The 115,343-nt window shown below is 45.8% G+C and carries 116 protein-coding genes and 1 pseudogene (2 of these 117 cut by a window edge); 48 read left to right on the top strand and 69 right to left on the bottom strand.

Annotated elements, in window-relative coordinates:
* The 3 genes in view from dapE to AC6R05_RS03350 are tightly spaced (at most 42 nt apart) and all read left to right on the top strand, a layout consistent with a single transcriptional unit that may run on beyond the window.
* Positions 1-337, top strand: partial view of a succinyl-diaminopimelate desuccinylase gene (gene dapE / locus AC6R05_RS03360; RefSeq protein ID WP_032551744.1) — the final stretch only. 803 nt of this gene lie to the left of the window's left edge; only the last 337 of its 1,140 coding nucleotides appear in the window; its start codon lies off the left edge, out of view; its stop codon occupies positions 335-337.
* Between the two features lie 42 nt (positions 338-379).
* On the top strand, positions 380-1,054 hold the full coding sequence (locus AC6R05_RS03355; RefSeq protein ID WP_500646583.1) for a M15 family metallopeptidase: 675 nt from the start codon (positions 380-382) through the stop codon (positions 1,052-1,054).
* Positions 1,055-1,062: 8 nt separating this feature from the next.
* The gene (locus tag AC6R05_RS03350) at positions 1,063-1,254 is read left to right on the top strand and encodes a DUF2897 family protein (RefSeq protein WP_150869099.1); all 192 of its coding nucleotides are present in this window, start codon (positions 1,063-1,065) and stop codon (positions 1,252-1,254) included.
* Positions 1,255-1,362: 108 nt separating this feature from the next.
* On the opposite strand, the gene bamC is transcribed toward AC6R05_RS03350, so the two are convergent.
* Entirely contained in the window at positions 1,363-2,400 is a 1,038-nt protein-coding gene (gene bamC, locus AC6R05_RS03345; protein ID WP_500646582.1) for an outer membrane protein assembly factor BamC, read from the bottom strand.
* Positions 2,401-2,447: 47 nt separating this feature from the next.
* Complete coding sequence (dapA, locus tag AC6R05_RS03340; RefSeq protein WP_152469140.1) at positions 2,448-3,326, bottom strand: 4-hydroxy-tetrahydrodipicolinate synthase; 879 nt, start codon at positions 3,324-3,326, stop codon at positions 2,448-2,450.
* Between the two features lie 383 nt (positions 3,327-3,709).
* Between dapA and AC6R05_RS03335 the strand changes: the two genes are divergently transcribed.
* Both AC6R05_RS03335 and bcp read left to right on the top strand, forming a co-directional pair.
* A complete protein-coding gene (locus AC6R05_RS03335; protein ID WP_372068138.1) occupies positions 3,710-4,252 on the top strand; it encodes a glycine cleavage system transcriptional repressor in 543 nt (180 codons plus the stop codon).
* A gap of 12 nt (positions 4,253-4,264) precedes the next feature.
* The gene (gene bcp, locus AC6R05_RS03330) at positions 4,265-4,732 is read left to right on the top strand and encodes a thioredoxin-dependent thiol peroxidase (protein WP_150869101.1); all 468 of its coding nucleotides are present in this window, start codon (positions 4,265-4,267) and stop codon (positions 4,730-4,732) included.
* A 96-nt stretch (positions 4,733-4,828) separates the two neighbouring features.
* Here the strand turns inward: bcp and AC6R05_RS03325 are convergent, their stop codons facing one another.
* Positions 4,829-5,902 carry an AI-2E family transporter gene (locus AC6R05_RS03325; protein WP_032551737.1) on the bottom strand — a complete coding sequence of 358 codons (1,074 nt, stop codon included), beginning with the start codon at positions 5,900-5,902 and terminating at the stop codon, positions 4,829-4,831.
* On the bottom strand, positions 5,895-6,134 hold the full coding sequence (locus tag AC6R05_RS03320; protein ID WP_500646581.1) for a sulfurtransferase TusA family protein: 240 nt from the start codon (positions 6,132-6,134) through the stop codon (positions 5,895-5,897). Before AC6R05_RS03320 ends, AC6R05_RS03325 begins: the two co-directional genes overlap by 8 nt.
* A 179-nt stretch (positions 6,135-6,313) precedes the next feature.
* Here AC6R05_RS03320 and bepA point away from each other — a divergent pair, with 179 nt between their 5' ends.
* From bepA to AC6R05_RS03300, 4 genes are all read left to right on the top strand, one after another.
* Positions 6,314-7,768: a beta-barrel assembly-enhancing protease gene (gene bepA / locus AC6R05_RS03315; protein WP_500646580.1), complete on the top strand. Its 1,455-nt coding sequence runs from the start codon at positions 6,314-6,316 to the stop codon at positions 7,766-7,768.
* Between the two features lie 88 nt (positions 7,769-7,856).
* A complete protein-coding gene (arsC, locus tag AC6R05_RS03310) occupies positions 7,857-8,207 on the top strand; it encodes an arsenate reductase (glutaredoxin) (RefSeq protein ID WP_032551733.1) in 351 nt (116 codons plus the stop codon).
* A gap of 6 nt (positions 8,208-8,213) precedes the next feature.
* On the top strand, positions 8,214-8,804 hold the full coding sequence (gene wrbA, locus AC6R05_RS03305) for an NAD(P)H:quinone oxidoreductase (RefSeq protein WP_500646579.1): 591 nt from the start codon (positions 8,214-8,216) through the stop codon (positions 8,802-8,804).
* A complete protein-coding gene (locus tag AC6R05_RS03300; protein WP_500646644.1) occupies positions 8,804-9,241 on the top strand; it encodes a DUF2069 domain-containing protein in 438 nt (145 codons plus the stop codon). The genes wrbA and AC6R05_RS03300 overlap by 1 nt, the downstream gene beginning before the upstream one ends.
* Before the next feature lie 92 nt (positions 9,242-9,333).
* Here the strand turns inward: AC6R05_RS03300 and AC6R05_RS03295 are convergent, their stop codons facing one another.
* Entirely contained in the window at positions 9,334-10,599 is a 1,266-nt protein-coding gene (locus AC6R05_RS03295) for a DUF2066 domain-containing protein (protein WP_500646578.1), read from the bottom strand.
* Positions 10,600-10,867: 268 nt separating this feature from the next.
* Here AC6R05_RS03295 and AC6R05_RS03290 point away from each other — a divergent pair, with 268 nt between their 5' ends.
* On the top strand, positions 10,868-12,106 hold the full coding sequence (locus tag AC6R05_RS03290) for a uracil-xanthine permease family protein (protein ID WP_150869106.1): 1,239 nt from the start codon (positions 10,868-10,870) through the stop codon (positions 12,104-12,106).
* A 97-nt stretch (positions 12,107-12,203) separates the two neighbouring features.
* Here the strand turns inward: AC6R05_RS03290 and upp are convergent, their stop codons facing one another.
* Positions 12,204-12,830: a uracil phosphoribosyltransferase gene (gene upp, locus AC6R05_RS03285; protein ID WP_255230131.1), complete on the bottom strand. Its 627-nt coding sequence runs from the start codon at positions 12,828-12,830 to the stop codon at positions 12,204-12,206.
* Between the two features lie 167 nt (positions 12,831-12,997).
* Here upp and purM point away from each other — a divergent pair, with 167 nt between their 5' ends.
* Together purM and purN are read left to right on the top strand one after the other, a co-directional pair.
* Positions 12,998-14,038, top strand: a complete 1,041-nt coding sequence (purM, locus tag AC6R05_RS03280) for a phosphoribosylformylglycinamidine cyclo-ligase (RefSeq protein WP_500646577.1) — start codon at positions 12,998-13,000, stop codon at positions 14,036-14,038.
* Between the two features lie 129 nt (positions 14,039-14,167).
* Complete coding sequence (gene purN / locus AC6R05_RS03275; protein ID WP_500646576.1) at positions 14,168-14,824, top strand: phosphoribosylglycinamide formyltransferase; 657 nt, start codon at positions 14,168-14,170, stop codon at positions 14,822-14,824.
* Between the two features lie 251 nt (positions 14,825-15,075).
* Here the strand turns inward: purN and AC6R05_RS03270 are convergent, their stop codons facing one another.
* Entirely contained in the window at positions 15,076-15,921 is an 846-nt protein-coding gene (locus tag AC6R05_RS03270; RefSeq protein ID WP_032551725.1) for a class II glutamine amidotransferase, read from the bottom strand.
* A 70-nt stretch (positions 15,922-15,991) separates the two neighbouring features.
* Entirely contained in the window at positions 15,992-16,567 is a 576-nt protein-coding gene (lpcA, locus tag AC6R05_RS03265; protein ID WP_032551724.1) for a D-sedoheptulose 7-phosphate isomerase, read from the bottom strand.
* Between the two features lie 326 nt (positions 16,568-16,893).
* Here lpcA and fadE point away from each other — a divergent pair, with 326 nt between their 5' ends.
* Entirely contained in the window at positions 16,894-19,344 is a 2,451-nt protein-coding gene (gene fadE, locus AC6R05_RS03260) for an acyl-CoA dehydrogenase FadE (RefSeq protein ID WP_150869111.1), read from the top strand.
* A gap of 246 nt (positions 19,345-19,590) precedes the next feature.
* Here the strand turns inward: fadE and AC6R05_RS03255 are convergent, their stop codons facing one another.
* Both AC6R05_RS03255 and dnaQ read right to left on the bottom strand, forming a co-directional pair.
* Positions 19,591-20,841, bottom strand: coding sequence for a TIGR03503 family protein (locus AC6R05_RS03255; protein WP_500646575.1), 1,251 nt, complete (start codon positions 20,839-20,841; stop codon positions 19,591-19,593).
* Between the two features lie 9 nt (positions 20,842-20,850).
* Positions 20,851-21,603, bottom strand: a complete 753-nt coding sequence (gene dnaQ / locus AC6R05_RS03250) for a DNA polymerase III subunit epsilon (protein ID WP_500646574.1) — start codon at positions 21,601-21,603, stop codon at positions 20,851-20,853.
* A 56-nt stretch (positions 21,604-21,659) separates the two neighbouring features.
* Between dnaQ and rnhA the strand changes: the two genes are divergently transcribed.
* Positions 21,660-22,124 carry a ribonuclease HI gene (rnhA, locus tag AC6R05_RS03245; protein ID WP_032551720.1) on the top strand — a complete coding sequence of 155 codons (465 nt, stop codon included), beginning with the start codon at positions 21,660-21,662 and terminating at the stop codon, positions 22,122-22,124.
* Between the two features lie 101 nt (positions 22,125-22,225).
* Here rnhA and AC6R05_RS03240 read toward each other — a convergent pair whose 3' ends face one another.
* Positions 22,226-23,005 carry a class I SAM-dependent methyltransferase gene (locus tag AC6R05_RS03240; RefSeq protein WP_500646573.1) on the bottom strand — a complete coding sequence of 260 codons (780 nt, stop codon included), beginning with the start codon at positions 23,003-23,005 and terminating at the stop codon, positions 22,226-22,228.
* Between the two features lie 53 nt (positions 23,006-23,058).
* Between AC6R05_RS03240 and gloB the strand changes: the two genes are divergently transcribed.
* From gloB to AC6R05_RS03225, 3 genes are all read left to right on the top strand, one after another.
* Entirely contained in the window at positions 23,059-23,817 is a 759-nt protein-coding gene (gene gloB / locus AC6R05_RS03235; protein ID WP_150869115.1) for a hydroxyacylglutathione hydrolase, read from the top strand.
* Between the two features lie 70 nt (positions 23,818-23,887).
* Positions 23,888-25,462, top strand: coding sequence for a LysM peptidoglycan-binding domain-containing protein (locus AC6R05_RS03230; RefSeq protein ID WP_150893728.1), 1,575 nt, complete (start codon positions 23,888-23,890; stop codon positions 25,460-25,462).
* The gene (locus AC6R05_RS03225) at positions 25,459-26,145 is read left to right on the top strand and encodes a YIP1 family protein (protein WP_032551716.1); all 687 of its coding nucleotides are present in this window, start codon (positions 25,459-25,461) and stop codon (positions 26,143-26,145) included. The genes AC6R05_RS03230 and AC6R05_RS03225 overlap by 4 nt, the downstream gene beginning before the upstream one ends.
* Before the next feature lie 10 nt (positions 26,146-26,155).
* Here AC6R05_RS03225 and AC6R05_RS03220 read toward each other — a convergent pair whose 3' ends face one another.
* The 21 genes from AC6R05_RS03220 to rpsB all read right to left on the bottom strand — a co-directional run bounded on the left by AC6R05_RS03220 (position 26,156) and on the right by rpsB (position 48,804).
* Positions 26,156-26,998: an endonuclease/exonuclease/phosphatase family protein gene (locus AC6R05_RS03220; protein WP_500646572.1), complete on the bottom strand. Its 843-nt coding sequence runs from the start codon at positions 26,996-26,998 to the stop codon at positions 26,156-26,158.
* A gap of 61 nt (positions 26,999-27,059) precedes the next feature.
* Entirely contained in the window at positions 27,060-27,398 is a 339-nt protein-coding gene (gene glnB, locus AC6R05_RS03215; protein ID WP_004738609.1) for a nitrogen regulatory protein P-II, read from the bottom strand.
* Between the two features lie 113 nt (positions 27,399-27,511).
* Positions 27,512-27,823, bottom strand: coding sequence for a c-type cytochrome (locus tag AC6R05_RS03210; protein ID WP_032551714.1), 312 nt, complete (start codon positions 27,821-27,823; stop codon positions 27,512-27,514).
* A 59-nt stretch (positions 27,824-27,882) separates the two neighbouring features.
* Entirely contained in the window at positions 27,883-29,217 is a 1,335-nt protein-coding gene (tilS, locus tag AC6R05_RS03205; protein WP_285406536.1) for a tRNA lysidine(34) synthetase TilS, read from the bottom strand.
* Positions 29,218-29,333: 116 nt separating this feature from the next.
* Positions 29,334-30,293 carry an acetyl-CoA carboxylase carboxyl transferase subunit alpha gene (gene accA, locus AC6R05_RS03200; protein WP_150869120.1) on the bottom strand — a complete coding sequence of 320 codons (960 nt, stop codon included), beginning with the start codon at positions 30,291-30,293 and terminating at the stop codon, positions 29,334-29,336.
* 45 nt (positions 30,294-30,338) lie between these two features.
* Complete coding sequence (gene dnaE / locus AC6R05_RS03195) at positions 30,339-33,818, bottom strand: DNA polymerase III subunit alpha (RefSeq protein ID WP_285466116.1); 3,480 nt, start codon at positions 33,816-33,818, stop codon at positions 30,339-30,341.
* Positions 33,819-33,900: 82 nt separating this feature from the next.
* Complete coding sequence (rnhB, locus tag AC6R05_RS03190; protein ID WP_285406546.1) at positions 33,901-34,575, bottom strand: ribonuclease HII; 675 nt, start codon at positions 34,573-34,575, stop codon at positions 33,901-33,903.
* Entirely contained in the window at positions 34,550-35,746 is a 1,197-nt protein-coding gene (gene lpxB, locus AC6R05_RS03185) for a lipid-A-disaccharide synthase (RefSeq protein ID WP_500646571.1), read from the bottom strand. The genes rnhB and lpxB overlap by 26 nt, the downstream gene beginning before the upstream one ends.
* A gap of 123 nt (positions 35,747-35,869) precedes the next feature.
* The gene (gene lpxA / locus AC6R05_RS03180) at positions 35,870-36,658 is read right to left on the bottom strand and encodes an acyl-ACP--UDP-N-acetylglucosamine O-acyltransferase (RefSeq protein ID WP_500646570.1); all 789 of its coding nucleotides are present in this window, start codon (positions 36,656-36,658) and stop codon (positions 35,870-35,872) included.
* Position 36,659: 1 nt separating this feature from the next.
* Positions 36,660-37,112: a 3-hydroxyacyl-ACP dehydratase FabZ gene (gene fabZ, locus AC6R05_RS03175; RefSeq protein WP_032551709.1), complete on the bottom strand. Its 453-nt coding sequence runs from the start codon at positions 37,110-37,112 to the stop codon at positions 36,660-36,662.
* A gap of 94 nt (positions 37,113-37,206) precedes the next feature.
* On the bottom strand, positions 37,207-38,238 hold the full coding sequence (gene lpxD / locus AC6R05_RS03170) for a UDP-3-O-(3-hydroxymyristoyl)glucosamine N-acyltransferase (RefSeq protein WP_500646569.1): 1,032 nt from the start codon (positions 38,236-38,238) through the stop codon (positions 37,207-37,209).
* Between the two features lie 5 nt (positions 38,239-38,243).
* Positions 38,244-38,744: an OmpH family outer membrane protein gene (locus AC6R05_RS03165; protein WP_032551707.1), complete on the bottom strand. Its 501-nt coding sequence runs from the start codon at positions 38,742-38,744 to the stop codon at positions 38,244-38,246.
* A 27-nt stretch (positions 38,745-38,771) separates the two neighbouring features.
* Positions 38,772-41,177, bottom strand: a complete 2,406-nt coding sequence (bamA, locus tag AC6R05_RS03160) for an outer membrane protein assembly factor BamA (protein ID WP_500646568.1) — start codon at positions 41,175-41,177, stop codon at positions 38,772-38,774.
* Between the two features lie 48 nt (positions 41,178-41,225).
* On the bottom strand, positions 41,226-42,584 hold the full coding sequence (gene rseP, locus AC6R05_RS03155; RefSeq protein ID WP_500646567.1) for a sigma E protease regulator RseP: 1,359 nt from the start codon (positions 42,582-42,584) through the stop codon (positions 41,226-41,228).
* Positions 42,581-43,789 (bottom strand): 1-deoxy-D-xylulose-5-phosphate reductoisomerase, encoded by a 1,209-nt coding sequence (gene ispC, locus AC6R05_RS03150; RefSeq protein ID WP_500646566.1) that lies wholly within the window; start codon positions 43,787-43,789, stop codon positions 42,581-42,583. Before ispC ends, rseP begins: the two co-directional genes overlap by 4 nt.
* A 53-nt stretch (positions 43,790-43,842) precedes the next feature.
* Positions 43,843-44,685 carry a phosphatidate cytidylyltransferase gene (locus AC6R05_RS03145; RefSeq protein WP_032551703.1) on the bottom strand — a complete coding sequence of 281 codons (843 nt, stop codon included), beginning with the start codon at positions 44,683-44,685 and terminating at the stop codon, positions 43,843-43,845.
* A gap of 15 nt (positions 44,686-44,700) precedes the next feature.
* Positions 44,701-45,453: an undecaprenyl pyrophosphate synthase gene (uppS, locus tag AC6R05_RS03140; protein ID WP_032551702.1), complete on the bottom strand. Its 753-nt coding sequence runs from the start codon at positions 45,451-45,453 to the stop codon at positions 44,701-44,703.
* 97 nt (positions 45,454-45,550) lie between these two features.
* On the bottom strand, positions 45,551-46,108 hold the full coding sequence (gene frr, locus AC6R05_RS03135) for a ribosome recycling factor (RefSeq protein WP_032551765.1): 558 nt from the start codon (positions 46,106-46,108) through the stop codon (positions 45,551-45,553).
* Between the two features lie 91 nt (positions 46,109-46,199).
* Positions 46,200-46,931: a UMP kinase gene (pyrH, locus tag AC6R05_RS03130; protein ID WP_032551701.1), complete on the bottom strand. Its 732-nt coding sequence runs from the start codon at positions 46,929-46,931 to the stop codon at positions 46,200-46,202.
* A gap of 155 nt (positions 46,932-47,086) precedes the next feature.
* Positions 47,087-47,932 carry a translation elongation factor Ts gene (tsf, locus tag AC6R05_RS03125; RefSeq protein ID WP_004738584.1) on the bottom strand — a complete coding sequence of 282 codons (846 nt, stop codon included), beginning with the start codon at positions 47,930-47,932 and terminating at the stop codon, positions 47,087-47,089.
* A 140-nt stretch (positions 47,933-48,072) separates the two neighbouring features.
* The gene (rpsB, locus tag AC6R05_RS03120; protein ID WP_032551700.1) at positions 48,073-48,804 is read right to left on the bottom strand and encodes a 30S ribosomal protein S2; all 732 of its coding nucleotides are present in this window, start codon (positions 48,802-48,804) and stop codon (positions 48,073-48,075) included.
* A 434-nt stretch (positions 48,805-49,238) separates the two neighbouring features.
* Between rpsB and map the strand changes: the two genes are divergently transcribed.
* The 3 genes from map (at position 49,239) to AC6R05_RS03105 (ending at position 53,475) form a co-directional block, all read left to right on the top strand.
* The gene (gene map / locus AC6R05_RS03115; protein WP_152469160.1) at positions 49,239-50,117 is read left to right on the top strand and encodes a type I methionyl aminopeptidase; all 879 of its coding nucleotides are present in this window, start codon (positions 49,239-49,241) and stop codon (positions 50,115-50,117) included.
* A gap of 178 nt (positions 50,118-50,295) precedes the next feature.
* Complete coding sequence (gene glnD / locus AC6R05_RS03110) at positions 50,296-52,917, top strand: bifunctional uridylyltransferase/uridylyl-removing protein GlnD (protein WP_032551698.1); 2,622 nt, start codon at positions 50,296-50,298, stop codon at positions 52,915-52,917.
* Positions 52,918-53,091: 174 nt separating this feature from the next.
* A complete protein-coding gene (locus AC6R05_RS03105; protein ID WP_032551697.1) occupies positions 53,092-53,475 on the top strand; it encodes a DUF3461 family protein in 384 nt (127 codons plus the stop codon).
* Positions 53,476-53,550: 75 nt separating this feature from the next.
* On the opposite strand, the gene truC is transcribed toward AC6R05_RS03105, so the two are convergent.
* Both truC and AC6R05_RS03095 read right to left on the bottom strand, forming a co-directional pair.
* Positions 53,551-54,285 (bottom strand): tRNA pseudouridine(65) synthase TruC, encoded by a 735-nt coding sequence (truC, locus tag AC6R05_RS03100; RefSeq protein ID WP_500646565.1) that lies wholly within the window; start codon positions 54,283-54,285, stop codon positions 53,551-53,553.
* Positions 54,285-54,599, bottom strand: coding sequence for a YqcC family protein (locus tag AC6R05_RS03095; protein ID WP_285466126.1), 315 nt, complete (start codon positions 54,597-54,599; stop codon positions 54,285-54,287). Before AC6R05_RS03095 ends, truC begins: the two co-directional genes overlap by 1 nt.
* Positions 54,600-54,686: 87 nt before the next feature.
* On the opposite strand from AC6R05_RS03095, the gene AC6R05_RS03090 reads away from it, so the two are divergent.
* Both AC6R05_RS03090 and AC6R05_RS03085 read left to right on the top strand, forming a co-directional pair.
* Complete coding sequence (locus tag AC6R05_RS03090) at positions 54,687-55,724, top strand: DUF3549 family protein (RefSeq protein ID WP_150869132.1); 1,038 nt, start codon at positions 54,687-54,689, stop codon at positions 55,722-55,724.
* A 70-nt stretch (positions 55,725-55,794) separates the two neighbouring features.
* On the top strand, positions 55,795-56,103 hold the full coding sequence (locus tag AC6R05_RS03085) for a DUF3301 domain-containing protein (protein ID WP_150869133.1): 309 nt from the start codon (positions 55,795-55,797) through the stop codon (positions 56,101-56,103).
* Here the strand turns inward: AC6R05_RS03085 and AC6R05_RS03080 are convergent.
* Positions 56,048-56,593 carry a GNAT family N-acetyltransferase gene (locus AC6R05_RS03080; protein ID WP_032551693.1) on the bottom strand — a complete coding sequence of 182 codons (546 nt, stop codon included), beginning with the start codon at positions 56,591-56,593 and terminating at the stop codon, positions 56,048-56,050. The genes AC6R05_RS03085 and AC6R05_RS03080 overlap by 56 nt on opposite strands.
* Before the next feature lie 702 nt (positions 56,594-57,295).
* Between AC6R05_RS03080 and AC6R05_RS03075 the strand changes: the two genes are divergently transcribed.
* The 3 genes from AC6R05_RS03075 to AC6R05_RS03065 all read left to right on the top strand — a co-directional run bounded on the left by AC6R05_RS03075 (position 57,296) and on the right by AC6R05_RS03065 (position 58,837).
* Complete coding sequence (locus AC6R05_RS03075) at positions 57,296-57,586, top strand: hypothetical protein (RefSeq protein ID WP_500646564.1); 291 nt, start codon at positions 57,296-57,298, stop codon at positions 57,584-57,586.
* Positions 57,587-57,589: 3 nt separating this feature from the next.
* A complete protein-coding gene (locus tag AC6R05_RS03070) occupies positions 57,590-58,033 on the top strand; it encodes a YaiI/YqxD family protein (RefSeq protein ID WP_150869436.1) in 444 nt (147 codons plus the stop codon).
* Positions 58,034-58,111: 78 nt separating this feature from the next.
* Positions 58,112-58,837, top strand: a complete 726-nt coding sequence (locus AC6R05_RS03065) for a MipA/OmpV family protein (RefSeq protein WP_500646563.1) — start codon at positions 58,112-58,114, stop codon at positions 58,835-58,837.
* Positions 58,838-58,954: 117 nt separating this feature from the next.
* On the opposite strand, the gene AC6R05_RS03060 is transcribed toward AC6R05_RS03065, so the two are convergent.
* The 3 genes from AC6R05_RS03060 to AC6R05_RS03050 all read right to left on the bottom strand — a co-directional run bounded on the left by AC6R05_RS03060 (position 58,955) and on the right by AC6R05_RS03050 (position 61,315).
* Positions 58,955-60,541 carry an AbgT family transporter gene (locus AC6R05_RS03060; protein ID WP_032551689.1) on the bottom strand — a complete coding sequence of 529 codons (1,587 nt, stop codon included), beginning with the start codon at positions 60,539-60,541 and terminating at the stop codon, positions 58,955-58,957.
* A 387-nt stretch (positions 60,542-60,928) separates the two neighbouring features.
* On the bottom strand, positions 60,929-61,054 hold the full coding sequence (gene ykgO, locus AC6R05_RS03055; RefSeq protein WP_005380299.1) for a type B 50S ribosomal protein L36: 126 nt from the start codon (positions 61,052-61,054) through the stop codon (positions 60,929-60,931).
* Positions 61,055-61,315 carry a type B 50S ribosomal protein L31 gene (locus AC6R05_RS03050; protein ID WP_150869137.1) on the bottom strand — a complete coding sequence of 87 codons (261 nt, stop codon included), beginning with the start codon at positions 61,313-61,315 and terminating at the stop codon, positions 61,055-61,057.
* Between the two features lie 120 nt (positions 61,316-61,435).
* On the opposite strand from AC6R05_RS03050, the gene tsaA reads away from it, so the two are divergent.
* The 6 genes from tsaA (at position 61,436) to AC6R05_RS03020 (ending at position 65,883) form a co-directional block, all read left to right on the top strand.
* Positions 61,436-62,131 (top strand): tRNA (N6-threonylcarbamoyladenosine(37)-N6)-methyltransferase TrmO, encoded by a 696-nt coding sequence (gene tsaA, locus AC6R05_RS03045; RefSeq protein ID WP_500646562.1) that lies wholly within the window; start codon positions 61,436-61,438, stop codon positions 62,129-62,131.
* A gap of 100 nt (positions 62,132-62,231) precedes the next feature.
* Complete coding sequence (locus AC6R05_RS03040) at positions 62,232-63,950, top strand: proline--tRNA ligase (protein WP_285466130.1); 1,719 nt, start codon at positions 62,232-62,234, stop codon at positions 63,948-63,950.
* Between the two features lie 196 nt (positions 63,951-64,146).
* Positions 64,147-64,815 (top strand): tellurite resistance TerB family protein, encoded by a 669-nt coding sequence (locus AC6R05_RS03035; protein ID WP_150893690.1) that lies wholly within the window; start codon positions 64,147-64,149, stop codon positions 64,813-64,815.
* A 119-nt stretch (positions 64,816-64,934) separates the two neighbouring features.
* On the top strand, positions 64,935-65,138 hold the full coding sequence (locus AC6R05_RS03030; protein ID WP_032551682.1) for a YaeP family protein: 204 nt from the start codon (positions 64,935-64,937) through the stop codon (positions 65,136-65,138).
* Positions 65,139-65,140: 2 nt separating this feature from the next.
* Complete coding sequence (locus AC6R05_RS03025; protein WP_032551680.1) at positions 65,141-65,332, top strand: DUF4250 domain-containing protein; 192 nt, start codon at positions 65,141-65,143, stop codon at positions 65,330-65,332.
* Between the two features lie 221 nt (positions 65,333-65,553).
* Entirely contained in the window at positions 65,554-65,883 is a 330-nt protein-coding gene (locus tag AC6R05_RS03020; protein WP_032551679.1) for a hypothetical protein, read from the top strand.
* 256 nt (positions 65,884-66,139) lie between these two features.
* Here AC6R05_RS03020 and glyA read toward each other — a convergent pair whose 3' ends face one another.
* Positions 66,140-67,390 carry a serine hydroxymethyltransferase gene (gene glyA / locus AC6R05_RS03015; RefSeq protein ID WP_150869141.1) on the bottom strand — a complete coding sequence of 417 codons (1,251 nt, stop codon included), beginning with the start codon at positions 67,388-67,390 and terminating at the stop codon, positions 66,140-66,142.
* A 346-nt stretch (positions 67,391-67,736) separates the two neighbouring features.
* On the opposite strand from glyA, the gene AC6R05_RS03010 reads away from it, so the two are divergent.
* The 4 genes and pseudogenes from AC6R05_RS03010 to AC6R05_RS02995 form a co-directional block, all read left to right on the top strand.
* Positions 67,737-68,339 (top strand): YitT family protein, encoded by a 603-nt coding sequence (locus tag AC6R05_RS03010; RefSeq protein ID WP_032551676.1) that lies wholly within the window; start codon positions 67,737-67,739, stop codon positions 68,337-68,339.
* A gap of 129 nt (positions 68,340-68,468) precedes the next feature.
* On the top strand, positions 68,469-69,971 hold the full coding sequence (locus AC6R05_RS03005) for a winged helix-turn-helix domain-containing protein (protein ID WP_500646561.1): 1,503 nt from the start codon (positions 68,469-68,471) through the stop codon (positions 69,969-69,971).
* A gap of 143 nt (positions 69,972-70,114) precedes the next feature.
* Positions 70,115-71,032, top strand: a complete 918-nt coding sequence (locus AC6R05_RS03000; RefSeq protein WP_500646560.1) for a hypothetical protein — start codon at positions 70,115-70,117, stop codon at positions 71,030-71,032.
* Positions 71,033-71,204: 172 nt separating this feature from the next.
* Positions 71,205-71,555, top strand: a pseudogene (locus AC6R05_RS02995) (hypothetical protein); the annotation flags it as partial.
* A 119-nt stretch (positions 71,556-71,674) separates the two neighbouring features.
* On the opposite strand, the gene treC reads toward AC6R05_RS02995, so the two are convergent.
* The 5 genes from treC to gmhB form a co-directional block, all read right to left on the bottom strand.
* Positions 71,675-73,366, bottom strand: a complete 1,692-nt coding sequence (gene treC / locus AC6R05_RS02990) for an alpha,alpha-phosphotrehalase (RefSeq protein WP_500646559.1) — start codon at positions 73,364-73,366, stop codon at positions 71,675-71,677.
* 66 nt (positions 73,367-73,432) lie between these two features.
* On the bottom strand, positions 73,433-74,857 hold the full coding sequence (gene treB / locus AC6R05_RS02985; protein ID WP_032551671.1) for a PTS trehalose transporter subunit IIBC: 1,425 nt from the start codon (positions 74,855-74,857) through the stop codon (positions 73,433-73,435).
* A 193-nt stretch (positions 74,858-75,050) separates the two neighbouring features.
* Positions 75,051-75,995 carry a trehalose operon repressor TreR gene (gene treR / locus AC6R05_RS02980; protein WP_152469173.1) on the bottom strand — a complete coding sequence of 315 codons (945 nt, stop codon included), beginning with the start codon at positions 75,993-75,995 and terminating at the stop codon, positions 75,051-75,053.
* Between the two features lie 76 nt (positions 75,996-76,071).
* Positions 76,072-76,410, bottom strand: a complete 339-nt coding sequence (locus AC6R05_RS02975) for an MliC family protein (protein ID WP_500646558.1) — start codon at positions 76,408-76,410, stop codon at positions 76,072-76,074.
* 49 nt (positions 76,411-76,459) lie between these two features.
* Positions 76,460-77,011 carry a D-glycero-beta-D-manno-heptose 1,7-bisphosphate 7-phosphatase gene (gene gmhB / locus AC6R05_RS02970; RefSeq protein ID WP_032551763.1) on the bottom strand — a complete coding sequence of 184 codons (552 nt, stop codon included), beginning with the start codon at positions 77,009-77,011 and terminating at the stop codon, positions 76,460-76,462.
* Between the two features lie 216 nt (positions 77,012-77,227).
* Here gmhB and metN point away from each other — a divergent pair, with 216 nt between their 5' ends.
* The 3 genes from metN to metQ are packed head-to-tail and all read left to right on the top strand — an operon-like array spanning position 77,228 to position 79,764.
* Positions 77,228-78,262: a methionine ABC transporter ATP-binding protein MetN gene (metN, locus tag AC6R05_RS02965; protein ID WP_150869146.1), complete on the top strand. Its 1,035-nt coding sequence runs from the start codon at positions 77,228-77,230 to the stop codon at positions 78,260-78,262.
* Complete coding sequence (locus tag AC6R05_RS02960; RefSeq protein ID WP_032551667.1) at positions 78,252-78,929, top strand: methionine ABC transporter permease; 678 nt, start codon at positions 78,252-78,254, stop codon at positions 78,927-78,929. Before metN ends, AC6R05_RS02960 begins: the two co-directional genes overlap by 11 nt.
* A gap of 25 nt (positions 78,930-78,954) precedes the next feature.
* Complete coding sequence (gene metQ / locus AC6R05_RS02955; RefSeq protein ID WP_500646557.1) at positions 78,955-79,764, top strand: methionine ABC transporter substrate-binding lipoprotein MetQ; 810 nt, start codon at positions 78,955-78,957, stop codon at positions 79,762-79,764.
* Between the two features lie 93 nt (positions 79,765-79,857).
* On the opposite strand, the gene AC6R05_RS02950 is transcribed toward metQ, so the two are convergent.
* The 3 genes from AC6R05_RS02950 to syd form a co-directional block, all read right to left on the bottom strand.
* Positions 79,858-81,060: a carbohydrate porin gene (locus AC6R05_RS02950; RefSeq protein ID WP_032551664.1), complete on the bottom strand. Its 1,203-nt coding sequence runs from the start codon at positions 81,058-81,060 to the stop codon at positions 79,858-79,860.
* A gap of 358 nt (positions 81,061-81,418) precedes the next feature.
* On the bottom strand, positions 81,419-82,195 hold the full coding sequence (locus AC6R05_RS02945) for a Zn-ribbon-containing protein (RefSeq protein WP_150869149.1): 777 nt from the start codon (positions 82,193-82,195) through the stop codon (positions 81,419-81,421).
* 1 nt (position 82,196) lies between these two features.
* Positions 82,197-82,742, bottom strand: coding sequence for a SecY-interacting protein (syd, locus tag AC6R05_RS02940; RefSeq protein WP_032551662.1), 546 nt, complete (start codon positions 82,740-82,742; stop codon positions 82,197-82,199).
* A 131-nt stretch (positions 82,743-82,873) separates the two neighbouring features.
* Between syd and queF the strand changes: the two genes are divergently transcribed.
* The 6 genes from queF to AC6R05_RS02910 all read left to right on the top strand — a co-directional run bounded on the left by queF (position 82,874) and on the right by AC6R05_RS02910 (position 91,162).
* Positions 82,874-83,719 (top strand): NADPH-dependent 7-cyano-7-deazaguanine reductase QueF, encoded by an 846-nt coding sequence (gene queF, locus AC6R05_RS02935; protein WP_150869150.1) that lies wholly within the window; start codon positions 82,874-82,876, stop codon positions 83,717-83,719.
* 72 nt (positions 83,720-83,791) lie between these two features.
* Positions 83,792-86,050: a tetratricopeptide repeat protein gene (locus AC6R05_RS02930; protein ID WP_500646556.1), complete on the top strand. Its 2,259-nt coding sequence runs from the start codon at positions 83,792-83,794 to the stop codon at positions 86,048-86,050.
* Positions 86,051-86,168: 118 nt separating this feature from the next.
* Positions 86,169-87,734: a GGDEF domain-containing protein gene (locus AC6R05_RS02925; RefSeq protein ID WP_390518732.1), complete on the top strand. Its 1,566-nt coding sequence runs from the start codon at positions 86,169-86,171 to the stop codon at positions 87,732-87,734.
* A gap of 263 nt (positions 87,735-87,997) precedes the next feature.
* Positions 87,998-89,365: a nucleotide 5'-monophosphate nucleosidase PpnN gene (ppnN, locus tag AC6R05_RS02920; protein WP_032551658.1), complete on the top strand. Its 1,368-nt coding sequence runs from the start codon at positions 87,998-88,000 to the stop codon at positions 89,363-89,365.
* Positions 89,366-89,462: 97 nt separating this feature from the next.
* Complete coding sequence (gene xni / locus AC6R05_RS02915) at positions 89,463-90,239, top strand: flap endonuclease Xni (RefSeq protein ID WP_150869152.1); 777 nt, start codon at positions 89,463-89,465, stop codon at positions 90,237-90,239.
* Positions 90,240-90,400: 161 nt separating this feature from the next.
* Positions 90,401-91,162, top strand: a complete 762-nt coding sequence (locus tag AC6R05_RS02910) for a DNA/RNA non-specific endonuclease (protein ID WP_500646555.1) — start codon at positions 90,401-90,403, stop codon at positions 91,160-91,162.
* Between the two features lie 101 nt (positions 91,163-91,263).
* On the opposite strand, the gene rlmM is transcribed toward AC6R05_RS02910, so the two are convergent.
* The 4 genes from rlmM to AC6R05_RS02890 are packed head-to-tail and all read right to left on the bottom strand — an operon-like array spanning position 91,264 to position 94,267.
* Entirely contained in the window at positions 91,264-92,355 is a 1,092-nt protein-coding gene (rlmM, locus tag AC6R05_RS02905) for a 23S rRNA (cytidine(2498)-2'-O)-methyltransferase RlmM (protein ID WP_150869153.1), read from the bottom strand.
* A complete protein-coding gene (locus AC6R05_RS02900) occupies positions 92,352-92,750 on the bottom strand; it encodes a DUF423 domain-containing protein (protein ID WP_390518725.1) in 399 nt (132 codons plus the stop codon). The genes rlmM and AC6R05_RS02900 overlap by 4 nt, the downstream gene beginning before the upstream one ends.
* Positions 92,740-93,366 carry an alpha/beta fold hydrolase gene (locus AC6R05_RS02895; protein WP_500646554.1) on the bottom strand — a complete coding sequence of 209 codons (627 nt, stop codon included), beginning with the start codon at positions 93,364-93,366 and terminating at the stop codon, positions 92,740-92,742. The genes AC6R05_RS02900 and AC6R05_RS02895 overlap by 11 nt, the downstream gene beginning before the upstream one ends.
* Complete coding sequence (locus AC6R05_RS02890; protein ID WP_032551652.1) at positions 93,359-94,267, bottom strand: transcriptional regulator GcvA; 909 nt, start codon at positions 94,265-94,267, stop codon at positions 93,359-93,361. The genes AC6R05_RS02895 and AC6R05_RS02890 overlap by 8 nt, the downstream gene beginning before the upstream one ends.
* A gap of 478 nt (positions 94,268-94,745) precedes the next feature.
* On the opposite strand from AC6R05_RS02890, the gene AC6R05_RS02885 reads away from it, so the two are divergent.
* Entirely contained in the window at positions 94,746-95,426 is a 681-nt protein-coding gene (locus tag AC6R05_RS02885) for a glutathione S-transferase family protein (RefSeq protein WP_500646553.1), read from the top strand.
* An 88-nt stretch (positions 95,427-95,514) separates the two neighbouring features.
* Here the strand turns inward: AC6R05_RS02885 and thiI are convergent, their stop codons facing one another.
* The 3 genes from thiI to pomA all read right to left on the bottom strand — a co-directional run bounded on the left by thiI (position 95,515) and on the right by pomA (position 98,985).
* Positions 95,515-96,963 (bottom strand): tRNA uracil 4-sulfurtransferase ThiI, encoded by a 1,449-nt coding sequence (gene thiI, locus AC6R05_RS02880; protein WP_032551649.1) that lies wholly within the window; start codon positions 96,961-96,963, stop codon positions 95,515-95,517.
* 295 nt (positions 96,964-97,258) lie between these two features.
* On the bottom strand, positions 97,259-98,209 hold the full coding sequence (locus AC6R05_RS02875; RefSeq protein ID WP_032551648.1) for a flagellar motor protein MotB: 951 nt from the start codon (positions 98,207-98,209) through the stop codon (positions 97,259-97,261).
* An 11-nt stretch (positions 98,210-98,220) separates the two neighbouring features.
* Positions 98,221-98,985: a flagellar motor protein PomA gene (pomA, locus tag AC6R05_RS02870; protein ID WP_032551647.1), complete on the bottom strand. Its 765-nt coding sequence runs from the start codon at positions 98,983-98,985 to the stop codon at positions 98,221-98,223.
* Positions 98,986-99,302: 317 nt separating this feature from the next.
* Here pomA and xseB point away from each other — a divergent pair, with 317 nt between their 5' ends.
* The 3 genes from xseB to dxs are packed head-to-tail and all read left to right on the top strand — an operon-like array spanning position 99,303 to position 102,355.
* Positions 99,303-99,545 carry an exodeoxyribonuclease VII small subunit gene (gene xseB / locus AC6R05_RS02865; RefSeq protein ID WP_032551645.1) on the top strand — a complete coding sequence of 81 codons (243 nt, stop codon included), beginning with the start codon at positions 99,303-99,305 and terminating at the stop codon, positions 99,543-99,545.
* A gap of 20 nt (positions 99,546-99,565) precedes the next feature.
* Positions 99,566-100,450, top strand: coding sequence for a (2E,6E)-farnesyl diphosphate synthase (ispA, locus tag AC6R05_RS02860; protein WP_032551644.1), 885 nt, complete (start codon positions 99,566-99,568; stop codon positions 100,448-100,450).
* Positions 100,451-100,471: 21 nt separating this feature from the next.
* Positions 100,472-102,355 (top strand): 1-deoxy-D-xylulose-5-phosphate synthase, encoded by a 1,884-nt coding sequence (gene dxs, locus AC6R05_RS02855; RefSeq protein WP_500646552.1) that lies wholly within the window; start codon positions 100,472-100,474, stop codon positions 102,353-102,355.
* Between the two features lie 80 nt (positions 102,356-102,435).
* Here dxs and AC6R05_RS02850 read toward each other — a convergent pair whose 3' ends face one another.
* The 15 genes from AC6R05_RS02850 to AC6R05_RS02780 all read right to left on the bottom strand — a co-directional run.
* The gene (locus AC6R05_RS02850) at positions 102,436-102,786 is read right to left on the bottom strand and encodes a putative quinol monooxygenase (RefSeq protein WP_500646551.1); all 351 of its coding nucleotides are present in this window, start codon (positions 102,784-102,786) and stop codon (positions 102,436-102,438) included.
* 83 nt (positions 102,787-102,869) lie between these two features.
* Positions 102,870-103,376, bottom strand: a complete 507-nt coding sequence (gene pgpA, locus AC6R05_RS02845; RefSeq protein WP_150869159.1) for a phosphatidylglycerophosphatase A — start codon at positions 103,374-103,376, stop codon at positions 102,870-102,872.
* Positions 103,373-104,350 carry a thiamine-phosphate kinase gene (thiL, locus tag AC6R05_RS02840; RefSeq protein ID WP_500646550.1) on the bottom strand — a complete coding sequence of 326 codons (978 nt, stop codon included), beginning with the start codon at positions 104,348-104,350 and terminating at the stop codon, positions 103,373-103,375. Before thiL ends, pgpA begins: the two co-directional genes overlap by 4 nt.
* An 80-nt stretch (positions 104,351-104,430) precedes the next feature.
* A complete protein-coding gene (nusB, locus tag AC6R05_RS02835) occupies positions 104,431-104,898 on the bottom strand; it encodes a transcription antitermination factor NusB (protein ID WP_004734399.1) in 468 nt (155 codons plus the stop codon).
* A complete protein-coding gene (gene ribH / locus AC6R05_RS02830; protein ID WP_004741508.1) occupies positions 104,898-105,368 on the bottom strand; it encodes a 6,7-dimethyl-8-ribityllumazine synthase in 471 nt (156 codons plus the stop codon). Before ribH ends, nusB begins: the two co-directional genes overlap by 1 nt.
* Positions 105,369-105,624: 256 nt before the next feature.
* Positions 105,625-106,734 carry a bifunctional 3,4-dihydroxy-2-butanone-4-phosphate synthase/GTP cyclohydrolase II gene (ribBA, locus tag AC6R05_RS02825; protein ID WP_032551636.1) on the bottom strand — a complete coding sequence of 370 codons (1,110 nt, stop codon included), beginning with the start codon at positions 106,732-106,734 and terminating at the stop codon, positions 105,625-105,627.
* Positions 106,735-106,844: 110 nt separating this feature from the next.
* Positions 106,845-107,501 carry a riboflavin synthase gene (locus AC6R05_RS02820; RefSeq protein WP_032551635.1) on the bottom strand — a complete coding sequence of 219 codons (657 nt, stop codon included), beginning with the start codon at positions 107,499-107,501 and terminating at the stop codon, positions 106,845-106,847.
* 68 nt (positions 107,502-107,569) lie between these two features.
* On the bottom strand, positions 107,570-108,685 hold the full coding sequence (gene ribD / locus AC6R05_RS02815) for a bifunctional diaminohydroxyphosphoribosylaminopyrimidine deaminase/5-amino-6-(5-phosphoribosylamino)uracil reductase RibD (RefSeq protein ID WP_500646549.1): 1,116 nt from the start codon (positions 108,683-108,685) through the stop codon (positions 107,570-107,572).
* Positions 108,686-108,694: 9 nt separating this feature from the next.
* Positions 108,695-109,144, bottom strand: a complete 450-nt coding sequence (gene nrdR, locus AC6R05_RS02810) for a transcriptional regulator NrdR (RefSeq protein ID WP_032551633.1) — start codon at positions 109,142-109,144, stop codon at positions 108,695-108,697.
* Positions 109,145-109,269: 125 nt separating this feature from the next.
* Positions 109,270-110,520 carry a glutamate-5-semialdehyde dehydrogenase gene (locus AC6R05_RS02805; RefSeq protein WP_500646548.1) on the bottom strand — a complete coding sequence of 417 codons (1,251 nt, stop codon included), beginning with the start codon at positions 110,518-110,520 and terminating at the stop codon, positions 109,270-109,272.
* Positions 110,521-110,654: 134 nt separating this feature from the next.
* Positions 110,655-111,794 (bottom strand): glutamate 5-kinase, encoded by a 1,140-nt coding sequence (proB, locus tag AC6R05_RS02800; protein ID WP_032551631.1) that lies wholly within the window; start codon positions 111,792-111,794, stop codon positions 110,655-110,657.
* Between the two features lie 122 nt (positions 111,795-111,916).
* Complete coding sequence (gene crl, locus AC6R05_RS02795; RefSeq protein ID WP_500646547.1) at positions 111,917-112,306, bottom strand: sigma factor-binding protein Crl; 390 nt, start codon at positions 112,304-112,306, stop codon at positions 111,917-111,919.
* 144 nt (positions 112,307-112,450) lie between these two features.
* On the bottom strand, positions 112,451-113,704 hold the full coding sequence (frsA, locus tag AC6R05_RS02790) for an esterase FrsA (RefSeq protein WP_150869163.1): 1,254 nt from the start codon (positions 113,702-113,704) through the stop codon (positions 112,451-112,453).
* 88 nt (positions 113,705-113,792) lie between these two features.
* A complete protein-coding gene (gene gpt, locus AC6R05_RS02785; RefSeq protein WP_032551628.1) occupies positions 113,793-114,257 on the bottom strand; it encodes a xanthine phosphoribosyltransferase in 465 nt (154 codons plus the stop codon).
* 64 nt (positions 114,258-114,321) lie between these two features.
* Positions 114,322-115,343 carry the 3' portion of an NCS2 family permease gene (locus tag AC6R05_RS02780; RefSeq protein ID WP_032551627.1) on the bottom strand. 268 nt of this gene lie beyond the right edge of the window, so the window shows 1,022 of its 1,290 coding nt (coding positions 269-1,290); the start codon falls outside the window, past its right edge; its stop codon occupies positions 114,322-114,324.

Below are 115,343 nucleotides of genomic sequence, written 5' to 3'. Positions count from 1 at the left end.
CATTGTAGAGCGCATCACGAGTACTCTAGACAAGTACGACTTTGAATACGACCTGAAGTGGACATTCAATGGCGACCCGTTCCTGACTGATACCGGTGCTCTTCTGGATGCCATCGTTGATGCCGTTGACCACGTAAACGACGTAAAACCAGCGCTGTTAACCACTGGTGGTACTTCTGACGGCCGCTTCATTGCACGCATGGGTGGACAGGTTGTGGAACTAGGCCCGGTGAATGCAACAATTCACAAAGTGAACGAGTGTGTGAAAGTCGCTGACCTAGAGAAGCTGACTGACATGTACCAACGTACATTGGTGAACCTACTAGCAAACTCATAGTCTTTAAAAACCAGAAAGACAACAATAAAGTTGGGCAACCTCATGACACCTAAAGAGTTAACCGGACAAGTAGAGTCTCATTTAGCAGAGACATTAATTGGAAGTAAAACCTTTCTTGTACATCATGAGGTCGCCCAAGATCTTCACAGCTTAGTCGCTGCCGCCGAGCAAGCAGGTTACAAAATGGAGATCGCCAGTGGCTTTCGAAGCTATCAGCGTCAGTCGTTGATCTGGAATCGAAAATACGCAGGAGAAACCGCTATTTTAGACAGTGGTAGTCAACCGTTAGATGCCGCTCAGTTAACGGACACTGAAAAACTGTGGGCTATCTTGCGCTGGTCTGCCCTACCCGGTGCCAGTCGTCACCACTGGGGGACTGATTTTGACGTCTTTGCTCGCAATTATCTTCCCGCTGACACCCAACTGCAGTTAGAGCCTTGGGAATACTTCGAAGGCCACCAACACAGCTTTTATCAATGGCTAGAAGCTAACGCTGATGAGTTTAGTTTTTTCTTCCCATATCGCAAGGACTTAGGAGGCGTGGCTGTGGAGCCGTGGCACATTAGTCATAAACGCACTGCGCAGCTTTGTCTATCACAGTTATCGTGTCCCCTACTTGGCAATCAACTTCAGTCTGAGCCAATATTAGGGTATGAGGTCGTTATGGAGCACCTTGAATCCATCTATGATCGTTTCATAACGAATATCAGTAACTAGGAGCTTATATGCTTGAATGGCTAACCAACCCTTGGGTCATCATTTTTATCGTGGTTAGTGTTGTCGTTGGTAACATTGCAGCACTCAAGTACACGGCAAACATGAACGTCGGCAAGGCTGATAAATTGAAAAAAGAGAGTGATCTCGACAAGCTCAACCGTTTAGACAAACTCAATCGAGAAAACCTCGACGACAAGTAACGAATAGACGATACCGAGCCGTCATTCTCAAGCTAACAGACACAAAAAAGAGGACATAGCGTCCTCTTTTTTAATTGATGTCATTGAGACAGTAACGTATCAGCTAAGTTACTTCTCTTTGGTATCTTTAGTTTGATCTGCTACATGCGCCAAGATAGGAACCAGAGACTTCAATAGCTCTTCTTCCACTGGTTTGCCTGAAGCATCAGTCACGTTGATAGACGTACGGTTACCTAAGTCACCAAATAGGAAGGTGTATGTACCCGGGCTTAGGTCGATCGGCTTAAGACCAATCTCATCCCAAAACTCGTCATCTGGTGACGCATATTTCGCTTTCACAGTACCTTGTGACTGGTTACGTTCCTCTAGCTCAAAGCCCATCTGAGGCAGAAGCTTAGGCAGACGCTGCCACAGTACATTATAAGGCGTACGTGCGATTATCACCGGGAATCCACTACGGTCTGAGCCCATAGAAATTGGGATCTTCTTAACCAGCTCTTGTGCTTTCAATGCTGCTTCGGCACGCAAGTTCTCGTCATACTTCGCCATCACCAAGTTGGTCATGAAGGCGTTGTAACGCTCTTTATTGGTCGCTGAAACAGGCTTCTCTTCAGAACCCTCACGCCAATCAATCAAGTTAATCTTAAAGCCGTGACGGTTATTCGCCTCAAAGCGAGAGATAGTGTAACGACTGCCGATCTCAACTTCTTCGTCTTCAGAGACCCAAGTAACCCAATCGGTCTCAATCTCTTTATCAGACTGCTCACGAATACCGATGTTACGCTCTGTTAGCATGTCCACGGCGGTTTGCCACACACGGTCAGCTTCTTCAACACGCAGTAACCAAAGAGTGACTTCACCGTTTTGACGCTCAGCACGCGCACCAGGGATAAGCTCCAACACCTGTTGTGGTGGGCGAATATCAACATCGCGGCCAATACCACCAGCAAACTCTCCCTTAGGGATATCGTAGTTTGGGTAGAATTGAGGGGTAGCGTCTTCAGGCAGTTGCCATTGAGTCAACGCTGGGGTTTCTAAGTATTCGAAGTCATCCTTGGCTTGACGACGTTGAGTCGGGCTGCCAGAGCATGCTGTAAGAACGAAAACAGCCAGTGAGCCGATCACTAGCTGGTGAGAATACTTCATTTATACTCCTAAATGCCGAAGACAAGCTTCGGCACTGTTTCAAACATTTAGTAAATACACGCTTCTGTCATTGCTTGCGCAACGATAGGTTGAGCTGGTTCTGACAGTTCTGTCAGCGGAAGTCGAAGACTGCCCTCAGCGATCAAACCCATTTTATGAACCGCCCATTTTACTGGAATTGGATTAGATTCAATGAACAAATGTTTGTGAAGTGGCATTAAACGCTCGTTAATGATCTCTGCCTCTTCAAATTTGCCCTCTTTCGCCAGCTTAAACATAGTAGCCATGTCAGCTGCTGCAACGTTATTCGTTACTGAGATAACACCATCACCGCCACGTTTTACGAATTCTAGGCCTGTGAGGTCGTCACCACTTAGTAAGATAAAATCTTCGCCACAAAGTTCACGATGAATTGCAATTCTGTCTAGATCACCCGTCGCATCTTTAAGTGCAACGATGTTTTCAATCTTTGAAAGACGGGCCACAGTCTCTGGCAATAGGTCTACTGCCGTACGGCCCGGTACGTTGTACAAGATTTGAGGAACGTCGCTCACTTCTGCGATCGCTTTGTAGTGCTGGTACAAACCTTCTTGTGTTGGTTTGTTGTAGTAAGGTGTCACACTTAGACAACCTGCAATACCAGAACCATTGAGCAGACGGCTGAACAGTACTGACTCATGAGTTGCATTTGCACCCGTACCTGCAATCACAGGAATACGGCCATCAGCAAACTCAACCATCTTAGTAACGACTTTGACATGCTCTTCGATAGTCAATGTAGAAGATTCACCCGTAGTGCCTACTGCTACTAGACCATCACTACCTGCAGCAATGTGGTGCTCGACCAGTTTTTTAAGGCTTTCGAAATCCACTTCACCGTCAGAATTAAATGGTGTAACCAGCGCAACGATACTTCCTGAAAACATGTCTATCTCCCTTAATTTGTTCTTTTTGCATGTTACTGTAAGCCGATTAATAAACACAAGCGATTAAAGTCGCTTCACGGCCACAACTGTATGAAATATTGTCGTATGTTAGAGGTCAAACGACTTATAAGCAGGTTCAATGCTAGAAATGATTTGCTGACGCCCAATGTAACCGATTTAACACCTAACTTGTCAGCGCTCGGTTAGTGGTAGGCTTTTCTCAATATGTTCTCAAACTGAAGTGTCATACTCAGCTCAAACTCCGCTCATTGAGTACCCACTTAAGTCTAAGTGACTCATAAAAACACCCCGACCTTCACTCATTAGTTCCTGTATCTGTGCTAACATGCTCTCATCAATGGAATATAAAGAGACGTGATTTTATGACTCAACATCTAGTAATCACTGCAATGGGCACAGATCGCCCGGGTATTTGTAACCAAGTGGTTCAGTTAGTCACCCAATCAGGCTGTAATATTATCGACAGCCGTATCGCGATGTTTGGTGAAGAGTTTACTCTCATCATGCTGTTATCAGGCAAAGCCAACAATATTACGCGTGTGGAGACGACCCTACCCTTGCTTGGTCAGGAGCATGACCTGATTACTATCATGAAGCGAACGTCCCCGCATGATCATATCGAGAACTCCTATACACTCGAAGTGTTTATCGAGTCTGACGATAGGCTTGGGCTCACCGAAAAGTTCACCCAGTTCTTCGCCGATAGAGAGATTGGTTTGGACTCGCTCAGCGCGCAGACCATCAACAAGTCGAAAGTACAACTCGACAACGATCAATTCCATATTTCAATTACTGCTTCTGTTCAATCAGAATGTAACCTGATGCAGCTACAAGAAGAATTTAACGCGCTGTGTCAGAGCCTATCAGTCCAAGGCTCGCTCAACTTTATCAAAAACAGTCTTTAAAAAGGAAATGTCATGAATACGCTGACAGCTGGCACTCCAGCACCTGCATTCTCTCTTCCAGATCAAGATGGCAACATCGTTTCTCTTGGTGACTTCAAAGGCAAGAAAGTCCTTTTCTACTTCTACCCAAAAGCGATGACACCAGGTTGTATCGTGCAAGCAGAAGGTCTGCGCGACATCAAAGCTGAGCTAGATGCACTAAACGTTGTGGTTCTTGGTGTAAGCATCGACCCAGTTAAACGTCTACCAAACTTCATTACCAAGAAATCACTGAACTTCTCACTGCTTTCTGACGAAGACCACGCCGTAGCTGAACAGTTTGGTGTTTGGGGCGAGAAGAAATTCATGGGTAAGGTTTACGATGGCCTGCACCGCATCAGCTTCTTAATCAACGAAGAAGGTGTTATTGAACACGTATTCAACAAGTTCAAGACCAAAACGCACCATGAAGTGGTTCTAGATTACTTCAAGCAAGACTAAACCAGCTTCTGAAACTGTTTCAGTCCAATAAAATTGAAAGGCCGAATATCTTAAATATTCGGCCTTTCTTTTAAATCGTATTTTCAATCAAGAGAGCTACGCTTGTTCTATCTCATCTTCTAAAGCATGGCTTGGTAGAGCGTTCCAAACGGCCTTCACTAACGTTGCGAGAGGAATCGCGAAGAAGACGCCCCAGAAGCCCCATAGACCACCAAACACCAATACCGCGACAATGATAGCCACCGGATGCAAGTTTACTGCCTCTGAGAACAACACAGGAACTAAGACATTACCATCCAGTGCTTGGATGATACCGTACGCCAATAGCAGCCAGTAGAACGGTGGCGCCAGTCCCCACTGGAACAAACCAACGATAGCCACCGGCACGGTTACCGCCGCTGCACCAATGTACGGAATCAACACCGATAGGCCAACCGCGACAGCTAACAGCGCTGAATAACGCAGATCTAGGATAGCGAAAGTTACGTAGCTCACACCGCCGACAATTAAGATCTCTAGTACCTTGCCGCGAATGTAGTTTGAGATTTGTTGGTTCATCTCAACCCATACTTTGGTTGCCAAACGACGGTTCTGAGGCAGTAGTCCGCTCGCCATTCTGATCATCTCTTCTTTGTCTTTCAGCAAGAAGAAAATGAGTAGTGGTACCAAGATTAGGTATACCGCAAGCGTTGCAATACTCACCAGTGAAGCTAGCGAGCCTTTCACAACGCTCTCACCCATGCCTAACACTTTGTTTTTCGCGTTCGACATCACTGACTCTACGATCTGTAAATTAGCCAGTTCTGGGTAACGTTCAGGGATCGTCGCGATGAACTTTTGCAGCCCGAGGTACATATTTGGGATATCGTTAAGCAAGTTGCCAACCTGATTCCAAATGGTTGGAACCAAACCAAATAGGGCTATCAGCATCACACTGAAGAACATCAAGATAACCAACATCACTGAAGGTGTTCTTGGCAAACCGAGGCGCTGTAGTTGTGTCACTGGCCACTCAAGTAGATAGGCAAGCACAATTGCTACCAGCAGTGGTGCGATCAAATGACCGAAAAAATAGATGGTAATAAAACCAAATAAAATGATGGCCACCAAACTGACTGCATGTGGATCAGAAAAACGTCGTTTGTACCAACGATTCATCATTTCAAGCATTTGATTGCAATTCCTTTTTTGTAACTTGGATTTGGTGATGACCAGAGCAAGCTTCAAGTTCTACACTAAAGGCATGCTTGGATAAAAAGCTTACAATATCGGTCATTGAGCTCTGATCAGCAATATATATCAACAAGGACTGACCATTTTCTAACTTAACACTGTGACGCTTGGCTAATAATAACGCCATTGGGCAGCGCTCTTGGCGTAAATCTAGAATATTAGGTTTCATTATCTAGCTCGATGCTTATTATAAGGGTCGTATTGTAATCTGTTTTTGAAAACGTGCCATCTTTCATTCCGCAACCTTTAGTTTAACGCACGTACTTAAACAAAGGTGAGAACAGATAAAGAACCATTTCGTGTTGTCCTTGTCTTACTGTCAGAAGAAACGGAGTATTACTGACTAATATGTTTAAACGCGCTCGCTCAATAGCTTGCTTATGCATCGCTACAACACTCGGCACCCCATTACAGGCTCAAGCAAATAGTTTGGACCTTCCCGATATCGGAACGGCGGCCGGCGGCACCCTGACCATAGACCAAGAGTTGATCTATGGTGATGCTTACATGCGCATCATTCGTAGCAGTCAGCCTGTGATTAATGATCCCGTGCTTAATCAATACATTGATAGCTTAGGTCACCGACTCGTCGCCAATGCCAACGACGTAAAAACGCCGTTCAACTTTTTCATGATTCGCGACAGAAACATCAACGCATTCGCCTTCTTTGGTGGCTATGTCGCATTGCACTCTGGTCTTTTCCTGCACGCTCAATCTGAAAGTGAGCTGGCTTCGGTACTGGCTCACGAGATCGCACACGTGACTCAGCGCCACTTAGCACGAAGTATGGAAGATCAAGCTCGTCGCTCGCCGGCTACCATTGCTGCACTCGCTGCATCGGTGTTATTGGCAATCGCGGCACCAGAAGCAGGTATTGCGGCTCTGACAGCCACAACAGCTGGAAACATGCAGAGCCAGATCAACTACACGCGTAGCAACGAGAAAGAAGCCGATCGCTTTGGTATCAGTACCATGGCTAAAGCTGGATTTGATGTGAATGCAATGCCACGCTTCTTTGGCCGTCTTGCTGACGAGTACCGTTATGCAAGTACACCACCACCAATGTTGCTGACTCACCCATTACCAGAGGACCGTATTACCGACTCGCGCGCACGTGCTCGCAGTTACCCGCCTCTCAAACTCGCACCATCACTTGACTACCATTTGGCCAGAGCGCGCATTGTTGCTCGCTATGCAGGTATTGATGGCGATGCGGCATTAGATTGGTTTGAGCGTAAGTTGAAGAAAGCTCCGAAATCTATGATCCCATCTCTAGAGTACGGACAGGCGCTGGTATACCTAGATACGAAGAAGCTTGATAAAGCCGAACCGATTCTAAACAAGCTGATCACCAATGACCCGACCAACCTTTTCTATCTCGATGCGATCTCGGATCTGCACATCGAACAGAAAAAACCGCAAAAGGCGATCAAAGAGCTGAAGGCGGCATTAGTACGTCAACCAAATAACTCAGTGCTGACAATCAATTACGCTAATGCGTTACTTGAGAACCAGGAGCAGCAGGAAGCGGTCCGAGTGCTACAGCGTTATACTCACGACAACCCAAATGACACCAACGGTTGGCACCTATTATCGAAAGCAAATATCGACTTAGGTAACAGTGATGAAGACTTAGCTGCACGAGCGGAAATTCTAGCTCTGCAAGCGAACTGGAATAAAGCGATCCAGTACTACACTCAAGCCAGTCAAATCGCCGAGTTAGGCAGCCTTAAACAAGCGCGTTACGACGCACGTATTGACCAATTAATGATTCAACGTGAACGCTTCTTGGCACTACAATAGTAATCACCTTAAGCAAGACTCAACCTGTGAGGGTGACCAACGTGTCGCCCTCACAGAAATAAACTAAAAATAATTCCGAGGAAGAACCATGTCTGTCGTAATTTATCATAACCCTCGTTGCTCAAAGAGCCGTCAAACTCTAGCGATTCTTGAAGAAAATGGTGTTCAACCAGAAATCATCAAATACCTAGAGACACCTCTGTCTGTTGAGCAACTAAAGGTTCTGTTTTCCCAACTAGGTTTTGAAACCGTTCGCGAGATGATGAGAACAAAAGAAGCGGATTACAAAGAAGCAAACCTAGGCGATAGTTCTGTAACCGATGAGCAACTATTCGCAGCGATGGCGGATAACCCAAAACTATTTGAACGCCCTGTTGTTGTTGCCAATAACCGCGCAAAAATCGGTCGCCCACCAGAGCAAGTACTAGAGATCCTATAAGGCTTTATGAGCGTTTCAATACTGGTCTTATATTACAGTCGTCACGGCAACACACTCGCATTGGCTCGACAGATCGCGCGTGGCGTTGAATCAGTCTCTGGTTGTGAAGCCGTGTTACGAACAGTGCAAGAGATCCACACCGGCGATCCTTCTCCACGTAATGACGTTACAGTGCACGACCCGTGCGCTAGCCTTGAGGACCTAAAAGGATGTGATGGCTTAGCGCTAGGCAGCCCTGTGTGGTTTGGTAATATGGCAGGGGCGATGAAGCACTTCTGGGATAGCACGACCCCGCTATGGGTTAACGGTGATCTCATCGATAAACCAGCCTGCGTCTTTACCTCTTCTTCCTCTTTGCATGGTGGTCAAGAGACCACTCTACAAACGATGATGCTACCGTTACTGCATCATGGCATGCTTGTTATGGGAATTCCCTACTCTGAACCTGCTCTACACACCACTCAAACGGGTGGCACACCTTACGGCGCAAGCAGCGCTGGTGAAAACAGCACGTTAAGCAAAGAAGAGATTGAACTGGCACAAAATCTTGGAAAGCGTTTGGCGAGAACGGCAATAAACCAGAAAGGAATATCTTGATTATGTATATGTCTGAAAAAGCGATGTCTCCCAAGACTAAGCTATTTCGTTACTTTGCTTTATTGGGTAACTTATTGCTTTTGGGCTGGGTAGTTGCATGGCAGATGACCCTTTCCCCGCACCCTCATTTAGACAACGTTACGCTAGCGATTGTATGGGCGGTACCACTGCTATTGCCGCTACCGGGTATTTTGGCGGCTAAGCCTTACACCCATGCGTGGGCTAACTTCATCTTGATGCTCTATTTTCTACATGCATTAACGATTTTATATGTCGATGGTGGTGAGCGCATGCTCGCGGCAGTTGAGCTTCTGCTCACGACCTTAGGTTTCGCTGGGAACATTCTGTTTGCTCGTTTCCGAGCGAGAGAACTGGGCATTAAGCTTAAACGCCTATCTGAAGTCGAAAAGAAAGAGAAAGCCAAGTTTGAACAGTAATTGGTAAGTGCTCTCTTCGTTAGTGCCGTTATCGATTACAACAGCCATAAAAAAGCCCTGCATTGCAGGGCTTTCTTCATTTTGAAGCTCGATTATCGAATCCACTCATAAACCAGGCTTGGCTTTAGCGGTTTTGGAGCACTGGTAGTCTCAACAACTTCACTGCCTGCGAGTTCTACGACTGCTTCGTCTTCGTCAGTAGCATTCGTCTCTGACTCTGCGTCCGACGCTTTGACTTCCGCAGATAAGTTACTTGGAGTGACCACTTGTGGCGCATTCTCAGCTTCCGATTGTGGTTCCACGCCACCCACCGACAAGGTGTTGTCTTGCGCTTCAAATTCAGGCATCTGCTCTGGCTCTATATAAGATGCTTCAACTTTCGCCACTGAACGTAGGCGCTCCACTTCTGTCTCAAATTCATCTTGAGTCGATAACAGATGAATTCTAAACGTCACTTCATGATTCTGAATCTTCAGGATATCTAAGCTTGCTACAGAGTTAAGTGCTTTTAATGCATTCTCTAGCTGGAAGAAGTCTTGTGCATTATTCAAGCTAATGAATTGTGCAAGAATTGACTCCGAAGACTCGCTCGCGACTGTGACCGCACTTTTCTTAGCGTAGTAGTTACTGATCTCGTTAACTAATGACTGAGAAGCAGACGCACCACTGCCTGAAACAGACCCCGTTACTGGTGATTTCGGTGAACTGGTTATCTGATTAGGCTGTTGATCATAAAGCGTCCAACGTAGACCTGACGGCTGCGCACGCACAACCAGCACCGCATCCACAGGATAACGTTGACTTGCTTGGCTGATAGGTGAAACAAAACCGCCCCACAGATCAGACGTTGCAATACCTGTAATGTCATCGAAGTCACCCACAGGTAGCGTAATTGGTAAACCACGCAGTTTCGCGTTTTGTTGAATGCCTGCCGCTAGCTTAGAATTCGAGTGTTCCCAAACGATATTCTTGTCGTAGTTTTGCTCTTCGACTAGCCACACTAATACATTGGAACGCGTTTCAGGCCAGTAAGGTAATTGAGCTTGAGTCAGTAGGTTACGAATCTGAGCGCCATTAAAGCGCATGCGCAACGTAGTTTGCTCACTTGCCTCACCAAAACTCATTTGTGACAGGTATTGAGCACTTTGGCGCATCGCCTTTTTTACCGTCTCATTAGCAGCAACGTCTGTTTGGCCAGTTGCACGGACCAGCACCTGTTGCATGCCTTCATTTCTAGCCGCTCTCTCTGGCTCTTTCTGTTCTGAATTGATAGCCACTTCGGCACTGAAAATATCCACCTGAGTCAGTGCATAACTCGGCGCAGCCAAAAGTCCCATCAACAATGCTAAATAACGCATATCGACCCTAGTCTTAAAATCTTGTGCCCTGATGATAAGCAACTATGGGTAACTGGGCAAGGACGATGGCAGATAGTCGATTGAATAACCGAGAATTATCGGGGTGATATATAGCAATTAAGGAAAATTAGTGAAGACTTAAGTGATAATGCACATATTTTCGGCAAATGAGCGATAAATTTGACACAACCTATATAGCAATCGATTGCGAGGTGATAAAATCCCGCGAATTTTATTTTTTACTTCACGATTAGCTCAAGGACCTATCATGAAAAATGCTTTGCAAGGTGCGCAAATGCTCTTTGTCGCCTTTGGTGCACTGGTATTAGTCCCCCTACTTACCGGTTTAGATCCCAATGTTGCACTGTTCGGTGCTGGTATTGGTACCCTCCTCTTCCAAGTCATTACTCGCCGTTCGGTTCCAATTTTCTTAGCCTCTTCTTTCGCGTTTATCGCACCGATCATGTTTGGCGTACAAACTTGGGGCATAGGTGCCACAATGGGCGGCCTAATGGCGGCAGGTGTTGTCTATGTGCTGATGGGTGGCCTAATTAAAGTTCGCGGCGTTGGTTTTATCCATAAGCTATTACCACCAGTGGTAGTTGGCCCAGTGATCATGGTTATCGGTCTTGGTTTAGCACCGGTAGCCGTTAACATGGCACTGGGTAAAACTGGAGACGGCGCAGTACAGCTGGTGGATGCCGATGCGGCTCTTTGGATCTCAGCGATTTCACTGATTGTTACCATCATTATTAGCGTATTCGCTAAAGGCTTTTTAAAACTGCTGCCAATCTTTGGTGGTATCGTAGCGGGTTACATCACAAGCCTAGTCTACGGCGCGGTCGACTTTACTCCGGTAGCTCAAGCCTCTTGGTTGGCCATGCCTAACTTTGTGGCACCAGAGTTCAACATCAATGCGATCTTCTTCATGGTGTTCGTTGCTATCGCACCTGCTGTTGAGCACGTTGGCGACATGCTGGCCATTTCGAACGTAACGGGTAAAGACTACCTTAAAAAACCAGGTCTACACCGCACCATAACCGGTGACGGCGTGGCAACGATTGCTGCTTCAATGCTGGGCGCTCCGCCGAACACAACCTACAGTGAAGTAACGGGGGCAGTGATGCTAACAAAAGCCTTCAACCCAGTAATCATGACTTGGGCTGCGGTCACCGCTATCGTGCTTGCACTGGTTGGTAAGCTAGGTGCCTTGCTGCAAACTATCCCGGTTCCGGTTATGGGCGGTATTATGATTCTGCTGTTTGGTTCTATTGCAACGGTTGGCCTAAATACGCTCATCAAAAACCAAGTTGACCTACACAAATCACGCAACCTAGTGATCGTCGGTGTAACACTGGTATTTGGTATCGGCGGCATGGCTTTTGGTATCGGCGATTTCAGCCTTCAGGGCGTGAGTTTGTGTGGTATCGTAGCAATCCTACTAAACCTTGTATTGCCAGAAGAGCTAGGTGAGAACCACTCTGTAGACACAGCGCAAATCAAGTAATCGAATAAATCGAGAACAAACAAAAAGGGAGCGTATCGGATGATACGCTCCCTTTTTTCACTATTGGTCGTAGCAAATATCGCTACAACTAACCGAATTACTTAGTACCGAAGATCTTATCGCCAGCATCACCTAGACCAGGAACAATGTAGCCCTTGTCGTTTAGCTTCTCATCGATTGCCGCAGTGTAAAGCTCTACATCTGGGTGTGCTTTCTCAAGTGCTGCAATACCTTCTGGCGCAGCAACAAGAACAAGAATCTTAAAGTGCTTACAACCCTTCTCTTTCATAAGGTCGATAGTTGCGATCATTGAGCCACCCGTTGCTAGCATTGGGTCAACAACAAGAGCAATACGCTCCTCGATGTTAGACGCTAGCTTGTTGAAGTATGGCACAGGCTCAAGTGTTTCTTCATCACGGTAGATACCAACTACACTGATACGTGCGCTTGGGATATGCTCGAGTACACCATCCATCATGCCAAGACCAGCACGTAGGATTGGCACAACTGTTACTTTCTTACCTTTAATTTGGTCAACTTCTACTGGACCATTCCAGCCGTTGATCTCTACACGCTCAGTTTCGAAATCTGCTGTCGCTTCATATGTTAGAAGGCTACCCACCTCTGTTGCTAGTTCACGAAAACGCTTCGTGCTGATTTCGCCTTCACGCATCAGGCCAATCTTGTGCTTAACTAGCGGGTGTTTTACTTCAACAACTTTCATTTCCAACTCCGGCAATATTTAAATAAACCCACAGATTATACATCGTTTTTATCACATTTTCAGTATGTTTATTTGGCAAAAAATTTACGCAAACGTTTGCTCTTATTTAGCAAGCCCTGTTAGAATAGCGCCGTTTTCACATCCAACTTAAGACCGAGGACTATCCCGTGAGCGGTAATAATTCTTCTCTAAGCTACAAAGACGCTGGTGTTGATATCGATGCAGGTAACGCACTAGTAGATCGTATTAAAGGTGCTGTAAAACGCACTCGTCGCCCAGAAGTAATGGGTGGCATTGGTGGCTTTGGCGCCCTATGTGAACTACCAACTAAATACAAAGAGCCTGTACTGGTTTCGGGTACAGATGGTGTAGGTACTAAACTTCGCCTTGCTTTGGATATGAAAAAACACGACACCATAGGTATCGACCTAGTGGCAATGTGTGTGAACGACCTAATCGTTCAAGGTGCAGAACCTCTATTCTTCCTAGACTACTACGCAACAGGCAAACTAGACGTTGATACCGCAGCAGACGTAGTTTCTGGTATCGCTGAAGGTTGTGTGCAATCAGGCTGTGCGCTTATCGGTGGTGAAACTGCTGAAATGCCTGGCATGTACGAAGGCGAAGACTACGACGTAGCTGGTTTCTGTGTTGGTGTTGTTGAAAAAGCAGACATCATCGACGGCACTAAAGTTGCGGCGGGCGATGCGCTTATCGCTGTAGGCTCAAGCGGCCCACATTCAAATGGTTACTCTCTGATTCGTAAAGTACTAGAAGTATCTGGTGCAGATATGAACGAAGAGCTAAAAGGTCGCACCATTGGTGAACACCTACTAGAACCAACTAAGATTTACATCAAGTCAGCACTTAAGATGATTGCAGAGCATGATATTCATGCTATCTCGCACATCACAGGTGGTGGTTTCTGGGAAAACATCCCACGCGTACTTCCAGAAGGTACAAAAGCAGTCATCGACGGCAAAAGCTGGGAATGGCCAGCTATCTTCAACTGGCTACAAGAGAAAGGTAACGTGGAAACATTTGAAATGTACCGCACTTTCAACTGTGGTGTTGGCCTAGTCGTTGCTCTTCCAAAAGAGCAAGCTGAAGCGGCTGTTGAGCTGCTAAAAGCTGAAGGCGAGAATGCTTGGGTGATTGGTGAAATCGCACAAGCGGCTGAAGGTGAAGAGCAAGTTGAAATCAACTAAGCTTGATTGCTAGCTCGCACAATTAAGAATGAGGACTTTAGGTCCTCATTCTGCTATTTACGCCCTAGAAAACCTTAAAATATGTAGGTAAATTGTTATTTACTCTCACTCATCGCGTTTGATACCTCTATGAAAAATAATGCCCCTCAGAAAAACATCGTCGTTTTGATCTCCGGAAGCGGAAGCAACCTCCAAGCAATCCTTGATGCTTGTCAGAACCAGCACATTAATGCTTCTATCAAAGCTGTTTTCTCAAATAAAGCAGAGGCATATGGCTTAGAGCGTGCACGTACTGCAGAAGTCCCAGCACACTCTCTTGATCCAAAATCATTCGAATCAAGAGAAGCGTTCGATCGCGAGCTAATGCAACAGATCGATGCCTATCAACCAGACTTAATTGTTCTCGCTGGCTATATGCGTATTCTGAGTGCTGATTTTGTTCGTCATTATTTAGGGAAAATGATCAACATTCACCCTTCACTGCTGCCGAAGTATCCAGGGCTACACACACACCAAAGAGCCATTGATGCCAAAGATAAAGAGCACGGAACCAGTGTCCACTTTGTCACGGAAGAGCTAGACGGTGGACCTGTGATCTTACAAGCTAAGGTGCCTGTTTTTGCAGAGGATGATGCAGACGAATTGGCAAGCAGAGTACTGACACAAGAGCACCAAATCTACCCATTGGTGTGTCAGTGGTTCTGTGATGATAGATTAGTGATGAAAGAGGGTTGTGCTGAACTCGATGGAAACACGCTTGGCAAACATGGCTACGCACAAGACTAGAAACGTGTTTATAGCTAATAAAACATGCTAATTCGAATACTAAAAAGGCCGCATTGCGGCCTTTGTTATTTGGAGCTTGGTGTAACGCATATACCAATCACAGTAAGTAAGTGATCAGAAATAGCGCAGAAAAAAGGCTTGAGAGCAAGGCAGCATTTTTCGATAAGTAGTTATTCTACAATCAAAAATTCTAACGCAGTTATCGAGCATTTTAGCAAGCTAGGGTGAGCAGTTATTTACTACGATTGGTATTACTCTAAGGGTTCGGTTGGAGCTTGGCTCGCCACCTTTTTAGGAGCGTAAGCCACATCAGCTAAAGCTTGATGGTTCGACTCAATCAACTCACCGAAATGGAACAGTGCAAACTCGCCAGGTTTCATTCGCGCCCACTCTTCATTATCCGTTAATGGCTGTGTAGCGACGACACTCACCACATCATTCGGCGTGGTCTCTTCCTGAAAATTGATCTCTACATCTTCATCAATCAGGCTCGCTTTACCAAACGGGGCGCGCCGTGTGATCCAATAAAGGTGATTGGTGCAGTATGTCATCACATACTCGCCATCACTCAGCAGCATATTAAATACGCCCTTTTCACGCAGCTTGTCACAGCACTCTGCAACAAAACGGAACATCCCCATCATATCTTGAGGAGGCTCAGGAAAACGGTCTTCTAGCTGCTTAAGTAGCCAGCAAAACGATAGCTCACTGTCTGTCTGGCCAACCGGGCGAAAACGGCCACTTTCAAGGTCATCATAGTCGGTTAACTGACCATTGTGAGCAAAGGTCCAGTACTTACCCCATAACTCGCGAGTAAAAGGATGAGTATTTTCTAGGTTAACACCACCACGATTTGCTTGACGGATATGACTGACAACAGCACAGCTTTTAATTGGATAGTTTTGAACCAGCTCTGCAATCTTTGACTCGCAGCTTGGATTCGGATCCTTAAAAGTACGAAAGCCTTTTCCTTCATAGAAGGTAATGCCCCAACCATCTCGGTGTGGGCCAGTTTTACCGCCACGTTGCATCAATCCAGTAAAACTAAAACAAATATCCGTTGGCACATTAGCGCTCATGCCGAGCAATTCACACATGGTTAAACCTACTCCCTCTTCAACCAAACATGGAGCTCAATTCAAAGAGCTCCAATCTATTGTTAATTTTTTATTCCATCTCTTTTTCAACAAGTTGAATGATGATGTGAATAATCTTGATATGAATTTCCTGGATACGGTCAGCGTAGCCAAAGTGCGGAACTCGGATTTCAATATCCGCGCAGCCTGCCATTTTACCGCCATCTTTACCCGTTAAAGCGATTGTCTTCATGCCTTTCGCTTGTGCTGCTTCAATTGCTTTCAGGATGTTTCCTGAGTTACCAGACGTTGATAGACCGAATAACACGTCACCCTTACGGCCAACCGCTTCAACGTAGCGAGAGAAAACAAAATCGTAACCAAAGTCGTTGCTTACGCAAGAAAGGTGGCTTGGGTCAGAAATAGCGATGCCTGCATAACCTGGACGGTTCTCGCGGTAGCGACCTGTTAGCTCTTCCGCAAAATGCATAGCGTCACAGTGCGAACCACCATTACCGCAAGAAAGTACTTTACCCTCTTGTTTGAAAGAATCAGCAATCATCTTAGCGGCAGCTTCAATTTGCGCGATGTTGTGATCATCACTTAAAAACTTGTTCAGAACCTCAGCAGCTTCGTTTAATTCACTTTTGATTAGGTCTTGGTACATAAGGCTTATCTCTTATATGTATGTGCGTCACTTAAGCATACGCGAAATGAGAATGGAGGTTGTTTCCCCCTTTTACTTGAGTTTACCCACAAACATTTAAGAGTGTCGACAGTTAAGCCAAAAGATTGCCACCTTTATTGTTGTTCTGGTTTCAATTCGCACATTTATTCACCACACACCTCTCACAATTAGAACTTTAACTCTACAGAGATCACTTTTTGCTCAAATTAGAGTTTTACAAATATTTAATACTTTGTTTACACTTAACTGGTTAGACCTCTTACCTAAACCAAAACAATAAGTGATCTCTGAAAAGGAAATCGATCATGAACATACTGCTCTCTCTACTGTGCATGACCATCGTACTAAGTGTCTGCCTGTACCATCGAGTCACCATCACTCGTGCACTCGTGGCATTAACTGCCACTATGTTTGCTCTGACCTTCGCCGCTGATGTCGGCATGACGGGTTGGCTGAGCTACCTACTTGCTGTCGCTATTTTTGCTATTCCAGCAATTAGACAAACACTCATTAGCCAAAAAGCACTGACTGTCTTTAAGAAAGTGCTACCTGCTATGTCTCAAACAGAAAAAGAGGCATTGGAAGCGGGTACAGTTTGGTGGGAAGCAGAGCTGTTTAAAGGCAAGCCAGATTGGAAGAAGCTGCAGAACATCGCAGATCCTAAACTATCCGCAGAAGAACAAGCTTTCTTAGACGGCCCAGTAAATACTGTGTGTGAGATGGTGAGTGATTACCAAGTAACTCATGAGCTTGCAGATCTGCCACCAGAAGTTTGGCAATATCTGAAAGATGAAAAATTCTTCGCGATGATCATCAAGAAGAAATACGGTGGCTTAGAGTTCTCTGCATACGCACAATCATTGGTACTACAAAAGCTGACTGGTGTTTCTAGCGTTCTATCATCAACCGTAGGCGTACCTAACTCTTTAGGTCCCGGTGAATTGCTACAACATTACGGTACTGAAGAGCAAAAGAATCACTACTTACCTCGCCTAGCGGAAGGTAAAGAGATCCCTTGTTTCGCTCTGACTAGCCCAGAGGCAGGCTCAGACGCTGGCTCAATTCCTGATTACGGCATCGTATGTAAAGGCGAGTGGCAAGGTGAAGAAGTACTGGGTATGCGCCTCACATGGAACAAGCGCTATATCACTCTAGCGCCTGTGGCAACGGTTCTTGGCTTAGCATTCAAACTGCGCGACCCTGACGGCTTGCTCGGTGACACACAAGACCTTGGTATTACCTGTGCACTTATCCCAACCGACCTTCCGGGTGTTGAAATTGGTAATCGTCACTTCCCATTGAACGTTCCATTCCAGAATGGACCTACTCAAGCTCAAGACCTGTTCGTTCCAATGGATTTCATTATTGGTGGACAGAAGATGGCAGGCCAAGGCTGGCGTATGCTGGTTGAGTGTCTTTCGGTGGGACGTGGTATCACACTACCGTCAAACTCAACAGGTGGCCTGAAAACGGCAGCTCTCGCAACCGGTGCTTATGCACGTATCCGTCGCCAATTCAAACAGCCTATCGGTCGTATGGAAGGTGTCGAAGAGCCGTTGGCACGCTTGGCGGGTAACGCTTACGTCATGGATGCGGCAAGCAATCTAACCGTTGCTGGTATCGACCTAGGTGAAAAGCCTTCGGTTATCTCAGCTATCGTTAAGTACCACTGTACTCACCGTGGCCAACGCAGCATCATTGATGCAATGGACATCGTAGGCGGTAAAGGTATCTGCTTAGGCCCATCGAACTTCTTAGCACGTGGTTACCAAGGTTCACCAATTGCGATCACCGTAGAAGGTGCCAACATCCTAACTCGCTCTATGATCATCTATGGTCAAGGTGCTATCCGTTGTCATCCTTATGTACTGGAAGAGATGAATGCTGCCTACTCTGAAAGCAGTGATGCACTCGATAAGTTCGATAGCGCACTCGCAGGGCATGTTAGCTTCACCATGAGTAACCTAGTCCGCAGCCTATGGTTTGGTTTGACTGATGGTCGTGGTTCAAGCACACCAGCAGATAAAGATACTAAGCGTTACTACCAGCAACTGAATCGCTACAGTGCCAACTTAGCACTACTATCTGACATCTCGATGGCGGTACTGGGTGGTTCACTGAAACGTAGAGAGCGTTTATCTGCTCGTCTAGGTGACATTTTGAGTCAGCTATACCTTGGCTCAGCGACTCTAAAACGCTTTGAAAGTGAAGGAAGCAATAAAGAAGATCTGGCTTTGGTTCACTGGGGTATGCAAGACAGCCTTCGTCAAACAGAAGTTGCTATTGATGAGTTCCTAGCGAACTTCCCTAACCCAGTTGTCGGTCGTCTACTGCGCGTTATCTTGTTGCCATTTGGCCGTATTCGCCGTGCTCCAAGTGACAAGCTAGATAGCCAAGTGGCTCAAATCATCCAAACTCCAAGCGCAACTCGCTCTCGCCTTGGTCGCGGACAGTTCCTTGCACCAACTGAACACAACGCGGTCGGTAAGATTGAGCGTGCGCTAGAAGTGATTCTAGAGGCTGAGCCGTTATTTGATAAGGTGTGTAAAGAAACGAGTCAACGACGTCCGTTCCTACGCTTAGACCTAGTAGCTGAGATTGGTTTAGACAAAGGTATCTTAACTAACGAAGAGGCGGCTCTACTGAAGAGTGCTGAAGAACATCGTCTGTACACCATTAACGTTGACGACTTCGCTCCTGAGGAACTAGCAGCAAAGCCTCAATACCCAGAGACATCGATTGATAACGTCGCGTAGGGTTAATGTTGCCTAGTTATAACAGTTGATATTAGAAGCAAAACGGGACTCATTGAGTCCCGTTTTTTTATACTTAATTTTGGCAAATTGAAGAGCTCTCAGAGGAGGTAATAATCAGCGTTGAATCCCCCACCAGCTCAACTGGTTTGAGCGCTAACAAACAGTAACCACCCAATAGCGGCAATCAAAAGATCACTACGCTATCTTGCAGTAATAACATCAAAGACAGCTTTAAGCTTGTAACGACTAAGACTTAGGTACCGATAACTGCATCTCTGGCTGTGCTTGCTTCTTGGCTCTAATTTTACGAACGACAAACCAAATCAGCAGCCCAAGTAAAATGGCCACAACATTACCAACACCGATAATGATCATGCTGCGTTGTCGCTCTTCTTCACGCTGCTTCAACAACAGCTGCTCAGCAGCAATACGTTTTTGCTCAGCTAAAGCCTCTTCCTGTAAGCGACGAGACTCCGCTAAATCAATATCTTCAACGACACTGTAGGTTTGTTGTTTAATTGGGAACATCAGCGGACGTTGGCTTGAAGCGTCCGTTGCAAATACACGTCCAGACCAAGAGTAAATTCCCAGTTCACCAACGTAGGGAACCTCCATCGAGACTTTCATACCGTCAGTCGCTGCTTGTCCTTGCTGATAAGAGACATACTCGTCTGGCGCAATGTGCTCGATATGAGTAGCCAACGAGCTTGGTGCAATCATACCCTGCTCGCCGGATACAATGATCGTGTGCGGTGAGCCCTCTTTGCGAGACTGAATAAATGTGGTTGAGATCGGTGACGGATAAACAAGGACTTGCTGCTCTTGAGCTCGAAGGAATACCCCGTTTCCAGATGTGATTCGAGCGCGATACTTACCCGGTTCAATATCAATAGGTAACGCAACAGTGAACACACCATCACCGGCTTTCTCATCAAGGTCTTCACCGTTATCGGCAAATTCACCCATGATGACGGGCACAGGACGAGCTTCTCGAACCAAGGCATCTTCGTTTTCAATGTATTTGGTAAAGGTCACCTTGAGGTTAACTCTATCCAGAAAATCACGAAGTACTAGAGGTTTACCATCAGAAGTCAGACGAGCCGTGAATTTCAGAACTTCGGTTTGATAGAGTTTGTCTGGGAACTGCTTGGCATCAAGCACCAGGTGAGACAGCAACTTAATGTTGTTCTTCGGAGACACTTTCCCTACTGCCTGCCAAGGGCCTGGCATAGGGTGGTCAATTGAGACAATGTCCATCGATGACTCTTGGTACCAACGAACATTGTCTGCGTTGCGCCACGAATAGTATTTTTTACCATCCGGACGCACCAATACTACAGGTTGAGAATTGTCGGCTCGATAGATAACAAATGTAATCTGTTCAATACTTGGATCTACTCTAAAGCGGTTATCCAAGAGTCGAATTGAGGACTCTGTTGCCGCCTGTACACCGATACTAATAAGTAACAAGCAACTCCAAGCCAATGCCTTAAACATACTCTCTCCCTACTGACGCCAGAGGCAGCTTCCACTCTCCTCGACGAGATCTAAACGATTTTTATGCGCTTCTAATTCATCGGCCGTTGCACGCAAAACCTTTAGCGATTTTCGTCCACTTTCGACACGACGGATACCTTCAGCTGCACCCTCTTGCTGACCCGCATTGAATTGCAGTGAGGTTTGTCCACCTGTCATTAACAAGTAAACGTCGGCTAGGATCTCCGCATCGAGCAAAGCCCCATGGAGCGTTCGGTGAGAGTTATCAATACCGTATCGTTCACAGAGAATATCGAGGTTATTACGCTTACCTGGGAAGATCTTCTTCGCCATGGCAAGGGTATCGGTGACCTTACAGTAATCGTCGGTCTTGCCTATACTTGGGTCGAGTCTCTCAAACTCGTAGTCCATAAAGCCGGTATCGAAGGGCGCGTTGTGCGCGACCAGTTCTGCGTCTTTAATAAACTCGAGAAACTCTTCATGAACATCTTGGTATTCAGGTTTATCAACCAAGAACTCATCGGTAATACCGTGAACGCCAATCGCCTCTTCTTGAATCGCACGATCGGGCTTGATGTAGACGTGGAAATGACGCCCAGTCAGTTTACGGTTAATGATCTCTACTGCACCGATCTCGACAATGCGGTGCCCTAGGTAATGCGGTCCACCCTCGGTGTTCATACCCGTGGTTTCGGTATCGAGTACAACAATACGCTTATTTTCAGCGTTTGAGTGGTGTTCAGAATTGTTACTGGTATTCATAAGGATAACTGTGTCAGACTATGCCGATAATGTGCTTGAGGTAATAGTATCAAATCATGACGAAACAAGTTGAAATTTTCACTGATGGTTCGTGTCTCGGAAATCCGGGCCCTGGCGGCTATGGGATTGTACTCCGTTATAAGCAGACTGAAAAAACTCTCGCAAAGGGCTACTCGTTAACAACAAACAATCGAATGGAGATGATGGCTGCGGTTGTCGCTCTGCAAACCTTAAAAGAGCCTTGTGCTGTTATCCTAACTACCGATAGCCAATACGTTCGCCAAGGCATCACCCAATGGATCCACAACTGGAAGAAGCGCGGCTGGAAAACGGCTGATAAAAAGCCGGTAAAAAATGCCGACCTCTGGCAGCTCCTCGATAAAGAGACGGCACGTCATCAAGTAGACTGGCGCTGGGTTAAAGGCCATGCGGGTCATCGTGAGAATGAGATGTGTGATGAGCTAGCGCGCACCGCTGCAGAAAACCCGACTGAAGAAGATACGGGTTACCAAGCGAGCTAAGCTTCTTGAACAAGCTCGTTAACTCGATTAGTCGTTCATTCTGTTACATGATCCGACTGCAATACAAAGCCAACAAAACGTAAACGCGATAAAGCCGACCATCAGTCGGCTTTTTTATTACCGTTGGATAATGAAGACGATTCAAGAGACGTGCTGCGAACTCCAGCTCTGAAGCTCGCACCGACCGGAGAAAAACGTCGTTTAAGGTGCCAGTGAGGTTTAATTGGCTTAATTGGGTATGTGCGTTTACGCGCCACAATAAAGTACTGGCTACCTGCAACCGAAGCACAGCTGCCGAGGCTGTTCTCAAGCCATGTCCAAAACGCGCGATAGCGGCTCATTGGGAACAATGCATAGGTATCGCAATGAATGACTTGATAATTAAGGACGCCTAACCAATCTTTAACTCGGTTTGGCGTGTACATTCTGCCGCTCCAAGGTAGACTGTTTTTGCGCCACGGCAATAAGCTTGCGAGCCCTGTAAAGCTGAATGGATTGAACCCAGTGACAATCAGATAACCATCATCCATCATCACTCTATCGACTTCCCGCAACATCCGGTGAGGGTCATTGCTATAATCTAGTTGATGACTAAGGACGACAACATCAAAGCTCTTCTCTAAAAAGGGCAAATTGTAGTCATCTGCAATCACATTATGTAAAGGGTTCTGGATATCTAGATTTACTTGATGTTGAATATTGCACGTGCAGCTGGATATCTCGCAACTGAGACCGCCGAGCTTGAGCATATGATAGCCAAACAGCTTGGGGCACCATTCATCCAGACGAGTTTGAATAGACTCGCGGAGCCAAGGGCCATTGTGTAATTGTTCCCAAGTATAAGGTCGCTCAAATTTCTTACGGCTGCGTGCTGGCTTCATCAATAATCTGTCTCACTTATTCTGTCGCACTAAAAGTGACTGGAGAACCAATAATGTTACATATCAAAAGCATACCTGCATTCAATGACAATTACATCTGGCTGATTGAAAATAGCGATCGTCGTTGTGCTGTTGTCGATCCTGGTGATGCGGCTCCAGTGCTTGAATACTTAGAGCGCCATGAGCTAACTTTAGATGCAATCTTAATTACGCACCACCACAACGATCACATCGGTGGCGTTCCAGAGTTAGTAAGACAATTCCCAACCATTGATGTTGTTGGCCCTAAAAACGAGCCCATCCCAACCTTAACTCATCCAGTCGACGATGGTGATCAGTTAGAGCTGTTCGGCGAAGTGTTCTTAGTACTTGGCTTAAGTGGCCATACTGCAGGCCACATCGGTTATGTGGGCGACGGTAAGTTATTCTGTGGTGATGTACTCTTCTCTGCTGGTTGTGGTCGTATCATGGAAGGTACGCCAAAGCAGATGTTTGACGCCTTAAATAAGATCACTGCACTGCCTCAAGAGACTGAGGTCTACTGCGCCCATGAGTACACAGCAGCTAATATCGCGTTTGCCCTTGCGGTTGAACCTGACAATATGCAACTTCAGCAATACCGCGACGACGTGAACCGTTTACGCGCACAAAATAAGTCGACCATTCCGACAAATTTGCGTTTAGAGAAGTGGATCAACCCATTCCTTCGTTACAGCGAACCAAGTGTAATTAAATCAGTGTCTAATAGAACTGAGCAAACGGATGCTCTTTCAGTATTTACAGCGCTACGTGCGTGGAAGAACGAATTTTAACAATTAGAGACTTGTCACTCATAGGGAGTGACAAGTATTATCAGCAGCCGTTTAAAAAAAAGGCTGTAACATGCGAGTTAAGTACAGCTGGGCTTTGGTATTACTACTTTCTGGTTGCCAATTAACTCAGCCAGATAATCAAGACCAAGCTTCCGAGCAAACCAACACCTCCCCTGCGAAAGAGATTTCTCAATCAGAAGTTTCCGTATCCAAAGCAGAAAAAGAACAACCGAAAGTTGAAGCACCTGTCGTAACTCCACAAACACAACAAGATGTTTGGAAACGCATTGCGATGCAACTTGAAATGGATGTACCTAACCACAAAAAAGTCGACTACTACCGCACTTGGTATTTGAAGCACCCTAACCACCTAAAAACCGTATCGAAACGAGCTGAACCTTTCCTCTACTTGATCACAGAAAAGATTGAAGAGAAAGGCCTACCGCTTGAGCTTGCTCTACTCCCTGTCGTAGAGAGCTCATTTGACGCGTTTGCCTACTCTCATGGTAGTGCTGCCGGTTTGTGGCAATTCATCCCAGGTACCGGTAAATACTATGGCCTTGAACAGAACTTCTGGTACGACGGCCGCCGAGATGTTGCAGCGTCAACTGATGCAGCTCTTGAGTACTTAGAATCACTAAATAAGCGCTTTGATGGTGATTGGAGCCACGCTATTGCTGCTTACAATAGCGGCGGTGGTCGCGTAAATAGCGCGATCCGCAAGAACAAGAAGTTGGGTAAGCCGACAGATTTCTTCTCTCTCGACCTTCCGAAAGAGACCAGTGGCTATGTGCCAAAACTGTTGGCTCTAGCAGATGTGATTGCCAACCAAGAAAAGTACGGCATCGACATTCCACCTATTGCCAACAAACCCGTTCTTAAGCTAGTGAACCCTCAAGAGCAGCTTGATCTGGCGATTGCGGCCAACTACGCGGGCATCCCAGTAAAAGAACTACAAAGTTACAACCCTGCTTACAACCAATGGGCAACTGCGCCGGAGAAACACCAACAACTCCTTCTTCCAATCAATTCGGTTGAACAGTTCAACAAAGAAGTGGCTGCGAACAAGGGTAAAGGCATGAAACTGGTCCGCTATAAGGTGAAGTCAGGCGATAGCATCAGCGTACTTGCTCAGCGTTACAACACCACCAGCAAAGTCATTCGCAGTGCCAATGGCATGTCCAACAACAACATCCGCGTTGGTCAGCACCTAATGATCCCGTCATCAACTAAAGATGACAAAGTCTATGCCCTAAGCGCCTCTAACCGCTTGGCCAATACACAGTCGAAAAGCCGTGGACAATACAAACTGACCCACACTGTAAAAAGTGGCGATAGCCTATGGACGATTGCACGTGCCAATAAAGTCTCTCACCAATCTCTTGCTAAATGGAACGGCATGGGGCCACGAGACACACTACGCATTGGTCAAAATCTAGTCATTTGGAAGAACAGTTCTGATGGCGCGATCATACGAACTGTCTACTACAGCGTAAAATCTGGTGACACAGTCAGCGGTATTGCATCAAAGTTCAAAGTAAAAACTTCGGATGTTGTAAAATGGAACACTTTGCAAAACAAGAAGTACTTGCAGCCAGGCCAAAAGCTCAAGCTGTATGTTGATGTAACTAAGGTAAGTGTATGAACCCGTCAAGTAACCCACTCGTAATGCTGTTGGATATTTTCCGTTCTCCAACCGCGTGTTTCCTAGCGCTGTATCAGCGAGGAGCCTGGGGGTGGCAACCCTACGTTGTCTTAATGCTCAGCCCATTTCTATTTTGGGGTGCCTATTTTTCTAACGTAGATTTCACCTGGTTAAGTGCAGAGTTGACTCGCCAACTTGCACAAACTAACCCGGATCAATTGGAGTTACTTGATAGCAATACACTGCTTGCCAGTGAAATCATCAGTGATGTCTTTGGTCGTACGCTGACTATTGCAATGTTAGCTTTCTGGTTCAACCTAGCAACCAAACCAAGTCAGCATCAACACGGCTACTGGAAATGGTTTGCTGCCTCTGCAGTGATCACCTTCCCAGCCGTGATCGGCGATATTGCTAGCTACGCAAGCCTGCTGCTTAAGCATGGTCAGGTAATGAACTACGCTGCTGACCTGAACAGCATTAATGGTCTGATTAAGCTGCCACTAACCAATGATTGGTCACAGTTTGCAAGCTCATTCCCACTGTTGCTGCCTTGGTACATCGTACTCGGTTACGCAGCGGTACTCACTTGGACTGAGTTTGAACGTGGTCAAGCACTGGTAATCTCGGCACTGCCTTGGGTCGGCTACTACCTAATCTGGGCGCTGTATATTCTAGTGTCTTAATTCAGTCTGATTACTGAACATCAAACGTAACCTGCATAGGGTTATGATCAGAAGCGTCCGATTCGGGCGCTTTTGCGTTTCTCACGGTCAGACCGCGATAGAAGATATGGTCCAGCACTAATCCAGTCACGAACTGAGTTCGATGATCTGGTGTAAAAGTAACCTCAGCTAAACCAACCTCACTCAAAGCTTTCTGTAAAGCCTCAAAGCGGGCTTCACTCCAACTGTTAAAATCTCCAGCAAAGATAATTGGACCACGGTACTCTCGCAATATTGATGTCAGTGCCGATAGCTGTTGTACATAGTCTTCGGTGCCCAGAGTAAAGTTGACCGCGTGAATGTTTACTACCGCAAGCTGCTCCCCATTACTCAATTGATAACGCGACCATAGTGCCGATTTCGGTAACTGTAACCAAGGCTCTTCATGAGTGTAAGCGCAAGCCTCAATAGGAAGATGCGAGGCAAGATTTAGCACCCCAGCGCTTTTATTAAACGCCTCAAATGCGTTGACGCGATTGCTACCCCATAAGCCACTTGTTATCCAAGATTGCATCTCTTCGCTCATGCTCGCCTCTTGAAGCAGCACCAACTGGCTCTCATTGGTCAATGCGTTAAGGGCAATGCGCCAGTTATCACGATTCTGTTTGTAGATATTCCATACCGTCACGTTCAACCCATTCGTGACATCTAGCGCTTGTGGTGCTGAGTTTTGATAGCAGCTATAAACGTCATTGCTGATGGTAGGAGAATCAGTGACAAGATTGGGTTGAGTAGGAATCTTGAAAATCAATTTAAAGCTCGCAAACACAAGCGCAGAGCCAACAGCAAAGCCAAGCAATATTTTCTTCAACATACACCACGCCCTAAAAAATGAAAAAGGAGCGATAATCGCTCCTTTTAGGGTAAATGTTTTTTTAAACGGCGTCTTCGTCTTCTTCGCCAGTGCGGATACGAACCACACGCTCAACGTCGGTAATGAATATCTTACCGTCGCCGATTTTACCGGTCTGTGCTGTCTCGATGATGGTATCAACACATTGATCCGCCACTTCGTCAGTCACTACGATTTCTAGTTTTACTTTTGGAAGAAAATCAACCATGTACTCTGCACCACGGTAAAGCTCAGTATGGCCTTTTTGACGTCCAAAGCCTTTTACTTCAGATACCGTCATGCCCGTAATACCCACTTCAGCCAGTGCTTCACGTACATCATCAAGTTTGAATGGCTTGATAATGGCTTCAATCTTTTTCATGTTCATCCCTTAAACTCTACGAATAGCCCATTATCGAATAGCTATCATAAACATTCAATGAAAAAAGCCAGCGCTAACAAGCACTGGCTTAGAAATCACATTCACATGTAAAACTATTTTAGGCTTGCATAGTAAGCCGCAAGGTTCGCGATATCTGCATCGCTTAACATTGCAGCCTGAGCCTGCATCACAGCAGCAAGGCCGCCATTTCGTTGCTTGTTTTTGTAAGCATTAATTGATGTAACAAGGTACTGCTCGTTTTGACCTTTCAGGTTTGGGTAACCTGGGATCACCGCAATACCGTCAGCACCGTGACAAGCTGCACACACTGCTGCTTTTGCCTGACCTGCTGCAACATCACCTGCTAGAGCATTGCCACTTAATAGTCCCAGTCCAAGGACAAATCCTACTGCTATCTTCTTCATTGCTTATTCCATTGATTATTATTGATATAAGTGCCTTTAAATTGTGCCACAAAGTTCTATTACTTGCTCCAGACAGCTTCACAATCTTGGCCTTGGTAGCGCCTATCAACAAAAAGTCCCATCACCGCTACTACATGCTCTCCATCCATGAGTATCGGTGTTCTTCTGCGTAGCCAACTCGGTACCTTATATTCTTGGAACAGTTTTTTCATTTTTCGGCTATGCCCTCGCCCCACAGGGTGAGCCACTAAACCTTCAGGATTAAATATCACTTTTAATGGGCCAGAAGCATTGGACAGTGAGAAATTGAGCGCGCCTTTTGTCTCTTTCGAGTACTCGTTGCCGATGACGCTTAATGATAGGGAGCCTAGACTATCGGGTAATTTCAGAGACTGGCCCACTTGTAACTCAGCTTGCCAAGATTCTAATGAAGATCGAGATTCGATAATAAACAGCTTGTTGTCAAAGCGTCGCACTTCGGCATGACCTAACACCAAAACTGGATTTGCATCTTGCTGTGCACAAGCGACCTCACTCCACAACAGTTCTAATTGCTTCTGACTTGGCATAACTAGACCATTGTCAGCTAGCCACATTCTTAGTAGCCGTGCGCGCATCAAGCTTGAACACTCTGACAAGCTTTCAATTTTCAAACTATGATAATGGCCAAGTGCTTGGTTCAACTTAGGAACCAGCAATTCATCGAGCAGTAATTCTTGCTCAGCGCATAATTGCGCACTGCGAGTAACCGAGTCAGGGAAAGAGGGCCAGCGCGCCACCAGCTTAGGTGTCACCTCATGACGAATGAAGTTTCGGTCAAAGCGCTGATCTCGATTACTTTCATCTTCGACCCATTCAAGCCCGCTTTGACTAGCAAACGCTTCTATCTCTTGGCGAGAAACACCAAGCAAGGGGCGAATCAAAAAGGCTTCATCAATCGGCATCACTTTTGCCATTGAAGATAGACCTTTAGGTCCACTGCCTCGCTTTAACGCAAGCAAAAACGTCTCTAGCTGATCATCTTGATGCTGCCCGGTAAGCAAAATATCGCCCTTACGTAGGTGTGCTTTTAGCACCCCATAACGTGCATCTCGAGCAAGCTTTTCTAGGCTTTCACTGCTTGATGTATCTAGAGAGACTCGCTCGACATAAAGCTTAACAGCTGACTCTAAACACCATTGCTGACATTGTTCTACCCAAACATCGGCGTTGGTGCTCAAGCCATGATGAACATGAACGGCAATGCACTCAATGCCTTGCTCTTTACCATAACGAGCAGTCAACTCTAACAACACTCGTGAATCAACACCGCCACTGAATGCGATAACAATTCGATTGATAGAAGATGAATGAATTTCGAGTGCAGATGAGAACGCTTGATATAGCTGAGACATTAGAGTTTGGCGGTTGAGAGTAATGCAATAATAATAAAAAAGGGTTGGCACTGAGTCCAACCCTTTCATTCAAACGTTTAGAGCCTGCTTTATTACAGGCAATACACAATTAGCAATTAGCAGTAACCGTAGCTCATTAGACGCTGGTAACGACGCTCTAGTAGCGTATCGTTATCAAATTGCTCTAGCTCTTCAAGCTGCTTAACTAGCGTCTCTTTCATGTTCTCAGCCATTTGGATAGGATCACGATGTGCGCCACCTAACGGCTCTGGGATGATCTCATCGATAAGCTCAAGCTCTTTTAGACGAGGAGCAATTAGGCCCATTGCTTCTGCTGCTTGTGGTGCTTTGTCTGAGTCACGCCATAGAATTGATGCACAACCTTCTGGAGAGATTACTGAGTATGTTGAGTACTGAAGCATGTTCACGTAGTCGCCAACACCGATAGCTAAAGCACCGCCTGAACCACCTTCACCAACAACGTTACAGATAACAGGAACCGTTAGACCCGCCATTACTTTTAGGTTCTTCGCGATCGCTTCAGATTGACCACGCTCTTCTGCGCCAACACCTGGGTATGCACCTGCAGTATCGATGAAAGTAATGATTGGCATGTTGAAACGCTCAGCCGTTTCCATTAGGCGAAGCGCCTTACGGTAACCTTCTGGTTTTGGCATACCAAAGTTACGGATTACTTTTTCTTTAGTCTCACGACCTTTTTGGTGACCAATAACCATAACTGGACGACCGTTTAGACGAGCCATACCACCAACGATCGCTTTGTCGTCAGCGTAAGCACGGTCACCCGCTAGCTCTTCAAATTCAGTGAATACGTTCTCTAGGTAATCTAGCGTGTAAGGACGCTGTGGGTGACGAGCAAGTTGAGCCACTTGCCATGCACCTAAGTCACTAAAGATTTTCTGTTTAAGCTCTAAGCTTTTTTTCTCTAGTTGTTCAATTTCTTTGTCTAGATCTACCGCAGCATCACCACCGTGACGAGAAACGTCACGTAGCGCTTCAATTTTTGCTTCAAGTTCAGCGATAGGCTTTTCAAATTCTAGAAAGTTCAGGCTCATCTATGAATCCTTGTTGACTCAGCTCCCATTAGCAAGAGCTGAATTTTAGTTAAATTCGAGTTCTACTTGGCTATTTCCAAGTAGCTGTTTTAATTCATCTATCAATGTATCACTTGGCGTTACGCGCCATTCTGTGCCCAATGTTAACCGCGCTCTAGCGTCGGCACGCTGGTAGTATACATTGACTGGGACCGTTCCGGCTCTATATGGTTCTAAGATTTGGCTAAAACGCTCAAAAAATTGACCATTAATTTGTGATTGATCGATAGAAATCGATAATCCGCGAGCATATTTTTCTCGGGCGCTTCCTAAGTCCATGACCTCGCGCGCGGACATTTTAAGCCCACCATTGAAGTCATCAAAGCTGACCTGTCCGGAAACGACCACAATTTTGTCTTTTTCGAGCAATTCTGCGTAGCGTTCGAGCGCATCTGAGAACAACATCACTTCCATTCGACCAGATCGATCGTCGATCGTCATCAAGCCGATTCGTGTACCACGTTTAGTGGTCATCACTCGAGCCGCAATCACTAAGCCGGCAATCGTCAGTGACTGATCGCGACGAGTCGGTGTCGCATCTTTTAGGCGGCAACTAGTGTATTTGGCAAGCTCTTTAATATACGCATTAACCGGGTGACCTGTTAGGTATAGGCCTAGAGTTTCTCTTTCCCCTTCTAACCATACCTTCTCTGGCCATTTAGGTACCTGAGTATATTTCTGTTCGACCTCTTCTGGCGCATCAGTCAACACACCAAACATATCCGATTGACCGAACGATTCAGCGTGGTGATGTTGGCTCGCCGCTTTCACCGCATCGTTAAGCGAAGCCATCATTGCCGCTCGGTGTGGACCTAAACGATCGAGTGCACCCGACATAATGAGCTTTTCAATAACACGCTTATTGACTTTCTTGAGGTCGATACGAGCACAGAAATCAAACAGGTCTTTAAAATACCCGCCCTTGTTTCTGGCTTCGATGATCGCTTCAATCGGGCCTTCACCTACCCCTTTAATCGCGCCAATGCCGTAAACAATCGCCCCGTCTTCATCTACATTGAAGCGGTATAAGCCAGAGTTGATATCTGGCGGCAGCAGCTTCAACTTCATACGGAAACACTCATCCACAAGGCCGATGACCTTCTCAGTGTTATCCATATCCGCTGTCATTACCGCAGCCATAAATTCAGCAGGATAGTGCGTTTTCAGCCATAGAGTTTGATAAGAAACCAGAGCATAGGCAGCAGAGTGAGATTTGTTAAAACCGTAGCCTGCAAACTTCTCTACCAAGTCGAAGATTTTCATGGCCAGTTCGCCATCTACTCCGTTGGCTTCTGCACCCTCTTTAAAAGTACCGCGCTGCTTCGCCATCTCTTCTGGCTTTTTCTTACCCATCGCACGACGCAACATATCTGCGCCACCTAGCGTATAACCCGCGAGGATTTGGGCAATCTGCATTACCTGCTCTTGATACAAGATAATGCCGTAGGTTGGCTCAAGCGTCTCTTTTAACGATTCGTGTTGCCATGTTTCATCTGGGTATGAAATAGCTTCTCGGCCGTGCTTACGGTCGATAAAGTTATCTACCATGCCCGATTGCAGTGGCCCCGGACGAAACAGCGCTACCAATGCGATAATATCTTCGAAACAGTCAGGTTGAAGACGTTTGATTAGATCTTTCATACCACGAGATTCCAGCTGGAATACCGCAGTAGTTTCTGAATTTTGTAACAGGTTGAACGACGCTTGGTCATCTAACGGAATCGATTCGATACGAACTGGATCTTTGCCTTCGCGCTCAAGTCTTGGGTTTACTAACCCTAACGCCCAGTCGATAATTGTCAGAGTACGCAGACCCAAGAAGTCAAACTTAACCAGACCTGCAGTTTCTACGTCGTTCTTATCAAACTGAGTTACCGGGAAGTTACCCTCGGCATCAGCATAGATAGGTGCAAAGTCCGTGATGGTGGTTGGTGAGATTACAACACCACCCGCGTGCTTACCGGCGTTACGAGTACAACCTTCAAGGATACGACATTTGTCGATCAGCTCACGCACCTCTTCATCACCATCATACAGCTCTGGCAATGCTGGCTCAGCTTTAAAGGCTTTGTCGAGAGTCATTCCCGGATCAGGCGGGACGAGTTTGGAGATTCGATCAACGAAGCCAAACGGGTGACCAAGTACACGCCCCACGTCGCGAATGACCGCTTTTGCCGCCATGGTACCGAACGTGATGATCTGAGATACCGCATCACGACCATACATTTCTGCTACGTGGTCAATAACCTGGTCACGCTTATCCATACAGAAGTCGATATCGAAATCGGGCATTGAGACACGTTCTGGGTTCAAGAAACGTTCGAAGAGGAGATCGTATTCAAGTGGATCAAGATCGGTGATATCCAACGCGTAGGCCACCAGCGAACCCGCACCCGAACCACGACCAGGGCCTACCGGTACATCATTATCTTTAGACCACTGGATGAACTCCATTACGATCAAGAAGTAACCCGGGAAACCCATGTTATTAATTACTTCAAGTTCGACTTTCAAACGATCGTCATACTCTGGTCTGCGCTCGGCACGTACTTGTTCATCAGGGAAAAGAAACGCAAGACGGCGCTCTAAGCCCTCTTCAGATTTCTTAATCAAGAAGTCTTCAATTGCCAGACCTTCTGTCGGAAAGTTTGGTAGGAAGTACTCACCTAAACGAACCGTAACGTTACAACGCTTAGCAATCTCAACACTGTTTTCTAGAGCTTCTGGAATGTCAGCAAAGAGCTCGCACATCTCTTCTTCACTACGAAGATATTGCTGCTCACTGTAGTTTTTAGGGCGTCGAGGGTCTTCTAAAGTGTACCCATCATGAATCGCGACTCGAATCTCGTGCGCTTCGAACAAGTCTTCTGAGATAAAGACTACTTCGTTGGTCGCAACCACTGGCAGTTCTACTCGTTCTGCAAGATCCAGAGCAAAGTGCAGGTAAGACTCTTCATCAGGACGACCAGTACGAATCAATTCAAGATAAAAGCGATCGGAAAAGTGTTCTTTGTAGAAAGCAACACAGCTATCGACAAGAGCTTGATTGCCCTTCAATAGTGCTTTACCAATCTCGCCGTCTTTCGCACCAGATAGAATAATTAAGCCTTCCGCATTCTCAATCAGCCATTCTTTATCAATAACAGGGTGGTGTTGAACATGCCCACGAAGATAGGCTTTCGATATCAAAAGAGTTAGGTTATTGTAACCCTTGTTGTCCGTCGCTAGCACGGTTAAACGTGTAAGCTCTTCACCAAACTCTGGAGACTGCATCAGGAAGTCTGCACCAATGATAGGCTTTACACCACAGCCATGAGCTGTGCCATAAAACTTCACCAGACCACATAAGTTGGTAAAGTCGGTGAGCGCCATCGCAGGCATGCCCATCTCAGCAACTTTTTTCACCAACGGCGGTACTTTGGAGAGTCCATCGACCATTGAAAAGTCACTATGAACACGAAGGTGGACGAATTTAGGATCTGACATTCTTCTTCCTGATTTCTAGGCTAAGCCTAGGGGGTAACAACGTTTTATTAATTCTATGAGTTTCTGTTGGCCAACGCGACTGCTAATCAAGCCCTAAAATGCGTTTTACAGGCTTAAAGCTCTTACGATAATGCTCAGTCACACCATGTTTTTCAATAGCTTCAAAGTGTGCTTTGGTTGGATAGCCTTTATGTTTCGCAAAACCAAATTCAGGATGTAGCTTGTCCAACTCTTCCATCTCTTGGTCTCTCACCACCTTGGCAATGATCGAAGCTGCACTGATTTCTGCAACTCGAAGATCGCCTTTGACAACGGCTTGACCTGCCATTGGTAAATCAGGTACTCGGTTACCATCAATCAATGCCATATCAGGTTGTACACTCAAACCAGCGATCGCACGCTGCATCGCAACCATGGTCGCTTGAAGGATATTTAACTCATCGATTTCTTGAGGAGAGCAGCGTCCTACAGACCACGCTAGCGCTTTCTCTTTGATCTCAGGCAATAGGGCCAAACGTTTCTTTTCTGACAACTTCTTTGAGTCATTAAGCCCTTCAATTGGGTTGTTTGGGTCAAGAATTACCGCTGCGGTTACCACATCACCGACCAAAGGCCCACGACCAACTTCATCAACGCCAGCAAACAACTGGTAGCCTGCTGGGTACTCGAAAGGAGGAAGCTCTTTTTTATCTTTTACAGCCATAGTGTTCTCTTGGGCATTTAGTAATCTGTTATTTGTCTTGCGTTGACCAGCCAATCAGCTTCAACACTTGGTTCGCCGCTTGTTTATCAGCATCTTTACGAATCCAGTGGTGCATCTCGGTAAAGCGCTCGATTAAAGCAGAGTTATCACGAGAAAGCATGGCATCTACCGACGGGAATAAGAAGTCAGGGTGACACTCTTCAAGGATGTGCTCCTTAACGATCTCTTCGCCAGCAAGAATGTTAGGCAAAGAAACAAACTCGGTAATCGCTAGCTTCTTAACAATGTAGCCCGTCAGTTTATTTACCTTATAACCAACCACCATCGGGCGTTTCAGTAGCATACATTCCAGCGCAACCGTACCAGAAGCGAGTAGTACTGAATCGGCAGCGGTAATTACATTGCGCGCAGTATCTTGCACAATAACAAAATCAAGCTCTGGTGCTGTTGCCTTCCAGATCTCGGTAAACTGCTGTTTGCGGGTCTCATTCACAGCTGCGACAACAAAGCCGATATCCGGGTACTTTTCATGAATGCGTTGGCAAGTTTCGATAAATGGTTGAGCAATCAGCTTCATTTCACCGCCACGGCTGCCAGGAAGCACGGCTAACCACTTCTTGTCTTGCTCTAAACCGAGCAATTCACGCGCTTCTGCCTGATTTGGCTCTAATGGAATCGCATCAGCTAACGTATGCCCAACGAACTCACACGCAACGTTATATTTGTCGTAAAACGCCTTTTCGAATGGAAGGAATGCTAATACTAAGTCGGTCGCTTTATCGATTTTGAAGATACGTTTAGGACGCCATGCCCACACTGATGGACTCACATAGTGAACCGTTTTAATACCTGCATTTTTTAGGTCTAACTCAAGGCGTAAATTGAAATCTGGCGCATCAATGCCAATAAAAACGTCTGGTGGGTTACTCGTGAAATACTTCACCAACTCCACCTTAACTTTCAGCAATCGTGGCAGTCTTCCAAGCACTTCCACCAAACCCATTACAGCAAGCTCTTCCATTTCGAACAGAGACTCGCAGCCCAAGGCTTTCATTTTTGGACCACCAATACCAACAAACTCCGCATTAGGATACTGCTCTTGAATCGCTTTCATGAAGCCTTCACCTAGGGTATCACCAGAGAGTTCACCAACAACAATACCCACTCTTAATCGGCGTTCAGAAGGCGCTTGATTATGATTTGATTGCATCGTTTCTACTGACATAAACCTTTCCTGATTCCTTACGGCTTAAAACAAAAAAGATCGCTTATGTGAGAGCGATCTTTTTGTTAATGGGTGAATGAAACTGTGAATACACACATAAACGCCATTTACCCTGTCATTTTACTATCGGATAATTCCGCGCTCTGAGTTTTCAAGCATTTCAAGCATTGGGTTGATCGATGGGAATTCATTCGCCATCTCTACCAATGTCTCTTTTGCTTCGTCTAGCGTTTTACCTGAACGGTAGATTTCTTTATACGCTTTTTGTAGCGCACGAATCTCAGGCTTCTCGAAACCATTACGCTTCAAACCAACAAGGTTCAAGCCAAATGGCGCCGCATGGTTACCTTGAGCCAGAACATATGGAAGTACATCTTGTACAACTGCAGAACAGCCGCCAATGTAAGCATAAACACCGATAGAGCAGAATGGGTGGATAGCAGATAGCGCCATAACACCGGCGTAATCACCAACCGTTACGTGACCACCCAGGATAGCATTGTTACCAATGTGGGTGTGGTTACCAACAATAACGTCATGCGCTACGTGAGCGTTAACACAAAGCAGGTTGTCATCACCAATCACTGTGGTCGCTTTATCTTGAACCGTACCACGGTGAATTTGAACCGCTTCACGAATCACGTTGCGATCACCAATAACTACCGTCGTATCTTCACCACCGTACTTTTTATCTTGGTTCTCTTCACCAATCACAGCATGCGGGAAGATTCGGTTATCTTTACCGATTGTCGTGTGACCTTTAATCACAACATGCGACATAACTTCAGTGCCTTCACCAATAGTTACGTTGCCAGAAATGTAAGTGAATGGCCCCACAGATACGTTTGCACCAATGGTCACCTCACCTTCTATTACCGCTGCTGGGTGAATGTTTGCTGTTTCATGGATCATATTAAAACTCTCTACGAGCGCATTTTAGTTCAGCTGAACATACTACTTCACCGTCCACTTTTGCTACACCATTGAATGATGCGATGCCACGGCGTTCTTTAAGGAATTCCACTTCAATAACAAGCTGGTCACCAGGGACTACTGGCTTGCGAAACTTAGCTTTATCAACACTCGCAAAGTAGTAAAGCTCATTCTCTGATGGTGCACCAAAAGATTTAAATGCAAGCAGACCTGTTGCTTGAGCCATTGCTTCAAGAATCAACACACCTGGGAATACAGGAAGTTGTGGGAAGTGGCCAGTAAACTGAGGCTCGTTCACAGAGACATTCTTAATCGCTGTCAGTGTTTTCTCTTCTTCAAAGTGAGTAACACGGTCGATCATTAGGAATGGGTAGCGATGAGGTAGTAGTTCCTGAATTTCAGTAATGTTCATCGTTTTCTGTTCAGTAGTCAAAGTCGTATTCCTATTTGTATTCTTTAGTCAATTAAAGGGATTATAAACGAAAAAGACCCGCATGACGCGAGCCTTTTAATTAGAAATGCTGGAATTATGATTCCGAGCCCTTCTCGATAAGTTTTTCAACAGTTTTCAGACGCTTGTTCATCTCATCAATACGGTGAACGCGCGTTGCCGTTTTACGCCACTCTTTATTTGGCTGTAAAGGAATACCTGAAGAGTACATACCTTTCTCAGTGATGCTACGCATAACCATACCCATACCGGTAATCGTTACGCCATCAGCGATCTCAATATGACCATTGATAACGCTACCACCACCAATGATACAGTACTTACCTATCGTTGTGCTGCCAGCGACGATAGTACCACCCGCCAACGCTGAACCATATCCGATGTGAACGTTATGAGCAATTTGCATCTGGTTATCAATGATTACGTTATCTTCAATAACAGTGTCATCTAGCGCACCACGGTCAATCGTCGTACATGCACCAATCTCAACACGGTTACCAATGCGAACGGTGCCGACTTGAGGAATCTTAATCCACTCGCCTTTCTCATTCGCATAACCAAAGCCATCAGAACCAATCACTGTACTTGATTGAACCAAACATGCTTCACCTAACACGACTTCATGGTAGATGCTCACATTAGCCCACAGCTTAGTGCCTGAGCCAATTTTCGCATTTTTGCCGATGAAACAGCCGGCACCAACTACAACGTTATCACCCAGTTCAACACCAGATTCAATCACCGCATTCGCACCGATAGATACGTTAGCACCTAAAACCGCTGACTCAGCAATCACTGCAGAATCTGCGATAGCCGAAGCCGGTTCAGGAGTAGTATCAAGAGCTTGTGCCACTTTCGCAAACGCAACATATGGATCATCAACCACAATTACGTGAGTTGTGCACAGTTCGCGTTCACTCTCTTTTACCATCACAGCAGAGGCTTTGCATTCAGCTAAGTGCTTGCTGTACTTTGCATTTGAAAGGAATGTCACATCCCCTTTTTGTGCCTTATCCATTGGAGCTACTGCCGAGACAACCACGCTGCCTTCACCATGTAGCTCACCTCCGGTAATTTCTGCCAGTTCGGCTAAAGTCAGATTCTTCATAGAGCTTATTTCAGTGATTTGATTACTTTCTCAGAGATATTGTATTCAGGTTTCGCGTATTGAAGTGTAGAGATGTCTACGATCATGTCGTAGCCCTCTTTCTCAGCTACTTTTTCTACTGCTTCTTGAATCACTTTAAATAGCTTCTGCTTCTCTTGAGCTTCACGACGTTGACTCGCTTTCTCAAGCGCTTGCGCTTTAATCTTGTACTTGCTGTCTAGTTGACCAACTTCAATACGCAGTTTTTCAACTTCTTCTGGACCAAGTAGCTCGCCATCACGCTTTAGCTTCTCAATCTTGGTTTGAGCTTCTGCTTGAATGCTTTGCAGTTCAGCCGCTTTGTCTTTGAACTCTTCCTGCATTTTTTGAAGAACAACTTCACGCTGAGGTAGAGCTTGGAATACTTGTGCAGTGTTCACGTAGCCAATTTTCTGTGCCGCTTCTGCAGCTGTTGCAAAGAAAGAAGAGCTAAGAACGATTAGGCCTAGACCTGCTGCTTTCATCATATTTTTCAAAATATTGTCCTTTAAGTATTAGAAAGTTCTACCAATGGTGAATGTGAAGAACTCTTCATCATCACCTTCGTAAATTTTAATTGGTTTAGCTAGAGAGAAAACCAGTGGTCCCATTGGCGACATCCACTGTAGGGCTGCACCGTATGAAGAACGATAATGTGTTGGGTCAGAGTAATCGTAGTAGTACTGAGAGCCGTTACTCGGCGCTTCACGATCGACAAACTCTGTATCCCATACACTTGCCATATCGAAGAACACACTGGTTCGAATCTGGCTGCGAGCCTCATCTGAAGCAAATGGCGTCGGTACAATTAACTCTAAGCTTGCAAGTGCGATTGCGTTACCACCAATTGAGTCATCAGTTGCTGTATCGTAAGTCGGGTTGTTACCCGTGCTGTTTGAGTAAACAGCCTTTGGACCAGCAGAGTTAGAGCCGAATCCACGCAACGTTGTGAAGCCACCAGCGTAGTAGTTCTCGTAGAATGGGAACAGGTTGTCATTACCATCTGTCTGGCCATAACCATTACCATAGCCTAAACGACCACGCATCAGTAGCGTAAACTCATGCTTTTTAGTCAGCGGGATGTAATGTTTTACATCGTACTGCATCTTGAAGTACTTAACGTCAGAGCCTGGTACTGTCATTTTAGCGAAAGCACGTTGGTGGTTACCCGCAGTTGGGAAGAAGCCACGGTTCAGATTGTTACGCGTCCAAGCGATGTTGATGTCGAAATCATCGGTAAGGATGTTTTCATCACCATATTGGTTGATACTTCTAGCAAACTGTTCAACTTGAATATAGGTAGGAACATTACCGATCTTGTTGTGGGTGTAACCGACACCAAACTCAAGACGGTTTAGTTCATCCATAGGGAAACCCCAAGTCAGGCTGGTACCATAACTTTGGTTGGTATAGTCAACAATACCCGCTTCCGATGCTTCAAATTCGTTGTAGAAGATCTTACCACCCAAACTCACACCATCAAGGTTCCAGTATGGGTCGCGATAGTCCAAGCTCACATTCTTTTGGTAATCGTTCATCATGGCACTGACACCAACACGATTACCAGAGCCCGCAAAGTTATCTTGCTGAAGACCAACTTGGAAACTGATGCCTGATTCAGTACCGTAGCCGACACCAAAGTTAATGCTACCCGAGTTTGCTTCTTTCACGTTGTAAACCAAATCAACTTGGTCTTCGGTACCCGGAACACGTACCGTCTGAACATCAACGGTCTCGAAGAAGCCCAAACGATTCAAGCGGCTTTTACCCGTATCAATAGACTTCGAGTTAAGCCAGCTGCCTTCCATTTGACGCATTTCACGACGTAGTACTTCATCTTTAGTTGAGTTGTTACCCGTGAAACGGATATCACGCACGTAGATACGGCTGCCCGCTTCTACGTTAATAACCAAAGAAACTTCCTGACTCTCATCGTCAAATTCAGGAATAGTACGTACTTGTGGGTAGGCATAGCCTGACTCACCTAGGATACGCTTAACGTTCTCTTCTAGAGAGGTCACCGCAGAACCGTTGTAGGTATCACCCTCTTCAAACGGTACCAGCGCTTCGAAGTCCGCTTCTCGACCAATAAGCTCACCACGGAACTTAACGTCTTTCACCTTATAAGGCTTACCTTCATCTAGGCCAAGCGTAATGTACACGCCCTTCTTATCAGGTGAGATAGAGACTTGAGTCGAATCAACTTGGAATTTTAAGTAACCACGGTCCAGGTAGTATGATTTCAACGCTTCAATATCACCCGCAAGCACTTGCTTCTGATATTTTTCGTCCGCTAAGAAGTTCCACCAAGCAACATCCACATTAAGGTTAAAGCGGCTCAACAACTCCTCATCACTGTATACTTCGTTACCGATGAAGTTGATCTGTTGGATCTTCGCAGATACACCTTCAGTGAACACAAACTTAAGGTCTGAACGGTTACGAGGGAGAGGTGTTACCACCGCTTTTACAGTCGCGTTGTATTTACCCACGCTGTAGTAAAAGTCTTCTAACCCTTTTTCAATGTTGCTCAGCGTCGTACGATCTAGCGCTTCACCTTCACGCACACCTGATGCATCTAGGTTTTGCTGAAGCTGCTCTTCTTTAATCGCTTTGTTGCCAGAAAAAGAGATACTAGCGATTGTTGGACGCTCTTTAACTTGAACAATCAACACACCTTCATCACGTAATACTTTTACGTTCTCAAAGTTGCCTGATGCGTAAAGCGCACGAATGATCTCAGATACATCGCTTTCGTCTACTTGGTCGCCAATACGCACTGGCATTTTCAAGAGAGCAGCACCTAATGCTACGCGTTGTAGGCCTTCAATCTTAATATCTTGAACTACGAAGTTTTCTGCTCCATTCGCAGCCACGCTTGTGGCCAATAGACTTGCGAACAGAATTTGCTTAATCGCCATACTTATTCTAATTATTCCTTGCTACTACCAAAGCCTGTGAGGAACCATTCACAGACGAGTAAAGTCGTTAAATATTGCTAGGGCCATCAGTGAGAAGATAATCGCACTGCCCACTCGGTATCCCATCTCTTGTACCTTTTCTGGTACAGGTTTACGAGTAATTGCCTCAATAGCGAAAAAGAGCAAATGACCGCCATCTAACATAGGCAGCGGTACTAAATTAATAATGCCTAAGTTCACACTAATCAGAGCTAAGAAACCTAAGAAATAAACCAAGCCATAATCTGCTGTAGTGCCCGCACCTTTAGCAATCGAGATTGGCCCACTTAGGTTATTTAACCCTACATCACCCACGATAAGCTTCTTAAGCATCGTCAGTGTTAGGTCAATGATTTGACCCGTTTTATCAATCGCCTTTCCTACTGCTTCAAATACACCAAATTGCAGCTCAAAGCGATAGTCTTCCGGCCATTCTGCGACTTCTGGAGCAATACCAGCATAACCGATTGAACTACCATCAGACAGTTCACGAGATTTCGGTGTTAACGTCAGCTCAATTTGATAGCCGTTGCGGTCGACAGCGATATTCAATGCTTGTTCAGGATTAGAGCGAATGGCTTCGACCACCATCGGCCAATCATTCACCTCTATGCCATCAATGCTGACAATCTGGTCACCTACTTCAAAGCCTGCTGAATACGCCGCACCATCTTCCATTACCTGAGCAAGCGTTGTTGAGATTTCAGGAGAAAATGGTTTGAAGCCTAAGGTCGACATTGCCGATTCTGTTTCAGGGTCAAAAGACCATTGAGTCAGATCAAGAGTCAACTTTTGTTCTAGACCAATATTGTCTTGAGTAGCTACGGTCACTGTCATGCTGTCATCACCAATATGTGAGATCAGACCAATGTTCACAGATTCCCAATCAGCGGTTTTGATTCCTGAAATAGATTTAAGTTCCATTCCAGATTCAATTCCTGCTTGAGCAGCTATAGATTGCGGAGCCACCTCACCAATTACGGGCTTAACTGCAGGCACACCTATCAAAAAGACTAACCAATAGGCAAAAATGGCGAACAAAAAGTTAAACGCTGGGCCAGCACCCACAATCGCCGTTCGCTTCCACAAAGGCTTCTTATCAAAAGCGTATTGTTGCTGCTCTTCGGTGACGTCATCGACTCGACCGTCGAGCATTTTAACGTAGCCACCAAGAGGAATAATCGACAGGCTGTACTCGGTGCCATCTTTTCCGACTTTGCTCCAGATTGATTTACCAAAACCAATCGAAAACTTTTCAACTTTTACGCCACAGCGACGAGCGACCCAAAAATGGCCAAACTCATGAACTGCGACCAGTATCCCTAACGCAACGATGAAGGATACGAAGTTCCATAAAATTCCACTCATAACAACTGCTCTTCAATAAACTGAACGGCAAGGTTTCGTGACATAGTATCTAGCTCTAGCAAGCTTTCCAAGCTATCTAGACTTTCAGACGTGTGCTGTTCACAGACTTTGTTCATAACGTGTTCGTTAATCACAGCAATGTCGGTAAATTTCACTTTTTCATTTAAGAATGCATCCACCGCCACTTCATTTGCAGCATTAATTGCCGTTGTAGCATGCTGTCCAAGATAACAAGCTTCAATGGCCAGTTTTAAGCATGGGTAGCGTGCATAATCCGGCTCTAAGAAAGTCAACTCACCTACTTTGGTAAAATCGAGAGGCTTCACACCAGCATCGATACGGTCTGGGTAAGACATCGTCAGTGCGATTGGCGTTGCCATATCAGGCTCGCCCATTTGTGCCAATACTGAACCGTCTTTGTATTGCACCATAGAGTGAATCACTGACTGCGGATGAATAATCACTTTCAGCTGCTCTTGAGATGCATTAAAAAGCCATTTCGCTTCAATGTACTCAAGGCCTTTATTCATCATAGTCGCAGAGTCGACTGAGATCTTAGGCCCCATAGACCAGTTAGGGTGCGCTATCGCTTTTTGCGGAGTCACCGACTCCAGCTCAGATACTTCTGTGTAGCGGAATGGACCGCCAGATCCAGTCAAAAGGATATGGTTGATGCCGTTTTCGGCAAGGTCGCAACGGCCAAGTTGAGTTTGAACTCGCTCTGGCAAGCATTGGAAAATCGCATTGTGCTCACTGTCGACAGGAAGCAGTTCAGCACCGTACTTTTCGACGGCATCGATAAACAACTGCCCCGACATAACCAAAGCTTCTTTGTTTGCAAGCAAAATACGCTTACCAGCCTTTACCGCAGACATCGTTGGCAACAAACCAGCAGCACCAACAATAGCTGCCATCACTGTATCGACATGGTCTAAAGCCGCAACCTGACACATGCCATCATTGCCACTTAACACTACCGTTGAAACAGAGTCTTGTTGCAGCTGACGCTCTAGTTCTTCAGCCGCTTGAGGACACGCCATAGCAACGTACTCTGGCTGCCACTTAGTCACTAGCGCTCGCATTTTTTCTACATTAGAACCCGCAGATAGCGCCACAATATTGTATTGAGTAGGATTCTGTTCAACGACTCTTAGGGTGCTCGCACCAATTGAGCCTGTTGCGCCAAGGATAGTTAGATTTCGCATCTCAGTAAGACCGTAGGAATAAAACAAAGGGCAGATTGCTCTGCCCTTAAAATTTAGAATGCTAAGTAAAGCAGAGCAAAGACTGGGAAGGCAGCGGTTAAGCTGTCAATTCGGTCCAGTATTCCACCGTGACCAGGAATTAAATTGCTGCTGTCTTTAATACCAGAAACTCGCTTGAACATACTTTCAACGAGGTCACCCAATACAGAGATCACTACGGTAATTAAAGTGATCGCAATCATTTGGATCGGACTAGTAAATTGAATATCAAATAGACCCGCGAAAATCCATGCAACAATCAGCGCAGTAATGATACCGCCAATCAAACCTTCAATGGTTTTATTTGGACTCACTGCTGGCGCCATTTTACGTTTACCAAAGCTCTTTCCAGCAAAGTAAGCACCGCTGTCCGCTGCCCATACAAGCAAACAAACAAACATAACCAGCTTAGCACCATGGTATGGGTCTTGGTCGATACCATTTGCTCTTAGAATCACTACGCTCCAAAAGAACGGGAGTAGTGTCAAAATACCGAAACAATGTCTCAGTAAACTAGAACCCTGCCATGCTGACGTAGACTTAGGATAGGTCACAGCTAAACCACTTGCGATAACCCACCATACAGAACCGATCGCTAACACCGCAAAGTGCGCGCTTGAGAGGTGGTTTAAGCTAAACGCATCAAATGGAATTAACGCGAAGCTTGCAACACTGATCGCCACCGTTGGCACAAGAGCCAAGTAACGTGACTTGCTCTCTACGAACTGAGTCCATTCCCAGTAACCTAAAAGGGTAATCACGAATAGTGATAAAATGAAGGTTGCCAGTGATAACTCGAAAATGCCCAGAATAACCAGAGGAGCTAAGATCAGCGCAGTTATAATTCGTTGTTTCAAACTAAAAAATCCTTATTAGCTGTCCATCATTGCTTTGATTTGCTCACCAGTACAACCAAATCGACGCTCTCGATTTACAAACCATGTTACAGCTTCAACTAAGCTATCTTCGTTAAAGTCAGGCCAGTACTGTTCTGTGAAATACATTTCTGCATAAGCAAGTTGCCACAGCATGAAGTTGCTGATTCGACATTCACCGCTAGTGCGAATAAGCAGATCGACTTCTGGAATATCAGACATAGTAAGGTGCGAAGTGATCAATGGCTCATCGATCTCATCAATATTGAGTTCGCCCTCTTTCACTTGGGTTGCAATTGACTTAACTGCCTGTTGAATATCCCACTTGCCGCCATAGTTGGCAGCAATGTTAACAACCATACCGGTGTTATTACTGGTTAAAGCTTCCGCTTCTTCAATTTTCTTTTGTAGTCGCTCATTGAAACGACTTTTGTCACCAATAACACGTAACTGTAGATTGTTCTTATGCAGCTTTTTAACTTCGCTAGCGAGAACGGTAATAAAAAGCTCCATAAGGACACCCACTTCTTCCTCTGGGCGACGCCAGTTTTCACTGCTGAACGCAAACAAGGTTACGGCTTTAATGCCGAGTCTTGCAGAAGATGAGATGGTTTTACGAACCGCTTGAACGCCATTTTTATGGCCAAATACGCGAGGTTTACCCTGAGCCTTAGCCCAGCGGCCATTACCATCCATGATGATAGCAATGTGCTTTGGGAGAGAGTCTGTGAACGCTTGAGAATTATGCATAAAAGAGTGAATCAAATTCCAATAGTCGGACAGAGTAGCATAAAAAAACGCTGAACGGTGAGAACAGCGTTTTTCCAACAGAGAAGAATGTGGAAAATTAAACTTCCATCAACTCTTTTTCTTTAGTTGCTAGTACTTCATCTACGTTCTTAACCGCAGCGTCAGTTAGCTTTTGAATTTCGTCTTGTGCTTTGCGATCTTCGTCTTCAGAGATTTCTTTATCTTTAAGAAGTGCTTTTAGGTCGCTGTTTGCGTCACGACGGATGTTACGGATAGCAACACGGCCACCTTCAGCTTCGCCACGAACGATTTTAACTAGGTCTTTACGACGCTCTTCCGTTAGCGGTGGAAGTGGAACACGGATAACCGTACCCGCAGACATAGGGTTTAGACCTAGGTCAGAAGTCATGATCGCTTTTTCAACTAGTGGCGTTAGTGTTTTATCAAACACTGTAATTGCTAGAGTACGAGCATCTTCAGCGATAACGTTAGCAACTTGAGTCAGAGGTGTTGGTGCACCGTAGTACTCTACAGAAATACCAGATAGTAGGCTTGGGTGCGCACGACCTGTACGGATTTTTTGAAGGCTATTTCTTAGTGCTTCAACACTTTTTTCCATGCGCTCTTGAGCGTCTTTTTTGATTTCGTTAATCACAATTTCACCTTGATTATGTTCTTTCTTCAAGAAAGCTTCTTAGGAGTGATGAAAATAAACTCGCCAAGGCAATACCTTGGCGAGAGGGTCATTATTCAGTTTCGCTGATTAATGTACCTTCAGTCTCACCCATCACCACGCGGCGTAGTGCGCCTGGCTTGTTCATGTTAAATACGCGGATTGGCATCTTGTGATCACGTGCTAGCGTAAATGCAGCCAAGTCCATTACTTTTAGCTCTTTCTCAAGAACTGTGTTGTAAGACAAAGTATCATACAGCTCTGCGTCTGGGTTTGCTACTGGGTCTGCCGTAAATACACCATCTACTTTAGTTGCTTTTAGCACAACATCAGCTTCAATCTCGATACCACGTAGACATGCAGCAGAATCTGTAGTGAAGAATGGGTTACCTGTACCCGCAGAGAAGATCACAACACGACCCTGACGAAGTTGAGAAATCGCATCAGCCCAGTTGTAGTCGTCACATACACCTTTAAGAGGGATTGCAGACATTACACGTGCGTTTACGTAAGCACGGTGTAGAGCGTCACGCATAGCAAGGCCGTTCATTACTGTTGCTAGCATACCCATGTGGTCACCCACAACGCGGTTCATACCTGCTTCAGCAAGACCTGCGCCACGGAAAAGGTTACCGCCACCAATTACAACACCTACTTGAACGCCTAGTTCAACCAATTCTTTTACTTCTTGAGCCATACGATCAAGGATCGTTGGGTCAATACCAAAACCTTCTTCGCCTTGTAGCGCTTCACCGCTAAGTTTTAACAGAATACGTTGATACGCTGGTTTAGGGTTCGTAGTCATGGAGTTTACCTTCCAAAGAGTTGATGATTAACAGTCATGAATAGACAAAAATGTGTCGAGATTCTTATCCATTCATCACGGTTAATTTTCCATGCGCTATTCATAAAAAGACCGTAGCATGGGCCACGGTCTTTTTTCGAACAATACGCTAAGGATTAACCTTTTTGTACCGCTGCAACTTCGTCAGCGAAGCTCATTTCAGCAGCTTTCTCGATACCTTCACCAACTTCTAGACGTACGAAGTTAGATACTGCAGCGCCTTTCTCTTTAAGGATTTCGCCAACAGTTTTCTTAGGTTCCATGATGAAAGCTTGACCTGTTAGAGAGATTTCGCCCGTGAATTTCTTCATACGGCCGATAACCATTTTCTCAGCGATCTCTTGAGGCTTGCCTTCGTTCATAGCGATTTCAACTTGAACAGCTTTCTCTTTAGCTACTACGTCTGCAGGTACGTCTTCTGGGTTAACGAACTCAGGACGAGATGCAGCAACGTGCATTGCAACGTGCTTAAGAGTTTCAGCTTCGCCTTCACCAGCTACAACAACACCGATTTTCTCACCGTGACGGTAAGAAGCTAGTGCAGCACCTTGTACGTATGCTACGCGACGGATGTTGATGTTTTCGCCGATTTTTGCAACTAGAGCAACGCGAGTTTCTTCGAACTTAGCTTGTAGCTCTTCTACAGAAGCTTGAGTAGCTACTGCGTCAGCTGCTACTTCTTCTGCGAATGCAGTGAAGCTAGCATCTTTTGCTACGAAGTCAGTTTGACAGTTAACTTCAAGAAGAGCAGCTACGCCGTTCTCTTCTTTGATGATGATTGCGCCTTCAGCAGCAACGTTACCAGCTTTCTTAGCTGCTTTCGCTGCGCCAGATTTACGCATGTTTTCAATTGCTAGTTCGATGTCAGCGTTTGCTTCTACAAGCGCTTTCTTACATTCCATCATGCCAGCGCCAGTGCGCTCGCGAAGTTCTTTAACTAGAGCAGCAGTTACAGTTGCCATTCTCTATTCCTCGGTTGATTCGAAAATAAGGTAAAAATCAGGGGCCAAAATGAGGCCCCCGATCTAACTATAACTTAGCTTACATTTAATAAAGATTTCAAAATCTATATTAGTAAGCCAAGCGTGATTCAGAGCCGCTATTATTCAGCTTCTACAAAACCATCTTTTTCAGCAGCTACAGCAGCAACGTCTTTGTTACGACCTTCTTTAACCGCGTCTGCAGCAGCGTTTAGGTAAAGCTGTACTGCACGGATTGCATCGTCGTTACCTGGGATAACGAAGTCAACGCCGTCTGGGTTAGAGTTAGTATCAACTACAGCGTAAACTGGGATACCTAGGTTGTTTGCTTCTTTAACTGCGATGTGTTCGTGATCAGCATCGATTACGAATAGAGCGTCTGGTAGGCCGCCCATGTTCTTGATACCACCAAGAGACTTCTCTAGCTTCTCCATTTCACGAGTGCGCATTAGAGCTTCTTTCTTAGTTAGCTTGTCGAAAGTACCGTCTTGAGCTTGAGCTTCTAAGTCTTTTAGACGCTTGATAGACTGACGAACAGTTTTGTAGTTCGTTAGCATACCGCCTAACCAGCGGTTGTTAACGTAGAACTGGTTGCTGTTTACAGCAGCTTCTTTAACAGCTTCAGATGCAGCGCGCTTAGTACCAACAAAAAGAACTTTACCTTTCTTCTCGCCAACTTTAGCTAGTTCAGCTAGAGCGTCGTTGAACATTGGTACAGTTTTTTCTAGGTTGATGATATGAACCTTGTTACGAGCACCAAAGATGAATGGCTTCATTTTTGGGTTCCAGTAACGAGTTTGGTGACCGAAGTGAACACCAGCTTTTAGCATATCGCGCATTGATACAGTTGCCATTTTAAAATCCTCTATGGGGTTAGGCCTCCACATCCCCCATGAATCCGACCCCTAACAACTAACGGCTTAAAGCAGCGGTTATTTATGTTGTTGAAGCACCCCGGAACATGTGTCGGAATGTGTGTGATTTAAAGATATAGTAAGTGAACACAAAGGCTGTTTCGCCAAGAGGGAGAAAACAGTCCTGATGTCCGGCGCGCTTTATACCATATTTTGTCTATCTTTGGCTAGAAAAAATTCTGTTTTAAAGCTCAACAACAGCTACTGATAAAGTGCTTTTTTACGTTGCTGTGATGGAATCATTTGTCGTCTTTCCACCAGCACCAAGAGTAACCATCTCTTTAGTATGGGTATGGCAGTGTTGCGCTAAACTGCTGCACTGCTAGAATAGCCCCATACGCACACTTAGGTGCGACCTAATTAAGAGATATGCAATGGCTGTAAAAATTAAAACTGCTGAAGAAATCGAAAAAATGCGCGTCGCCGGGAAACTGGCTGCAGAAATCCTAGAGATGATCGAACCTCATATTCAAGTGGGTACGACAACGGAAGAGCTGAACAAGCTTTGCCACGAGTACGCTCTAGAGAAAGGCGCATATTCAGCTCCCCTTGATTACCATGGTTTCCCTAAGTCAATTTGTACTTCTATCAACCACATCGTTTGTCACGGTATTCCAGCAGAGCAAGACGAAGTGGGCAGTACTGGTCAGCACAAGCCAGCTGTACTTAAAGACGGTGACATCCTAAACGTAGACATCACGGTTATCATCCCTGATGACAAAGACGCAGACTTAAGCGTACGTCCTCAAGGCTACCACGGTGACACTTCTAAAATGTTCCTAGTTGGTGACGTATCACCAGCAAACAAACGTCTATGTATGGTTGCACAAGAAGCCCTATACGAAGGCATGCGTCAAGTTAAGCCAGGTGTTCAACTGGGTCAAATCGGTACTGCGATTGAGAAGTACATCAAGACCAACAACAAGAACAACCCTCGTGCTAAGTTCTCTATCGTAAAAGATTACTGTGGCCACGGCATCGGTTCTGAGTTCCATGAAGATCCACAAGTCGTACACTACAAAAACAATGACCGCACAGTACTGAAAGCGGGTATGTGTTTCACTATCGAGCCAATGATCAACGCAGGTAAGTTTGGTTGCCGTCTTGATGACGAAGACAGCTGGACAGTGTACACAGCAGATAGCAAGAACTCTGCACAGTGGGAGCACACACTTGTTGTAACAGACACTGGTTGTGAAGTTCTAACGCTGCGTAGCGATGATACTATTCCTCGTATCATGAAAAACGCTTAATTCATCGAATTAAACAGCTCGAAAGAATGAAAATGTCCTCGCCTTGTCGAGGATATTTTTTTATCTGCAGATCTTCTCATCTCTCTTCGATAAACCGTTTGCACAACCATTTCGGTTTCCGCGCAACCTCTGGTAAATTGTCTGTTATTCCTATTTTTGCTTGCACGGATAGCAAACTATGCCATACCAATGTCCTCTTACGTTCAAAGAAGAACAGATAGAAATCAGTGAACTCAAACAAAAACTCGAACAGTTCACCGAGCATCAGAAAAACGAGTTTCTCAATCATCACCCCGTTACCGACCTAGTCCTCTCACGCTCCGAATATATGGATCGTATTTTGAGTCGACTGTGGCAGCACTTTGGATTTAGTGAATTACCCCACATCAGCCTAGTTGCTGTGGGCGGCTATGGCCGCGGCGAACTTCACCCGCTTTCCGACATTGATATTCTTGTCGTTTCCCAGAAAACGCTACCCAAAGCGTTAGGCGATAAGGTCAGCGAGTTCATCACGCTCCTTTGGGATCTGAGATTAGAAGTCGGTCACGCAGTTAGAACCGTCGCTGAATGTTTAGACATTGGCAGTGCCGATCTTACAGTAGCAACGAACCTGCAAGAATCTCGTTTATTGTGTGGCAGTGAAGATACCTTTCAGCAACTTAAAATGAAGATACATTCTGACTCATTTTGGCCAAGCGAAACCTTCTACAAAGCCAAGATTCAAGAGCAGAAAGAGCGTCATGCGCGCTATCACGACACAACCTACAACTTAGAGCCAGACATCAAGTCGACTCCGGGCGGCCTGCGCGACATTCATACATTAAGTTGGGTTGCTCGCCGTCACTTTGGCGCGACGTCTCTACTTGAGATGAGCAAATATGGCTTCCTTACCGACGCCGAGTACCGCGAATTAGTCGAATGTCAGGATTTCTTATGGCGCGTACGTTTTGCGCTACATATTGAACTGCGCCGCTACGACAACCGCCTCACCTTTGCCCACCAAGCTCAGGTTGCCGAACACCTTGGCTACTCTGGTGAAGGTAATCGCGGCGTAGAGATGATGATGAAGGAGTTCTATCGAACCCTACGTCGTGTCGCTGAGCTCAACAAAATGCTGCTTAAACTGTTTGATCAGGCGATCATTAATGGCGGAGAGACCCAAGACGCTCAAATTCTCGATGAAGACTTTCAAAGACGCGGCTCTTTGATTGAGGCTCGTAAGCCAGCCCTATTTCAAGCGCGTCCAGAAACCATTCTCGATATGTTTATACATATCGCTAATGACTCCTCTATCGAAGGCGTGAGTCCTCCAACGTTAAGACAGCTACGTACTGCACGTCGCAGGCTTAACCGCTTTCTGCATACGATCCCTGAAGCGCGTGAAAAGTTCATGGCCTTGGTACGCCACCCTAACGCACTGCATAAAGCCTTTAGCCTGATGCACAAACTTGGGGTACTTTCCGCTTACCTACCACAGTGGAGTCAGATTGTCGGTCAGATGCAATTCGACCTTTTCCATGTTTACACCGTGGATGAACACAGCATTCGACTGCTGAAGCACATTAACCGTTTTAGTTATGCCGCCAACCACGACAAACACCCTATCTGTTGTGAAGTTTACCCACGTATTCAGAAAAAAGAGCTGTTGATTCTGGCAGCCATTTTCCATGATATCGGTAAAGGGCGTGGTGGTGATCACTCTGAGATTGGTGCTGTCGAAGCTTACTCTTTCTGTATCGAACACGGCCTATCTAAACCCGAAGCTAAGCTTGTCTCTTGGCTGGTTCAAAACCACCTACTGATGTCAGTAACCGCTCAGCGTCGTGACATTTACGACCCGGACGTCATCACAGAGTTCGCCAAGAAAGTACGTGATGAAGAGTCACTGGAGTATCTGGTCTGTCTAACTGTCGCTGATATCTGTGCAACCAACCCTGAGCTCTGGAACAGCTGGAAGCGAACTCTGTTAGCTGAACTCTTCCACTCTACTCAGCGAGCTCTGCGCCGTGGCTTAGAGAACCCTGTCGATGTGCGTGACCGTATTCGCCACAACCAACAGATGGCATCTGCCCTATTGCGTAAAGAAGGCTTTACTGCACGCGAAATAGAGGTGCTGTGGCAACGCTTTAAGGCTGACTACTTCCTGCGCCATAGCCATAAGCAGATCGCTTGGCACTGTGAGAACCTGCTGCGCCTCGAAGACTCTAGCCAGCCACTGGTACTGATCAGTAAAAAACCAACGCGTGGCGGCACAGAAGTATTTGTGTATTCAAAAGACCAACCTGCGTTGTTTGCAACCGTGGTCGCAGAGCTGGATAGACGCAACTTCAACGTCCATGATGCTCAAGTGATGGTAAGTAAAGATGGTCATGTTCTCGATACCTTTATGGTGCTCGATCAGCATGGCGAAGCGATCGACGAGGCGAGACATAAAGCGGTCATCAAACACCTAACCCATGTATTGGAAGATGGTCGACCAACCAAGATCAGAACTCGTCGCACACCGCGTAATTTGCAGCACTTTAAGGTGAAAACTTCCGTAGAGTTTTTACCAACCAAGAGTAAAAAGCGTACCTTAATGGAGCTAAGAGCGCTCGACACGCCAGGATTGTTGGCGCAAGTGGGTGCAACCTTTGCCGAGCTCAACATCAACTTACATGCAGCAAAAATTACCACCATAGGTGAACGTGCCGAAGACTTGTTTATCTTAACCAGTGATATTGGAGGACGCTTAACCGAAGAGCAACAGCAAGCCCTACGTGAACGTCTTACTGAGCACGTATCAGAGCTCGCGCCATAGTTAGACCACCTCTAGCAGGTAGTTGAATATTCTGCTTTTAGTGTGGGCAAGGTCGAGAGAGCGATCTTGCCCACAACTTAGTATCAATTCATTCACCAGCGCTATCTAGCTCATGATTAGGCTGCTACATTAACCTATGTAATCCGTCTTCCATTCAGATACTAGAGGTCGCTTATGTATCCAAACCTCACTGGTTTAGGCATCCATGAACCTAAACAGATTGAACGTTACTCACTTCGTCAAGAAGCTCACAAAGACATCCTAAAGATCTACTTCCGCAAACAAAAAGGCGAGCTGTTCGCTAAAAGCGTCAAATTCAAATACCCACGCCAAGTAAAAAGTGTGTTGGTCAGCGGCGGTAACAACCAATATAAAGAAGTTACTGAGATCAACCGCAATCTAACGCTAGTGATTGATGAGCTGAATAAGATCACCAAGCCATCACCAAGCAGTGACGTCGATGTGAAACAGAAGATACTGACCGACTTACGTCACCTAGAAAAAGTAGTTTCAAGCAAGATCGCAGAGATCGAAGCGGATCTAGAAAAACTGAAGTGATCCCTTTCTTAAGTTAATAAAAAGGGCTGATAATCTTCCACTATCAGCCCTTTACTTTATTTTGTAGTCAGCGATTTACTTCTGCGCAACTAACTCAGTATCCCACTCAAACTGCCTAAACAGGTTCAGCCAAGTCTCATCTAAACTCGCTCTCATCACCACCTCTTGCTGAGTAAACGGGTGAATGAAGCGTAGCTCTGAAGCGTGCAACAGAAGACGGTGCGAATCGAGATTCTCTCTAAATAGTCGATTGTGCTTACCATCACCATGCGAAGTATCCCCGACAATTGGATGTCTTAGGTGGGCCATATGGCGACGCAGCTGATGCTTTCGACCTGTCTTTGGCAACATTTCAACTAAACAGTAACGACTGGTTGGAAAGCGCCCTGTCGAATACGGCACTTCTACTTTGGCGAGAGGCTCATAGACAGTGATCGCCTCCTGCGCCTCTTTATCTTCTTTTGCGAACTTGTCAGCGATCTTATCCAGTTCAACCTTAAGTGCGTAATCTAGGGTATCAGCCTCTTCTATCCACCCACGTACGATCGCATGATAGGTTTTCTGCATCTCATGGTTCGCAAACATCGGCATCACCTCAGAGGCAACTTCACTTGATAAAGCAAAAACGAGCACGCCCGATGTCGGCCTATCTAAACGGTGCAGAGGGAAAACGTGTTGACCAATTTGATCGCGCAGCGTCTGCATAACAAATTGTGTTTCATGCTTATCAAGCCACGATCGGTGAACCAACATACCTGCAGGCTTATTGACCGCGACAAAATACTCGTCTTGATAGATGATCTCTAACATTAAGCACATACCTCATCAATCTGCTTGATCGTCACTAATAGTTCACTCTTGGATGCATCATTTTTCCACACTTCAACAAAGTAAGGAGCCATTGAGAAACCTTTGGGCAGTGCTGCACCTGACGCGATCATCGCCTTGATTCGAGCAATGAATATCCACTGAAGCCACTGTTCAGGCTCTAGCGTATCAATAGCAAAAGGCTGCGTGCTCGCCAGTGCTTCATCGTTAGGTGGCACCTCACTCCATAGCTGTGCGTGTTGTAATTGCAGCTCCAACTGCTGAAGCAAAGAGAATAACTGTGTGGTTGCCGTCATTTTTCACCAAGTAATTTATCGCATGACCTTGAAATTGGGCCATAGAGTACCATCTATTGGGGAAAGAAAGTTAGGAGCTTATTACTGATGGAAACAATTCACACGCTCACCCAGCTGTTGAAAAATAGCGGCTGCCAATATGAAATCTACGATCTTGGCCGTCGAATTCAAAAAGTCGACAACGATCTATTTGCCGATGTTGAACAAGGCATGCAGCCCTACCCGTTCCCATTACAAAAACAGGCACACCTAGCAATCAGCTACTGGAACGAACAGAAGCAGCCTTGGATCTGGTTTCTAAAATTTAAGCTCGATGAGCGCGGCCTATTGAGCCAAGCTGATATCGGTAACTTCTTAAAATTCGTACTGGAGGCAATGGGCACTCGTCTAAGTGGCGATATGAGTGAAGAGCAGCAGCAAAAGCTCTCTAACAACCCATATACCTTTAAGCCATCAGAAGACAAAATGGCGGTATTCCATAGCCAAGTTCGCGCTGAGCTATCACTGCCAACGAGCCAGTACTATGAGCATGCACAGCACTACTTTACGGGCGATCTTGGTTGGGAGAACTGGCAGACCGTGGGCTTGCAAGGCATCACAGATATGTGTGCTCGATTAGGAGACAAGCAAAACGGCGTTGCCATTCGTAAAGCCCTTCGCAAACTGCCTTCTGAACCACTTTATGCCACCCTTGGTGCACTTGAACACGCCACTCTTAGCGATAAGCTTGCAGAGCGTATTCAAGAGATGGCTGACGACCAGATCAACAGCCAAGATCCAGATCTATTCTTACTGTCTGCATTAGTTCGTGCTCTATCAGGCGCTGACTCTTCAATTGCAAAACAAGTCGTCAACAGCGTACTGGCTAGCCCAAGACTGAGTCACCAAGAGGTATTGATTGGTCTTGCAGGAAGAGGCTGGCACACATTACAAGACGCTACAATCGCAGAGCAGTTCTTGCTTCGCCTTGCCCAAACAGGCAACCAGAACCTATTCAATCAACTGTTTGCTGACCTTGTGATGATCCCAAGCTTACGAATGGTATTCTTACCACTCTTAAACTCAAACCCATCACCAGAACTGGCTAACGCTTTGATTAAGCTACAACAAGCGGCAAAAGCCTAATCAATTCAAGCTTTGTGAAGATTGAATACAAGCATTAAAACCGGATTGATACAAAAGGACGTGTTGAAGAATGATAGATAATTTATTGGGGATTCTGTTTCTTTGTTTCTTTTGCTTTCTGTTTTGGCAGCAACGCCGACAGTCAGAGCTTGCTAAGGCGGCGATTGCGAGAAAATGCAAAGAACTCGATCTTCAGTTGCTAAGCGTGGCATTCAGTGGTCACAAATTAAAAATGCGTCACGAGTTAACCACAATTTGGCGCTGGCACACCGTATATCAGTTCGAATTCTCTGCTCTAGGTGATGACTGCTACAAAGGCAGTCTTACCATGGTTGGCTTTCGCGCGATGCGTTTTGAGCTACAGCCTCATAGAATGTGATTTTCTTTTCGCTAAGCTCCGAGTAACGATATTCGTGGTAGGGACCAAATTCATCTTGCTTGGTTCCTGCAAATTCAAAGCCTAGCTTGTCTAGCAATTTAATGGAGGGGTTGTGAGTGACATTCACTGTTGCCACAACCTCATTCAGATCCGCTTCAAATCTCGCCATATTGAAAAAGGGTTTCGCCACTTCGCTGGCAATACCTTGATTCCAAAAGCGCTTGTCTAGAATAAATCCCAGCTCATAACGACCTTCGCTGTGAGAGATAAAGATATGTCCCATATATTCGCGAGTTTGGTTATTAAGAATGGCACGGGCAAAGCCTTCTTGATCAGATAAAATGTGCTGAAACAGACGCTTTGCTGATGAGATGGTATGAGGTCCATTCATTTCTGCTCGATTTACCGGACAACAGTTGAGCTTGATAAAATCAAGTTCTAGCTGCTCGGTATACGGCACGATTAAAGTTCTTGCAGTCGCAATCGTCATATCACACTCCTTGTGTGGACAATATTGAATTTGAATAGATAAAGAAAAGCCCCGACACCGAAGTGTCAGGGCTAGGGTCTTACTCGCAGCAGTCCGGCTACTAATTAATGCTCCATGCATCATCCATAATAGTGGCTGTAATCCTTCAGCTCTTTCCTTTACTTCGCCGTCCTAGCGGTGTCCTATCATCCTGAAAGCTAACAATCCTCGTTAGCGCACATCACTTGTTCCGTGAGCGGTGTCCTTTACATCATCCTGATGTTGTTCCTAACCTTTATCCTAAAGGTGTCCATTGCCAATCCGTTGCAGTTAATGTCCTATCAACTGTCGTATCCCTACAATGTCCTTACGCTCCATGCTTGATCACTCATCCTAAGTAACCAAATCTTCATCCTGAAGATAACCAAATCCTTGGTGCTTTCCTGTTCCGTGTCAGACTCCTTCCGACAAGGTTTAATTTACGCGATTTAGGATTTCGGACAATAGATTTGCATCACACTTTGAGTTCAACCAAGTTGTTAACTATATAAAACAATTAAAATTCAACACCTTAACTATATGCATATCAATTTCTCTAAAGAAGTATTCGCGTTATCTCACAACGTTTGTAAGAGATCTCTCACAAGCGAATGTCGCTTTTAGGATTCGCTATCCACAGCTTGAGCGAGTAACATACAGAGAGATGACGTTATGGAGGTTAATATGCTAACGAAAGATGTCTCAGACGAGCTAAAAAGTGTTCTGGAAGGACTGCAAGCTCAAGGAAAAGAACCGACGGTTGCACTGGTCAAGGCACGTATGAGTACACCGGTGCCAATGCCGGCACTGATAACGACGATTAAAAGCTGGAAGAGTGCTAACCGAGTTCCAAAAGTCGAAGTCGCAGCTCCACAAGACAATGCCACCGACAAATTTGCACAACTCGAACAACAAGTGATCGCCCTTACTGAGCGTGTAACTCAACTTGAAGCAAAACTAGCAGAGAAAGAATAGATGATGAAGATTTGGGTTGATGCCGACGCCTGTCCTAAGGTAATTCGAGAAACCATCGTACGTGCCGCAGAGCGTACAGGCGTTGAGTGTACCTTTATTGCCAACCACGTAGTGCCTGTTCCAAAACGCAATAACATTCACTCGATCCAGGTACCCAGTGGTTTCGACATTGCAGACAACGAGATCGTCAAACGTACCGAAGCGGGTGATCTAGTGATCACATCAGATATTCCACTCGCCGATGAAGTCATAACCAAAGGTGCATTAGCACTCAGTTCTCGTGGTGAGCTATATACTAAGGAGACCATCAAAGCACGTCTCAATATTCGTGACTTTATGGAAACCATGCGTTCTAGTGGTGTACAAACGGGTGGCCCAGCATCACTGTCACAGACGGATCGACGAGAGTTTGCCAACCATCTCGATCGCATTCTTGCTAAACGCTAAGCTACTCATAAATCATCTCTGAAATAAAATTCGCACTGCTCCGTTCTTATCTACTACGACAATAACGGAGTATTGCTTATGATGTCTCGCATCGCCCTTCCACTTGCCCTGGCTGTCACTGCCAGTTACCCCACTTTTGCCAGTGAAGAATATGGTATTGTGGGTGGTAGCCTCACTGTAGGTGAAAGCGTCTTTTCAACCAAGGACTCAACTCAAGTGGGTGCTACACCCAACCTTTTCTATTCAGGCCCTATTGGATTTGTTGACGGCAGCTTAGCCAATTGGCAGGTCTTACCCTATGTTGGTCTTTCTGGTCAGTGGCGCTTCGCCGAAGTGTCCGATACCTTTACCGACTTACCTAATGGTATTGAAGACAGAGACGGGAGTGGTGAACTCGGCCTAACACTCGGCACTGTTGGAGCGCGTGTAACTTTTCTGCATGATGTAACCTCAGAGCATGAAGGCTATGAAATTCAGCTGCACCTAGGACGCACACTTGATACTTGGGATTCTGCATTCACCCTTACCCCCTACTTTGAAGTCGACTATCGTGACGAAAAACTCTCAAATCACCTTTATGGGATAAGCGCAGCAGAATCGACCGCATCTGGCTTAGCCGCCTTTGAAGCAGACGGGACATTTGTTTATGAGGCTGGTGTGATAGGACTGTATGAGTTTACTCCTCACTGGATTGGTATCAGTAAGGCTGAGTTTATTCACCATGATACCGATAGCCCGCTTATCCAAAGAGATGTAGGTTGGTCGTTAGAGGTAGGTTTGACCTATCGTTTCGCAGGCCTGTAGTCTTGTGATACTCGCTATTAGCTCTTCTATAAGTTGTTTATAGCTAACTACGACATGAACAAAAAAGCCTGCACACTGTGCAGGCTTTTACATTCATAATGAATTTACGATTCAGTACTATGGCGTGTAGTAAGTTGCAGCGCCAGGACCTACAGGTAGACCGAATACGAATACCCATACGTAGAACATTAAGCTCCAACCAACGATGAATACAATCGAGTATGGAAGCATAGTTGCGATCAGAGTACCAATACCTAGGTTCTTCATGTAACGAGTTGCTACTGCAAGGATAAGACCGAAGTAGCTCATCATTGGAGTGATGATGTTCGTTGTTGAATCACCGATACGGTAAGCCGCTTGAATCGTTTCCGGTGCGTAACCAACAAGCATAAGCATTGGAACAAAGATAGGTGCTGTTACCGCCCATTGAGCAGAAGCTGAACCGATCATCAGGTTAATGAAGCCACACATTAGGATAAATGCGAAGAACAGCATTGGACCTGTTAGGCCGATGTCTTGTAGGAAGCTTGCGCCCGCTACTGCGAATACTTGACCGAAGTTCGTCCACTTGAAGAAAGCAACAAACTGAGCAGCAAAGAATACAAGTACGATGTACATGCCCATAGAAGACATAGACTTAGACATTGCATCGATAACGTCGCGGTCAGTTTTCATTGTGCCGGTCACTTTACCGTAAACGAAACCAGGAACTGCGAAGAATACGAAGATGAACGCTACGATACTCTTAAGGAACGGAGAACCCGCTACCGTGCCAGCTGCAGAACGTAGAACACCGTCTTCAGGAACAATTGTCCAAGCAAGAAGAGCTGATACTGCTAGAACTGCGATACCTGCTAGCTTAAGACCTTTCTTCTCAACGTCTGTCAGCTTGCCCATTGAATCGTTTGATAAATCTTCAGACGCTTCTTCGTCGTTGTATTTACCCAGTTTTGGTTCAACAATCTTCTCGGTTACGAATGCACCCGTAATTGCGATGAAGAAAGTAGACACAAACATGAAGTACCAGTTTGACTCAGGACCAACTGTGTAAGTCGGGTCGATCATTTGTGCTGCTGTTTCTGTAATACCAGAAAGCAGTGGATCAACCGTACCGATTAGAAGGTTTGCAGAGTAACCACCAGATACACCAGCGAATGCTGCCGCTAGACCAGCAAGAGGGTGACGACCTAAAGAGTGGAAAAGCATTGCTGCAAGTGGGATAAGTACCACGTAACCAAGCTCAGAAGCTGTGTTAGAAATGATACCTGCGAATACCACAGTTACAGTAACCATACGCTTAGATGCGCCCATTACCATGCCACGCATCGCAGCAGATAGTAGACCTGAGTGCTCAGCAATCGCTACACCTAGCATTGCAACAAGCACAGTACCTAAAGGCGCAAAGCCAACAAAGTTTTTAACGAGATTCGTTACGATAAGTTGTAAGCCTTCAGCATTAAGTAAGCTTACAACGTGGATCATGCCGTCTGCAGCACGACCAGGAGCACCTTCTGGACGAGGGTCCATAACAGACACTTCAAAATAACCAGCGATACCTGAAGTAACTAAGATTGCGACACAGAAGATTGCGAAAAGAGTGATCGGGTGGGGTAATAGATTCCCCAAATACTCAACACCATCGAGAAAACGGGTAAAAATAGGTTTCTTTGGCGAGTTGTTTTTTATTGAAGCTGATGAACTCATCAGTTCCCTCCTTGTAGTGATTCCTATGCAAATGTGACAAAAATGTTCAAATTGCAGGCGCAGAGTACTCGACAAAACAGTCAATTAGAAATGCAAAATGTTACAAAGTGTGTAACAAATCATATAAATTAACGCAATTCGAACAAAAAATTAGCAAATAACACCAATTTAAATACAAATAACAGATTAATAATTTATATAAATACATTCATTCTGTTTATACGTCGTAGCCTAACTACTTGATTCAACTGCGACTAAAATTACTCCGTACGATAAAAAACCTTCTAAAATCGTTAAAATGCTCGCTAGAGAAAGAGATCACTGCCTAATAATGAAAAATGTGACCTCATCTCCGATTTTTACATGCTTTTCACATGCCATTGACGCTTACTTTTGCACCGCTTTGAATCTTGGATTGGTTTTGCAAATTACATAAAGGCGCCCTCTTCGCTTCACGATTTGGCAATCAGGATGACGACTTTTAGCGCTTTTTAGGGATTTAACGACTTTCATTTACTTCTCTCCTTTGCTGAATTGACCAAAGCGACGTGTAAAGTTCGCCACGCGACCTTCTTTATGGATCACACGCTGCTTGCCAGTGTAGAAAGGATGTGATTTCGACGACACTTCAATCGTGAAGTACGGGTAAGTGTTACCATCTTCCCACTCAATAGTGCGATCCGTTTGCAGGGTCGAACCAATTAGAAAATACTCATCAACACTCGTATCGTGAAAAACAACAGTACGGTACTCAGGGTGAATATTCGGCTTCATTTCTTTACTCCATCATTTAATTGTTATGATATAACGTTGCAAATGATAATTATTATCAAAAGAAAAACAAGCGGTTTTATGATATTTTTGCCACAAATCGTAAGTTGAGACGCCCAAAGCATGTACACAATTGAACCTATTGGTTTTATAGAATCGCCATATAAAGAGAAGTTTGCCGTACCTAGACAGCCAAGGTTGGTGCCTTCAGCGCGCGCTCGCGTCAAACTGTCGGGAACCGCGAACTGCTTAGAGTCAGTACGAGAAATAGAGCAATTCAGCCATGTTTGGTTGCTGTTTCTATTCGACCAAAACTTACAAGCAGGCTGGAAGCCTACGGTTCGCCCACCACGCTTGGGTGGCAACGATAGAGTTGGCGTGTTTGCTTCTAGAGCCACTTTTAGACCAAACGGTATTGGCATGTCAGCAGTAGAGCTAAAGGGCGTCACACAAGAGAAAGGCCAAACTTACCTAGAATTGGGCAGCGTTGATTTGGTTGATGGCACACCAATTATCGACATAAAACCCTACATCCCCTACTCAGATTCCATTCCGGATGCACAGGGAGGGTTTGCTGCAGAAGAGCCGATGACATTAGAAGTTAATTTCTCTCAACAATCGCAGCATAAACTCAGTCAACACCCAAATGGCCGTCATATGATCGCTGTGATCAAAGAGGTACTCGCCCAAGATCCTCGCCCTGCTTATAAGAAAGGCAAGCCAGATCCCAAGGAATATGCAGTAAATTTGTTCGATCTGAACGTGAAATTCACTGTTGAGGCACTTTTCATCAATGTTACTGACATTGAACGCTTTTGAGATCCCAAATAGGCTGATATTATATGCGGCTAAATCGGATTTATTGTGGCAAAAGCTGCAGTGAATTGTCTTTAATTTATGATGAAACGGATACCATAGAATGCGTACCAGTAACTATCTTCTTTCTACTCTGAAAGAGACTCCAAACGACGCAGAAGTTATCAGCCACCAGCTGATGCTACGTGCAGGTATGATCCGTAAGCTAGCTTCAGGTTTATACACTTGGCTACCTACCGGTCTGCGTGTACTGCGTAAAGTCGAAAACATCGTTCGCCAAGAGATCGATAATGCAGGTGCAGTTGAGACTTTAATGCCCGTAGTGCAGCCGTTTGAACTATGGGAAGAGACTGGTCGCAGCGAAAAAATGGGCCCAGAGCTACTTCGCTTTACTGACCGTCATTCACGTCCGTTTGTTCTTAGCCCAACAGCTGAAGAAGTGATCACAAGCCTAGTTCGTAACGAAGTAAACTCGTACAAACAGCTTCCTCTGAATCTATACCAGATTCAAACTAAGTTCCGTGACGAGCGTCGCCCACGTTTCGGCGTAATGCGTGCACGTGAATTCAGCATGATGGATGCGTACAGCTTTGATATCGACAAAGCAGGCCTAGAAAAGTCTTACCAAGCGATGCACGATGCTTACTGTAAAGCATTCGACCGCATGGGTCTTGAATACCGTCCAGTACTAGCAGACTCAGGCGCTATCGGTGGTAGTGGTTCTCAAGAGTTCCACGTACTAGCTGAAAGCGGTGAAGACCTAATTGCATTCTCTACAGAATCTGATTACGCAGCAAACATCGAAAAAGCAGAAGCACTTGCTCCAACTGAAGAAGCTGCGGCTCCAACTCAAGAGATGGAACTGGTTGACACTCCAAACGCGAAAACTATCGCTGAGTTGGTAGAGCAACACGGTCTAGCAATCGAGAAAACGGTTAAGACTCTATTCGTTAAAGCTTCTGACGAAGTCGACGCTGATATCATCGCGCTTATCATCCGTGGCGACCACGAACTGAACGAGGTGAAAGCGGAAAATCTTCCACAAGTTGCTTCTCCACTAGAGATGGCTTCTGAAGAAGAAATCCGTGCACTCGTTGGTGCTGGCCCAGGTTCACTTGGCCCTGTAGGTCTAGAGCTACCATTCATCGTTGACCGCTCTGTTGCTGTAATGAGCGACTTTGGCGCAGGTGCAAACGTAGATGGTAAACACTACTTCGGTATCAACTGGGGTCGTGACGTTGAGCTTGCTCAAGTAGAAGATCTACGTAACGTAATCGAAGGCGACCTAAGCCCATGTGGCCAAGGTACACTTCAGCTTAAGCGTGGTATCGAAGTTGGTCACATCTTCCAACTGGGTAACGTTTACTCAGAGGCGATGAACTGTGGCGTGCTTGGTCCAGACGGTAAGAACGTTATCCTTGAGATGGGTTGTTACGGTATCGGTGTATCACGTGTTGTTGCTTCTGCAATCGAGCAGAACCACGACAAATACGGCATCATCTGGCCAGACGCACTAGCACCTTTCCAAGTTGCTATCGTTCCAATGAACATGCACAAGTCTGAAGAAGTGAAAGCAGCAGCTGAGAAGCTATACGCTGAACTAACAGCTATGGGTATCGAAGTACTATTCGATGACCGTAAAGAGCGTCCAGGCGTAATGTTCTCTGACATCGAGCTAATCGGTATCCCTCATACTATCGTGATCGGTGATCGCTCAATGAAAGAAGGTAACTTCGAATACAAGAACCGTCGCGAAGGCACTAAAGAAGCAATCGCAATGGACTCAATCGTTGAGCACGTAACTGCTCAGTTTGCTAAATAAGCTAATCATTATCGATTGAATCTATGTTCGTTTTGAACATCAAAAGGCTGCCACATGGCGGCCTTTTTTGTACCCCTCGTCTTCTCCCCTCTCTCCTAGGCTGAATGTAAATCATTGTAAGTTAATCCTCTGTTCATCTTCGGGAACGTATAGTGAATCTAAAGACAATTCCAATGTGTTTATTTCTGGAGGTTCCATGGATATTAAAAGTTTACTAAACCAAGCATTACAATCGGATCTGGTAAAACAAGGCAGCCAAAAGCTCTCTCAAGGCTCCTCCAGCTTAAGCGGGCTGACTCAAGACAAAGGTAAACTCGGTGCGCTCGGTGCAGGAGCCATTGGTGGTGGTCTATTAGGCGCGTTAATGGGGTCTAAGAAAACCAAGAAAATCGGCAAAAAGGCGGTTGGTATTGGCGGCGCTGCAGCACTCGGCGCTTTAGCTTATAAGGTGTATAACGATTACCAAGCTAAACAAGGCACACCAGACTCATCTCCACAAGCGACCTTTGATGAACAAGATTCTAATCATAATCTGCTGATCCTGCGCTCAATGATTGCCGCCTCAAAAGCGGATGGCCACGTTGATGAAGAAGAGATGGCGAAGATAGAACAAGCGGTTGAAAATATGGGTGCAGACTATCAACTGACCAAGCTTGTCTCTGAAGAACTGCATAAACCTTTAGACCCAAGTGACATTGCGCAGCTAGCCACCAGCCCACAACAGGCAAGTGAAATCTATCTCGCTTCGTTGATTGTGGTGGATGAGCAGAACTTCATGGAGAAAGCGTACCTCAAAGAGCTCGCTCGCCAGTTAAACCTAGCCGATGAAGTGAAACTACAGCTAGAACAACAGGTCACCGTTTAACCTCGTAAAATGAGATCTTGAGCAAGAACAAACTAAACTGAATATTCGTTGAATGCGCTTTGTTTTTGCTTTTCTCTGTGTGTATATTGAGAGAAGTTATCATTTAGTTAGGTATAAACATGAAAGTATACGATTGTTGTGATTTAGTTCGTGAGCTTTACTCTCAAATCGGTAGTGGCGATCAAGGCTACATCCCTCAAGCTATTACATGTGCAGTGAAAACACTCAACGATTTAGCCGCAGACGAGTCTTTGCCACGCGAAGCGCGCGAACGTGCCGCTTTTGCTGCCGCAAACTTGTTGATCTCTGATTTCGAGGACTAGGCATGAACTTAGCGAATTTTGAAACCATGGATCCTGTGATGCTGATGAGCATCGTAAACATGAAGCTACGTGACGACTTCTCTGGCGACCTCGATAAACTCGCTAACTTCTTCGATATTGATAAGGCTGCACTCGAAGCAAAACTCGCGACCGCAGGCTTTGAATTCCTACCTGAAGCGAAACAATTTCGATAAATCCTCGTATCGTCTAGATTGATAAAGGCCAACCTTGTGTTGGTCTTTTTTATTGATGCGAGTTAAAAGCAAAAAACTTATTATAAATTATCGATTTGCACCTATACTTTTATATCTTTACATCTACTTACGCTCCTTGAGTCGAAGCCTGTCGTTGTAAAAGCTACCCGAAGCAGGAAGCAAAAATCGTCGCTAAAAAGAATAAAGGTGAAGGATTAACAATGAAAAAACTCGGACTTTTTACTGTGTTCGCAGCAACACTCATCACTGCAGGCTGCGCTTCCAATACTCAACAAGACAACTTTCGTGAAGCCTCTTTTGAACTCTGCAATACAGAAGTCGATCTCTATTCAGTGAGCCATGACGAAAGAGTTCGTATTGTCTGTTCAGATGGCTCCAAGTTCGCCCTAAGTAATGAAGATACTCTAGAAATCATGCGCGATATCAACATCGACTATTGTGATGGCGAAGGCCTAGGTCAATTCAGCGAAAGCCGCCATTATTACTCATTTAAATGTAAGTCAGGCACCCTACTCAGCATCAAAAAATAGAGCCAGCCCCCGAACTACCCCAAATACAAAAAAGGCTTCCAACAGGAGCCTTTCAAATCGTATTTTTCAATCAAATAGCTTTAGTTCAAGGAAAAGGCGCGGAGTTTCCCCCCTCCCCTAAAACAAAAAGGCCCCAAAAGGGACCTTTTAAACTCTTTTTCAAAGTAGATGAACGAAGTTCAAGGAGCTCACACGGAGTTTGCGCTAGCAAATGAGTATGTGCGACACAGAAATTCGTTCACTCTACGAAGAAAAATTAAGCATAAACTGGTAGACGCTTACAGATTTCTAATACTTTTGCTTTTGTTGCTTCGATAACAGACTCATCACCCATGTTATCTAGGATGTCACAGATCCAACCTGCTAGCTCTTTCGCGTCTGCTTCTGTGAAACCACGACGAGTGATAGAAGGAGAACCGATACGGATACCTGACGTTACAAACGGGCTACGTGGATCGTTTGGTACTGAGTTCTTGTTTACTGTGATGTTTGCTGCACCTAGTGCTGCGTCTGCTTCTTTACCTGTAATGTCTTTGTCGATTAGGTCAACTAGGAACAGGTGGTTCTCTGTAGAACCTGAAACGATGTTGTAACCACGAGCGATAAACTCTGCAACCATGGCTTTTGCGTTAGCAACTACGCGTGCTTGGTACTCTTTGAACTCTGGTTCAAGAGCTTCTTTGAACGCTACTGCTTTACCAGCGATAACGTGCATTAGAGGACCACCTTGACCGCCAGGGAATACTGCTGAGTTCAGCTTCTTGTATAGGTCTTCGCCTTCGTTAGAAAGGATAAGACCACCACGTGGACCTGCTAGCGTTTTGTGCGTTGTTGTTGTAACAACGTGTGCGTGTGGTACTGGGTTCGGGTAAACGCCTGCCGCGATTAGGCCAGCTACGTGCGCCATATCAACGAATAGGTAAGCACCTACTTTGTCAGCGATTTCACGCATGCGTTTCCAGTCACAGATTTGAGAGTAAGCAGAGAAACCACCGATGATCATCTTAGGCTTGTTCTCGATAGCTAGCTTTTCCATCTCTTCGTAATCGATTTGACCTGCTTCGTCGATACCGTACGGGATGATGTTGTATAGCTTACCAGAGAAGTTTACTGGAGAACCGTGAGTTAGGTGACCACCGTGCGCTAGGCTCATACCTAGAACTGTGTCGCCTGCGTTCAGTAGCGCCATGTATACAGCGTTGTTCGCTTGAGAACCTGAGTGAGGCTGTACGTTCGCGTACTCAGCACCGAAAAGCTCACATGCGCGCTCGATTGCTAGAGTTTCAACTTTATCTACGTACTCACAACCACCGTAGTAACGCTTGCCTGGGTAGCCTTCAGCGTATTTGTTTGTTAGCTGAGAACCTTGAGCTTCCATTACACGTGGGCTTGTGTAGTTTTCTGAAGCGATTAGTTCGATGTGTTCTTCCTGGCGAAGAGTTTCTTCTTGGATAGCTGCGAATAGATCCGCATCGTAATCAGCGATGTTCATGTCACGCTTAAGCATCTGTATCTCCTGACTCAGATTGTACTGAAAGTTTCAAAAAAACCACATAACGACCGAAAGCAAACGTTTTCGTCACCGTTCTAATGGGACGCATCATACATAATTTGATCTAGGTCATAAAGAGCTAATTGCAATTTTATCATGCAGTTTTTTCATAATGACATATAAGCTTCATCATACTTATGCGACACATCGCATCAGCACGCGACTTACTGTCAAGTTTTCGCTTTACACCCTGTAAAACGAATATTACATAGGTTTACCTTAATTTTGTGTCTCAAGCTACCGAAAATGCATGTTTTTCTCTACTATGCTCGCCTTTATTGGCTAGGTAATTATTAAAACGATGGAAAAACACTCACGTAAAGAAGATTGGGTTGCCATTCTTACAGGCACCTTCTTAGTTGCACAAGGCGTCTTCTTTTTACAGTCTGCTCAACTGCTTACTGGCGGTACCACAGGCTTGGCTCTTCTATTGAGTCAATTTCTACCTGTCACCTTCGGTGCGCTTTACTTTATCGCAAACTGTCCATTCTATATATTGGCGTGGAAACGTTTTGGACGTAATTTTGCCATAAGCAGTGCTTTTTCCGGTGCTTTAGTGTCTGTTTTTGCGGATCATCTGTATTTAGTCATCTCTCTTGATGCCCACAATGAAATTTACTGTGCGATTGCTGGCGGCCTGCTCATGGGGCTAGGTATGCTGATTCTATTCCGCCATCGCTCAAGCTTGGGTGGCTTCAATGTACTGTGCCTATACATCCAAGACCGTTATGGCATCTCAGTAGGTAAGACTCAAATGGCTATTGATGCCTGTATCCTATTTGCGTCGTTCTTCTTTGTATCACCTTGGATCATCGCTGTTTCTGTACTTGGCACTGCGGTACTGAACGTCGTGCTGGCGATGAACCACAAACCTACACGATACTCGGTTAGCTACAGCTCATAGGCTTGTTGGTTAGCGCTCACTTTCTCGATTTTGAGCCAGAATAAAGTTAGTGCTTTTATCCGGGATACTTAGCTGCTTTTTATAAACAAAGCAGCTAAAATCGTCTGCTTTTATGAAACACGGTTTCCTATGCAAGACTTCCTCGCTGCTGCTCAGGCTAACAATACCTCTATCGTCATTGCCGATCTGGTGTACAACCCTAGTACCCGTGAGTTAAGCACACCTCAAGAAGTCATCAACCTAGAGCCACGCTCAGTTGAGCTACTGGAACTGCTGTTACGTCATGTTGGTGAGCCACTCTCAGCAGAGCTGATCATCCAAGAGATTTGGCAAAGCAGCTTTATCTCTAAAAACGTTCTGACTAATCGAATCAGCACACTGCGTTCAATACTGCAGAAGCACCTCCCAGACAGCGACGCCACTAAAATATTAGTGACCTACCCGCGCAAGGGCTACTTTCTCAATCCTAGCTCTGTACGTCTAGATAACGCTGAAATCGAAAACAATGTGAAACCAAAGCCAAAGCATAACAAAACGGCTTCGAAGCCACCTTGGTTATGGTTGGTAACGCTCGTGTTACTCGCAAGCACCATCACGCTTGGCTATCTATTGTGGCAATCCCCAAATCAGAACTCTGAGCTTACCCGACAGCAACGTCTAATTCCAAAAGTCGAACTATTGCTTAGCCGCATCGATGCCGTCGGTGATAACGCTAGGCAATATCGAGCGTCTATTAAAGCCCTATTGTTACAACAGCAGATCGAATACTCCTACACAGATCTCGCGAATCAAGATGCACCGAGTTACTTCGTCGATCCAATAGACAATTCCCCGTTCTTCCCGGGCGCAAAAAACATGCGTACCAGTGATTACCTCTTAAACATTCAGTTGAAAGATCAAGATATCGACTCCCGCCTTGGCGCTCAGGTCAGCCTAATCTACCCAAATTCGGGCAAACTGGCCTTTCGTGGCGTCTATACCCTCGATGTTGATAGCCTTAGTGACAGCTTGATGGAGATAAATCGAGATCTCGCAGACTACTTCGCGTTACCTCAGCCAGGAATGCCACATTGGTCTATCGATAACAGTCAGCTTAGTGCGTTATTGACTAAGCAGTTTATTGATTTAGAATCTATTGAGCTTAACTGCATGAATTCAACCCTGATGGCTCGCCACCTCGCGCTGTTCGAAACTGACCATCAGCGTTTAATCCGTTTTACCAACCGAGTGCAAACCCACTTTAAGTTGCTTCCAGACGAGCTCAAACTGTGGCTTGGCGTCATCCATTTTAAGCTGCGCGATCTACCAACCGCCAAAGAGCTACTCACCAATCCATCTGGTCACTCGAGCATTGAGAATGCACTCATCTATATGATGATCTCTCACATCAGCTTTCAACAAGGCAACCTCGATAACTTCCGTTTGAACTACATGGAATCTTTAGTCGCTCTATTAAGGGTTATCCCTTCCGAAGAACTGTTTTCTAGGCTGTCGCAGCCGGAGTCAAAAGAGACCTGCCTGCAACCTTGGAGCAGCCTAAAGCTGAGTATCAAGGAGCCTTTGATCATCAAACAATGGGAAAACCTAATGATTAACTACTGCACCTCAGTAGGTGAAGAGTTCGCCAATTAAAAAATATAAAAACTTTAAAATCATAACTTTAAATATAAATTAAGATCTCATGTGACTTCGTTTTTTGCCCTCTAAACAACCAAAAACCTAGTATTCCGAGCAGTTTCGGCAAGCCTTGCCAGTTCACTTTAGGAATACTCAACATGAATAAAACTCTGACTCTACTTACCGTTTCATTGGTTGCTCTATATGGCTGTGGCGGCGGTGGCTCTTCTTCAGGCTCATCAACTGGAAACCAAAAAGGTCCAGACAACCAAGCAGACTTTCCAATCAAAAACGCGCAGTTTGCGCCTAAGCACAGTACAACGATGAACTATGAGTTAGAGGCTGATGGTCAACCAGAAGGCAATATGTCTATGCTCTACATGCCATTGAGCCCAGACGAACTCATCAAACACTTACAAGAAACCCCTGATAGCGAAGCATTACTAAAAGTTGTTCACGACCTTCGTAACTATGGCGTCACTCAGTTCTACCTATCTGAAACCATCATTGATGAAGATATAATGACAGCGGACTATACGTTTTACTTTGCAGGCACCGACAGCGCCCTTCATGAAATCACTGATACCTACTTTATCGATAGCCAGTACATCACAACCATTATGCGCAGCAGCCCTCTGTTCCGACTTACTGGTGCAGATGTAAAAGAGAGCAACCCTATCATTGATATCAGTGAAGAGACGGTATCCATCCAAGCAACCCTAGATGGTGAAGCTGTGATTAATATGCTGACTGACTTTGACGATCACCAATGGGTAAAGAACCTGCCTGCTAATGACTCTTGCAGTGTGGTGTGGCAACAACAAATCAATGAAACGGGTGTAAGAAAGAGCTTCACCGTTTCTGGAAAATCCATCGAAGCAGCCAACCTGACCGAAACCAACGAATACTACTTAAATTGCGACAGCGTGGATGACTCAATGCACTTCTCTAGCACAACTGAGCGTTGGTTTAACCCAAGCATTGGCCTTCTAACGCAAATCGAACTTCTCAATGCAGAAGGTGCGGTAATTACTGAAGAGAAAGCGACCTTGACGGCAATTAACCAAGCCTCATAAACAAACGGTTAAACATATAAAAAGAAAGGCTTTGAGGAGCACCGCAAAGCCTTTCTTGGACATCGAGCCTCTACCCTATCTAGGTGGGGGCCTATTTAGGGCAAGCCTATGGCTCAATATTACGCTTCGTTATCAATCAACAGAATGCGTGTCTCATAGGGACGCAGCACTTGGTGAGGATGTGATTAATATGCTGACTGACTTTGACGATCACCAATGGGTAAAGAACCTGCCTGCTAATGACTCTTGCAGTGTGGTGTGGCAACAACAAATCAATGAAACGGGTGTAAGAAAGAGCTTCACCGTTTCTGGAAAATCCATCGAAGCAGCCAACCTGACCGAAACCAACGAATACTACTTAAATTGCGACAGCGTGGATGACTCAATGCACTTCTCTAGCACAACTGAGCGTTGGTTTAACCCAAGCATTGGCCTTCTAACGCAAATCGAACTTCTCAATGCAGAAGGTGCGGTAATTACTGAAGAGAAAGCGACCTTGACGGCAATTAACCAAGCCTCATAAACAAACGGTTAAACATATAAAAAGAAAGGCTTTGAGGAGCACCGCAAAGCCTTTCTTGGACATCGAGCCTCTACCCTATCTAGGTGGGGGCCTATTTAGGGCAAGCCTATGGCTCAATATTACGCTTCGTTATCAATCAACAGAATGCGTGTCTCATAGGGACGCAGCACTTGGTGAGGAGATGCCGCTGAGTTTTGAGTATCCGTATAGTTAGACAGCAAAGTCTTAGCGCGATTCATCGCAAAGCGCTCAGGAAGCACACACTCAGTCTCTTCACCGTAATAGTTGTTGATACATAACAGAGTTTGGGTTTCAGTTTGGCGAGCATACGCAAAAATGCTTGAGTGCTCAGGCAGTAAATCTTGATAATCACCATCGGTAATCACAGGCACTTCTTTGCGTAACTCAATCAATTTTTTGTAGAAATAGAACACTGAGTCGGAATCTTCAACTGCCTGTTTAGCATTCACTTCACGGTAATTGCTTGCGACTTCAAGCCAAGGCTGAGCCTTTGAAAAACCAGCATAATCCGAAGTATCCCACTGCATTGGGGTACGAGAGTTATCACGAGATTTCTGCGCCAGAATTGCCATCATATCTTGGTGTGAAACGCCTTGCTCGTTCACCATAAGCTGGTAGATATTGGTGCTTTCGACATCACGGTACTGAGCAATATCCTCGTAGCCAGGGTTAGTCATGCCAATCTCTTCACCTTGATAGATGTATGGCGTACCTTGCATCATATGTACTGACGCCGCCAACATCTTCGCAGATTCAACGCGGTAATTTTGATCGTCACCCAAACGGCTTACCACACGAGGTTGGTCGTGGTTACACCAGAAAAGCGCGCCCCAACCTTTGCCGTTGAGTCCACTCTGCCAATGGTTAAAGATCGACTTCAGCTGTAAGAAATCAAACGGCGCTTTAGTCCACTTTTCACCATTCGGATAATCCACCTTCAAGTGGTGGAAATTGAACACCATTGATAACTCTTTGTTATCTAGGCTTGAGTATTGCTGACAGTGTTCAAGGGTTGTCGATGACATCTCACCAACCGTTACGCTGCCGTACTTTTGGAACACTGCGTCACTGATCTCTTGCAAGTATTCGTGAACTCGTGGGCCATCCGTGTAGAAACGGCGACCGTCACCAATATCATCGTTAGGGAAATCTTGCTGCTTAGAAATCAGGTTGATGACATCTAAACGGAAACCATCCACGCCTTTCTCTGCCCAGTAACTGATGATCTCTTTGACTTCACCACGAACCTTAGGGTTTTCCCAGTTTAGGTCGGCTTGCTCTTTCGCAAATAGGTGCAAGTAGTATTGACCCGTAGCTTCATCTAGCTCCCAAGCATTACCACCAAACTTCGACTGCCAGTTAGTTGGTGCATTGCCATTAACCGGATCTTTCCAGATGTAGTAATCACGATATGGACTCTCTTTATCGCCCAAAGCCGATTGGAACCAAGCATGGTGAGTGGACGTGTGGTTAACAACAATATCCATGATAATGCGAATACCGCGTTGGTGAGCCTCAGCCAACAATTGGTCAAAGTCCGCCATAGTGCCGAACTCTGGGTTTATCGCGTAGTAATCAGAAATATCGTAACCATTATCGACCATCGGTGATTGGTATACTGGCGTTAACCAAATGGCGTCTACACCCAGCGTTTTTAGGTAATCTAACTTTGATATCACCCCTTGAATGTCGCCAGTTCCTTTGGCGCCGCTATCGCAAAAACTCTTCGGATAAATTTGATAGATGGTTGCGGTCTTCCACCACATCGCATCGCTATTCTGATTGGTCATCTCTACTCACTTACAAAAAGAAAAATGGAGCAACAGTGACTCAAACAACTGTTGCTCCCAATAAAATTAAGCACTTACTGCTGTTAACTCACCCTTAGCCTGTGCTCGCTTGTAGAAAAACAGTGTCAGGATGATTGGAACTGCAATCGCAACTGCCAGTGCCAACAGATAAACCGTCCAGTATTGAGGCTGAATCGAAAGGATGCCCGGCAAGCCGCCTACACCGATACCATTCGCCATCACCCCAGCGCCACCACAAATTGCAGCCGCTGCAGCACTACCTAGCATTGCACTCAGCATTGGGAACTTATATTTCAAGTTGATGCCGTACATCGCAGGCTCTGTAACACCCAAGTAAGCTGAGATTGCTGCTGGGACTGAAATGTCACGCTCGCCTTCGCGCTTGCTCAAAATAATGATGCCGACAACCGCTGATGCTTGAGCCACATTTGAAAGAGCAATCAATGGCCAGATTGGTGTACCGCCAAGCTCTTGCATCAGTTGTAGGTCTACTGCGTTGGTTGTGTGGTGAATACCGGTAATTACCAGTGGTGCGTATAGGAAACCAAAGATTGTTGAACCTAGAATCGCAAAGTCACCCGTCATTGCTGCCTTAGCTGCGAAAGCAACGCCATCACCTAGTACACGACCAAATGGGCCGATGAACGCGTGAGCCAGAATCACTGACAGAATGATAGATACGAATGGCACAACCACAAGATATAGGTAAGCCGGAACAATGCGTTTGAGGTTAGTCTCAATGAAGGCCAGCGCGACACCTGCGAGCATGGCAGGAATTACTTGCGCTTGATAACCGACTTTTTCAATGACAAACAAGCCGAAGTCCCATACCTCTGGTGCGGCTTTACCTATCATGTAGGCGTTCATTAACTGTGGCGAAACCAAGGTGACACCGAGCGTGATACCTAAGATCGGTGTACCGCCCAATTTCTTCACTGTTGACCAACATACGCCAACAGGTAGGAAGAAGAAGATCGCTTCACCAATCAACCATAGGAAGGAGTGAACCGTAGCCCAAAACTGGCTAAGCTCAACCAAAGTCTTACCATCGAACATACGAATGTCGCCGATGACATTACGAAAGCCAAGGATAAGACCACCAGTGATAATGGCAGGAAGCAGCGGTACAAAGATTTCGGCAAGGTGTGAAATACCGCGCTCTAGCACATTCATGTTTTGACGAGCTGCCAACTTCGCCTCATCTTTCGACGATTCCTGTTTGCCGGTCTGCTCAATCAGTAGCTTGTAGACCTCATCGACCTCAGTACCAACCACAACTTGGAATTGACCTGCGTTGGTAAAACACCCTTTTACTAAGCTCAGTTTTTCCAACTCAACTTTGTCTGCTTTATCTGTGTCGTTCAACACAAAACGTAAGCGAGTTAAACAGTGGCTAACGCTTGCGATATTGTCACTACCACCCACTAACTCAATAAGACGCGTAATGTCTTGCTTCGCTATCTTACTCATACTACCCCACCCTGGTTCTCTTCGTTCTACACTCAAATTCAGATGAATTTGTTATTCATGGGAACATTCCCATGGATTGGTAAGTATAATGCCTGCATGATTATAAAATTAAAATGGGAACAGTCCCATTAATTGAATAAGATCACACTCTTCAGTTTAGTAAATAGACCTAGTTCACCCTAGAAATAAGGGGTTAAACGATGGGTTTTTGGGTGTGATGAGAAATAGGTGTTTGGCCAAGTAATTGAGATATCAATAATTTAGCAGCTAAAGCACCCGCCGATTGATAACCCGGATCAATACTAAATACACGTGGGAATAAAAATGAAAGTAGATCGTTGCCACCGACCCCGGTGACCACTACATCTTCACGTTGCAACTCTTGCAGACGCTTGATCACGCCAAGTGCCAATGTATCACTAGCACAAGCAATCGCTTGGGTAGTAGAGGTAAGCACTTGATCAACCAATTGGTAAGCACTCTCATGGTGTAGAGCACCAGTCTGGTAATTCGGCTCAATGTTGTTTTCACCACACCAGTTAAGGTAGGCATTCAGACGCAGTTCACCGGTCGATTTATCACTAGGGTCAACACCAATAAAGCCAATGTCTGATAAACCCTGATCTTTCAAATGCGCGAGAGCAGTACCAATCACCTGCTGGTTATCGTAGTTAATCGAGGTGACATTCTCGGTATCTAATGCAATAACAACCGCGCGATGTTCCCACGATTCGATGGCCTCGATGTCACAATCGGTAAAGCCAAACACAATAATGCCATCGACGTTACGCTGCTTAAGAACTTGAAGGTGCTCATTGGCTTTCTCGCGATCGAACAAACTCTCCATGATCACCACATCATAACCAGCACGATACAGCTCTTCGAGCATAGTACTCACGGCTTTGTTCTCAGAAGGGGAATCTAGACGAGAGATGATCACGCCAACCACTTTTTGGCTGCCGCCACGCATCGATTGTGCAGATTTAGAGGGAGTATAACCCGACTCCTGAATCACTCTCTCTACTCTTTCACGCGTTTCTGGCTTCACTTTGGGATCATTAGTGAGAACACGAGAAACCGTTGATTTACCAACACCTGAAAGCTTAGCGATATCGAGAATAGTGAGTTTTTTTTGCATGGAGTCTTATAAAGTTATTCAGAGAAAAAACGACAAGCAACTGATTTACAGTGACTTGTCGCCATCGAGTGATTGATTATTGGATGCGGCAGTTACGGTAAATAACTCGTCCAAGTTCAAGTCGAGCGTGCTCGCCTTTGGTAAACAGGGTAATACCGTTCATCAGTTCCGTGGTACCGTCATCAAGAATATACTTAGTACCAGAAGCTGCAACCACTTGTTTGAGTCGGTATTGGTTGTCAGGAAGTCGCAGTACCGCTTGCTCATCACCGTAAGCGACATCAAACGTTCGCTCAGATTCAAACTGATAAGTCATGTATTCACCACTAGAGATATCTTTCTCAACCACTGCAGATTGAGAACATCCCATCAATGCGGCCAACGTAAAGGCACAAACTGTAAACTGTCTCTTCATAAACATCCCTTTCGATTAAAAGAACAACCCAATCACTGTTGTTGTTGAATTAACGCTTCAGGTAAGCAGGCACGTCTGCAATGCTATCGAGGACCACGCTCGCTAAGGCTTCACCTTTTTCTGTTACTGGTTTACCCGTTCTGACGAGCACCTTAGTGCCAACACCCGCAGCTTCTGCTGCCATCATATCTTCCGCTTTGTCGCCAATCATCACTGACTTCGCCATATCGATCTTCAAGAAGTCGCGCGCAGAAATGAACATTCCAGGCTTTGGCTTACGACAATCGCAGTCTTGCTTATATTCGCCAATACCGTGCTCTGCATGATGTGGACAGTAGTAAATACCGTCAAGCTCGACGCCATTGTCAACAAAGTTCCAATCCATCCATTGAGTTAACGATAGAAAGCGGTCTTCGCTAAACATACCGCGAGCGATACCCGATTGGTTGGTGACCAATACTAAAAGGTACCCCATGTCCTTGAAGGCTTTTGCCGCTTCAAAGACGCCGTCGATATACTCGAAATCATGCTCATCATGCACATAACCGTGGTCTACGTTAATTACGCCATCACGATCTAAAAATACAGCCGGTTTTGACAAAATTTGGTTCTCAATCAACTCTCTATTAATCACTAATTATTGCACGCTTTAGTAGCTTCATCACCTGCTAATTACAGAGCTTGATATAGATATTTTTACGTTTAGACGTCTAGACGTAAAAATATCTATTGACTTAGATCACGTTACGCCATAGCATCGTCTGTAAATCGAACGAACTATCAACATATTATTCTGTTCACCGTTACAGGTTTATTTATGATTAAAGTGAATCAAGTCAACAAGGTTTTCTATCAAGGCACTAAAGAAATCAATGCCTTAATAGACATTAACCTTCACATTCCTCAAGGTCAGATCTTTGGCGTTATCGGCTCATCAGGTGCAGGTAAAAGTACACTGATCCGCTGCGTAAACATGCTAGAAGCACCAACCTCAGGTGAAGTGATTGTTGATGGCGTAGACCTCACAAAGCTAAGCAAATCAGAGCTAAGTGAAGCGCGACGCAATATCGGTATGATTTTCCAACACTTTAACCTGCTTTCTTCTCGTACCGTGTTCAATAATGTTGCACTGCCGCTAGAACTTGCTGGTACAGACAAAGCGATCATCGAAGAGAAAGTAAGCCAACTGCTTGAACTTGTTGGTCTTGCAGATAAGCGCGACAGCTACCCATCAAACCTAAGTGGTGGTCAAAAGCAGCGTGTTGCGATTGCTCGTGCACTGGCGTCTGACCCTAAAGTGCTACTGTGTGATGAAGCGACCAGCGCACTAGACCCGGCTACGACTCAATCTATCCTTGAGCTACTTAAAGAGATCAACCGCAAGCTAAACATCACAATGCTATTGATTACGCACGAGATGGACGTAGTAAAGAGCATCTGTCATGAAGTCGCGATCATCGGCGGTGGTGAATTGGTAGAAAAAGGCACTGTTGGCGACATCTTTGCGCACCCTAAAACAGAGCTGGCGCATCAATTTATTCGTTCAACACTCGACCTTTCTATTCCAGAAGATTACGAAGCGAGATTGCAAACGACACGCGTTGAAGGTAGCTACCCTCTGGTTCGTCTTGAGTTTACTGGTGCAACCGTTGATGCACCGCTGATGACTCAAATCGCTCGTAAGTTCAACATCGACGTTAGCATCTTAAGCTCTGACCTCGATTACGCCGGTGGCGTGAAGTTCGGCATGATGGTCGCAGAACTTTTCGGCACAGAAGCAGACGACAACGCAGCAATCGAATTCCTACGTGAACACAATGTAAAAGTAGAGGTACTTGGCTATGTCCTTTAATGAGATCACAGATTGGTTGAGCCTAAACGGAAACCTACTACTTGGCGCAACTTGGGAAACGCTATACATGGTAGCCGTTGCTGGCATCGTGGGCTTTGCTGTGGGTATTCCACTGGGCGTTATTCTGCACACCACTAAAAAAGGTGGCTTGCTAGAAAACACCAAGCTAAACAAAATTCTTGGCGCGATAGTGAACGTGGGCCGTTCTGTCCCTTTCCTAGTATTGATGGTCGCTATCATCCCACTAACTAAGCTACTGATCGGTACCTTTATCGGTACAACAGCAGCGATTGTTCCTCTAACTATTGGCGCAATCCCATTTGTGGCTCGTCTTATTGAAGGTGCGCTGCTGGAAGTCCCAACTGGGCTTGTTGAAGCAGCACAATCTATGGGCGCTACGCCAACGCAGATCATCACAAAAGTTCTGCTACCAGAAGCGTTACCCACTATTATCAATTCAGTAACCATCACACTAGTGACCCTAGTGAGCTACTCTGCAATGGCAGGTACTGTGGGCGGTGGTGGTCTTGGTGACGTAGCCATTCGCTATGGTTTCCACCGCTATGATGTAACGATTATGGCTGTCACGGTTGTGATGCTGATTGTTCTAGTTCAAATCATTCAATCCATTGGTGACTCGATTGTTCGCCGTGTTGATCACAGATAAAAAGATGTATTAAAAGGAGATTATTATGAAATTCAGCCTAAAAAGTTTACTTGCTATCGCAGCAGCGGCATCAGCACTAGTGCTATCTGGTTGTGGCGAGAAAGAGATCGACACATCAAAAATTAAAGTCGGCGTTATGGCAGGTGCAGAAGCTCAAGTAGCAGAAGTAGCGGCTAAAGTTGCAAAAGAGAAATTTGGTCTAGACGTTGAGCTAGTAACGTTCACTGACTACGTAACACCAAACGCAGCACTAGATGATGGTTCAATCGACATCAACGCATTCCAGCACAAGCCATACCTAGATCAGCAAGTTGCTGATCGTGGCTACAAGCTAACTATTGCAGGCAACACATTTGTTTACCCAATCGCGGGTTACTCTAAGCAAGTAACTTCTGTTGACCAAATTGAAGACGGTGCACGTATCGCAGTACCAAACGATCCAACAAACCTAGGTCGTTCTCTACTGCTTCTTGAGCAACAAGGTCTACTAGAACTACGTGATGGTGTTGGCCTTCTAGCAACTGTTCGTGACATCGTAGGTAACCCAAAGAACCTAACTATCGTTGAACTAGACGCAGCACAACTTCCACGTTCACTGGATGACGTAGCGCTATCTATCATCAACACAACTTACGCAAGCTCTATCAACCTAACTCCACAAAAAGATGGCGTTTTCGTTGAAGACAAAGAGTCTCCATACGTAAACCTAATCGTTTCACGTGAAGAGAACCTAAACGCAGAAAACGTACAAAACTTCGTGAAAGCTTACCAAACTGAAGAAGTGTACAACGCAGCGTCTGACATCTTCCAAGGTGGCGTAGTAAAAGGCTGGTAATCCACGCTTTTCACTCACCTCAATAATGAAGGGCTGACATTATGTCAGCCCTTTTCTTTGCCCGATGTTTTACTAGCAGCTATACAGTGTGGATTACCACCAAGCTTCTACCTGCATACCTAGGCTCACTTCGCTGTTCTCGCCAGTACCGAATGCATCGTCATTCTCTGCATCATGGATGTAGGTTGCGAAGATACGGAACTCAGGACGCGCCCAGAAGCCCGTTTTAGGAACCCAAGCCTGTGCCACTGTAAATTTACCGCCGGCACCATCTTGGTTATTAATTTTCTCAACGAAGCCACCCAGCTCTAGCACAGTACGCATTTTCTCATCCCACTTATACAGTGGTCGAATAACGGCACTGAAAGATTCATCTTTGGTATTGTTAGCACCTACATCCGTCGCGTAGGCATAGCGAACCGTGTGACCAAATTCGATGTTATCGCCAATTGAAACCACACCCCAGTTGATCAAACGGAAACCTTCAGCGTTGTTGTTGTTCTCATCACGCACCAAGTTACTGCCTGTACCAAAGGTAGTCATCTGCTCAGCATAGCCAGAGTTTGCAACTTGTAAGATGGTTTTGTTGAATCCTGTTGGTAGGTTCTGGTTCAAGCTTGCTGTTAGCATCACGCTATCATCAGCATCAAGCGATTGGTCTTTCTTCTCTTTGCCAAAGTTAAAGTCAGCACCTAGCTCTAAGTCTGCATTTTTCCATAGTGGGATACCTGCGTAGCGAACATCGGCAATCATTGCTGTTGTCTCTTTCCCATCATCAACGTCGCCCGTTACTGTGTCTTGAATGAGAGCCAGAGAGAGTTTACCTGGGCCTAGGTTAATGTGCTCAACACCACCACCAATACCGCTCACATCCCAGTAGTAGTTATCGATGATGTGCACGTCATGACGTTGGTAGTAACGCTCACCCGCCCACATAGTAATGTCTTTGTCGTCGAACAGGCCCGTCGCTTGGATGTTCAGCTGTACCACTTCCACATTGCGATCTTTCGCGTTCTCATCTTGGCCTTCCCAGTAAGCCAACATCGAATCAATCAGGAAAGTCGATTCTTCATCATTGAACAGCTCTTTCTTAAAACCAAACTCGCCATATAGGTCATTTTCGTTGCCTAAACGACCTACTTTATTCACTTCCCATTTGCTATTTGAGCCGCCGTTGTCACTCATTCCGACACCGCCACGCATGTAGCCATTAAATTCCAATGGTGCCGTCTCAGCCAGTAAAGTGGGAGTAACTAAAACAGAAGTAAGGGCAGCGGCAATTGGTAACAGTTTCATAATCCATTCCTTTCGTATCAATGATTGAACTTATCATTTTATAAATGGGAACATTCCCATGGGATCGATCCCATTTATATTGGCAAGATTATAAAAAGGAAGTTATTAGATAGATTATTGTGATCCAGATAACTATTGATGAAGGCTAAAGTTGATGCAGATTGGATTATTGGAATGAATATTTTTTGTCGATTTAAGAAACGAAGGGACGGGAAATAAAAACAGAGATATGCAACTAAGACATTAATATAAAAAGAGAAAACAGGGCAAAGAAAAAGCCCTCACACCATAGTGCAAGGGCTTTTAAAATAATGACCAAGTTGATAGTGATTACTTACACACACCTCAACTTAAAGAGCTACTTGATATGATCCCATGACATATTGGAAACGATACGACAGTCATCACATTTGAAATGGAAAATATCGTGAAGCGGTTCATCTAACAGCCACTCACCACCACACTTCGGGCACTTTCTCGCTTGCTCATCCGCAAGACTCTTACCGCCGACTCGGTACTGATAGTAGTATGTCGGCACTTTTGACAAGTACTCTAAACGACCTCGTAGATCCCAACCGCGCTTGAACAGCACACTGTCAGCATCGCAAATTTCATGCAGCGCCGCGTGCTCAGCACGACAGCCACCAGCCATCTGAATTTCGTCACACGCCTGCCACTCAGTTTGCCACTTCACTACCGCTTTATGGTCACCGTTGGAAGTTGGCGGATTGCGATAAAGTGGGATTGGCAACAAGGTTTCACCGCTACGCAGTGGCGAGCAGGTATGAACATAAGTGGTATAAAGCACTTGCCAGCTTGGCTGTTCTTCTTCAGCTGCTTCTTCGGAGTTTAGGTCGCGGCCAAGCATGCGCATTTTCGGCGCTAGCAAGCTTGCTTCGGATAATCGGTTAAAGCAAACCTTCACAAAATCTGAGTGGTTTCTTGGGTGTAGGCTATCTTGTTCAGGGCAAACAACACGAACAAAGAACTCACCCTCGCCCATCACAACCGGGAACTCACGGCCTAGTACCTGCCCGTTATAACGCAGCGCATCCATCAGACCATTGATTGCCTTATCGACCGCGCTAATAGTGGTGTTATCAAAACACTCAAATTGAAGTTCTACAACGTACATCTTAAACAGCCGGTTCCAATTTCTCTAAAAATTCAGCCAGCGTCTCTGTCAGTACATCACGGTTGCTGGTACCAAGGCGCTCAAGAATGACATTACCTGTTAGGTTACAGATAGAGATCACGTCCATATCGGCATCTGTTGCGGCAATAAATACCGTAGGCTTAAGCTTTAGACGGCGCTGAGTCACTAGGTGCCCAAGAATGTTTTCTTGAAGACGAACAAAGTCTTCATCGCTCCAAACTTGTAGTAGTGTCAAAGGGTTGCCATCAAAGGTCGCATCCATGTCTGCACTGTATTGCGCGCCGTAGAATGTCTTAATATCTTCATGCAGTGATAATTCAATACCATTTTCAACGTTGGTAAAATCTGCATGTTGCTCGCGAGGATAGTTTTTCCATAACACAGCACCCGACAACTTTTCTTCAACGCATGGAGAAACCAGATCTGCTAGCTCTTCACTACGAGGTAAAGATTGATGTTGCTGCTGCCAAGCATCGACATACTGCTGACTGAATGAAAGTAGTGCGTCTTGGGCACGTTGAGTCATGAAAATCTCCTAAAGCGAAAATAATAATTAGAATCGGGCACCTTTCCACGTCGATTAAGCGATGACCTAATGACACAGTAATGGGGATTCAGTAAAATCGCCCCCATTCTAATCGAATTTGAAACGAAAGTATGAGCAAATATTCTGACGCTAAAGAGCTAGCGGGTTTAACCCTAGGTCAAAAAACTGAGTACGCTAACCAATACGATGCCAGCCTACTGCAGCCTGTTCCACGTAGCTTGAACCGTGATGACCTCGCTTTAGGCGACGAACTGCCATTCATTGGTCACGATATCTGGACTATGTATGAGCTATCATGGCTGAATGACAAAGGTCTACCTCAGGTGGCTGTGGGTGAAGTTTTCATTCCAGCGACAAGTCCGAATCTCATTGAATCAAAATCTTTCAAGCTGTACCTAAATAGCTACAACCAAACTCGTTTCTCTGATTGGGAAGCGGTAACTGAGCGCCTGACTCAAGACTTGTCAGCGTGTGCAGGTGAAACAGTACTGGTTAACGTAAACAAGGTGACTGATTACACCAATCAACCGATTGTTACTATGCAAGGCGATTGCATTGATGATCAAGATATTGAGATCACTAGCTACGACTTCGAAGCATCAATCTTGGAAGGTGCGGCAGAGCAAGAGCACGTTGAAGAGACTCTTCATAGCCACCTTTTAAAATCTAACTGTCTGATCACCAATCAGCCAGACTGGGGCAGTGTTGAGATTGCCTACACAGGTTCAAAAATCAACCGTGAAGCCCTGCTGCGTTATCTTGTCTCTTTCCGCGAGCACAACGAGTTCCACGAGCAGTGTGTGGAGCGCATCTTCACTGACATCATGAAGTACTGTGCACCAACCAAGCTGACAGTGTTTGCTCGTTATACTCGTCGTGGCGGCTTAGACATCAACCCATACCGCTCAACAGAACAGGATAAACCTGCTCACAACATGCGTATGGCTCGTCAGTAAATCATTGGAAGATTTCGCCTCTAACTCTGTATTTCGTCTTTATATCTACAGTTCGACTTAAAGGAAAATAAAATGCGTTGGTTAACTTTTATTGGCCTGCTGCTTGTTAGCTTAAGTGCTTCTGTTAGCGCCTCGGTATACTCATCGGCTCTACTTAACGAAGCCAATAACTTGGTTGAGATAGAACCAAGCCGAGCCAAACAGATGGCCAACAGTTATCTAACGCTTCGTGTCCTTTCGGATCAAAGCGAGAAAAGCCCATCCGCCATTTCTCGCGAAGAGACGGACTCTTCCATTCGTACCCCGAATAGCAGTATTGATGCCTACAAAATCCTTGCTAAGGCAGAGTTCAACTTAGGGCATACACGCACCGCGATTCAACATATCGAAACTGCAAGCGAACTAGCAAAGACCTACAAGCTTCAGTACTTGGAGCTTGACCTTGAGATCTTAAAGACGCGCTTGTTGTGGCTTAATAACCGTAAATCAGCGCAAGCCAAAGAAGTACTGACTAGCATTGAAGCAAGTCTCCAATCGATCAGCCAAACCCTGCGTTTGACCGAAGGCATTACCTACCGCTTAATTATGCTTAAGGCTGAAATCGCTTCATACGAGAACCAGATTGATGAAGCTGAAAGCCTATATCAACGTGCTAAAGCCTTTCTAGACCAACGCTACTCTGAGAAAGTGACCATCGACTACCACATTGCGGTGGGTGAGTTTTATCTGACACACAAAGAGTACAACCACGCGCTGTCGGAGTTACTTTACGGATATTGGAAATCGGTTGAAGGAAACCTGAGTGCACGTTTGGCCAAGGTGAACCGCTTATTAGCACAGCTCTTTTTTGAAAGACAGGTTTTGGATAAGGCGGTTGAGCATCTTTCACAAGCAGCCGACTTTTATGACAACTTCGAAAACTCACCGATTCTGGCTCAAGTATTGAAAAAGATGGGTGATGTGTACTACTTCCAAGGTAAGTACAACCTCGCTCTAGTCCACTTCTTCAACGTTTTGGATCATGAGAGTACCGACCGCGATATTAACCAAGTCATTGATATTCGTCTGAGTCTATCGGCGACTTACCTACGCCTTTACAACTACCCATTGGCAGAGCAATATCTGTCGCGAGCGCTTGAACTGCTTGAGTACACAGACAACCTAAAACTCGAAGGTCGTGCGGCTTTGCTTTCAGCAGGGCTTGCTTACCACCTTCAAGACAGTGACCAGGTGATCAAATACGCTCAGCGTGCACTGGATATCTCACGACAAGTTGAGAATATGCGTCTGTCACAGCGCTCATACCACCTACTTTCGTTGGGTTATGAACAGGCACAACAGCCTCAAAAGGCGCTCGAGAACCTCAAACAATACACCTCTCTGATCTCACTTGAGCAGCAGAACCTCAACCGAATCAGTGAAGATGCATTCCGCCAGCAGAAAGAGTTTGCTGAGCGTACTCTGCACTATGCCGGACAAGCTGAAGAGCTAGAGCTGTACAAAGAGGAGCATCGTAAATTTCAGAAGATCTCTTTTGCGCTATTCCTATTCAGCATCATCTTATTTTTCTTTGTGCTACGCCGTGGCTACATCATTCAGAGCCAAGTCAGAGAAAATGATCGCCTGAGTACTGACCTCTTTACTCACTCGCGTTCTAAACTGCCAAACCTAAGAATGCTCAATGCCAAGCTGTCTAATTCACTTGAACAGACCAGCCAGACTTTCGAGCAGTGGCAGCTTGGTGAACTCATTCATGAGCCGCTAAATGACCGCCTGCGTTTTGTGATGATTGACCTGCCATTCCTGCGCAACATGTACACACAAAATGGTTATAAAGCAGGTCTTGAGCTCGAAGATGCGTTTGGCGAATATCTGAAAACCAAGCTTGATGGGCCGTCACGTATTTATCACTTCTCTGATGCGAATTTGTTATACATCGAGCCAAATTCAGACCGTGATGCATCTCCAGAGGCGATGTTCCGCAAGATTCAATCTTGGATCTCTGACTTTGAACCAGAGCGTAATATGAATCGTACCATTCGCGTCGGTATTGCTGACTACCCATTCTTACCGCGCGCCTATACCGCTATCAATGACCAAGAGCTACTCGATGTGCTGCTGATGTCGACCAACATTGCGCGTGAAGTGAGCCTTAAAGAACGCAGCAGTCAATGGGTCTATTTGAAGGCTATCGACAACGCACCAGCAGCGAGCCTTGCAACTGGTAACATAAGAGAAGCGTGTAAAATCGCTATTAATCAAGGGTTAATAAAAATACAATCCTCTTATCAGAATGAGGACAATATCAAAAAAATGCTAAAAGATGAGTGATTTGCGAGCGGTTAATCGTTCGAAACAGTGACCTTATTTTTAGTTTTGTTATTATCGATAGATTGGCATTTCATCTAAGCGATCGTAATCGATCTACGTGGCACTAATTTATTGACCTATGGGCATTCTCGAACAAGACATACAGGCTCAGCTGCATCAACTGAAAACTCAGCTAGATCAGGCGCGTCTGAATCAGAGAGACACCTCGTTCAAGTTCATACGTGAGCAAAAGGTCCTTAAACGTATTGTCACATCGTTAAGCGATGCTTGTGTCGGCACCAATGACCACCTTGATGAAAATTTAATCGCCCTTAGGGAAGCGCTGCAAAAACAGAAAGATGTCAGCTCAATGATTCCGAAGTTGGCTGTTTTGGAGCGCATGCTAAAACAAAAAACGGTGGCTATGGAAAAACAGAACGGATATTTAGACGAAAGCATCAAGCACAGTGGTGAAACTCTGCAGCGCGTAACGGGCCTACCGGCTCAAATTAAACGCGACTTGCGTAATCTACTGAGTTTTTCTGAAGGCAATGGCAGTCAGAAAATCGACCATGCAATGAAACTGCTCAGTATCTACGAGCGTGCAGTGAAAATCATGGCGACTAATTCCCGTTCTCATTTTTCTGACGCCGATAACTCTCCAGAACAAGCAGTACTCTCTGATCTTTCAACGGAACTGCAACACCTGATCACTGAACTCGATTTTGAGGGTGAATCTGGTGACTTGTTAATTGATATCCGTGCCAAGCTGCTCCTAGGTGTTACGACTGAAAACCTGTTTGAACTGACACTACAAGTGCTAAAACTGGTGATTGAAGGGACTAACCTAGAGCGTAAAAAGTCAGAACAGTTCATTGAACAGCTGAACGCGTCTCTCTCAGCAAGCATTAAAACAGCCGACCAAAACAGTGACCAAAGCCAAACCTACTTTGAACACCGCCAGAGCCTTAACAATGAACTCGGTAATCTAGTAGGAAAGAGCCAACAATCTGTCGAACAAGCTACAGATATTCAAGTACTTAAGCAGTCTATCACCCCACTGTTGAATGAGATCGCATCGCTTTCTGAAAGGCTTAGTCACGCCGAGCAAAAAGAGCAGGCTCTGATCGATCGCATGAGCTACGGCAAGACCCAACTTGATTCCCTGTACGAAGTGACCCAAGACTACCGCCGTCGCCTTGAAGATCAGGCGCAGCGTATGTTGCTTGACCCACTGACTAAGGTCTACAACCGTACCGCATTTACCGACCGCCTCGAGTTAGAGTATCGCCGTTGGATTCGTGCTCAGCACTCGCTGCGTGTGGTTCTGCTTGATATCGATAACTTTAAAGCCATCAACGATAGCTTTGGTTACACCGCTGGTGATAAAGCCCTGAAAATCATCGCTCGCACTATGACCAAAGAGCTGTCTAAAACTGATACCGTAGCGCGTTTCTCAGGTGAAGAGTTTATTCTGCTACTGCCAGAGCAGAACGATGAATACTGCCATCAAGTTATTCAGAACATTCAGACACAAGTCAGCCGACTACCATTTAAATTCCGTGATCAGCAGATCACCATCACGCTGTGTGCGGCAAGTACTCAATTCAGCCAATCGGATACGCCTGAAGAGGTGCTTGAACGCCTAAATCGCATCCTAACTAAGGCAAAACAGCGCGGTACTAACCAGCTCGTTTGGCAATAACTGTCTCTCTCCGAGAAATTATTTCTCTTTTTCAAATACTTATCACATACCAAATAGGAAAATATTTGCTAAGCTAATGGTTAACATTTGCTTAACAAGCCTTTTCTGGCGATCAAGCCTGTGCCAAGACCATTTAGCAAGGCATAGAATAACGTGATTATCATCAAACGCCCTCTGGCTTTGTATACCTTGCTTCACTACTCCCGAGTTTGAGGGTGACGTTGCATCTTGTCTCCCCAACTCTTATTCAACAAGGAGGCACTATGATCACTCATATCAGTCCTGCCGGTAGCATGGATTTACTCTCTCAACTTGAAGTTGAGCGCCTTAAGAAAACCGCATCCAGTGATCTATACCAACTGTATCGTAACTGTACCCTAGCGGTACTTAACTCTGGCAGCCACACCGACAACTCGAAAGAGCTGCTGGATAAATACCTCTCTTTCGATGTTGAGGTGGTAAGGCGCGAGCGCGGCATTAAGCTCGAGCTGCACAATCCGCCTGAGCACGCCTTTGTTGATGGCGAGATCATCAAGGGTATTCAAGAACATCTATTCTCGGTGTTACGTGACATTGTCTACGTCAACATGCACCTTGCCGATAACCAAAGGCTCAACCTGACCAATGCCACCCATATCACCAACTTGGTATTTGGTATCTTGAGAAACGCAGGCGCATTAACGCCGGGTATTGAACCTAACTTGGTTGTTTGCTGGGGCGGTCACTCCATCAATGCCAGCGAATACCAGTACACGCGCGAAGTGGGCAACGAGCTTGGTCTGCGTGAACTCAATATCTGTACTGGTTGTGGTCCCGGCGCGATGGAAGGCCCAATGAAAGGTGCGGCCATTGGTCATGCTAAGCAGCGTTACACTGAGCACCGTTACCTTGGCTTAACCGAGCCGTCGATCATTGCTGCTGAGCCGCCAAACCCAATTGTGAATGAGTTGGTGATCATGCCGGACATCGAGAAGCGTCTCGAAGCCTTTGTTCGTATGGCGCATGGCATCATCATCTTCCCTGGTGGTCCGGGTACTGCGGAAGAGCTACTCTATATCCTAGGTATCATGATGCACCCTAACAATGCCGATCAGCCAATGCCGATTGTGCTAACGGGTTCGAAAGAGAGTGAAGAGTATTTCCGCTCTATTGATCGCTTTATCGGTGAGACATTGGGTGAAGAAGCGCAGAAACACTATGAGATCGTGATTGATGATCCTGCTAAAGCGGCGAAAATCATGAAGCAAGCGATGCCAGCAGTGCGTTCACACCGTAAAGAGACCGGAGATGCGTACAGCTATAACTGGTCACTGCACATTGAGCCTGAGTTCCAACTGCCATTTGACCCAACTCATGAGTCTATGGCGGCGCTCGATCTGCACATGGATCAGAAGGCAGAAAACTTAGCAGCAAATCTACGTAAAGCCTTCTCTGGCATTGTGGCGGGTAACGTCAAGGCAGAAGGCATTCTAGAGATTGAAAAGCACGGCCCATTCATCATTGATGGCGATAAAGCGTTAATGGCGAAAATGGATAGACTGCTCAACGACTTTGTCGAGCAGCATCGTATGAAGCTACCGGGCGGCACCGATTACGTACCGTGTTATAAGATTGCACAAAACAACGACTGACCATTCCGCACTGAGCATTTCAACTGCTTAAGCGATACGTTACTATAAGGGGCGAGTTCATCCGCCCCTTTATTTATTGCTTAGTTATTGGAAACTTATGTCTATCCATCTTGTTATTATCGATGCTCTTAACCTTATCCGTCGCGTTCACTCTGCACAGCCGGATCCAAGCGATATAGCAAGAACCATCACCACAACTACGCGAACGCTAAATAACATCATCAAAGAGTCGAAACCAAGTCATATCATTGCGGTGTTTGATCACCATCTACAAGATCGTGGCTGGCGCGCAGAGATTCTACCGAGCTACAAAGAGAACCGTAAACCAATGCCTGAGCCATTAATGGCAGGATTGGATGCCATTCAACAAGCTTGGTGGGATCTAGGTATCGACTCTCTGTTATCCGATGGAGATGAAGCGGATGATTTGGTCGCAACGCTTGCCAAGAAAGTAGCAGACCGCGGTCAAACGGTAACCATTATCTCAACCGATAAAGGCTACTGTCAGCTGCTCTCTCCTACTCTACAAATTCGCGATTATTTCCAACATCGCTGGTTAGACACGCCTTTTATCGAAGCTGAGTTCGGGGTTAAACCGAGCCAGCTTGCAGATTACTGGGGCTTAACCGGTGTAAGTTCTAGTCAAGTACCGGGAATTCCAGGGGTTGGACCTAAGGCAGCTAAAGAGATCTTAACCAGTTACCCAGATATTGAAGCGGCCTACCAAGCTGAAGACCTGCCGAAAAAGTATCGTAAAAAGTTCGATGAACACATCGAGTCAGCACGTGTCTGTAAGCAAGTTTCTGCATTGAAAACCGACATCGAATTAGGGTTCAACCTTCAAGATATCCGCTTCAATAACAGCCCTGATTAACTTCATTGCATGTTAATCAATCCTGTTGTGTTCTCCTTTACATTCACAAGCTTTTAATAAAGTTAATCAATACCTTACCAAGTGCTGATTAACTTTTAACCGCCATCACAGTCTTGTTGATATAAGTATTTATTTTCATTGCTCCAATAAGGAGAAACACAATGAAAAAAATACTACTAATTTCACTCACAACCCTCTTGCTGCATGTCGCCCCTTTTAGTTCCGCATCAGAAACATGTGGAGAACACCTTGTTAAAGGCATGCCCTCTAACAACAGCGATCAAGTGCTGTGCCGGACAGGATATGCAGTAGGCTACAACTATCAAACCAAGAATGCTGATTGGGTGGCGTATCATGTCACCAAGGAAAGCGTTAATGCGCAATTCAAGCGCAGTAATAACTTCAAGGCTGATGCTGAGCTACCCGAGTATGCACAATCCACATTAAGTGACTATTCCAAATCAGGGTACGATCGTGGACATCTTGCGCCATCCGCAGCGATGGATTTCAGCCAACAATCAATGCAAGAGAGCTTCCTGTTAAGCAACATGTCTCCACAACTTCCTGGCTTTAACCGTGTCGGTTGGCGATTATTAGAGGAGCACGTAAGAGATCTCGCGAACGAGTACCAAGAATTGTATGTCGTGACGGGGCCTATATATGAAGGCAATGAAGCCTCTATTGGAGATGGTGTTGTCATCCCAAGTGCATTTTACAAAGTTATCTTGGACCCATATTACAACGATGCCATCGCGTTTATCGTGCCTCACCGAGATGTATCCGGTAGTGAACTTGTCAACTTTGTCACGACCATTGATGACGTAGAGCAGCGCACCAACTTAGACTTCTTTGCCAATACCAGTGACGACGTTGAAAACTCAATGGAGGCAATGCTATGGGAGATGTGGCCAACACCAGAGTAGGCACAGATTATCGTCATCCGTAACTAAGTCGATTGTCCTAAGTTGATGGTCGATAAACAAAAAACGCTCCTAAATAGGAGCGTTTAACGTCATTGTTTCGATTAGTGCGGAGAGATGTTTGAAAGCGACTGAATGTGTACCGTGATCTCTTCACGGTCATGGTATAAGTGCTTCGCCTGCATCTTAAACTTCACTTTGTTTTCGATCAGGAACTGCTTCAGGTTCTCGATGTCTTGTAGAACCTCATCATAGCGACCTTTCATCGGAAGCTTGAGGTTGAACAGTGCTTCTTTCGCCCAACCTTTGATGATCCACTCACCCATGAGGTGTGCAACACGAGCAGGCTTCTCAACCATGTCACAGATGATCCAAGTAACGTTCTTACGGTCTGGTTCGAACTTAAAGCCATCCACCATATGGTGCTTGATTTGACCTGTTTCCATCAGGCTATCAGCCATCATGCCGTTATCGACACAGTGAACGAACATAGAGCGCTTCACCAGTTGGTAAGTCCAACCGCCCGGACACGCACCTAGGTCGACACCCCACATACCCGGCGCAAGGCGCTCATCCCACTCATCACGTGGAATGAATACGTGGAATGCTTCTTCAAGTTTCAGCGTTGAACGGCTTGGCGCGTCTGCAGGGAACTTAAGGCGTGGGATACCCATGAAGAACTGAGAATTGTTGTTCGGGTAAGAGTAACCAACAAAGCAGTGACCCGGAGCGATGAAACACAGATGAAGTACTGGCTTCTTCGGATTATCTTTCGCGGTCATCAAGCCTTTGCCACGCATTGCTTGACGCATCGGCACGGTAAACTTACGACAGAACTTCAGTAGCTCCTTCGCTTCGTTAGTATCAGGCGTTTCGATACGAATGTCGCCACAGCGTGGGAAACCTTCTTTGTCTGCCAGCTCATCAAGGATTGGAGAGATACGATCATCTTTTGGCAGATCTTTGATTTCAACGGCTACTGCTAGCATTTGACGAGCAAAGATCAGCGACTGGAAATCAATTTCTTTGATCAAACGATCCGCTTCGCCATCTTGATAACACTCAAACAATACAAAGCCAGTATTATTTTTTAAGCGAGGAAAACCAAACACTTCCAGCTGTGTTGCTTTGTCTTGAATTTCGCCAGCACATTCTTTTTCAAAACCAGAGCGACAATAAAGTAGTACGTGTTTCACTGAGTTACCTCTTTTATATTCAAAGCAGCGAAGGAGAAGACTCCCCAACCAATGATAAATAGTAGTCCACCTAACGGCGTTATTGGACCAAACCATTTAATTCCTGTCAGCGCCAGCGCATAGAGGCTGCCACTAAAACAAAGGATGCCGATGATAAAGCAAATTGCCGCAATGAAAAAATATTTTTGTGATTTAGCACCAAGTTTCAATTGAAGCAAGATAGCGCACGCCACAATCGCAAAGGTATGGATGAACTGATACAAGACACCGGTCTCGAACACACCCAATAGATAAGGGGCTAGCTGAGATTTAAGTCCGTGTGCTGCAAATGCCCCAAGCATCACCGCAATCGCACCAGATGCGCCCGCAAAGGTAAGCAATCCCTTACTTTTCATCGATAGCTCCTTTAATGAACTTAGCCAGTCTCTCGACCGCTAATGCAATGTTTTGCTGTTCAGTATGCCCTGAGCTCTTACGCGGCTTGAAGCTATGGTCACCATCCGGAATAAACTCAACAGAAACTGAGTCAGAGAGATTAAACGCAGGAAACTCTTCACGCTTACCAAAGGTATCGCGTTCCCCCTGTAGGATAAGGCACGCTTTACTCAGCTCAGCTAAGTGCTCACCTTTATACTTATCCGGTTTACCCGGCGGATGGAAAGGAAAGCCCAAGCAAGCGACGCCAGCCACTTTCTCATGTTCAGACAAGTGACTGGCCATACGCCCGCCCATCGATTTTCCGCCGATAACCAGTGTCTGAGCATCGACTTGCTCAATCACCTCTTGATACGCCTCTAAAAGCTTAGGCGCGCGATCTGGCGGTCGACGTTTACCATCTTCAGCACGTTTGATCATGTAAGGGAAATTGAATCGAATCACGCGAATGCCTTTAAACGCCAGCCCCTTAGCGACTGACTGCATGAATTCATGATCCATACCTGCGCCTGCACCGTGAGCAAACACAAAGGTGTACTGGCTATGCTCTTCACCATCGATAAGCCAATTATTCATCGAGCAGTTCCTCTTGTTCACTTTGTGCTTTCGCCAGCATCCAATCACGGAACGTCGCAATACGTCCCATGTCTGCCTGTTTGTCATGACACACGACATAGAAAGCGTTTTTACTAATTAACACTTCATCAAACGGGGCGATTAGACGCCCAGCCTCAATTTCAGGCTGCGCTAATACGTTGTTGCCTAATGCGATACCTTGGCCGTGAGCGGCTGCTTGCAACACCATCGTTGAATGGCTAAAGATAGGACCGTGATTAACGTTAACCCCATCAATACCATTTTGTTTTGCAAACTGTTTCCAATCTTTACGAGAGGTATCATGTAATAGCGTATGACATGCTAAATCACTTAGTGATTCTAATGGTTTATTGCCCAACAGAATTGAAGGTGCACACAGTGGGATCAGATATTCTTGATAAAGTTTGTCCGCACGTAGGCCCGGCCAATTACCTCGCCCGTAGTAAATCGCGACATCAACATCGTCTGTCAGTGAGCCTTCATCCATATCTACCGCTTTGATACGAACGTCAATATCAGGCTCTTGTTGATTAAAGTCCGCCAGACGAGGTACCAACCATTGAATCGCAAAGCTTGGTGGCAAGCTGATGGTCAATGCACCCTTCTCACTGCGCTCAAGCACCTTATCAGTCGCCTCAGCAAGCGATGTGAAGATGTCTTTAATGTCTAAGAAATAGCTCTGCCCCTCTTCGGTAAGCAGTAAAGAGCGATTTCTGCGGCGAAAGAGCTTCAAGGAGAGGAACTCTTCCAATGATTTTATCTGGTGACTCACCGCAGCCTGAGTAACAAACAACTCTTCTGCAGCACGCGTAAAACTCAAGTGTCTAGCCGCAGCTTCAAACACTCGTAAGGAGTTTAATGGGGGTAATCGACGAGACATAGTTACTCTCTAAAATGACATTAGTTTTTTTTATCTGAAACATTATAATTTGTCCATTGCTTAGCGGCTAGAGAAATTCTATATTTCCTCCCGCAGTCACTAGCCTGAACGGCTTGATTCTCTCTGAATCAATTGGCTTAGTCACTGCGATGTTGTGTTTGCAAACTCGTACTTTTCGAGTTGGGTAGAGTTCTACCAAATGTTTTGTTTTAGTTATCCCCTAAAACGAGGCATCTACTTCCTGTATTTATTTTGACCTGTCTGTCAAATTTCTTTACACCGCCTTTATGGCGGTGTTTTTTTATCTACCGTTTAATAACAATAAGTTTATCAATAGCTCACCTTATTGAAACATTCTTAATCAGACTGGCTTCTTGTTAATCTTACAAATTAAATTTGAACGAACGTTCAGGTTGAATTATAGTCAATGCACAAGCACGGATGTGCCGCAGACAAATAACGAACTAGGAGTTCACTGATGATTAAGTTCTACTTCCACCGTACCCCAAACCCAATGAAAGTTGCGCTCTATCTTGCAGAGACAGGTCTAGCCTACGAGCTTGTCCCAGTCGATACGCTCAAAGGTGAGCAACACACTCCGGAATTTCGCCTGGTTAACCCAAATGGAAAAACCCCGGCGATTGAGGATGACGGCACACGCATTTTCGATTCCAATGCAATCCTTCTTTATCTATCAGAGAAAACCGGCCTGTTTGCAGGTCAGCCACAAACGCGCGGAGAGTTGCTCTCTTGGTTGATGTTTATCGCATCAGGACTAGGGCCTTTCTCAGGTCAATCGGTTCACTTTCATAAGGCGGCGCCAGAAGATCTTCCTTACGCAAAGAATCGCTACCGTCGTGAAGCACAGCGACACTATGAAGTGCTAGACAATCATCTGGCCGATAAGACGTACATGGTCGGTGATGAATACACTATCGTCGATATGGCGGCTTGGGGCTGGATAGACAAAGCGCCATTTGTTCTTGGTGATGACAACGCGCTTGATGAATACCCAAACCTAAAACGTTGGTTTGAGAGCATTAATGCACGCCCAGCGGTTGCCCAAGCGCGTGAGATTGAGAGTGGTATCGATTTTAAATCGACGATCGATGAAGAAGCAGCAAGAGCCCTATTTCCGCAGAACTTTCCTAAAGCCTAGAGCTCAGTTACTTGGAACATCCAGTTTCCAACGACCAATAAAAAAGCCGCTGTTATAGCGGCTTTTTAGATGATGTGTGGAGAGTGATCTAAGGGCGGTACACTTTCACGTTAGAGAAGCCTTGCTCTTGCAAGTAAAGCGCTTGCAGACGACTCATAACACCACGGTCACAGTACAGTAGGTACTCTTTGCTCTGGTCAAGGTCACCGAACTGCGTTGCGAGCTTGTAGAAAGGCAGGTGCTTCACGTCAACGCCATCGATCTCTAGTGGGTTTTCGTCTTCCTCATCAGGGCTACGAATGTCCAGTACGATTGCATGCTCAGCAACAGCTTGAACCTGCTCAACTTCAGGCGCTTGCTCTTGGCTCTCTTTCTCGATGTCACGAATGTCCATCACGCGAGCGTTCTCGATCACTTGCTCAAGCACTTCAAAGTTAAACTTCGCTTCTTCCGCTTCTAGCTTACCTTTCTTCGCTTTTACTGTTGGCTTCTTAGAGATAACACCACAGTATTCAGGCATTACTTTTGCGAAATCTTCAGTACCAATGTTACGAGCAAGGTCGATGATGTCTTCTTTGTCCCAGTTGATAAGTGGACGAAGGATCAGCGTGTCCGTTACGTTATCAATGTGACGTAGGTTAGTCAGCGTTTGGCTTGATACCTGACCTAGTGCTTCACCTGTAACCAGTGCTTCGATCTTAAACTTCTCTGCAACCATACCACCAGCACGCATGAACATACGCTTAAGTACAACGCCCATTTGGCCGTCTTCAACGTTCTCAAGAATTTCAGCGACTACTGGTTCGAAGTCGATAGAGATGAATTTCACTTTTGCAGAAGAACCGAACTTGTTCCACAGGTAGTGAGCCACTTGCTTAACACCGATTTCGTGTGCAGGACCGCCTAGGTTGAAGAAGCAGTAATGAACTTTAGAACCACGTTTGATGTGCAGATAGCTTGAAACGCCAGAGTCAAAACCACCAGAAATCAGGCTCAACACGTCTTCTTGAGTACCTAGAGGGAAACCACCTAGGCCCTTGTGACGGGCGATGATCTGGTTAAGCTTGTCGTTTGCGATCTCTACTTTAACCGTCACTTCTGGATCTTTCAGCTTAACGCTTGCCGATTCTACCGCTTGGTTTAGGCCACCACCAACGTAACGCTCTAGTTCGATAGACGTGAACTCGTGCTTACCACGACGCTTGGCACGAACAGAGAAAGTCTTACCTTCGATGTCACCACGGCTACGCTCTAGTACCTGCTCGAAAATATCGTGTAGGTCTTTGAATTCAGACTGTTGAACTTCAAGAGAGTGGTGGATACCTGGAGTTTGAGTCAGGATCTCAAGCACTTCTGGGTAGTACTTATCGCTCTCAGATGTGACTTCGATGTGGTCACGACGATTGAATACCGCAACGCTTTCACAGCGACGCTGGATAACGTTACGAATGTTGCACTCTAGAATCCTTGTGAAGCGCTTACGCACCGATTCACTTTTTACAAAAATTTCCGGATGGGGCTTAACAATAAATTTCATAGTACTTTCACAACATTAAACAAGTTTAAGGGGCTCGGCGCTAAGCAAAAAACTGAGATTTCACCGAGCACTTGAAGCAAGAATAGATCATATCTAAATCTAAGGGCGCGAATTATACATGAGAAAGTCATACAAGGAAAAGAATGCTTGCCCTAACCCTATCATCAACAGGGAATAAGCACTCAACCTGTAGAGTTTGTACTGCTAAACACAGTGAAAGGTTTAGTTTTCCCACAAAAAAGCCCGAGTCGCTATAACTCGAGCTTTCGATTTAAGCTTTATTTTTGAAGTGATTCTATTCAGTCACGACTGGGACTTCATCACTGTAGAGTGGTTCACCCTGCATGATGCTGATCTCAACTCGGCGGTTAAGACTTCTTTGCCAGTCAGTATCATTCGGCTCCAGTGGCTCAGTATCTGCCATGCCGCGTACTCGCAGTCGCTGGTGAGAGAAACCTCTGACCTTCTCCATCTCTTGAGCAACCGATACTGCTCGCTGAGATGATAGATCCCAGTTTGAACGGTACAGCTCTGAATCTAGGCGTTGGTTATCGGTATGTCCTGATATGCGAACAATACCTGGTACGTCTTTCACCAACTCAGCCACCTGTCTTACCAAAGGACGGAACTTAGGTTGCAAGAACGCCGAACCTTCAGGGAACGCTCCTTTCTCACGAATTCGAATCACAATCTGTTGACCTAGGTTCTCAACCTCGATTGCACCTTGGTCAATCTCGCGTTCCAAGGCTTTCTTGATGCTCTCCATCAAGGTTTCCATCTCTTGAGATTGCGCTTCAGACTGCTGCTGTTGTTCCTTCTCTGACTCAGAGTTTTGGTTGTCGTGAGTCGACGTCTCTGGAGACTTACCGCCAGTCATCTTACCTTGGTCACGCATGGTACCACCGGCACGCTCAGACTCCCCTTCATGAAACTCTAGCGTTTGCTGGGTAATATCGATGGTCTGCTGCATGATGACATCGATCGGTGTCGGCTCTGGACGCCCCGGACGAAACTCTTGCGCTATGATGCTGGTCCCCTTTGGAATGTCTTTCACTTCCAAACGGTTTTGTACACCAAAAGCAAACTTCATCGAACCGGCGATCTGTTTAAACTTCAGTACGTCCATCTCCGAGAAAGAGAGCAGCAGTACGAAGAAACACATCAACAGTGACATCAAGTCAGCAAAGGTACCCATCCATAAAGGTAAGCCGGGGGGCGGACATTTACAGGGAGTTTCTTCTTCCATTACCGAGCTCCTTAATCAGCTTCGCCATCTAGAAGACGTTTGCCCTCATTGAGGTAGTTCTTCAGGTAACCATCGATAACACGTGGGTTTTGACCATCTTGAATCGCTAATACGCCATCCATTACTAGTCGGCGGTTTAGCGTCTCTTGTTCACGACGCAGTGCCAGTTTGTCGGCAATCGGGAAGAACACCATGTTAGACAGGATCGCGCCGTAAAGGGTCGTCAAAAGTGCTACCGCCATCGCAGGACCGATCGCTTTTGGATCATCCATGTTCGAAAGCATCGCAACCAGACCAACCAGAGTACCAATCATACCCATCGCCGGAGCAACGTCACCGAAAGCGCTGAACACTTTACCGCCCTGCTCATGACGCTCATCGGTTAGAGCAATATCTTTTTGCAGTGCTGCTCTTACGACGTCAGCATCGTGGCCATCTACTAGCAAGTCGATGCCTTTCTGCATAAAGCTGTTGTTGATTTCCATCTCTTCGAGTGCAAGAAAACCACCTTTACGTGCCGCATCTGCCATCTCAACCACTTTCGCGATCAGATCTTCTGGCTCATCAGCTTTGAACATAAAGGCTTTACCTGCAATCTTTGCAGCACCAAAGAACTGACCCATTGTGAACTTCATCAAGACCACAAAGGTTGAACCACCAACCACGATCAAGATCGAAGTCGTGTCATAGAACATCCCAAGGCTTCCGCCCAAGATCATCGCCATGATCACGAAGGCAAATCCACCAATTAAACCTATTAGGGTTGCTAAATCCACTGAGCACTCCTCATGCTTTTTCTTGTTCTACCTCGAGAATAATCTTCTTATCGGCAAGACTATAAGATCTTTTAGAAAATTCTTGGCCTAAGTATCACACTTTTGAGTCTGAATGACATTAAGACTTATGAATAACTTCGCATGACAAGTAAGCACATCGGAAGTAGGTCTTCTCATACGTGGCACTTCTATAGTCGCACCGATATGGCTGCCAAGCGCCCGATAAAACAAACTTTCTAGCAAATTTTATTGGTTACATTTGACCATCTCTACGCCCTAGGGTAACGTTCGTTCATCTTTCCAAACGCAGAACTATTATGGCTACTAAGAAACCGGAAAATATGAGCTTTGAAGCAGCGATTGAAGAGCTTGATGGCTTGGTTGATCAACTTGAAAATGGTGATCTAGCTTTAGATGATGCGCTGAAGAAATTCGAGCGTGGAATTGCACTAGCTCGTGCAGGTCAAAGCAAACTCAACGACGCTGAACAGCGCGTGAGCATTCTTCTTCAAAACGACGAAGATGCTGAGCTAAGTGACTTCAACCCACAACCAGAATAACGAATAGTATGAGATCCCCTATGATCGAGACTTTAACGTCTTATCAAGCACGTAATAACGAGCAGTTAAACCAATGGCTTGATCGCCTTCCACATCAAAACCAAAACCTAATCAAGGCTATGCGTTATGGCTTACTGCTAGGTGGAAAACGCGCACGTCCATTTCTTGTCTACATCACAGGGGAAATGCTTGGCTGCAGCGCTGAAGAGCTAGACACACCAGCATCAGCGATTGAGTGTATCCATGCCTACTCATTAATTCACGATGACCTACCAGCAATGGACGACGACGAACTGCGTCGCGGTCATCAAACTTGTCACATTAAATTTGACGAAGCCACGGCTATTCTTACCGGTGATGCACTACAAACGCTGGCCTTTACTATACTTGCAGAAGGCACATTAAGTGCTGCTGGAGAGAGTAACCGCGTACGTATGATTCAACGCCTAGCTGAAGCCTCTGGTGCTCAAGGTATGTGCATTGGACAAGCACTCGATTTGGAAGCGGAGAACCGCACTATTTCGCTGCAAGAACTGGAAGAAGTCCATCGCAATAAAACGGGTGCATTGATGAAGTGTGCCATTCGTTTGGGTGCACTGGCTGCGGGCGAGAAAGCCTTCGAGGTGCTGCCGCAGCTTGATAAGTTTGCCGACGCGATTGGTTTAGCTTTTCAGGTTCAAGACGACATTCTCGATATCATTAGTGATACAGAGACTCTTGGTAAACCACAGGGTTCTGATGAAGAACTGAACAAAAGCACCTACCCTTCTTTGTTAGGATTGGACGGCGCTCAAGAAAAAGCTCAAACTCTATTGAACGAAGCGCTTCAAGCTTTAGACGCAATCCCATACAATACCCAGTTACTCGAAGAGTTCGCCCGATATGTCATCGAGCGCAAGAACTAAGACTATAAGCGCGCATTACCTATGACTCTTGATATTTCAAAGTACCCAACTCTTGCTTTGGCTGACAAGCCAGAGGATTTGCGTCTTTTACCAAAAGAGACGCTTCCACAGCTCTGTGATGAGCTACGTACCTACCTCTTGAACTCTGTGAGCCAGTCAAGCGGTCACTTGGCATCAGGCCTTGGTACGGTGGAACTGACGGTTGCTTTACACTATGTATATAACACTCCTTTCGATCAGTTGGTTTGGGATGTGGGCCATCAGGCTTACCCACACAAAATTCTAACTGGTCGACGTGACCGCTTATCGACTATCCGCCAGAAAGACGGCTTACACCCTTTCCCTTGGCGCGAAGAGAGCGAGTACGACACACTTTCTGTTGGTCACTCATCGACATCTATCAGTGCCGCTCTTGGTATGGCAATCAGTGCTAAAAAAGAGGGCAAAGATCGTAAAGTCGTGAGCGTGATTGGTGATGGTGCGATCACTGCTGGTATGGCATTCGAAGCTATGAACCACGCCGGTGATGTTCACAACGACATGCTGGTTATCCTTAACGATAACGAAATGTCGATCTCTGAAAACGTGGGTGCATTGAACAATCACTTAGCTCAGGTTCTTTCTGGCAATCTTTACACGTCAATTCGTGAAGGTGGCAAGAAAGTGCTATCTGGCGTTCCGCCGATTAAAGAGCTAGTGCGTCGTACTGAAGAACACCTTAAAGGCATGGTAATTCCAGGAACCATGTTTGAAGAGCTTGGCTTCAACTACATCGGCCCAGTTGATGGCCACGATGTTAACGAGCTAATCAAAACGCTTAAGAACATGAGAGATCTAAAAGGTCCTCAGTTCCTGCACATCATGACCAAGAAAGGCAAAGGCTACGAGCCAGCTGAAAAAGATCCGATTGGCTACCACGGTGTACCTAAGTTCGATCCTGCACACTCTAGCCTACCAAAGAGCACCAGTGCCAAGCCGACCTTCTCTAAGATCTTCGGTGACTTCCTTTGTGATATGGCCGCGCAAGATCCTAAGCTGATGGCGATTACTCCAGCGATGCGTGAAGGCTCAGGTATGGTTCGATTCTCGAAAGAGTACCCAGAACAGTACTTCGATGTGGCTATCGCAGAACAGCACGCAGTGACGCTTGCAACTGGTATGGCGATTGCGGGTAATAAGCCAATTGTGGCTATCTACTCGACCTTCCTACAACGTGGCTACGATCAGCTTATTCACGATGTGGCTATCATGGATTTACCTGTGATGTTCGCCATTGACCGTGCAGGTCTTGTGGGTGCTGATGGTCAGACTCACCAAGGTGCGTTCGACTTAAGCTTTATGCGCTGCATTCCAAACATGGTGATCATGGCACCAAGCGACGAGAACGAATGTCGTCAAATGCTATACACTGGCCACCAGCATAATGGCCCAAGTGCGGTTCGTTACCCACGTGGTAATGGTATGGGCACAAAGATTCAGAGTGAATTTACTGCACTTGAGATTGGTAAAGGCCGTATCGTTCGTAGCAGCCAGCAGCAGAAAGAGGGTTCGAAAGTTGCAATCCTAAGCTTCGGTACTTTCCTTGAGAATGCACTGCAAGCCGCTGATACTATCGATGCAACGGTTGCTGACATGCGCTTTGTGAAACCTCTCGATGAAGCACTTATCAAACAATTGGCCGCTGAAAACGACGTTCTGGTAACGATTGAAGAGAATGCGATTGCCGGTGGTGCTGGTGCAGGTGTGGTAGAGTTCTTGATGCAAGAGAAACTGCCAATGCCAGTATTGAACCTTGGTCTACCAGATAAGTTCATCGCTCAAGGCACTCAAGGTGAGCTGCACGAAGAACTTGGCTTAGATGCGAAAGGTATTGAGAAAGCGATCAACGACTACCTCGCTAAATAAGCAGCGAATGCTTCAGATACAAAAAAGGTTGGCCATATGGTCAACCTTTTTTATTACCGATTTGATAACAAGCAATTCGCTTATTTCAGAACAGGTGCGTCGTAGTACTCTGGTTCATCGGTGTAGATACACACATTGAACTTCTCAACTAGGCCAGTCTCTTCAACACATTGCTGCTGGAAGAACTCTTGAATTTCACGACGTTGGCAGTGCGCTTCAAACGCTTCATTGTCTGCCCAGATCTCGTTGAATGCGATTGGGTAGCTCTCACCTTCAGCAAATGGGCTCTGCAGGTGACGTGTCACTGTGTACTGAATACACCCATCTTCACGCATTGTGTTTGGCTCAAGCGCTTTTAGTACTTCGAAAAGCTCTTTCAGTTTGCCCTCTTTTGGCAGAAACTGAGCAATACAGTAAACCTTCTTAGACATTATTATTCCTTGTTTTCTTTTGTGTAACTAACCAACTAAGGCGCTCTAACTCAATACTGGCATGCCAGAGCACCATAAACTGTTTATGCTAACCAACCCGCAAAGTGACCCACAGCGTAAAGCGCAATGCCTGCCATCACGCCCGCGACGATATCATCAATCATGATGCCTAGGCCGCCATGGATGCGTTTGTCTAACCAACCGATCGGCCACGGCTTAACCATATCAAAGAAGCGGAACAGTACGAAGCCTGTCAGCAACCACTTCCAGTCATCGGTTGGGAGCTGTAGCAAAGGCACTAGGCCCATAGTGATCCAAAAGCCTGCAAACTCATCCCAGACGATTGAACCATGATCGTGTACACCCATGTCATCAGAGGTTACCTGACAGATTTTGACACCAATGATGCAGCTAATAACCACAGCCACGACATACATCGGGAACGGCAACTGGACCAACAATAGGTACAGTGGGATCGAGGCCAAGGTGCCCATGGTGCCAGGCACAACCGGAGAAAGTCCGCTACCAAATCCAGTAGCCAACAAATGCCAAGGATTCTTTAGTGAAATAAGAGAGAGAGGGTTTGTCATCCGTTTACCTTAAAATGGTCGTATCCACTTAAGTCCCAACTTAGTGGTTGACCGTTGTTATGCAATTCAAAGAATTCTACAGGTCTTATCTGACCAATGCAGGTAACTTTTGTTCCAGTGTGTGACAAAGCACTTTCCAATGAACCTTTATTTTCTTCCGGCACGGTAAAGCAAAGCTCATACTCTTCGCCACTGGTCAGCGCATAATGCTGTGCTGCTGAAATATCAGATGCGAACTGGCGTAACTCTTGAGAAATGGGCAATGCACTCACATCGATGCTCGCGCCCACTTGTGAACGCTTGAGGATATGTTTCAAATCTGCAATCACACCATCTGAGATATCAATAGCGGATGAAGCGAGGTTCACAAGAGCCTGGCCAGCAAGCACTCGTGGAGAGCTAATATAGTGTCTCTCTTCAAGCTCTTTAGCGTAGGGTTTGGATTGGTTTGTTTGTGGGTCCAGTAACACCTCTAGGCCAGCCTTGCTGTCGCCTAGGTTACCTGTCACGTAAATCCAATCCCCGACTTTGGCACCGTCACGACGCAGCGCTTTACCTTCTGGCACGAAGCCTTGCACTGTCAACGTCAGGCTCAAAGGGCCCTTAGTGGTATCACCACCGATCAGTTGAATACCAAAGTAGTCCGCAAGCTTAAAAAAGGAGTCACAGAAAGGAGCCAGCCACTCCTCATCAACCTCAGGCATGGTCAGCGCGAACGAAACCCAAGCAGGGGTTGCGCCCATAGCTGCCAAATCGCTGATGTTCGATGCCAGTGCCTTATGCGCCACCCAAGCCGGATTCGCTTCGGCTAAAAAATGTGTACCTGCGACTAAGGTGTCAGTGCTGATGGCAATCTCTACATTACTTGGTGGCTTGACCAAAGCGCAGTCATCACCTGCGGCAAGATGTACATCCTTACGTTGAGGCTGTCGGTTTACGAAGTATTTATCAATCAGGTTAAACTCACCAGACATGTGATTACCTTTCTTTTACCGTCATCAGTTACAAAAAAGGCCAGCATATTTGCTGACCTTTCGATTCTATGTCGAACGTATTATTTCTTACGAACGTGCGGTGCTGCTTTATCAAGTACACCGTTAACAAACTTGTGGCTATCTTCTGCTGCAAATACTTTTGCAAGTTCGATAGCTTCGTTGATGACCACTTTGTATGGTACATCTTCGCGACGAGTCATCTCGTACATAGCTAGACGAAGAAGAGCAAGCTCCATTAAGTCCAGATCTTGCATCGGGCGAGATACGAATGGACGAAGTTTGCTGTCTAGTTCCATGTGGCTTAGAGCAACACCAGTTAGCAGGTCGCGGAAGTATGCAACGTCTGTTTCTGGCATAGCAAGCGCAGGCTCAGCTGCGTGATGCTCTTCTTCATCATACTTACCACCAGATAAGAACTGTTCTTCAACTGTGGCAATATTTTCTTTAGTAATTTGCCAAGAATAAATTGCTTGTAGAGCAAATTGACGTGCATTACGACGTGCGGCTGGTTTCACACTGGCCCCCATTAGGAATCGATTTCAGAAAGAACGTTGATCATCTCAAGTGCGCTTAGTGCAGCTTCTGCACCTTTATTACCAGCCTTGGTTCCTGCGCGTTCAATAGCTTGATCGATCGTATCAACAGTTAGCACACCGAATGCTACTGGAAGAGAGTATTCCAGAGACACTTGCGCCAAACCTTTATTACATTCACTACAAACATAGTCAAAATGAGGCGTACCGCCACGAATTACTGTACCTAGAGATACAATCGCATCGAACTTACCCGTTTTTGCAACGCGCTGCGCTACAAGTGGAAGTTCAACTGCACCTGGACAACGAACAACAGTGATGTTGTCTTCGCTAACTTGTCCGTGACGTTTTAAAGTATCGATTGCACCAGAAAGTAAACTTTCGTTAATAAAACTGTTGAAACGAGCAATAACGATAGCAATTTTTGCATTTGGCGCTGGGAAGCCACCCTCGATCACTTTCATAAGCCTTCCTTTAACTATTTTCATCAAGTGAGAATCGCCGGATTCTAGCACAAAACTGTGAGCAATATCTAATGCTAATTTTATTGAACTGATACCGGAGAAACAAAGTGGTAACGACAGCGTGATTCCTTTGTCGATAAGGCTCAAAACGCAGAGAGCGGACTATGCAATCTTGTGCTCTCTGCTTGCTACCTATCGTCTAATCGAGACTGTATTACCTAAAAAAGTTTGCTGATTGTTCTGTTTTGAATCAGCGTTATTCGCACACGTACTCAACAACGTTCAAACCAAAACCACCCAGTGCGTGGTAGCGTTTGGTACTTGAAGAGAGTAGGCGCATGTCTTGAACACCAAGGTCTTGCAGGATCTGAGAACCGACACCAACACGACGTGAGGTACCTTGCTTCTTAGCCATAGTTGGCTGCTCGTTCTTGTCTTGAGCTTCGAAAGTCTTCACTTTGTGGATTAGAGAATCAGACGACTCTTCATTACCAAGAATCACCAGAACGCCGCCTTCTTCGCCGATGCGCTTCATCGCTTTATCTAGCGACCAGCTGCGCTCAGTACCACGATCAGAATGCAGCAGATCGGTGAATGTGTCATGCAGGTGAACGCGAACCAGTGGTGCTTCGCCCGTTAGGTCACCCTTTTGCATCGCGTAGTGAATTTGGTTATCAATCGTGTCGCGGTATGTCACGAGTTCGAAATCACCGAATTCAGTCGGCAGATGACACTGCGCAACACGCTCAATCGTCGTCTCGGTATTGTTACGGTATTCGATAAGGTCAGCAATCGTACCTAGCTTGATGTCGTGCTTTTCAGCAAACACTTCAAGGTCTGGACGACGTGCCATAGTGCCATCGTCATTCAGGATTTCAACAATCACAGATGCTGGTTCGCAGCCTGCCAAGCGAGCCAAGTCACAACCTGCTTCAGTGTGACCTGCACGTGTTAATACACCGCCCTCTTGAGCCGTCAATGGGAAGATATGGCCCGGTTGAACTAGGTCTGCCGCTTTCGCCTCTTTCGCCACAGCAGCTTGAACAGTCACGGCACGGTCTGATGCAGAAATCCCCGTCGTTACGCCTTGTGCAGCTTCAATAGAAACGGTGAAGTTAGTAGTGTATTGCGCGTTGTTGTCTTGAACCATTGGCGCGAGACCTAAACGGCTCGAGCGCTCTTTGGTTAGCGTCAGACAGATCAAGCCACGACCGAACATCGCCATAAAATTGATTGCTTCTGGCGTTACATGCTCTGCCGCCATGATCAGATCACCTTCATTCTCGCGATCTTCATCGTCCATCAGGATAACCATCTTTCCTAGGCGGATGTCTTCAATAATTTCTTGAGGAGTACTAATTGGCATTATTTTATATCCTTTGAAATGGTTCTGCTTCCAAGAACCGACACTGTTTAAACCTGATTGGAATTGCTCAACTCCACTGCCCTTAGCTGTCGCGCACAAGGAGTCTTTGATTAAGCAAAACCGTTTTGTTGTAAGAATTCCATTGTTAGACGAGACTCTGGCTTAGACTCTTCTTGCTGGCCTTGCAGTAGTCGCTCCATGTAACGAGCAAGTACGTCTACTTCAAGGTTCACCTTACGACCGACATTAAATTGATCGATCGTCGTCTCTGATGAGGTGTGAGGAACAATCGTCAGCTTAAACGCGTTCTTACGTAAATCGTTCACTGTGAGGCTGATACCGTCGACAGTAATAGAGCCTTTTTGAGCGACGTACTTTGAGATCTCAGCGGGCATCTCTACCCAGAATTCAATCGCACGACCAACTTGGTTGCGCTCGACGATCTCGCCCACACCATCAACGTGTCCAGAAACAATGTGACCGCCAAAACGAGTGGTCGGCAGCATTGCTTTCTCAAGGTTTACTTTATCGCCCGCTTGATAGTCGATAAAGCCGGTCTTTTTCAGAGTTTCCAGTGATAAATCAGCGCTGTAGCTGTTGTCATCGAATTCCACCACAGTCAAACACACACCATTGGTGGCGATGCTGTCGCCGAGCTGTACATCAGACATATCCAGCTTACCGACATTCACGGTTACCGTAATATCTTCACCGCGAGGTGTGATAGCACTTAGGGTACCTACGGCTTCTACAATTCCTGTAAACATTCTAAAACTCTTGTTCTTACTGCTTTTGCATCAAGCAGTTAAATTACTATAGATATAACTATCGCGGATTAAGATTTCCATACTGGCTGAGCGACAATGCGAATGTCAGGCCCTACCATACGTACATCTTTGATCGACAAATCGATCACGTCATCCATTGAGCTTAAGCCCAACGCACCCATCAAACCGCGGCCATCGCTGCCCATTAGTTTAGGTGCTAAGTATAAGATTAGCTCGTCAACCAGTTGATTCTCAATAAAGCTTTTTGCCAATGTTGCGCCCGCTTCCACCCAAATATGGTCGATGTGATGACTAGGAAGATCATGAATCAGCTGGGCAATATCAAGCTGCCCCTCACTATCGAGAGCAACCATAATGTCAGCTTCAGACTCAGCAACACGCAACACTGGCGCTTCAGATTGATACAACTTGAGATCTTGATTAGCCGCTTGAAGCAATTGTGCCTGTCGATCGAGAATCACGCGCGTAGGTTGGCGCAGCGAAGATTGCGGATAGAGAGCTTGAACCGCTTGCGGTAATTCATCCCAACGCACATTAAGTGAGGCATTATCTTCAATCACGGTTTGACTGGTCGATAATACCGCTCCCGCTCTGGCTCGGTAATGCTGCACATCACGACGAGCATGCGGCGAAGTAATCCATTGGCTCTGACCATTACTCAAAGCGGTTTGACCGTCTAAGCTTGCTGCCATCTTCAATTGAACAAACGGCCTACCTGTTTGCATGCGTTTGATAAAGGCTGGGTTTAACGCCAATGCATCTTGCTCTAGCAGCCCGACTTGCACCTCAATACCCGCATCACGCAGCATTTTGATGCCGCGGCCTGCAACTTTCGGGTTTGGGTCTTCCATTGCACAAATCACTTTTGCAACTTGAGCCTTAATTAACCCTTCAGCACACGGCGGTGTACGACCGTAATGAGAGCAAGGTTCTAGCGTGACATAAGCAGTCGCGCCTTTGGCTTTGTCGCCGGCCATTCTCATGGCATGAACTTCTGCGTGGGCTTCGCCCGCTTTGGCATGGAAGCCTTCACCAACAATGTTGTCGCCGTGCGCGATAACGCAGCCGACATTTGGGTTTGGTGCAGTGGTATAAATGCCGCGCTTAGCCAGTTGCATGGCACGCGACATCATTTGAAAATCTAACGGAGAAAATTTTGACATGAGTGGGAGTTAGTCCTCTAGCTTGGCAATCTCTTCGCCAAACTCTCGGATGTCTTCAAAGCTACGGTAAACAGAGGCAAAGCGAATGTAAGCCACTTTGTCGAGCTCTTTCAGTTGGTCCATGACAAGGTTACCAATCATCTCTGTTGGTACTTCACGCTCACCAGTTGCTCGCAGTTGAGACTTGATAGTACTGATCGCAAGTTCAATGGCGTCTGCGCTCACTGGGCGCTTCTCTAATGCACGCTGTACCCCACCGACCATTTTGTCTTCGTTAAAGGGTTCACGGTTTCCATTCGACTTGATCACTTTTGGCATAACAAGCTCAGCCGATTCGAATGTCGTAAAACGCTCACTACATGCCAGGCATTGACGGCGACGACGAACTTGATGCCCGTCTGCGACTAGCCTTGAGTCGATTACTTTAGTGTCGTTCTCTGAACAAAAAGGACAATGCATATCACCTCCAAATAATTGATTGTCAGTGTAACGGAATTGCCAAACGTAGGGAAAGAAAAAGGGCCAATTAAGGCCCTTTTATGTGGTTATTCGTTGATTATGACCAACCGAGCTTCACATTCATCCTAGCTACGAACTAGGTAGTTCGCTTTACCAACCCACTTGTAGCTGGTTAGCTCTTCCAATCCCATAGGGCCGCGAGCATGAAGCTTCTGTGTTGATACTGCCACTTCTGCGCCAAGACCAAACTGCGCACCATCAGTAAAGCGAGTTGATGCGTTCACATAAACCGCCGCAGAACCGACTGAGTTAATGAAACGTTCAGAGCTCTCTAGGCTGTTTGTCATGATTGCATCTGAGTGGCTCGCGTTATGTACGCGCATGTGGTCAATCGCCTGTGCTACGTCAGCAACCACTTTGACACCTAAGGTGTAGCTTAGCCACTCAGTATCGAAATCATCTTCACCCGCATCACGCACGTCAGCGAAATCAGCAAGCAGCGCTTTAGCACTTTCATCAGCCACTAGTGTCACTTTACCCGCTAGGCGCGTTTTAAGCTTACCAAGGAACTCCTCAGCAACCGCTTCATGAACAAGCAGAGTATCTAGTGAGTTACATGCTGATGGGCGTTGAACCTTTGAATTCTCAACCACATTCACTGATTTTTCTAGGTCAGCCGACTCATCAACGAAGATGTGGCTAATACCAAAGCCACCGATGATTACTGGGATAGTGCTGTTCTCTTTACACATTTTGTGTAGGCCTGCACCACCGCGTGGGATGATCATATCAACGTACTCGTCTAGCTTAAGCAGCTGAGACACAAGTTCGCGATCTGGCTTCTCAATGTATTGTACCGATGCCGCTGGTAGCTCTGCTTTTTCTAGTGCAGATTGGATAACCTTAACCAGCTCCATGTTTGAGAAAAACGTCTCTTTACCACCACGTAGGATGCTTGCGTTACCTGTTTTCAGGCACAGTGCAGCAATGTCGATGGTTACGTTCGGGCGTGCTTCATAAATAACACCAACAACACCAAGCGGTACGCGACGACGAGAAAGCGACATGCCGTTTTCTAGCACTTTGCTGTCAATTTCGCTGCCTACAGGGTCATTCAGGCTGATAACGTTGCGCACATCGTTAGCAATACCCGTTAGACGCTCTTCGTTAAGAAGTAGGCGGTCAAGCAGCGCTTCTGTTAAACCAGCTTCACGACCTAATTCGATATCTTTTGCGTTCGCTTCAAGAATGGTCGCCGCATTTGCTTCTAGTTCATCTGCAATGATAGAGAGCGCTTTGTTCTTCTGCGCTGTTGATGCTGTTGCTAGGTGAAAGGCAGCCTCTTTTGCTGCGATACCCATGTTAGTTAAATCCACGTTTAACTCTCCCTTAATTCTGTCTGTCTATCTGAAATTCTGGGTACGCTAGTTAATGAAATAGCCACCTTCTATCGGCAGCTATTCATTGGTCTCTCATTTTCTGAGTAAGCGTACTAAGTTTAGCTCGTCTGTTACTCTTGGATCACTACCATGTCATCACGGTGAATAACCTCTGAGCCGTAGTCATAACCCAGAATTTCTCCAATATCTTTACTGTGTTTGCCCGCAATCTTCGCCAAGTCTTGGCTTGAGTAGCTTGCGATACCACGCGCAATCACTTTACCTTTGTTGTCTGTTACTTGAGTCACTTCACCACGAGAGAACTCACCGCGAACTTGAATCACACCTTTAGCCAACAAGCTGCTGCCCTTGGTGTTCACAGCATTCACTGCCCCGTCATCAACCACGATATCACCAGCCGATGCAGGGCCCGCTAGGATCCAACGCTTACGGTTTTCAAGCGCCTCTTCCAATGGCAAGAAACGTGTGCCTTGTGGCTCTGCGCTGAGTGAGTCAAATACCACATTCTCTGCGCTGCCTGCTGCGATGATAACTTCAATACCTGCACGACGCGCAATATCCGCCGCTTGCAGCTTAGTTGCCATGCCACCAGTACCCAACGTGGTACCACTGCCGCCAGCGATCTTACGCAAGGTATCATCGATGGTCTTAACCTCTTTGATCAACTCAGCATTTGGGTCTTTGCGAGGATCAGCGGTAAATAGACCTTTTTGGTCAGTCAGGAGTAGAAGCTTATCAGCACCACACAAAATACCGACTAAAGCCGACAAGTTATCGTTGTCGCCTACTTTAATCTCGTTAGTCGCTACCGCATCGTTCTCATTAACGATTGGGATAATGTCGTTATCCACCAATGCATTGATGGTGTCACGTGCATTTAGGAAGCGCTCTCGGTCATCGAGGTCAGCACGCGTTAACAGCATTTGGCCAATCTTGATGCCGTAGATAGCAAACAAAGACTCCCAAACCTGAATCAGTTGACTCTGTCCTACTGCAGCAAGCAACTGTTTGCTCGCCATTGAGTTGGGCAGTGCGGGGTAACCAAGGTGCTCACGTCCAGCTGCGATAGCGCCAGACGAAACCATAACCACAGAGTGGCCTTGCTTTTTCAGTTCTGCACACTGACGTACAAGCTCTACCATGTGAGCTCGATCTAACGCTAATGTGCCACCAGTTAAGACACTGGTACCCAGTTTAACAACCACAGTTTTGCGCTGTGTTGCTGTCCCGCTTTGATGATTAGTTGTCATGAAGTCTTTATATGAATAAAACAAATAAGAGGTGATGTTTTAACAATCAAAACGGGAATTCACAAGTAGAAAAGGTGCGAAATCGCACCTTTTTACCTTATAGAGAGGAGTAACCTTTAAAATTAGACAAATTCGACAGAAGCTGCGTCTAGCTCAACCTCCAGTTCGAACTTAGATTTCAGTTCCTCGGATAGCTTTTGATGAAACGCTTCCTGAGTACGATTCACCTCAGAAACGGCTTTCTTAGGAAGTTCCAGCTCTTCCCATTCACCCTCAACGTTATATTTGCCAATGTTGTACTTGGCAGTAAAGCCTTGTTCAGATTTTGCCAATTCTAGCCACCACCCCCAGAACTCTCGCTCTTCTGGTGACTTCTTATCGTTTACACACACCGAAAGGCAATCGAAGATGTAGTGTCCCTCTTCCGATTGTGGCTCTCTCAAATATGGACCAATGGCCTTTAAAACATTTAGCAAACGATAATGAGTTGGTTGTTGTGTCACTTCTGACATATTGAATCTCCGTTTTCAATGTTAAGAATGACGCTACTCAGACTGTAATACGTAGAAAACACATAAGTGGATTTTATAAATTATCTCTGAGTATCAGGTACTTAATCTGTACACTGTTCATGCTTAACTAATTTAGGAGAAATGTCATCTAAATAATTCATCCTCAAGCCATTTTATCGCCAATTCGAGGGATTGCTCATACCCTTGTGTAATTGACTTGGACTTAATTTTCTTCGCCTTGCCATAATCACTGTAAATAGCAACCAGTTGATTATCCGACGGTGGTGATACCGGGTCACCATCCAGAGCCAATGCTAGGATAGGAACTCGCGTTTTACTGTTAGCCAGTAGCCCCTGAACTTTCAGAGACCAAGCCATCAGTTGACCTGATAAGCTATTGATATCAACTGCACCTTTACCCAAACGAGAAGCGAGCACATCGAGGTGCATCTTGGGCATCTGTTTCAGTTTATCCGCATGTACAAAGATATCGTGAATCGGTGCACCGAGTGCCACACAAGCTTTGATCTTCTGTTGCTCTAGGAAAGACAAACGAACCATAGCGTTGCCGCCAAAACGGAAACCAAACAGACCGACCTTGTAGTGGTCAACCCATGGGATATTCGGCAGCTCATTCAAGACCGCTTGGTGCAAACAGGAAGAGTCTTCCGTTAGTGGCCAGTGAGAGCTGTGACCAATTGATGGCATATCTACCGTCAGCATCGCGATATTCTTGGGCGCAAGGTAATCGCGGAAAAGACGCCACATATCCGTTTGTAAGCTATCTAGCCCAGCACTAACAATCACCACAGGTTGAGGCTTATCCGTATTGGAGAGATGCAGATGCGCTTTGATCTTGCGATTTTGGTACGGGATCTCGAGCTGCTTTACCACCAGCTTAGTGTGCTTAATCGCTTCTGCATAAGCTGTATTAGCCAACACCTGAGCTTGAGTCGCTAGGTTGTCGTTTTTCAAATGAGGGTAGCCAGCAATACTGAAGCAAAGTGACGCAGAAAACAGTTCCTCTGCAACCTCTTCGCCGCTCTTATCGTTAGCGCGGTTTTGGTGTTGCATACCGAGCTTTGTCCACTCATAAGCCCAGTTACCACTGCGGTAGCCCATGACGGTATCTAACCAATCATCCGTCGTACGAGAATGGGTCGATGATGCAATGCGTGACAACACGGCTTCTTGCTCGATCGGGTTCACCCCTTGCCAAACCCACTGCATACGGCGCAGGTTTCGGTACCACGCGCTGTCTTGCTGCTCATGCTTCTGTTCAAGCAAATCAACAGAGCTCGGCATATATTGCGTCAGCATTGAGGTCTCTTTCGCCTGTTTGTGTTTGACGAATAGAGTTTCAGATAGGTTTTTACTGGTTTCTTCAGATAACGACATGGGGATTCTCAGTCGAGGATGATGACTGTAATGATATAAAAAAAAATGACCCTATAAAGGGTCATTTCTCAAAAAACACAGATTATGCTTATTTTGACTTGCGATTTACTGGCTCAATGTAACCTAGGCTTAGGTCCCATGGCTGTTCAATCCATGTGTCTTGTGCGATATCAACGATGTAATCGTCTAGTAGTGCAGCACCTGAAGGCTTAGCACATACCGCGATTAGCTTCGCTTTAGGGTACATTTCACGCAGTTTACGTGCAGTGTCACCGCTGTCTACTAGGTCTTCAACGATTAGGAAACCTTCACCGTCACCCTCTGGCGCTTTAACGACAGTCATATCACGTTGGTGATCGTGGTCGTAGCTAGAAATACAAATTGTATCAACGTAGCGAATACCTAGCTCACGAGCCAAGATTGCGCCTGGTACTAAACCACCACGACTTACTGCCCAGATACCCTTCCACTGTTCTGCTGGCATTTGCTTAGCAGCCAGTTCACGGCAGTAAGATTGCATGTTGTCCCATGTGATGATGAATTTGTTACTCATAGTAATTAAACCTAATAAATTGTCATGTTGTTAGAGGCCATATCGACATGGCCTCTGCAAGCGATTAAGCGAAGATGTACTTAAGGATAAAGATCACAGACATTACCCAAACGGCAATAGAAACGTCGCGACCTTTGCCACTTAGCAGCTTAATTGCAGCGTAAGCGATGAAACCTAGAGAGATACCCTCTGCAATAGAGTACGTCAACGGCATAAGCAGACATGTTACCACGACTGGTGCTGCTTCTGTAAGATCACGCCAATCAATGCCAACCAGACCAGACATCATCAGAATTGCTACATAGAATAGCGCACCTGACGTTGCGTAAGCTGGAATCATGCCCGCTAGCGGCGAGAAGAATAGAGCAAGAAGGAAAAGTACGCCCACGACAACAGCCGTTAGACCTGTACGACCACCTTCTGCAACACCTGAAACACTCTCTACGTAAGAAGTGGTGTTTGATGTACCTAGAAGTGCACCGATAGACGTTGCTGTTGAGTCAGCAAGCAGTGCTTTGTTAAGACGAGGAAGTTTGCCGTCTTCTTTGATTAGGTTTGCTTTTGTCGCAACGCCAACTAGCGTACCTGCGGTATCGAATAGGTCGACGAATAGGAAAGCAAACACAACCGAGATCATACCGATTTCAAATACAGCAGAGAAATCGAGCTGCATGAATGTTGGCGCTAGGCTTGGTGGCGCAGAAACGATACCACCGTATTGCACATCACCAATAACAATGGCAATCGCAGTGATAGCAAGAATCGCGATCATTACTGCACCTTTCACACCACGGTGAACCAATGCAACTGTTAAGAAGAAGCCAAGTGCACCCAGAATAGGGCCAATCGCTGTGATATCACCCAGAGATACCTTAGTTGCTGGGTTAGAAACAACGATACCCGCGTTGCTTAGAGCGATAAACGCAAGGAAAAGACCGATACCTGCAGAGATACCCACACGCAGTGACATAGGAATCGAGTTGATGATCCATTCGCGGACTTTAAAAATGCTTAAGAAAATGAAGATAACGCCCGACACGAATACCGCAGCCAAAGCAACTTGCCACGTATAACCCATGCCCATTA

The organism is Vibrio sp. R11-SG3-ISO9 (assembly GCF_059834255.1).
This window is presented reverse-complemented; position numbering and strand designations above follow the sequence as displayed.

Excerpts from the sequence above, each read along its gene's own strand:
- map (WP_152469160.1), top strand. The coding sequence starts at position 49,239 with ATGGCTGTAAAAATTAAAACTGCTGAAGAAATCGAAAAAATGCGCGTC.
- dnaQ (WP_500646574.1), bottom strand. The coding sequence starts at position 21,603 with ATGAATACCAGTAACAATTCTGAACACCACTCAAACGCTGAAAATAAG.
- AC6R05_RS03225 (WP_032551716.1), top strand. The coding sequence starts at position 25,459 with ATGAACCCGTCAAGTAACCCACTCGTAATGCTGTTGGATATTTTCCGT.
- accA (WP_150869120.1), bottom strand. The coding sequence starts at position 30,293 with ATGAGCCTGAACTTTCTAGAATTTGAAAAGCCTATCGCTGAACTTGAA.
- metQ (WP_500646557.1), top strand. The coding sequence starts at position 78,955 with ATGAAATTCAGCCTAAAAAGTTTACTTGCTATCGCAGCAGCGGCATCA.
- AC6R05_RS03355 (WP_500646583.1), top strand. The coding sequence starts at position 380 with ATGACACCTAAAGAGTTAACCGGACAAGTAGAGTCTCATTTAGCAGAG.
- AC6R05_RS03090 (WP_150869132.1), top strand. The coding sequence starts at position 54,687 with ATGGAAACAATTCACACGCTCACCCAGCTGTTGAAAAATAGCGGCTGC.
- AC6R05_RS03320 (WP_500646581.1), bottom strand. The coding sequence starts at position 6,134 with ATGAAACCTAATATTCTAGATTTACGCCAAGAGCGCTGCCCAATGGCG.
- AC6R05_RS03240 (WP_500646573.1), bottom strand. The coding sequence starts at position 23,005 with ATGAAGCCAGCACGCAGCCGTAAGAAATTTGAGCGACCTTATACTTGG.
- AC6R05_RS02950 (WP_032551664.1), bottom strand. The coding sequence starts at position 81,060 with ATGAAACTGTTACCAATTGCCGCTGCCCTTACTTCTGTTTTAGTTACT.
- proB (WP_032551631.1), bottom strand. The coding sequence starts at position 111,794 with ATGACAACTAATCATCAAAGCGGGACAGCAACACAGCGCAAAACTGTG.
- AC6R05_RS02850 (WP_500646551.1), bottom strand. The coding sequence starts at position 102,786 with ATGTCTAAGAAGGTTTACTGTATTGCTCAGTTTCTGCCAAAAGAGGGC.
- xni (WP_150869152.1), top strand. The coding sequence starts at position 89,463 with ATGTCTATCCATCTTGTTATTATCGATGCTCTTAACCTTATCCGTCGC.
- AC6R05_RS03060 (WP_032551689.1), bottom strand. The coding sequence starts at position 60,541 with ATGAGTTCATCAGCTTCAATAAAAAACAACTCGCCAAAGAAACCTATT.
- frsA (WP_150869163.1), bottom strand. The coding sequence starts at position 113,704 with ATGTCGTTATCTGAAGAAACCAGTAAAAACCTATCTGAAACTCTATTC.
- AC6R05_RS03270 (WP_032551725.1), bottom strand. The coding sequence starts at position 15,921 with ATGTGTGAATTGCTCGGCATGAGCGCTAATGTGCCAACGGATATTTGT.
- dapA (WP_152469140.1), bottom strand. The coding sequence starts at position 3,326 with ATGTTTTCAGGAAGTATCGTTGCGCTGGTTACACCATTTAATTCTGAC.
- tilS (WP_285406536.1), bottom strand. The coding sequence starts at position 29,217 with ATGTCTCAGCTATATCAAGCGTTCTCATCTGCACTCGAAATTCATTCA.
- AC6R05_RS02945 (WP_150869149.1), bottom strand. The coding sequence starts at position 82,195 with ATGTACGTTGTAGAACTTCAATTTGAGTGTTTTGATAACACCACTATT.
- AC6R05_RS02890 (WP_032551652.1), bottom strand. The coding sequence starts at position 94,267 with ATGTCTCGTCGATTACCCCCATTAAACTCCTTACGAGTGTTTGAAGCT.
- AC6R05_RS03065 (WP_500646563.1), top strand. The coding sequence starts at position 58,112 with ATGATGTCTCGCATCGCCCTTCCACTTGCCCTGGCTGTCACTGCCAGT.
- AC6R05_RS03075 (WP_500646564.1), top strand. The coding sequence starts at position 57,296 with ATGCTAACGAAAGATGTCTCAGACGAGCTAAAAAGTGTTCTGGAAGGA.
- AC6R05_RS03290 (WP_150869106.1), top strand. The coding sequence starts at position 10,868 with ATGAAAAATGCTTTGCAAGGTGCGCAAATGCTCTTTGTCGCCTTTGGT.
- AC6R05_RS03010 (WP_032551676.1), top strand. The coding sequence starts at position 67,737 with ATGGAAAAACACTCACGTAAAGAAGATTGGGTTGCCATTCTTACAGGC.
- lpxB (WP_500646571.1), bottom strand. The coding sequence starts at position 35,746 with ATGTCAGTAGAAACGATGCAATCAAATCATAATCAAGCGCCTTCTGAA.
- pgpA (WP_150869159.1), bottom strand. The coding sequence starts at position 103,376 with ATGACAAACCCTCTCTCTCTTATTTCACTAAAGAATCCTTGGCATTTG.
- AC6R05_RS03080 (WP_032551693.1), bottom strand. The coding sequence starts at position 56,593 with ATGACGATTGCGACTGCAAGAACTTTAATCGTGCCGTATACCGAGCAG.
- AC6R05_RS02910 (WP_500646555.1), top strand. The coding sequence starts at position 90,401 with ATGAAAAAAATACTACTAATTTCACTCACAACCCTCTTGCTGCATGTC.
- bamA (WP_500646568.1), bottom strand. The coding sequence starts at position 41,177 with ATGGCGATTAAGCAAATTCTGTTCGCAAGTCTATTGGCCACAAGCGTG.
- AC6R05_RS03335 (WP_372068138.1), top strand. The coding sequence starts at position 3,710 with ATGACTCAACATCTAGTAATCACTGCAATGGGCACAGATCGCCCGGGT.
- AC6R05_RS02885 (WP_500646553.1), top strand. The coding sequence starts at position 94,746 with ATGATTAAGTTCTACTTCCACCGTACCCCAAACCCAATGAAAGTTGCG.
- AC6R05_RS03035 (WP_150893690.1), top strand. The coding sequence starts at position 64,147 with ATGGATATTAAAAGTTTACTAAACCAAGCATTACAATCGGATCTGGTA.
- fadE (WP_150869111.1), top strand. The coding sequence starts at position 16,894 with ATGAACATACTGCTCTCTCTACTGTGCATGACCATCGTACTAAGTGTC.
- wrbA (WP_500646579.1), top strand. The coding sequence starts at position 8,214 with ATGAGCGTTTCAATACTGGTCTTATATTACAGTCGTCACGGCAACACA.
- glnB (WP_004738609.1), bottom strand. The coding sequence starts at position 27,398 with ATGAAAAAGATTGAAGCCATTATCAAGCCATTCAAACTTGATGATGTA.
- AC6R05_RS03165 (WP_032551707.1), bottom strand. The coding sequence starts at position 38,744 with ATGATGAAAGCAGCAGGTCTAGGCCTAATCGTTCTTAGCTCTTCTTTC.
- gpt (WP_032551628.1), bottom strand. The coding sequence starts at position 114,257 with ATGAGTAACAAATTCATCATCACATGGGACAACATGCAATCTTACTGC.
- ispA (WP_032551644.1), top strand. The coding sequence starts at position 99,566 with ATGATCGAGACTTTAACGTCTTATCAAGCACGTAATAACGAGCAGTTA.
- tsf (WP_004738584.1), bottom strand. The coding sequence starts at position 47,932 with ATGGCAACTGTAACTGCTGCTCTAGTTAAAGAACTTCGCGAGCGCACT.
- AC6R05_RS02925 (WP_390518732.1), top strand. The coding sequence starts at position 86,169 with ATGGGCATTCTCGAACAAGACATACAGGCTCAGCTGCATCAACTGAAA.
- rseP (WP_500646567.1), bottom strand. The coding sequence starts at position 42,584 with ATGAGTGGAATTTTATGGAACTTCGTATCCTTCATCGTTGCGTTAGGG.
- AC6R05_RS02960 (WP_032551667.1), top strand. The coding sequence starts at position 78,252 with ATGTCCTTTAATGAGATCACAGATTGGTTGAGCCTAAACGGAAACCTA.
- gloB (WP_150869115.1), top strand. The coding sequence starts at position 23,059 with ATGTTACATATCAAAAGCATACCTGCATTCAATGACAATTACATCTGG.
- rpsB (WP_032551700.1), bottom strand. The coding sequence starts at position 48,804 with ATGGCAACTGTATCAATGCGCGATATGCTAAAAGCTGGTGTTCACTTC.
- AC6R05_RS03030 (WP_032551682.1), top strand. The coding sequence starts at position 64,935 with ATGAAAGTATACGATTGTTGTGATTTAGTTCGTGAGCTTTACTCTCAA.
- xseB (WP_032551645.1), top strand. The coding sequence starts at position 99,303 with ATGGCTACTAAGAAACCGGAAAATATGAGCTTTGAAGCAGCGATTGAA.
- AC6R05_RS03230 (WP_150893728.1), top strand. The coding sequence starts at position 23,888 with ATGCGAGTTAAGTACAGCTGGGCTTTGGTATTACTACTTTCTGGTTGC.
- upp (WP_255230131.1), bottom strand. The coding sequence starts at position 12,830 with ATGAAAGTTGTTGAAGTAAAACACCCGCTAGTTAAGCACAAGATTGGC.
- AC6R05_RS03220 (WP_500646572.1), bottom strand. The coding sequence starts at position 26,998 with ATGTTGAAGAAAATATTGCTTGGCTTTGCTGTTGGCTCTGCGCTTGTG.
- AC6R05_RS02875 (WP_032551648.1), bottom strand. The coding sequence starts at position 98,209 with ATGGAAGAAGAAACTCCCTGTAAATGTCCGCCCCCCGGCTTACCTTTA.
- AC6R05_RS03350 (WP_150869099.1), top strand. The coding sequence starts at position 1,063 with ATGCTTGAATGGCTAACCAACCCTTGGGTCATCATTTTTATCGTGGTT.
- bamC (WP_500646582.1), bottom strand. The coding sequence starts at position 2,400 with ATGAAGTATTCTCACCAGCTAGTGATCGGCTCACTGGCTGTTTTCGTT.
- AC6R05_RS03295 (WP_500646578.1), bottom strand. The coding sequence starts at position 10,599 with ATGCGTTATTTAGCATTGTTGATGGGACTTTTGGCTGCGCCGAGTTAT.
- thiI (WP_032551649.1), bottom strand. The coding sequence starts at position 96,963 with ATGAAATTTATTGTTAAGCCCCATCCGGAAATTTTTGTAAAAAGTGAA.
- AC6R05_RS03005 (WP_500646561.1), top strand. The coding sequence starts at position 68,469 with ATGCAAGACTTCCTCGCTGCTGCTCAGGCTAACAATACCTCTATCGTC.
- tsaA (WP_500646562.1), top strand. The coding sequence starts at position 61,436 with ATGTACACAATTGAACCTATTGGTTTTATAGAATCGCCATATAAAGAG.
- treR (WP_152469173.1), bottom strand. The coding sequence starts at position 75,995 with ATGCAAAAAAAACTCACTATTCTCGATATCGCTAAGCTTTCAGGTGTT.
- queF (WP_150869150.1), top strand. The coding sequence starts at position 82,874 with ATGAGCAAATATTCTGACGCTAAAGAGCTAGCGGGTTTAACCCTAGGT.
- ribH (WP_004741508.1), bottom strand. The coding sequence starts at position 105,368 with ATGAAAGTGATCGAGGGTGGCTTCCCAGCGCCAAATGCAAAAATTGCT.
- ispC (WP_500646566.1), bottom strand. The coding sequence starts at position 43,789 with ATGCGAAATCTAACTATCCTTGGCGCAACAGGCTCAATTGGTGCGAGC.
- AC6R05_RS03210 (WP_032551714.1), bottom strand. The coding sequence starts at position 27,823 with ATGAAGAAGATAGCAGTAGGATTTGTCCTTGGACTGGGACTATTAAGT.
- AC6R05_RS03040 (WP_285466130.1), top strand. The coding sequence starts at position 62,232 with ATGCGTACCAGTAACTATCTTCTTTCTACTCTGAAAGAGACTCCAAAC.
- thiL (WP_500646550.1), bottom strand. The coding sequence starts at position 104,350 with ATGTCTGGTGAGTTTAACCTGATTGATAAATACTTCGTAAACCGACAG.
- arsC (WP_032551733.1), top strand. The coding sequence starts at position 7,857 with ATGTCTGTCGTAATTTATCATAACCCTCGTTGCTCAAAGAGCCGTCAA.
- nrdR (WP_032551633.1), bottom strand. The coding sequence starts at position 109,144 with ATGCATTGTCCTTTTTGTTCAGAGAACGACACTAAAGTAATCGACTCA.
- AC6R05_RS02895 (WP_500646554.1), bottom strand. The coding sequence starts at position 93,366 with ATGAATAATTGGCTTATCGATGGTGAAGAGCATAGCCAGTACACCTTT.
- AC6R05_RS02820 (WP_032551635.1), bottom strand. The coding sequence starts at position 107,501 with ATGTTTACAGGAATTGTAGAAGCCGTAGGTACCCTAAGTGCTATCACA.
- glnD (WP_032551698.1), top strand. The coding sequence starts at position 50,296 with ATGCCATACCAATGTCCTCTTACGTTCAAAGAAGAACAGATAGAAATC.
- truC (WP_500646565.1), bottom strand. The coding sequence starts at position 54,285 with ATGTTAGAGATCATCTATCAAGACGAGTATTTTGTCGCGGTCAATAAG.
- purN (WP_500646576.1), top strand. The coding sequence starts at position 14,168 with ATGAAAAATAATGCCCCTCAGAAAAACATCGTCGTTTTGATCTCCGGA.
- AC6R05_RS03255 (WP_500646575.1), bottom strand. The coding sequence starts at position 20,841 with ATGTTTAAGGCATTGGCTTGGAGTTGCTTGTTACTTATTAGTATCGGT.
- treC (WP_500646559.1), bottom strand. The coding sequence starts at position 73,366 with ATGACCAATCAGAATAGCGATGCGATGTGGTGGAAGACCGCAACCATC.
- AC6R05_RS03020 (WP_032551679.1), top strand. The coding sequence starts at position 65,554 with ATGAAAAAACTCGGACTTTTTACTGTGTTCGCAGCAACACTCATCACT.
- lpxD (WP_500646569.1), bottom strand. The coding sequence starts at position 38,238 with ATGAAGAATCTGACTTTAGCCGAACTGGCAGAAATTACCGGAGGTGAG.
- uppS (WP_032551702.1), bottom strand. The coding sequence starts at position 45,453 with ATGCATAATTCTCAAGCGTTCACAGACTCTCTCCCAAAGCACATTGCT.
- ribD (WP_500646549.1), bottom strand. The coding sequence starts at position 108,685 with ATGTCAAAATTTTCTCCGTTAGATTTTCAAATGATGTCGCGTGCCATG.
- bcp (WP_150869101.1), top strand. The coding sequence starts at position 4,265 with ATGAATACGCTGACAGCTGGCACTCCAGCACCTGCATTCTCTCTTCCA.
- AC6R05_RS03325 (WP_032551737.1), bottom strand. The coding sequence starts at position 5,902 with ATGCTTGAAATGATGAATCGTTGGTACAAACGACGTTTTTCTGATCCA.
- AC6R05_RS02930 (WP_500646556.1), top strand. The coding sequence starts at position 83,792 with ATGCGTTGGTTAACTTTTATTGGCCTGCTGCTTGTTAGCTTAAGTGCT.
- crl (WP_500646547.1), bottom strand. The coding sequence starts at position 112,306 with ATGTCAGAAGTGACACAACAACCAACTCATTATCGTTTGCTAAATGTT.
- AC6R05_RS03050 (WP_150869137.1), bottom strand. The coding sequence starts at position 61,315 with ATGAAGCCGAATATTCACCCTGAGTACCGTACTGTTGTTTTTCACGAT.
- metN (WP_150869146.1), top strand. The coding sequence starts at position 77,228 with ATGATTAAAGTGAATCAAGTCAACAAGGTTTTCTATCAAGGCACTAAA.
- lpxA (WP_500646570.1), bottom strand. The coding sequence starts at position 36,658 with ATGATCCATGAAACAGCAAACATTCACCCAGCAGCGGTAATAGAAGGT.
- AC6R05_RS03070 (WP_150869436.1), top strand. The coding sequence starts at position 57,590 with ATGAAGATTTGGGTTGATGCCGACGCCTGTCCTAAGGTAATTCGAGAA.
- AC6R05_RS03085 (WP_150869133.1), top strand. The coding sequence starts at position 55,795 with ATGATAGATAATTTATTGGGGATTCTGTTTCTTTGTTTCTTTTGCTTT.
- AC6R05_RS03095 (WP_285466126.1), bottom strand. The coding sequence starts at position 54,599 with ATGACGGCAACCACACAGTTATTCTCTTTGCTTCAGCAGTTGGAGCTG.
- AC6R05_RS03105 (WP_032551697.1), top strand. The coding sequence starts at position 53,092 with ATGTATCCAAACCTCACTGGTTTAGGCATCCATGAACCTAAACAGATT.
- AC6R05_RS02975 (WP_500646558.1), bottom strand. The coding sequence starts at position 76,410 with ATGAAGAGACAGTTTACAGTTTGTGCCTTTACGTTGGCCGCATTGATG.
- ribBA (WP_032551636.1), bottom strand. The coding sequence starts at position 106,734 with ATGCCAATTAGTACTCCTCAAGAAATTATTGAAGACATCCGCCTAGGA.
- rnhA (WP_032551720.1), top strand. The coding sequence starts at position 21,660 with ATGACGAAACAAGTTGAAATTTTCACTGATGGTTCGTGTCTCGGAAAT.
- nusB (WP_004734399.1), bottom strand. The coding sequence starts at position 104,898 with ATGGGGGCCAGTGTGAAACCAGCCGCACGTCGTAATGCACGTCAATTT.
- AC6R05_RS03025 (WP_032551680.1), top strand. The coding sequence starts at position 65,141 with ATGAACTTAGCGAATTTTGAAACCATGGATCCTGTGATGCTGATGAGC.
- ppnN (WP_032551658.1), top strand. The coding sequence starts at position 87,998 with ATGATCACTCATATCAGTCCTGCCGGTAGCATGGATTTACTCTCTCAA.
- pyrH (WP_032551701.1), bottom strand. The coding sequence starts at position 46,931 with ATGACTACGAACCCTAAACCAGCGTATCAACGTATTCTGTTAAAACTT.
- lpcA (WP_032551724.1), bottom strand. The coding sequence starts at position 16,567 with ATGTACCAAGACCTAATCAAAAGTGAATTAAACGAAGCTGCTGAGGTT.
- glyA (WP_150869141.1), bottom strand. The coding sequence starts at position 67,390 with ATGCTTAAGCGTGACATGAACATCGCTGATTACGATGCGGATCTATTC.
- dnaE (WP_285466116.1), bottom strand. The coding sequence starts at position 33,818 with ATGTCAGATCCTAAATTCGTCCACCTTCGTGTTCATAGTGACTTTTCA.
- treB (WP_032551671.1), bottom strand. The coding sequence starts at position 74,857 with ATGAGTAAGATAGCGAAGCAAGACATTACGCGTCTTATTGAGTTAGTG.
- dxs (WP_500646552.1), top strand. The coding sequence starts at position 100,472 with ATGACTCTTGATATTTCAAAGTACCCAACTCTTGCTTTGGCTGACAAG.
- ykgO (WP_005380299.1), bottom strand. The coding sequence starts at position 61,054 with ATGAAAGTCGTTAAATCCCTAAAAAGCGCTAAAAGTCGTCATCCTGAT.
- AC6R05_RS02900 (WP_390518725.1), bottom strand. The coding sequence starts at position 92,750 with ATGAAAAGTAAGGGATTGCTTACCTTTGCGGGCGCATCTGGTGCGATT.
- syd (WP_032551662.1), bottom strand. The coding sequence starts at position 82,742 with ATGACTCAACGTGCCCAAGACGCACTACTTTCATTCAGTCAGCAGTAT.
- bepA (WP_500646580.1), top strand. The coding sequence starts at position 6,314 with ATGTTTAAACGCGCTCGCTCAATAGCTTGCTTATGCATCGCTACAACA.
- AC6R05_RS03000 (WP_500646560.1), top strand. The coding sequence starts at position 70,115 with ATGAATAAAACTCTGACTCTACTTACCGTTTCATTGGTTGCTCTATAT.